Here is a 98,950-nt window from a genome sequence, read left to right on the forward strand (position 1 = left end):
CTCTTTGAACTTCGCCTACAGCTTTCCCTAGCTTTGGACCTGCGGTAGGAAAATTCAGCTTAACTTCATATTCCATCGTATCCCCTGCCTGTTCAAAGGTAACAACCTGCTTCACATTGATTTCATCTACAATGATATCGCGATATGCTAACAGAAATTCTGTATTTTTTTTGTTTCCAACTACCACTAACTCTGAAAGTGGTTGCTTTGTTTTTACATTTGCCGCATTACGAGCACTTCTCGCTAGTTCTACTACTTGCAGCACCCCACTCATTTCCTTTTCCAACTGTTCGTTTATTAATTCTTCATTCACCACTGGAAAATCAACTAAATGAACACTTTCACCCGTTAGGTTGCGATGGACGTCATCCGTAATGAACGGTGTAAATGGTGCTAGTAACCTACTGAGTGTTACTAATACTTCATACAGTGTATGGTAGGCAGCGAGTTTATCCTCATTCATTCCTTCGCTCCAAAAGCGACTCCTCGAGCGGCGGATGTACCAATTGCTTACCTCATCTACAAGTACAGCCAGTTCTCTAGCTGCTGGATTAAATTGATAGTCATCTAGATATTTAGTTACATTCCTTGTTACGGTATGAAGTCTCGATAGTACCCAGTGATCGAGCTGCGTCTTATTGCCGTGCTCATGTTTGCTTGGATTAAATTGGTCAATCTCAGCATACAGGCTTAAGAATGAATGGATATTAACTAGAGTATCTACTAGCTTGGACTTGGCCTGGCTAACAATACTAGCAGAGAAGCGTTTATTATTCCAAGGAGCACTATCTACTAGTAATGCCCAACGTAACGCATCTGCACCATATTTTTCAACCAGTTCCATCGGATTGATTACATTCCCCTTGCTCTTTGACATTTTCTGGCCATCTTCATCTAGAATATGTCCAAGTGATAGCACTCGTTTGTAAGAAGACTTTCCTGTAAATAAAGATGAAACTGTCAGTAAGCTATAGAACCAACCACGTGTCTGGTCAACTCCCTCGACGACAACATCAGCAGGAAATTGTTTCTCAAAAAGCTCTTTATTCTCAAATGGATAATGATACTGTGCGAAAGGCATGGAGCCACTATCAAACCAAACATCAATAACTTCCTTGGTCCGCTTCATATCTCCCTCACAAGACGGACAAGTGAGTAAAACTTCATCAACATAAGGTTTATGCAACTCCAAGTTATGAGGGACTGACCCCTTAGCATGATCTTTGAGGTCTTGAATACTCTTTGGTGCGTATTGATGGTCACAGTTTTCACAAACCCACACATTTAGCGGCGTACCCCAGTAACGATTACGGCCGATATTCCAGTCCACCATATTTTCCAGGAACTTTCCAAATCGTCCGTGTTTCATATGCTCTGGATACCAGTGCACACCTTCATTGTTTTCGATGATTTTCTCTTTTATTTCGGTTGTTTTGATAAACCAGCCTTCCATTGCGTAATAGATTAAGGCAGAATCACAACGCCAGCAATGCGGATAGCTATGCTCATATTTTTCCTTTGAAAATAGTAATTCCTTGTCAGCTAACATTTTAAGGATCTTCACATCGCTATCCTTAGCAAATTCACCTTTCAGCGGTGTGACTACCGACGTATAACAGCCAGCTTGGTCAACAACATTAACGAAATCTAGCCCGTTTTCTTGTACTGCCTTGTAGTCATCCTCACCATAGGCAGGGGCAAGGTGCACAATACCTGTTCCACTCGTATCCGTCACAAAATCAGCAGTAATGACTTTGTGGCCATTGTTTAAAGTTAGAAAATCAAAGGGAGGTTCATAGGCTAAACCAACGAATTCTTTTCCTTTATGATGACTAAGCACCTTAAATTCACCTTCAAAAACTTTTCCTACGAGGTTTTCAGCAACAACATAAACCGCTTCCCCTTGTTGAACCTTCACATAATCTAATTCCTCGTTAACTGCGAGAGCTACATTTCCAGGAAGTGTCCAAGGAGTTGTTGTCCATCCTAGAAAATACTCATTGTGGGTATCCTTCACCTTAAACTTAGCAGTGACCGATAAATCCTTCACGTTTTTGTATCCTTGTGCAACCTCATGCGAGCTTAAGGATGTTTGGCAGCTCGGGCAATATGGGGTTACACGATGCCCTTTCGTTAGAAGACCTTTTTCATGAATGGTCGCAAGTATATTCCAGACACTTTCAATATAATTATTCTCCAGTGTGATATAAGGGTCATCCATATCCACCCAGTACCCGATTGCTTCTGTGAAGTGGCGCCACTCTCGTTCATAATCGAATACACTCTTTTTACATTCCTCTATAAATTTTTCCACACCGAAGGCTTCAATATCCTTTTTCCCAGAGATACCGATTTTCTTTTCTACACCAAGTTCAACGGGAAGGCCATGCGTATCCCATCCCGCTTTTCGAATAACTTGATACCCTTGCATCGTTTTATAGCGGCCGATGAAATCTTTGATGACTCTCCCTAGGACATGACCAGCGTGTGGTAGCCCATTGGCAGTTGGGGGGCCTTCATAAAAGACAAAGGTTTTGTTTCCTTCACGCATTTCAATCGAATGTTGAAATGTGTTTTCGTCTTTCCAAATCGATTTAACACGGTTTTCCCGTTGTACGACTGATTCATTGCTGTCGACTCTTTTCATTACCATTCACTCCTTTAAAAGTAGAAGTCCGGTTGGGGTAAATCCCTTCGTCGTAAGAGAATTGGTTGGCTGCGGGTGGGGTGGTTGACATAATCTTTAGCTTAGATTGAGCAATCTTTAGCGTTTTTGAAATAAACTTTAGCGAAATTGGCTTCATCTTTAGCGATTAACACCTAATCTTTAGCATTTGCGCAATTTCTAACCCAAAAACACAAAAAACCCGCCCCTATAATAGGGACGAGTTTCTACCCGTGTTACCACCCTGATTCTGGAATTTGCCATATTCGACATTCATCCAGCACTCAATCAACGTACCATCATACGCGACCCTTTTAACGGCGGGTACCCGGGAAAGCTTAAAAATGAGAGCTTCAGCTTTCCTTCTCGGAGAGGATTTTCGAACATGGACTGAACATTGGCTTTCACCGAACACCAACTCTCTGTGGATCAGAACACATGCCTACTCGTTCTCGTCAACGAATTTAACCGGCTATATATTAACAATAAGATTAATGGAGGATTGCATTCTTGTCAATAGGCGATTTACTTTTCTACCTTCTCCAGCTCATTTACAAATGCAGGTTTTCGCTCGTACGTATCCTTCAATGCATTCACTAGTTTACTAAACTTTGTTTCTCCGCAAGCATCTTTGAATACTTTTAACTTTCTACATACATTGCGGTATTGCTTACGATCAGTAGCTAGTTCCGCTTCAGATAATATATGCTTCGTGAATATATCCTCGACCCTATCGATATAATCAGTCACTAGGTAGGAATAAAGCTCCACAATGGATGATGGTGATTTCTCTACATAGTTAAGCACTTTATCGCTTCTTTCCTCTGCTTTCGCTATATATTCATAAACATGTGGAAGGTACCCTGATTTTTCCTCGAATAAACGGAAGATGTTTTCTAGCGCTCCCTGCCATTCTTCGGGAGAATATAAGTCTTTCAGCTTCGCATAGGCTTCATATTCATTATCAAGAATAAACTCTATGAGCATTTCTTTTTGCTTTTCCATATCCTCGGTTGCTTCATAGACTTGTAGTCGATATTCTTTCCATTGCTTCACTAGGCCGGGATATAAACTATCATTCGCTTCTCCTTCTTCACAAAGCTTAAGGGCAGTTTCATAGTTTTCATTTTCAATTTCTTTTTCAATCGCCATTTTTCTAAATTCATCATATTCCAAGTGTTTATTCACGAACTGACTAGCTTGATCTATTTCACCGTTTCGCTCTAATATTTTCAATTGAAGCTGCAGTAGAGATTGTTTATCATAATCAGATGATCGTGAAGAAACAGTTGAAACTTGGCTTAACAGTTTTTCCAAGGTTTCCTCTAGTTTTCTTCGCGCAGTTGAACGGGCAGAGTAAATCGTACATACGTCTAACAGCTCGTAACGGGTATCACTCCAACCATCATAACGCTTGTGCATTGCTTCCTTTAGAATCAAGTCAAAGGTATTCCCCTGCACACGATAGTTGGTAGATAGTAGTACTAATGAAGATGCATCTTGAAGAAGTGTGATACTCTCATTCACTACATAACCAATTTCTCCATTTGAATCATCGGTATATTGAAGCATATCAATAACAATGGAAAGCACAGCAATCCCTAACTTCACTGCCATTTCTTCTTCTCCACTGTTTAATTTGTTCCTACCTTTATCAAGGACCATTTCTGCACCTTGTAGGGCGGCGTTTACATTGCGCCATGAGATAAATCCTTGTCTCTTATTCTCATTAATATACTTTCGAATTAATTGTTTACTAGCTTTCACTTCGTCATTCGGTGTAACTAGTTTAAACTCAATCTTCCTTGCGACTTCCTGATCGCCGTCCACTAGTTCCATGACTAATTCAACTAATTCCTTTTTCGAAAGTTTGGCTACTTCCTTTTGTAAATCCAACTTCTCGGACCCCTCTCTTCAAACAAACTCTATACACTAGTGTATCACAACCCCTTCAGTTACTTTCAAGCAAAGCAGTCTACCTCCTTTTATACCCTGTTTTTTAAGACGGCATGCCTACCAATGAAAAAACACACATAATTAGCAAATGACACATTGTCATTTTATGTGTGTTTTATTTGTTCAAAAACTTACAAATGACTTATTTTTCTTGAACTTCAACCGTTTCCACTACTCCAATTTCGTCTTTAGAATTTATCATTAAACTCATTAAAATTAGCTCATAATACATATTAGTGTTACAGTTAATAAGAATATTAAAAGGTAAGTAGGTGTGCATAATGATAGAAATTAAGACATCCTCACTAAGTGATGGAGAATTCAACAGAGGAGTATTTGCAACACGAGATATAAAAAAAGGTGAGCTTTTGCATGAGGCACCTGTCATTGCTTATCCGAATGATCAGCATGAACATATTGAGAAAACCTTACTTGCTGACTATGCATTTGAGTATGGAATAAACCATTCCGCTATCCTTCTTGGATATGGCATGTTGTTTAACCATTCTTATGAACCCAATGCACATTATGACATTAATTTTGATAATCATACCTTCGAATTTTATGCTTATAAGGATATAAAAGCAGGCGATGAGGTTCTGATTAACTATAATGGAGAAGTCGAAAATAATGATCCATTATGGTTTAATGAGGAAGAAGAAGGAGACTAGAGAAATATTAATGTAGTAATGAATGACTAAAGATGGTTTCTCTAGTTAATAAGCTTATCAACAAAGCAGCCAAGTTCGTTCGACGAACTTGGCTCTTGTTCAGTAAGCGAACCCATCCCAATCTCTTTTTAACAAAGAAAAGGAATAATGGTCGTAATATTTACCCTTATATAAATGTTTATCCCTATAAACACCTTCATTTTTAAATCCAAGCTTTTCTAATAACTTAATAGAATTGATATTATCTAGAGCAACATAAGCATTAATTCTATTTAATTTCATATGATTGAATCCACTTTCAATCGCACTAATTAATGCCTCTTTCATATAACCTTTTCCCCAATACTCGTACCATAAATCATAGCCTATTTCTGCAATATTGTTCGATTTGTCCCAAAGATGAAATCCACAGGTTCCTATTTGCTCTCTGTTTTCGTCTTTTTTTACTAGTACCCAGCGATTATACCCCGTTTTTTCTGGGTTTTCATACCATTTAACAAGCTCTATTGCATCATTTCGACTTGTAAATAATTCTTCATCATATAGGAATTCACATACTTTTTCATCACTAAAATGCCTATAAATAAAATCAACATCCTCATGATTTGCATTTCGCAACAATAATCTATCTGTTTCTAGGTTGGGAAATTTTTTTCCTTCTTTCATTTTTACAACTCCTAATCAGCTATTCCAATCCTAATAGTATATTCCGGGTTGAACATCTAGTTTATTCTCATATGTATAATTACCAAAGTGCCATTGATGTTCATAGGTATAATCCAACAATTTAATAGAAATATACTAATATGATATTCTATTACTACTTTATTACACAAGAGGAATTTTACACACACACCTCTTGACCATAGCCAAAATTCCCTTGACACTTTTATACAAAGATACGGCATTATTATATGGTGAGGGGGAGAGAAACAAAGAATGATATTGGTAGGTGAATGTTAAAGTATTTCATTCCATTCAGTCATTTAAAACTTCTAACATACGTACCGGATCAAATCCGAACACCCATTCATCATTAATATTAGTCTGTGGTACAGAGAACCTTCGTGTTTTCCCGATTAGCTTAATCATCGCAATTGGATTCAAATCTACGTTAACTTCTTTGTATTCGATATTCATATTCGTTAAGAATTCTCTAACCATGCCACATACTGGGCACATCGTGGTGGTGTAGAGTGTTATGTTTTGATTCATCCTAGTAACCTCTATTTCTATTAAAATAAATAGTTAAAAGCAGTCCCTGGCCATGGACTGCTTTACTTTTACTATTTGCTCTTATCTATGCAAGCAATTAAACGATTTTCAATATCTGTAGCGACTTCCTGTAAAGATTCATCTTCTACCATTTGGATAAGAGCACTAGGTTTTGGCATACCTATTTTCGTTTTCCCTTGATTGTCTTCGTACACAACAATTTTACATGGAAGAAAATATCCAATTAGTTGATTGGCTGATAATACATTTTGTGCTTCCTGAGGATTACACACTTCTAGTACCGTAAATGGATTCTCTAGTTCAAAACCTTTATTTTCCAGTGTCTCTTTTACATTAAATTGCCACTGGACACCAAATTTTTCTTCTTTTAAATTATCTTCGAGTGATTGTATAGCTTCATCAATTGATTTAGACGTCTCAACAGTATAATGAAACAAGTTCCTCAGCTCCTTAGAAATTTCAAGGTTTATTCGGTTTTGTCACTCCAGTTATTCATACCACCAATCATATCCTCTACCTTATATCCTAATGCTTCTAGGATTCCACAAGCAGCTTTACTACGATTTCCAGATTGGCAAGTAATGATATAGCTTTTACTCTTATCTAGTTCGCCTTTACGTAAAGCCAACTGACCTAATGGGATATGTTTCGCACCAGGTATTTTTCCAGTTGCAACTTCACTACTTTCACGCACATCAATTACGGTTACTTCTTCACCATTCTGAAGACGTTTAGATACTTCCTCAGGTGTTACTTGTTTTGCCATTTTCGTCTTCCTTTCTTAGATCCAGACACTCATTCCGCCTTTAACATTGGAAATCTTTTGAAATCCTTGCTTCTTAAGCATTTTTGCAGCTTTTGCGCTTCTCATTCCACTTTGGCAAATGACAACTACTTCTTTATCCTTATCTAGTGTATCTACTTTACTAGCTAGATTGGAAAGAGGAATATTTTTAAAGGGCTTGCGGTGATTTGCTTTATACTCACCAGGTGTTCGGACATCAATGAATTGTACTGATGTTTCCTTGAATTTATCTTTTGCTTCTTGAACCGTTATATTCGTAACACCTTTTACCGGCATAAAGCGACTTACGAAAAATGCGATGATTAAGATTAAGATGATCCATTGTATAATATCCATTTTCACTACTCCTAATTAGTTATTTTTCGAAAAAAGAAAAGGAGAAATTACTCCATTTCTCCTTCCCAGTCAAGCATTCCGCCTACCATATTGGTTACATTGTAGCCGTTTTGGATTAGGAACTGACATGCGTTACCGCTTCTACCTCCTGAGCGACATACCATGTAGTAATGCTCATTTTTATCTAATTCTTCTAGGCGCTCAGGAATTTGACCTAGTGGAATATGTTTTGCTCCAGGGATGATACCTGTTGCTACTTCAACATCTTCTCTTACGTCAACAATATTTAGTTTTTCACCTGCAGTTAGTTTTTGTTCTAATTCTTTTGCTGTAATTTCTTTCATATTAAATACCTCCAAATAATAGTTTTATACCCTGTTGGGTATGATTTCCTTTAAAAAGAAAAGTTCATCAACTCTTCTAACATACATGAATTGTGAACTTATCTACTCTTAACTAATAAATTTACTGCTTCTTTCACTACTTGCTCTGTGCTTTCCCCATTAGCTATATTTTCCCGAACACATTGTTCTAGGTTCATACTAACAATCACACCAATGGTACGATCTATTGCACTTCGTGAAGCTGATAACTGGGTAATGACATCTTTACAGTCTTCGTTTTTCTCAATCATAGCTAAAACGCCTTTAATTTGTCCTTCTATTCGTTTTAATCGATTGACAACCGATTTATCATATTCCATTTATTATCACTCCTTATCTCTGCATGGACAGTTACTTAAATGGTAACTGGCAATTTGATATCCCCTGCTCTTTAAATATCTTAACCCTAAATTAAGTTCAAGGCGATCATTTGCAATCACGTGTAGTTTTTGTCTAGGGATTTCTTGAATAAATCGTCTCATATAGGCATAAGGAATGCGCATATCGCTTTGGCGATCATTGACATCTATATTATAATCCCTAATATCTAGAACAACAGTGCTTGTCTTATCTTGACCGGTTTTTTCACAAGGAATACCTAGTACAGGAAAATATCTTTTATATAACATTATACATAATATTGAGCCAACAATTAAAATAAAATAGGTAATCATGTCCACCACCTATGATAAAAAGGATATATTCATATTATACCCTCTAGGGTATAATGTCAAGTTTATTTAGGTATAAAATCCTATTAACTGACTAGATAGGCTGACACAAGAAGTGGCAGTCTATTGCATTATTTAAAGTTATATTCAGTGACGATTTCATTTGCTTCTACTACATTAAAATATCGAACCAAATTTTTACTGCAGTAACTGCTATCATTAAGGCTAAAATAATCTGCAATATATGTGTATTCATTTTCTTACCAGCTTTAGCTCCAAGCGGTGCTGCTATTAAGCTCGCAACGATCATAATTAGAGCTGGCCAATAGTCAACTTGGCCTGTAACTAGTTTACCAACACTTCCTCCGATGGAAGAAATAAAGGTGACCGCTAGACTTGTTGCAATTGTCATACGTGTTGGAATGTGTAGCACGGTTAACATGATAGGAACGAGTAGGAACCCACCTGCTGCTCCAACAATACCGGAACCCACCCCTACAATTAAAGCTAGGATTGCTGCTAGTGGCTTATTAAATGTCACTTCATTTAGTGGCATATCATCTACTTGTTTTTTCGGTACAAACATCATCACTGCCGCAATAACAGCAAGAATACCATACACGACATTCACAGCCTGTTCCGATAAGAAGCTAGATCCATAACTACCGATTAAGCTACCAATAAGAATTGCTCCACCCATATAAATAATGAGTTGTTTGTTGAGATATCCACCTTTACGATAAGCCCATACTCCGGCAATGGAAGCAAACAGTACTTGTACAGCACTTATTCCTGATACTTCGTGAGCAGAAAATGCTACTAGACCAAATAAAGGGGGAATATATAATAGCATTGGATATTTAATAATTGATCCACCAACACCTAACATTCCGGATAAATAAGAACCAATAAATCCAATTGCAAATATGACGATGATAAATGATAAATCCATTGACAAACCTTCTTTCTAAATTAGAAAAGCGAGTAGTTATTGCTACTCGCTATTTGGTTTTCATTATGCTTTTTGAATATAGAAGTAAAGAACGTCCTCTTCAGTTTTGTGTTCTAATACCGTGTGGCCACCTGATTTTGCCCATGCAGGGATGTCGTTCAATGCGCCTTTATCCGTTACAAGCACTTCAAGTACTTCTCCAGAGTTAATGGAGTCGATTGCTTTTTTCGTTTTAACGATAGGCATTGGACATGCTAGTCCTTTTGCATCTAATGTTTTTGTAATGTTCATATGAATTGCTCCTTTGTATTTATTGTAGAATATCAACCGAAATCTTGGGTCTATCAACCTTTTTTACAGAGTTTCAACCGAATTCCTTAGTCTATCAACCTTTTTTACAGAGTTTCAACTGAATTCCCGAGTATATCCACCGTTTTTACAGATCTTCAACCGAATTCTCAAGTGTATCAACCGTTCTAAACTAGACTTCGCCGACACCATAGGTTAGGTCGAAAATTTATCTAACCGCACAACGGTTAGGACCAATCTCCATTTCCGTTTGTTCGTCATTATCTGGAGAGATTTTACCCATGTTAACTTGACGAATTTGTTCGTACGCATTTGGTTGTGGTGGTAAATTATCTGTAACGGTGCTACGGAATTCAGCCTCGTCTTCGATGTTCAGACCATGGTTATCTTTGAAAAGATCACCAAGACGTCTTGCTACTGTACCATCTTCATTTAACTCATCAATGATCATGAAGTGTGCAGGTAGAACGACTAGATCTTCTGCTAGTTCACGGTAACGAGTATATAACGTTTCACGTAAGTCTCCTACCCAGTCTTCAGCAAGTCCTGCTAAGTCTGGACGACCAATAGAATCAATAAATAAGATATCACCTGTTAGAAGGAACTGATTATCAATAACAAATGAAGTTGAACCAATGGTATGGCCAGGTGAGTAAAGTGCATTTACATCAATTTGAGATGATCCAATTTTCACATTTAAGCCGTCAGTTAATGCTGTGTAATCAAACACTACTTCTGATGCATCTTTTGGTGGTAGATAGTACGTTGCACCAGTTTCAGCTGCAATGTGACGTCCACCTGAAATATGGTCCGCGTGTAAGTGTGTATCAAATACGTGCTTGATTTCTACACCTTTTTCTTTTGCAAAGCTTGTAAATACATCCGTGAAACGAACTGCGTCAATAATTGCCGCTTCCCCTTCAGAGATAACCATATAAGATAGGCAACCTTTACCGAGACGAACAAATTGATATAGCTCGCCACCGTTATTTAGATCAGCAACTTTAATTGGCTCTAGGTAGCTGCTCCAAGATTTCATACCACCTTCAAGGTATCCTACTTCACGGCCTTCTTCAGATAGCATTTCAGCAACCATGACAGAAGATCCTTCTTTTGCACAAACTACTAATACATCTTTATCCGTTGGAATCTTCGGTAGAATCTCTTCTACACCATCTAATAGTTCAAAGTAAGGGATATTTAAATACTCAAACTTATGTCCTTCAATTTTCCAATCTGCAAAAGCGTCTGCGTTTCGTACGTCTAAAATAAATAATTCTTCATTATCGATTACTCTTCTAGCAACATTTGCTGCTGTCCATTTGTTTACCGTCATCCTCCAAATTACCCCCCTAGGTATATCTACGTTTATTTTTTTGCAGTGGAGAAATTCCCCACTGCATGAAGTTTTTTAATCAAATTAGAAAGTTAATGTTGGTGCTGCATCTTTTGCATATTCTAGGAATGTTACTGCTCCACCAACTTCTATTCCATCAACGAAATCTTCTTTTGTAAGCCCCATAACGTCCATTGTCATTTGACAAGCAATAAATTTAACGCCAAGCTCTTGCGCCATTTCTACAAGTTGTGGAATTGAAGGTACGTTTGCTTTTTCAAAACCTTCAGCGAAGTGTTCTTTTCCTGCTGGCATTTCTAAAGCATGCATTCCTTGCTTGTGGATTAAGTTAAGACCTTCGAACGTAAAGAAGATTTCAACCTCTTTCTCTGAAGCTGCTGCTGCTGTTGCGATATTGAATACTTTGTATGCATCAAACATACCACCGTTTGCTGCGATAATTGCTACCTTATTTGACATAATAATTTCCTCCTAAATATCCTTTGTTATTTTTCCGTCCCACTCCGTCATACCTGGTAGAACGTTATAAACTTTTGAAAAACCATTCTTTGTTAAAAGTTGAGCTGCCAAGTCAGAGCGTTTCCCCGTACGGCAGATTACATAGATTTCTTTTTCTTTATCCAGTTCCTCTAGGCGTGATTCTAGTTCTCCCATTGGAATGGATTTTGCACCTTCTATATGACCAAAGGCATATTCAGCTGCTTCACGTACGTCTAAAATTAAGCCTTTACGTGATTCGATTGCTTCAAGTGGAACAGTGTGTTCGAATGATTTTTCCACTTCTGGCTCATTGGAACCTTTGCGAATGTAATGATAAAGTACATCGCCTTCTTCTACTGTTCCTAAATATTGATGGCCAACAGTATTTGCCCAGGCAGCTAAATCTGCCTTAGATCCTTTGTCTGTTGCTTGCACTTCCAACACTTGACCTTCAACAAGATCGGTGATTGCTTTTTTCGTTTTCACAATCGGCATTGGACATGCTAAGCCTTTTGCATCTAGTTGATGATTTGCTTGTATCATTTGGTTACCCCCCATGGTATTATTTTCATCAAAAAAATAAAGTGATGTTGACATCTATCTTATACCTGCATGGGTATAAATTTTAGCAATAAAATAGTCGTTATCTTAAACGACATTTATGTGATGCCTTTTTGATGTTCCCACTGATTTCGCTCGTGGGAAATTAATTACATGACCTATAATATACCCCATAGGGTAAAATGTCAACCCGTTCATTTATATTTTATTGTGAATCACGCTTGAGTACATGTATAACAAGATTGAGAGCATCTACCTCACGAATAGGTGTATCTATTTCACAACGGGATCATCTCACTTACGAATGGGGGCATCGGATTTTAACAGGGACCATCTCACTCTTTTTTGGGTTCATCTGATTTAGGAACGGGAGCATCCACCTAAAGCATACATGCATCTCACCCCACATCACCCACATTTACAGGTAATTGAAACCAAAAACTATGCACGTTGTCATCTGTATTTACACCAATCGCACCACCGTGATGCTCGATGATCTCTTTTGATATCGCTAGCCCTAATCCAGAACCACCTAATTCACGTGACCTTGAATGGTCAATACGGTAAAAACGTTCAAATATCTTTCCCTGTTCCTCAGATGGGATCGGTTTTCCAGGACCTGTTACAGTGAGTTTATACGTTGAACGATAATTTTCACCTTTAATTAATATTGGCCCTGTTCCTTCATAATAGCGAATCGCATTATCGATAAAATTACTAATGACTTGTGTAATGGCACCACTATTGACCAGTACATCATTATTTTCAACATCAGTATGCACCTTAACATTCGATTGCTCCAAAGCCCAACGAAACATTTCAACAGATTGACTTACTAGTTTCTTTATATTTACGACGGATTTCTCTGTAAAGTTCTGTGTTGATACGTGGTCCCATTCTTTCAATTGCTCCATCTGCTCAACTAAATGAATGAGTCGCTTCGATTCCTCATATAGGGATTGGTAAAGCTTTTCATTTCCCTCAACCACTCCAGTTTGTAATGCACGGAGATAACCATTTAGGTTTGATAATGGTGTACGAAATTCATGAGATAAATCGGAGACTAGCTTTTGACGTTGCAGCTCATTGTCCTCTAATTGTTTAACTAAATCATTAAAGTGACTAACCAATTCCCCAATTTCTCCCTCGGGTTTCACTACAATAGGTTTAGGGTACTCACCCTGCTTCATCTTTTTAGTGGAATAAATTAGCTCTCTCAATGGATGGATTAGCTTTTTGGTTAAATAGAAATGCGTGAGACTACCGATAATAATCGTAGAAACACTAAAAATCCATAAGTATTGGAAAAGTGTAGCTTCAAACTGGTCTTGTTTTTGACTACTCATGGATACTAATCCATCAGCTAATACGCAGGCGGTATTATATATCGCCCAGCTACTAAGACCTACAAATGCTGTAATGACTACAATATTAATAAAAGTTAGGCGAAAAAGAAATTGTTTGGGAACAAATGCATTTCTAAGTCTATTCCGTAACAAACTTATACCCCATTCCTCTAACCGTTACAATCCTTTTTGGTTCAGCAGGATTTTCTTCGATTTTTTTTCGTAGTTTTTTAATATGAGCATCTATTGTTCGATCCAGTACTAATTTATCCGCATAGGGATACAATTGATCCATGAGATTTCCCCTAGAGATTACTGTATTCGGGTTTTCCATAAAATAAAAAAGTAGATTGAATTCATGTTTTGTTAATGGTATTTCCTTATCAAATAGTAATACCTCACCTTTTCGAGGTTTAATACATAACCCATCATGAGTAATCTTTTGGCAAAATTGTCCCGTACGACGCAGCACTGCCTCTATATGCGCAAGAAGTTCCTCCGGCTCAAATGGTTTCACTAAATAATCATCTGCGCCAATTTTTAAACCCTTCACTTTATCCTCAGTACGTGATTTGGCGGATAGCATAATAATAGAAACTTCATTTCGTTCTTGTGCTCGAACCCACGTACAAAACTCTTCACCACTAATTTTTGGAAGCATTAAGTCCAGTATAATTAGGCAAGGATGGTTGGTTAAAAAGACTTCTTTTGCTTCTTCTCCATCTGCGGCTTCTACCACTTCATAGCCCGCTTTCTTTAAATAAATCCTAATGAGTTCTCGTATCATCTTATCGTCTTCTACAACTAATATCGTTTGTTTCATTCACTCACCTCTTGCCACATTATACTATACGCTCTATTCCATCTTCTCAAGCACTTCTAACTTTTATCATATTCCTTCCATGTGAAAATTTAATGAAAATTAATCAATTTTTATTTATATCTGCTCTTTTTTATCAGTCTTTCACCTAATACCATTAATTAAGACAGAAAAAAAGATTTAACATGTGATTGTCCACTTTAAATATTAAAAATAAGGTGAATCAAATCCAAATTTAAAAAGGAGCTTCATCAGTATGACAAACTCCTTATATCGTATATTTAAACTACTATACTTTTGTAGACATTTATCAATGTTCTAAATTTTTTCGAAAAACACTGTAATTGTTCTACAAACCATATATCGGCTTATTTATTTCTAACTTCGATCGTTTCAACAATTTTGATCGCACCTTTAACAGACTGTACCATAGCGCAATTTTTTATTGCTAATTCCAGGGATTTTTGTACTTTATACAAATCTAAATTCTTGCCACTAACAATGTAATGAAGTGCAATTTTCGTAACTCTATTTGCTTCTTCTTCATTTCGTTCAATATCTGATTCAATCTCTATCGAATCAAACGAAATGCGTTTCTTCTCTAAAACCTTCTTTAAAACGCTCCCACTACAACCTGCAAGTGAAGATATAAGTAACTGTACTGGTCGGAAGCCAATTTCGGGATTACTTGAAATATCTAATTTACCATATTCGAAGTCCCCTTGCACTTCACCATTCTCTCCCACATGAAACTTCACATTTTCTCCTCCTTTGATATAGAATCAGAAGATTAATCCATCTTCTCAAATTCTTGAACCATTAAATCATAATTCATTGCTCCAAACGCTCTATAGCTGATAATACCATTGGAATCAACCATATATGTGGTCGGAATTGGCTGGATTGCATAGAGATTCGCCACATCTAAATTCGTATCCATTAATATCGGAAATGTTAACTTGAAATCGTCCTTAAACTTCTCCACGTCTTCCACACTTTTTTCTGTGTCGGATAAATTCACTGCTAGTATAACAATATCCTTGTCTTGACGAAATTCTTCCATATCTGGCATTTCTGCTCGACATGGAGGACACCATGTTGCCCAAAAGTTAATCATCACTCGGCTACCACGGAAATCAGAAAGTTTTACAGAGTCTCCAGTTAACGTATCTAATTGAAAGTCTGGTGCTTTGTTACCAACTTCTAAACCAATAACAGGCTCTTCTGTTCCTGTTTCAACAGCCTGTTCATTTTGGGAATCATCCTCTTCTTCTACTTTCTCTACATTCTCAAATCGATCTGCAGATTTTCTATTAGAATCGATAAAATCAAATACTGCCCAACCTAACATACCAATAACAACAACGATAAGTATCCACTTCTTCATAGTATATACCTCCTGAATTTTATCCTAATCTTGCTAACCATGTATCTTGTACTAAATCTAGTAAAAACCCTGAAATACGTGGCATTAATCCAAAGAATAGAACTAATCCCATGATAATCATCATGACAGCACCTATTTTCATAATGACTTCACTATGACGTACAATCCATCTCGTTTTACCAATGAAAAACGTAAGGATTACAAACGGTAAAGCGAATCCAACTACATACATCAATGTATAAAATATTCCTTGACCTGGATTACTAGCAGATAAAAGCAATATAGAACCGAAGATAGGTCCAATACACGGTGTCCATCCTGCGGCAAATCCTAATCCAATAAAGAAAGTACCAAGATATCCCGCTGGTTTTTTCGTGTAATGAAATCTTCTTTCCTTCATTAGGGAAGGTATATTAATCCATCCGGCTATAAATAAACCCATCACGATAATGAAAACTCCCGCTATTCGCTGAATGAGCAATCCGGAATCTCCAATTAAAAGCTGTTGTGCCCACTGTCCTAGAAAAGAAGCACTTGCACCTAAGCTAAGAAATACTAGTGATACAGCTAATAGAAAGAAGAAGGAATGAGCAAATAACTGTCGAACCATTCTACTATCTTTATTTCCCTGCAGTTCTTTCACACTAATTCCGGTTATGTACGACATATAAGCTGGAAAAATTGGTAAAACACAAGGAGATAAAAAAGATAAGGCACCAGCACCTATCGCCAAAAGCATTCCCACTAATAACATCGTATCCGTCTCAATAATACCCATTATGCATCCCTCTTTCTTAATTTATAAGTCAGGCCACCAATACTAGTAATGAAAATTACTCCAACAAACCAAGGTGCCATCATATAACCAAAGACCGTAACAAATGGCTGAATCAACGCTAAGCTAACCATTCCAACAGACCAAGCTGTTACAAGAATGATTAACAAGATGATGACATTCAATCGCTCCCGTAGGAAAAAGAATATACCAATTAAAATTGCCAGTAGGATTACATATCCGAACGCATACGAATTATCCTCTACAACCAATTGAATAAACTCGTATACAAACGAACTAATTAGAAATAATTGAACAAAGGATTCCAATAAAGGAAGTACTTTCATATTTTTTCGTTTTGACTTATAAAGAAGCAACAAAGCAATTAATACAATAGCAAAGTAAAATGCCTTTGAGTCACTCGGATAAGCTAGAACCGACAGTGGATCCGAAAGAAAGGTGGAAAGATTTAATACAATTTTCCCTAACCAAATAAAGATTACAAAGTTGATTAATTGAGAGGTTAGTTCTTCAATATGCTTTTTCTTTTGTCCCTTCTTCAAGTCACTATATATATAGAAGAAAAGAAACCCTATTGCTAAACTGAGAGTAATTATTCCAATTGCTGTTAATTTGCTTGCTATCGCCATTGCTTGTTCCTCACTTTCAATACACTGCCAATTGTATCTTACCCATCTAATGTGAAAATTTGATGAAAGTCATCCATATTAATTCAACAAAAAAAAGAGACCATAAGTCCCTTTAAAGTAGCATATTCTCTTACAAAAACTCCAGCCATATTTTTATTGCTGTACCTAGTATTAATATGGCTAATATCCATTGCAATATCTTTGTATTAACTTTTTTCCCAAAGTTAGCTCCTAGAGGGGATGCTATTAGGCTCGCGATAATCATAATTACCGCTGGTATGAACACTACTTGGCCCGTTAATATTTTCCCAGTAGTCGCCCCAATCGAAGAAATAAAAGTAATAGCTAAAGACGTTGCAATAGTCATACGGGTTGGAATTTTTAACACTAAAAGCATAATGGGTACTAAAATAAACGCACCAGCTGCTCCAACTATTCCCGCACCAATACCAACTAGGAAAGCTAGAAATGCTGCAAGCCATTTATTAAAGGTAACCTGTTCTAGCGGGATATCATCGATGTCTTTTTTTGGTACAAACATCATAACTGCTGCAATAGTTGCAAGTATTCCATAAACAAAGTTCACTCCGCCACTCGTCATCATTTGAGAGCCATATCCACCAATAAAACTCCCTATTAAAATACTTACGCCCATGTATATGATTAACGTCTTATTCAGGTATCCACCTTTTCGATAGGCCCATACGCCACCAATTGTTGCAAAAAGTACTTGTACGGCACTAATTCCAGATACTTCATGTGCCGTAAAAGCAGTTAATCCTAACATTGGTGGAATATAAAGCAACATCGGATATTTAATAATCGAACCACCTATTCCGACCATACCAGAAACAAATGATCCAATAAAACCAATCAAGAAAATCGTAATAATAAACAAAATACTATATTCCATGAAACAACCCCCTTGTAGGAGGGGACTCAGAAAGGTGAGTCTCCTTATCCTTCAACTGCACAGCGGTTCGGCCCTGTTTCCATTTCTTTTTTCTTTTCTTCTTCTGGGCTAATTTTCCCCATATTCGTCTTCCGAATGTCTTCATAAGCATTCGGTTGAGGTGGTAAATTTTCTGTAACCATTTTTCTAAATTGGTTCTCATCATCTACTTGTAATCCGGAATTACGATCATAGAGGTCGCCCAACCTAGCGGATACTAAACCACCCTTACCTAGTTCTTCTGCAAAGGAGTAATGAGCTGGCAAGACGATTAAGTCCTCAGATAATTCTTTGTAGCGATTATAAAGTGTTTGACGTAAGTCGCTCACCCAATCTTCTGCTAAACCTGCTAAATCAGGGCGTCCAATGGACCTAACAAAGAGAATATCTCCTGTTAGTAAATATTGGTCATCAATTAAGAAAGAAGTACTTCCGATAGTATGTCCTGGTGAATAGATTGGTCGAACTTTTACAGTTCCCCCTACTTCAATATCTTTTCCTTCTTCCAAAGGTGTATATTCAAATGTAACTTCTGTAGCATCTTTAGGAGGTAGGTGATATGTTGCTCCTACCTTTTCTGCTAGTTGACGTCCTCCAGAAATATGGTCTGCATGTAAATGGGTATCGAGTACGTGTGTAATCTTTACTCCTTTTTCCTTAGCAAACTCTTCATAGATGTCTGTCATTCGGCTGGTATCAATGATTGCCGCTTCTCCGTTTCCTTTAATAAAATAGGATAAGCATCCCTTCCCTAAACGAACAAATTGATAAAGCGTTCCTCCTCCACTTAAGTCGCCAACCTTAATGGGCTCTAAATGTTCACTCCATAATTTCATACCGCCTTCGAGACTATACACATTAGGGAATCCGTCATCCTCCAGTAATTCTGCAACCATTTCGGAGGAGCCTCCTTTAGCACAGACAACGATGATCTCTTGTTCTTTTTTCTTAAGCTTCTCTGCTACTGGGTCCACACCATCAAGCAAATTAAAGTATGGTTCGTTGATTACTTCTACTTTGCCACCTTCTATTTTCCAATTGTCAAATTCATCAGTATTGCGTACATCTAAAATGAGTGTTTCTTCGTGTTGAATGACCTTTCTCGCTAACTCTTTTGTTGTCATTATTTTAACCATGAATATCCTCCTATCGATTAAAATGTCAAGGTGATATTGGCGTCTTTTGCATACTCAATAAACGTAGCCGCCCCACCAACTTCAATTCCCTCTAAGAATGCCTCTTTCTCAATACTCATCACATCCATCGTCATCTGACACCCTATTAATTTAATATCTAGTTCTTGTGCGATACCTACTAACTCCTCTATGGAAGGTACATTTGCTTGTTTGAATCCTTCCTGAAAGTGTTCTTTCCCTTCTGGTAACGGGAGATTTTTATGTGCTTCCTTATGAATTAAATTCAACCCTTCAAAGGTAAAGAAAATACCAACTTCTGCATCGGATGCAGCTGCTGCCGTTGCTATATTAAATACTTTATACGCGTCAAAAAGATTTCCGTTTGCTGCTATTATTGCTACTTTCGTATTTGCCATGTAAAATTCCTCCTATTGTGTTTTACTTCTTCTTATCTAGTGGACCACCCCATTTATTCATCCCAGGTATAACGTTCTTTACATTTTTGAAGCCTTTTTCAGTAAGTATCTGTGCAGCTAAATCACTACGATTTCCGGTTCGACATATCACATGAAGATCGTTCTCTTTATCAACCTCATTAAAACGCTCTTCAAGTTCGCCTAAAGGAATATTGATAGCACCTGGAATGTGACCAAATGCATATTCTGCAGGTTCCCGAACATCTAAAATGGTAATGGATTCGTCTCCGTCTATTTTCTGCCGAAGCTCTTCTAAATCTAGAACATCCTCATGTTTAGTCTCTTCCTTTGTTTCTGCTTCGGATGCTTTTCTTATATAATGCTTTAATAATTCACCATCTTCTACGGTTCCTAGATATTGGTGACCAGTACTGTCCGCCCAAGCCTTCATATCAGCTGTTGATCCCTTATCGGTAGCCTGTATCTCAATTACATGGCCTGGTTCTAAATTGGTAATTGCCTTCTTAGTTCTTACAATTGGCATTGGACAAGCTAAGCCCTTTGCATCTAGTACTTCATTTGCATTAATATCCATAACGAGTCCTCCTTACTTCTCTACATCATCTTTCCAAGCTAACATGCCACCTGTCATATTCGTGACATCATATCCTTTACTAATTAAAAAGTTACATGCATTACCACTTCTGCCACCCGAACGACAAACCATATAATGGTGCTCGTCTTTATCAATTTCATCTATGCGTTCTGGTATTGCTCCTAACGGAATATGTTTCGCACCCGGAATTTTCCCTTCTGCTACTTCGTCATCTTCTCGAACATCAATGATACTTATTTTTTCTCCTGCCTTTACTTTCTTCGCTAATTCTTCTGCTGAGATTTCTTTCATCTTTTTCCCTCCAAATACAATATCATTGTTATAGTCTCCAAATGACCAATTTCTATATGTTTAATGTTTTAGAAAATAAATTAAATCAAACGTTTGCTATTAAGAATTCCAATTATTATATGGGATTTTTATTCATGGGGAGAAAGAAGGAAAAAGTGATTGTAAATTAAACAAAAGAAGTCCCCAAAATCATTATTTTGGGGACTTCTGCACTTAATGCTATTGTTTCCGTAGTACATATAATATTACCGGTACGAGCAACATGGAAATAATTCCACTACCTATTGATAGCGTAGCAAAGCTTGAACCTGCTACTACCATTCCAGATAAAGCACCACCTGCTGCTCCAGACAACGCGATGAGAACGTCTACTGTTCCCTGTACCTTTGCCCGATTTGCTGGTGTGGTACCATCTACAATAAGTGCTGTTCCACTAATTAATCCAAAGTTCCAACCTAGGCCCAATAGAATTAAAGCAATGGTTAACATGGCAATGGAATCCGTTGGAGCATATGCAGCCATAACACCTGAAATCATTAGGGTAATACCCGAGGCAATTCCCATTACCTTACGTCCGACTCTATCTACAAGTACACCTGTCAATAGGGACGGTAAGTACATGGCTCCTATATGAAACCCAATAATTAGTCCAACTGCTGATAGCCCATGGCCATGTTCCTCCATGTGTACTGGAGTCATCGTCATTACTGCTATCATAATAATTTGTGTGACGACCATAACCGTTGCCCCAATGGTAATCGTACGTTGATTTAATTTGGGTGCGTCCTCTGTCTGATTAGTATTAGCATCACCTTTTATATCATTAGCTGCAAGTGCTTGAGCTATTTTAAGTGGGTCGGGACGCAGTAATGCAAAAAGCACCAAACCTGCAAGGATAAAAGCAGCCCCAGCCAATATAAATGGTCCTGCTAATGCTGGTACACCGATCGAAGTTGCAAACTTACCCATCACACCGACTAAGTTCGGTCCTGCTACCGCACCGAATGTTGTGGATACCATAGCCATACTTACGGCAGTTGCGCGTTGCTTTTCACCTGCTAGATCCGTTCCAGCATAGCGAGCTTGCAAATTTGTAGCAGTTCCTGCACCATAGACTAATAAGGCAATAAAGAGAATAATAACATTATTAAATATTGCTGCGAACACAACACCCGCAGCACCAATACCACCTGTTATGAATCCCGAAGCAAGACCTATACGACGGCCAAACCGTTGGGATAGATTACCGATAATGAGTGCTGCACCAGCGGAACCCAGCGTAAATAATGCAATAGGAAGACCAGCTAACGTGTTAGAGCCCAGCATATCTTCCGCAAGTAGTGCACCTACTGTAATACCAGCTGCCAATCCTGCACCACCGAGAACCTGCGCGATAATAACGACAATTAACGTACGTTTATATAATTGCTTTTGTTTCTCAACGCTATCTATATATGATTCAATAATATCTTTCTGTTTATCCATAAGCTCATCCCCCTATAATAATATTATCTCCATTCAACCCATACCCTAAGGGGTATCTTTAAAATCTATAACATTATATATCTAAAGATTGAACTACCCACCACTTAACTACTCTTCCAAGCTGTTTGAAGTGGGGGATTCCTAAGAACACCTTCGTACCCGAAAGTTTTGATTAGGCTATCCCCGCAGTCCCTGCGGTTAGAAGTCTTATTGCTTCATTTTTAAGATTTTGTCCTGCGTTCACATTCCTTTGGTGATGGACGCCACATACACAGGTCCATTCACGCAAATTTAGATTTTTAACGTCTTTATTTTTGTGTCCGCAACTCGAACATAATTGAGAACTCGGGAAAGTCTTACTCACTTCCACCACCGTCTTGCCGTACCACTCTGCCTTATATTTCAACATGGCCTTCAATTGATACCAAGACACATCAGCGATAGATTGTGCAGTTCTTTTGTTTTTCATCATGTTAGCTACTTGCAGACTTTCTATCCCAATAACATCGTGGTTTTTGATGATATCGGTAGAGGTCTTATGTAAGAAGTCATTCCGTTGGTTTGCAATTTTTTCGTGGAGGCGAGCTACTTTGATTCGTTGTTTATTCCAATTACTAGAGCCGATCACTCGTCTGGAAAGTACTTGTTGGGCTTTCCGTAACTTGTGCTCTGACGACTTCAAGTAGCGGTTATTTTTGTATATCGTTCCATCCGCAAGAGTAGCGAAGTCTTTTAAACCTAGATCAACTCCGGTAATAGCGTGTGTTTTTGGCAGTGGAACCACTTCTGTTTCCACTAGGATCGAAACAAAGTACTTACCGCTTGGATTACGCCGAATGGTCGCGTTGATAATTCGACCATCTACTTCCCGGCTTTTAGCAAATCGCACAAGACCAAGTTTCGGTTACTTGATGTGGTTATCACGAACAGCAATATTTCCATTCGTTTGTTTGGTGGTATAGGACTGAACCTTATTCTTTTTGCTTTTGAATGTAGGGGCATAATTTTGCTTCTTGTAATAGCGTTGGTATGCATCGGCAAGGTTTTCTACGGACTTTTGAAGAGAAATACTATCAACTTCTTTTAAGAAAGGGTAATGTTCTTTTAACTGGCGAACCGCTTTAATAGCATCATATTTATTGAAATAATCACCTTTCCAGTTGTTTGATGGTAGTTGTCCGTTTTGCACCATCTCTTGGACCTTGTACCAATACGCATCTTTTTGCTTTTGTTTAGCCAGGAAGTAATTAAATACAAATCGGCTACAACCAATCGTATTATTGATTAGCTCGATTTGTTTTTGATTAGGAAAAATGCGAAATCTAAACGTTTTTTTAACTAACATGGACTCACCTCATCGGACCGGAACATATGTTCTAATTATACCACAACAATATCTTTTTTGGCTATAGCCAATTGAAATTCATCTCCCCCTTATCGCTGGTCTAAAGACCTTTTCGCAATTGAAGAGGGAGTCTTCTGTCAAATAATGATAAACTTTGCAATATACCTTTTCACACCAAAATGAGTAGTTCTTCGCTAGAACTACTCCCCTTCTCCAATTTTTATTTTCATTCTTCCATCGCGATATTTAGCAAATGGATCACCTTGTTCGCTTATCATTAATCCTCCGTTTTGGAAATGGACAATTTCCTTCACAACTTGTGTTTCTCCACATAATTCCACTTCTATTTCCAAGTGATGCCAAAAGCTATGTCCATCCGCATATTCTACTTCTGAGATTCTATAATCCTTCACACGATAATCATGTTGCTTCAAATATGCAATTTTCTCTTGATAGAATTGTTTTGCTTGTTCTTCTGTCAATGAAGTGCCGGCACTAATGCTGCCCACCTCATCTATATGTTCTCTATCATATATGTACAAATAACTATAGGCTTTATCAAACTTCCCATCAATGATTGCTTCATAATACTTATGAATTAATCGCTCAGCTTCTAATTCGGGAAAGAAAGTTTTCCTTATTCCATTCCAAGCAAATGTAATAATGAGTACAATTAGAGCTATAATAAGAACACTTTTTATAATACGTTTCACACTGTTCCCCCCAGAAAGTTATACAATTATCGTACCAATGTTTATGCAGTTTGGGAACAGGATTTCAATTTCTTCATTCGATAAAAATACAATCCCAACCCTATTGATTAGAGTTGGGATTGTATGTTAATCTGCTTTCCTTAGGGCTCGCATTACTAAACTAATCACAAAGATTAAGATAATAGCCCCGATCAACGCCGGGATAATTGAATATCCCCCGATTTCCGGCCCCCAATCTCCTAATAATGCTGAACCAATCCATGCTCCGATAATACCGGCAATGATGTTACCGATTACGCCACCTGGTATATCCTTACCGACGATTAGACTCCCGATCCAACCTAAAATACCGCCAACGATTAAACTCCATATAAAACTCATATAATTTCCTCCTATGTCTTAATAGATTTAATAGGGTTATTATATTCCCCGATTTGAATAATTTTAATCAAGCTGTACAAGGATATTATGCCTTCCTCACCAAAGATGTATCCATTTTTAGGAAGCTTGTCTTTTCTTCTCTGAATCATCATATACATGATTATAGGAGGTATGATACATGAATCAATGGATATCGATCATGCTTGTAGCAGCAACCTATATCGGAACCGTTATTGGTGCTGGATTTGCTACGGGAAAAGAAATTGTAACATTCTTTAGTAACTATGGAGCACTTGGGACATTTGGGATAATAGTCACCTGTTATCTCCTCACCTTCTTTGGTACGAAGATTATGCTTATCTCTGCCCAGATAGAAGCCTATTCTTATAAGGAATTTAATGAATATATATTTGGGAAAGCTTGGGGAAAAGTGATAAACTTCATGATATTTATTATCGTGATGTCTGTAAGTTCTGTTATGTTATCTGGGGCTGGGGCTGTTTTTCATGAACAGTTAGGTATTCCCTATCTAGTAGGTATATTAGTAACCATTCTATTTGTTTACTTAGTGGTCATGAAGGGACTGAAGGGCTTATTTGCTATCAATTCGTACATTGTACCTTTAATCATCCTTTTTAGTTTGTTTATCTTCATTTCTATTTTCGATCAAAATCTGTCCTTATTAATAGCTCCTTTCTTATCGATAGAAATGCCGAAAAACCCTCTTTGGGCAGTATCACCTTTTACATATGCATCATTTAATGTCGTTACAGCATTAGTAGTGCTTGTACCATTAGGCAAGGAAGTAAAAAATGAAACTGTACTGCGATGGGGAGGATTCTTTGGAGGGCTTGGACTACTTATTCTATTGCTATTAAGCCATTTTTCATTATTAGTTAATCCAGGAACATTTGCATTTGAAATTCCGATGGCAGAGATTGTGAAATACTTTGGTAAGTTTATCCACTTACTATTTTTACTCATTATCTTTAGTGAAATATTTAATACAGTTACAGCCAATGTATATGGAATCAGTCGTCAATTAAAAATGAGTTTTGGTTTGAAATATAACCATGCTGTATTAATAGTATTACTGATCATATTTCTGATAAGTCAGCAGTATAACTATGGAGAATTGCTCACAGTGCTTTATCCACTGTTTGGATATATTGGTTTGTTCTACTTAGTTTCCCTACTTTTGAAGAAAATACCTAATAAGTAGAAAAGAAAAGCAGCTTGCTCCTCGTACGGAACAAACTGCTTTCTTTTTATATGGAGCAAGTTTACTAGATTTTTTGATTACTAAGAGCGGCTTTAATAATTCTCGCTTCCTCTGGAGTGATCGTCTTGATTTTTTTTATGAAGTAATAGTGTTTAATTAAACAGAGGATAATCATGACAACTTTAACTAAAATGATGTCTACATATATAACAGAGAAAACAATGAAGAAGTCTGCTATAAGATTTATTCGAATTTTTTCTTTCCTAGTCATTCCTTTATTCTCTTTTAGTCGGACGACATATTCTTTATAGAACGTTGTGCCCTTGAACCAGTTCTCCACTCGTTTGGAACTTTTTCCAAAGCAAAACGCTGCAAACAAGAAAAATGGCCCCCCCGGAAGTACAGGTAGTACGGTTCCAGCAACACCAATCCCAAATGAAATAAACCCTATGACGACAAATAGAATACTTCTTATATTTTTTATGGTAATCACCTTACCTAAATTTAACCTAAAATTTAATAGCCTTAAGCTTACAGAGCAGTGATACTAGTAATCATTTTACACCTAAAACAGAGTATTTTCAAAGAAGGGTGACATAATCGCTTATCATTATATATTCCTTTCTTAAAATATTATGTACTTCGAAGTTAAAACGGAAAAAATATTGTTTCTAAGAAAAGCACTTGTAAACATCATTTCAACCACCGTTTTCTTCCAAATTGATGTTTATAAGCCTTCTTAACTTCTTTTCAATCAATGATTTCATAGCAAAATGATGTTAATAGGCCCTCTTAACTTCTTTTCAACCAATGATTTCATAGCAAAATGATGTTAATAGGCTTTCTTATCTTCTTTTAAACCAATGATTCATAGCAAAATGATGTTGATAGGCGTTCTTTACTTAAATTCTGCCTATGAACAACTCCCTAAATGATGTTCAGAAATGGATCCACATAAAAATCCTATCAAAATGTAATTTCACAGTTTGATAGGATTTATCCCGTTACATTTTTATATCTTTCTTAATTGTTCTAAGACTTGCTGTGCTCTATAGCCAACCTCAAAATCGTATATCCCCGACTGTTTGCCTTGTACAGCTTTAACAAGCTCATTTATCAAAGTATATTGGGATGAGTTTTCTAATGGTATTTCTTTTAATTCTTCGCCCGTTTTCCCTGCTCGGAGTAAACCCCAATTTTCAATTGATAGTACTCCTTCTGTACCATAAGCGGTGTATCCAATATATTCATTTCCAGCAGCTTCACTTAACCCTTCGATTAATACTGGAGTTCCATCTGAAAGCTCTCCTGTTGCGATAATTCCAGTTTCACACTTCGTAGGATCCGCAGGTAGTTCTAATCGGGTTTGGATATTTTTAATATCACCAAAGACTTTTATGATTTGCTGAATAAAGTGTACACCAACTTCGAGAACAAACCCACCTTGTTCACGTCCACCTACCCAATTATTTTTCTGCCAAAGTCTTGGCCAATTTGGAAAATACATGGTTAGATGTATTCTACGTAATTTTCCTACATAGTTCTGCTCCACCATATTAGCAAACTGAATAGCAGCTGGTTCATAATTCATTGGAAAGTTCATCGCATGGACTACATTTGCTTCCTTTGCAGCCTGGAACATCTCTTCTGCCTCTTCTAAAGAATTTGCTAATGGTTTTTCGCAAAGGACATGTTTTTTTGCTTTTAAGACATCCATAACTATCTGATGATGGAGCTTTGGTGGCACAGCCACATAAACTAAATCTACATTTTCATCATCTATTAATTCTTTATAATCAGTGTAAGCCACTATCCCGCCGAGCGCCTCAGCAGTATCTGTTGCCAACGACTCCAATTGGTCACATACTGCAGTAACCTTTATCTCAGAATGGTTTGAAAACTGTTTGATTAAGCGTTGTCCTATTGCACCAAGGCCAATAATTCCAATATGTATCATTCTTTATCTCCTCGCCTTATGCTTACTTTTTTCTATCTGTAGCATAAATAATATTATCACAAATCGAATAGAACTATGAACTTTTCGTGAAAAGGTAGGTATCTATAGCGGGAATATAGTAAAATACAATTGATTGTAATTTTATATAAAGTAGGGAGTTGAAATAGATGAAAAAGGCTTTTGTTATGGGGATTGTATTATTGTTCTCTCTTGTGTTAGTTGCTTGTGGTGATGATACTACAGAAAAAGAACCAAAGGATATTAAAGAACTTGTACATGACTACAGTGTAGGTAGTTTTGACGATGTTATAGCTTCAATTACATCACATGAACTCATTGTTACTGATAGTAATGAAGAAAAGACGACTTATAATCTTCCAGAGGATGAGTTTTTCGTTTCCATCGCACCATTTATACAGACAACTCATAAGTGTGCCATTCATAGCTTAACCGGCTGCCAAGGTGAGCTTGTGGAAAAAGAGTTTGATGTATATATTGCTGATGAGGAAGGTAATGTCGTTGTTGATGAAACAATCACTTCCTTTGATAATGGGTTTATTGATATTTGGTTACCACGTGATAAAACTTATCAAGTGAAGATTGAGCATGATGGAAAAGTAGCTGAATCTGAGATTTCTACTTTTGAAGGTGACAATACTTGTATTACTACTATGCAATTATTATAAGATAAAGAAGATGAAGCATAAGAATAATATAATGGTCAGCGCGTAAACCTCGCTCCGGAAATATACTACGCTTTCCGCGGGCGGCTGGTGAGCAAGGCTGCTACTTGAATTAACTTCTTAGCAGCCTTGCACCGAGGAAGCTTGCTACGTAGCATTACTTGCAGACGCAGGTGCATTCTCGGGGTCTCACCGAAGCCTATCCTCCCACAGGAGTCGTCGTATATTTCTGGGGCTAATCTAGTGTTTGTTCGCCTTTTACTACCCTTGATTGAGTTTTGTCCCAACCTTTATCTTTACCCTTAACCCTATCTCAAGCTGTAAATTCCTTGATAATCTCTACCACTTCTATTCTTCCATCAATCAATAGTTCGGGAAGCTCGTTGTTCTTATTGCCTTTCCAGTATTCTCTTGCTTGTTCTATTTTCTGGGCAAGGGGTATGCCGTCTTCTTTAGGCAGAAGATTACCATCGCCTTCGAAGGCATTTCCATCTACTTTCAGTTTAACAATCTGCAATACGTTCCGATTATAAGAATCAAATACCTCTTTCCATTTTATAGCTTCTTCATAGCTTTTTGCAGCGTATAGGCAGGACAACCTAGAAGGATAGCTCGGATATTCCTGTACTCTAACAAGTTCAACTGCTATTTCCCTTATCGCTCGGATTGTTTGGCTTACATACCTAATCGCAACTTCACTATCTTCTTTATTTAAAGTTAAGCCCTTTTCTGACACATGACCATACATAATCTGAAAAAAGTCTTCGCTCTTAGAATTTAGTTGTTCTTTTTCAAAAAAGAAGTGGTATAACGTATTTTTCTGGTCTTTATTAAAGGTTATTATTTGCCCTAGACTCATTCTTTTCCTAGTAACAAGATGATAAACGTATTCTCCGGTAAGCTTCATATGTATGTCTCCCTAGCATTATCTCTTTTCAGTTAAAATTACCACTTAAAGCTTTTTCCCACTCTTCTTCCTTTTCATCATGGTAATAATTAAGCATTCCTAATTTCCATTTTTCATCACCACGTGCAAACCAAAGCGAGACATCCTCTTTTATACTCTCTTTCCCATTTTCCATGATGACTAAATCTACTGTACCTTTTGGATAAGTGTCATCTAGTCGTACCTGAAGTTGTTTGAAATCTACAAGGTAAACACCTTCATCTCTTAAGTCTGTCACTCGTTGAATCCATTCCTTTTTAGCTTCTTCATATGAGATGGTCGGTTCAACATCTGACTCTCTATCAAAATAGTAAATACTCTCAAACGCTTTTTCATAGTTTTGTTCGATCACGTTTTCCAAAACATTCTTAGCAGCATTTTTAGATTGAGTTTGATCGATTAATCCAGGTAAAAATGCAAATGTTAACAAACCAAGTATTACTACAACAGCAAAAAAGGATAATAACTTTTTCATGGAACTCCCCTTCAAAAAAACATAGTTATAGTTAGACACCTGCCCATACTATCTATGAATATTCTAACACAAAATTCTGACTCCTCACTTGCAATTTTCAAAATAGAAAACTCACACCGCTAATTACGATGTGAGTGTATAGGCAATTTCCATTCAGTTTTCATCCAAAGGTTTAAATGCACCTGTTCTACTAATCCTATCTGCAATCAAATAAATTACAATATAAATTGGAAACGAATATATACTCCTCCACTCCTTGGGTGTATAGAGACCAAGCCACTCAAATAGATACTCACCTATGAAAGCTGATATTGCAGCGAAAATAACTGCTTTTAAAAAAGGATTCGACTTCGGTTTTATTTGTAACCAAAACATGACCGTTACTGGCAATAGCGTAAAATCCCATGGTACATAAGACGGGATAATCGGTAGGGCTTTCCCAGAATAATGCCAGATACCAAATACGACTCCTAGAAAATCTAATAATGATGCAATTAAAATAACAAATAAACCTGCCAGAAGGAGTCGTGCTTCACTTCCACGTTTACGAAAAACGAACCAAATAACCCAAGGAACAACCGAGAATAATACCGAAACCCAAAATTCCCATTGCCACAACGTATTTTCTTGCCAATAGGCTAAGTAATCCATTTCAGTACGATGGATTTGTTCATAGAATTCGCTAGTTTCCTTAATTTTTTCTTCATCAAGCAGTGGTTTCATGGTGTCATTACTCCCAGTATTTATTTGGTAGTAATAGTATGGTTCACTTTTTCCATTAATATCCTACTTACACAAAAAACACCCGTCCTCATTGGTATTCCAACAAAGACAGGTGTGTTCCATCGCCTTTTTAAGGAAGCTTTCTAGCTTTTTCGTACAAATATTGTACTCCATACAATAGATAAGCCTTATAGTGTAAATATATGAAAAACTGAATGTGGTTTATTCCGTTTAAACTTATGATTTTGTACCGTTTCAATATATCAATTATCGGAAAGGCAAACAATGCGTCAAAGATTAGGTTCAATATGACAAACTTCTTAAAGTTTCCATATGTATATTTAAGAATCCACATCGATAATGGTGCGTATGGTCCAATGCTAAATGGAAGTTCATCCTTGAAAAATGAATCTTTCTTATCATAAAACTTCCACCAACTCCGTTTATGTCCATATAAATGATTGAGAATCTCAAATACAATAATGAAGATTCCAGCAACCGAAAAACGTTGCACATTCCGCTTACCAATAAATAGCAAGCTCATCCACGGAAGTATGATAATAGCTAGATTAAATAGGAAATGTCTTTTTGTAATCATGTTTTATTCACCTCAACCAATTTCTGAACTCTTTCTTAAAGTGTCCAAAAGTCATGAAATAAACCGTTCAGAATTCATTGAGTTGCAGATATACCTATTAACGATTTTGATCCCGATAACTCACTAATAGATTAGACCTCGAAGCATAGGTCATAAATAGGAAATAGGCTATAATCGTTAAGAAAATCCCCGATATGTATGGCAAGTTGATTGTAATAGAATATAAAAACCCACCTAACACAGGACCGATAATACGACCAAGCGAATCAAATGACGATAAATATCCAGTTGCGGCACCGTGCCCCATTTTAGAGTATTTCGTTAACAACGAAGAAACACTCGGTCGAATAACACCATTACCTACTCCAAAGATAGCAAGAAATATTGCTGCTGTAGTAAAGTTTTGTGTGAAAAGGATCAGGGCAAATCCAAGTGCAGATATAATGATACCCATTTGTATGATTGCACCTTCCCCAAACCTTTTGGTCAATGCTCCCATTGACCCTTGAACAATGGCACTAGCTAGTCCCATTATCATAAAAATATATCCAAGTGTAAGCGCATCTAAACTTGCTTTCTCTGCAGCGAAATAAGCGTAGGTTGCTTCTAGTCCAGATAACGATAGAGAAATAAAAAATTGGAGAAAATACAACATGGCAAGAGGTCCACGGATTACTTTTCTACGTGAATCCCTGCTAGAAGAGTTTGCATGATCACCAGTTACACGTAAGGATTCCTTTAAAATAAATAGGACAAATAATAATGTAATTAGTGAAACTACCCCAGCAAGATAGAAAGGCGTTTGTAAATTGATATTTGTAAAAACACCACCTATTGCAGGGCCGAAAATAAAACCAAGACCTGTAGCTGCTCCAATGATCCCCATCCCTTTCCCACGGTCTTCTTCCGATGTAATGTCCGCAACATAGGCTGTTACTGTAGGCATATTCGCAGCGGATAGTATCCCACCTATGATTCGCGCAGCAAATAACATCCAAACCTCAGTGGACAATGCTAATAAAAAGAAAGATAAGGACAAGCCAAAAATTCCAATCATAATAACTGGTTTGCGTCCAATACGGTCGGATATTTTCCCCCACATTGGCGCAAAAAGGAACTGCATTAATGAATAGACTGCCATTAATAACCCCAGTTCGGTAGGGGAGGCACCTAATTCCTCAGCATAAAAAGGAAGAACGGGAATAATAATTCCAAATCCGACCATGACAAGGAACATGATCATAAATAATATAGGTAATGCCTTTTTTAACTCCACTATAATTCCACCCTTAAAAGTATAAAAGAGACTCTATTTATTTTTTATATGTAGTGAATGAATCATGTTTATTGTAAACCTAGCCTTTTGAAATAACAATCTATAGTTAGAAAAACTCGCATTCGCTCGTCCTTTAGAGAATGCGTTAGTTTTTCTTATGCAAGCGGGAAAGATTGTTATACTTTTCTATTTGCCATGGAAAAACAGCAGGAGTGAATCCGTCCTTACACTTCACTCCCACTGTTTATCTATGAATATGTGACTTTAACAATTTTGTGTACTTCATTTCACCTATGGTTTTAATACAACTTTAATACAGTTATCCATTTTCGTATCAAATATTTCATAGCCATGCTTTGCTTCTTCTAAAGGTATGCGATGAGTTATAATGTCACTTAGGTCTACTTTTCCAGATGCGATTAAGTCATGTAAATGTGGCATGTAATGGACGACAGGTGCTTGACCGGTCTTAATATTAACATTACGCATAAAAAAGTCTCCAAAAGGAAATGCATTATATCTGGAAGCATAAACGCCCGTTACTTGTACATTCCCACCTTTTCGCACAGCCTGGCTAGCCATAACTAACGCCCCCATTGAACCCCCATGCAACCTTAAACCAGTTGCAAGAAATTCTAAATCAGACATTTTTCCGTCCATTCCTACACAATCAATGACTACGTCCGCTCCACCTTTCGTCATCTCGCGCAAATACTCACCAACATTATGATGATCCTCAAAATTTATAATCTCCACATTGTTCGTCCGTTTTGCATGTTCAAGACGATAGCCTACGTAATCCACAGCTATCACTCTTTTTGCACCTTTTAACCAGGCGAACTTCTGTGCAAGCAGACCTACTGGGCCACAACCGAGAATAATCGCGGTATCTCCTTCTTTTAAACCCGAATTATCCACACTCCAATATGCTGTAGTTCCTGCATCCGAGATTAATACTAAATTATCATCGCTTACTTCGCTATCTTCGGGTATCTTAAAGGGGGTGAAATTCCCATATGGAACACGCATATACTCTGCTTGACCACCTGGATAGCCTCCCGTTGTACCAGAATACCCGAAATACGCTCCCATTTCTCCATTGTCATTTGAATTATCACATTGACTTTCTAGCTCATTTTTACAAAACCAACACTCGCCACAGCTAACGTTAAATGGAATGACGACACGGTCCCCTTTTTTCACCTTTGTTACATCAGGTCCAACTTCCTCTACAATCCCCATCGGTTCATGCCCAATAATATAATCTTCTTGGATATTTGGAATCATACCATGCAGAAGATGAAGGTCCGAACCACATATGGCAGTATTTGTTAATTTTATGATAATATCATCTGATTTCTCAATACGCGGTGCTTGTACTTCTTTAACAACAACCTGTTTAACTCCCTGAAAGGTAACAGCTTTCATTGGTAATCTCCTTTTTACTATGCCTATTATTTTGGTGGTGTTGGGAATAACCCTTTTCGATTGTTATTCGCTGGAAAGAGGTCCATTCCGGCGATTTCCACAGCAGTTTGGGCGGCTTTTAAATCTAGCAATTGTTGTTCACTCATGTCATATGGAAATACCCATTTCTTTTCTACCATTAAATCTAAAATCTCCGCTTGTAAATCAATAGCCGCTTCCATCTGATTTCGTATCGTTGTTCGAACCTCTGGACTCGCCGCTTCCGTCAATGCAATCGAGTAATTCCTAATCCCCTCCTTTATGGTGATTAAAAAATCTAGTGCTAATGACGAATCAATAAGCTCTGGCATACCTACCGAGTTTATTGGATCTAAATAATCATTCATGGTTCCACCTCACCTACTCTGTTTTGGAATACGGATATAGACGCTGCAACTGTTTGATATCTACCACCGACATTTCAACACTTTTTTGCATTAGAGCCCGAAGTTCTTGATCGAATACAAGACCTTGCATAAGTTTCGATTTAAGAAGAGCAAGTGTCTTCAGGTTTAACAACTCATGCAAATCCATTGTTTCGTGATAAGCCATATTATCTTTTTCCATCCAAACCCTCCTCACAGCTATAAAAACTAACCATATTTTGTCTCAGATACTCGGGGATATTCAGAATTACAATGCTTATAAGGTTAAGAATAATAATTGGAGCCTTGCAGAACCTATTAGAAACTTTAAGTACTAGGGGTGAAGGTATGGTAGGAAAAATAGCTCTCCACGAAAGATTAGAAGTACAGGAAATCTTAGCTCTTAAGAATTTAAGTTTAACCAAGTCTTCGATGATGAAGGGTTTAGTCGGTTGTGAGGAATTAAAGAGTATTCTTACGATGGATGCAACAGAAGGAAAACAGCATGTAGAGCAATTAACGGAGTTATTAAAAGAGAGGGAAGTGGTATCATGACCAATATGATTCAAAAAATTGCTGGAATGGGCGGCATGACTGACCAAGTCATCGCAACCGATTTTTTAATTTCAGCTAAGTCGGCTGTACGGAATTTATCGTTTGCATTAACCGAATCAGTTACACCAGATGTACGAGATGTTCTACGACAACAGCTTAGCTATGCTATAGAAGCACATGAAAAGATTAGTCAATACATGATGGATAAAGGGTATTATCATCCAAGTAACTTGGATGAGCAACTAGAAGTAGAATTGAAGGCATCGAAGGCCGCGTTGAAGTTGGCTAAATAAAATCATTTAGAGCTGTGAACAAGGTTTGAACTTGTTACAGCTCTTTTTATGTTGAACCATCCATGTTGCTTGAGACTCCAACCATCCCTACAGCGATATATAAGCTTGGCATGGGAGTAGTGGAGAGTGACATGAATTTTGGTGGAGGTGTTCTATTTTGTTTGGGTGGATGAGCTTCATTATGAAGAGCGCTCACAGACAAAATCTTATACAAGGCGGGGGAACTGTCCGAGAGAAGCGCACTCTAAGACAAAATCTTATAAAAAGCTGTTCAACTGTCCGTGAGAAGCGTTCTCTAAGACAAAATCTAATAAAAACCAGTTCAATTGTCCGAGAGAAGCATTCTCTAAGACAAAATCTAATAAAAAGCAGCTCAATTGTCCGAGAGAAGTATTCTCTAGGACAAAATCTTATAAAAACCAGCTCAACTGTCCGAGAGAAGCGTTCTATAAGACAAAATCTAATAAAAAGCAGTTCAACTGTCCGTGAGAAGCGTTCTCTAGGACAAAATCTAATAAAAAGCAGCTCAATTGTCCGAGAGAAGTGTTCTCTAAGACAAAATCTTATAAAAAGCAGCTCAATTGTCCGAGAGAAGTGTTCTCTAAGACAAAATCTTATAAAAAGCAGCTCAACTGTCCGAGAGAAGCATTCTCTCGGACGAATCTAGTAAATAATTAAAATTTAAAAGAGAAATAAAAGACTAGTTTACCTATGTTATAATTAACTCAAGCTATTCTAACTAGTTCAGGTACTGAGATAGTGTGAGGAGGAAACCGATGCTTTGGCTAATCATTTTTGTCATTATTGTTAGTGTTATTGGACTTGTTGCTACTCTTATCGTGTTAAAACAAGAAGGAGCGAAAATGAAGAAGTACGAAGAAGAGGGAGATACTGCTGAAAACGAACTTCAAAGATCCCTTGAATATGAAACAAAATCCTTATCCTCAAATGTGAAGAATTTAACATGGATCTATGTAGTGGTCCTATTGTTATCTTTTATTGCGTTTGCTGTTTATATGTTTATGCGATAGTTAAATTTGACAGGGGGGTATCCTAAAGATATCCCCCTGCAACTTTACTTATATCTCAATCAAAATAGGAATTATCATTGGTTCCTTTCTTGTACGTTCTTTAATATACTGGGATATTTGCCTCTTAATTTGTTTCTTCTTCACATTCCAGGAGTAACGATCTGCTTTGTGTAACTCGTGAATGGTTTCCATAATCATTCGAATCATTCGGTTACGCAATTCTGAGAAATTGTTATCAACAAATCCTCGGGAGATAATCTCTGGTTCAGCTAGCATCTTCGTATCTTCTTTGCTCATCGTCAAAATAATCATGAGCATTCCGTCCTCTGCAATCTGCTTACGATCCCGTAAAACGAACTCCATATTTCCGACATCAATGCCATCGACATAAGTGCTACCGGTAGGAACAATCCTGGTACTACGGGCAACTGAATCTTCAATACCTACCACTTCACCATTACTTAATATAAAAGTATTTCCTGGCTCCACACCAACTGATTCTGCAAGTAGTTGGTGGTGATGCAACATTCGATACTCACCGTGGATAGGAATAAAGTATTTTGGTTTCATTAGAGTGAGCATTAGCTTTAAGTCTTCTTGGTAACCATGGCCAGAAACATGCATACCCGAGCTGCTCCCCGAACCGTATATGACATGAGCTCCTAGTTTGTATAAATTATCTACAATCGTGGAGACACTTTTCTCATTTCCTGGGATTGGACCTGCCGCTAGGATGACCGTATCCTCTGGTAAAATTTCTGCATCACGGTAGTTTCCAGTTGATAACCGGCTAAGTGCTGCCATAGCCTCTCCTTGACTTCCTGTACAAAGAATAGTGACTTGTTCTGGAGGTAGATCATTTATATCACGGGCATCAATTAACATACCTTTGGGCACGTTTAAATATCCTCGTTCCATAGCAACACGAACGACATTCACCATAGACCGACCAAGTAAGGCAAGTTTTCTCCGCGTTTTGAAAGAGGCATTGATTACTTGCTGTACCCTACTTACATTCGATGCAAATGTTGACACAAAAATCTTTCGCTTAGACTTAATAAAAATGCTTTCTAGATTTTCACCAACCATTTTTTCTGATGGTGTAAATCCAGGACGTTCCGCATTCGTACTTTCAGAAAGTAAAAGGAGTACCCCCTTGTTCCCGATTTCTGCCATCCGATGAAGATCAGAACGCTCATTATTTGCAGGGGTCAAGTCGAATTTAAAGTCACCGGTATGTACGACATTACCTTCAGGTGTTTGAAAAACAATTCCTAAACAATCTGGAATACTATGATTAACCTTGAAAAAATTGATGTTCATTTCACCTATTTGAAGTTCGGATTCAGCATTAATTTCATGTAATTCGCTTTCGCGCAAAATTCGATGTTCCTTTAATTTGATTTCAATTAACCCAAGGGTAAAGCGCGTTGCATAAACAGGAACATTAATTTTCTTTAAAAAATAAGGTATTCCTCCAATATGATCCTCATGACCATGAGTGACGATTAGTGCTTGTACCCTATCTTTATTTTCTTCCAGGTACGAAATGTCCGGGATAATTAAATCTATCCCTAATAAACTCTCATCAGGGAATTTGTTTCCACAATCAATAACCACAATATCATTTCCATATTCAATAGCGTACATATTCTTACCAATCTCATTTAATCCGCCAAGGGCAAAAACTGACAACATATCTTTTGATTTCAAATGAATACCCTCCCGCTATAAATATAGATTAGTTTGTCCTCTCTTATGGCTTTTTATCTATGTTCTACATAAAAAAGATAGACCAATTAAGCAAATTGGTCTATCTAACCTAAGAATATTAATAGTTAGGATTTTCACTTACATCAATCCAAGTATCCGTTTTTTCTAATTCACCAGCTAATTGTAATAATAGGTCTTCTCTACCTCGTCTGGCCATTACCTGAACACCACATGGTAGTCCCTCCGTAGATAGATACATTGGAAGTGTTACAGCTGGTTGACCTGTTAGGTTAGCTAATTGTGTAAAAGGAGTACGTTGTAAACTTTTAATGGCAAGTTCGTCAACAAAACCAGATTTTTTTAACATCTTTCCTAACCCTAGATTACTTACGGTACGGATAAGTGTTTTTTCCAGTTTAGTAGGGTCAAGTTCCCCTATCTTAGATGGTAAATTTGCTGTTGTAGGTGTGATATAGAAATCATAGTCATCATGGAAAATTTCCATTTGAATAGCAGCCTCATCCCAAAACTTTAAACTAGTTAGAAATTCCTCTGCAGAAACAGCCTTCCCCAATAGACCTAGTATCCATGTAGTAGGTTCTACATCAGTATATTTAACTTTCCGGCCAATTAGATTCTCCAACTCTCTTAAGGTGGATCCTACTTCTGCAAAGTACAGCATCATATAACTATTAGCTAATCTTTCACCATCGACAGGTGCTTCTTTTTCTACTACGCTATGCCCCATCTCTTCCAGTAACTTTACCGTTTTAAGAACTGCCTCTTCACACGCTTGGTCAACAGGTGTACCTAATGGAGATTTTGTCGTAAATGCAATTTTCAACTTATCGTTTAACGGTGTTTGTGCAGCTGTTAGGTATGTTCCATCAAAAGCAGGTGCTAGAAAAGCATTGGCTCTGTCTGCCTGATATTGGTCAAGCATGGCAGCACTGTCCCTAACGGATCTGCTAAGGATATGTTCAACGGATGCCCCCTGCCAGACGCGGCCACGATTAGGACCTATTGGTGTACGACCGCGAGATGGCTTTAATCCAAATAACCCGCAAAAAGCAGCAGGAATCCGGATAGAACCACCCCCATCATTTGCACCTGCAATTGGAACCATCCCCGATGCAACAGCAGCTGCTGACCCACCACTTGATCCCCCAGGTGTATGATCATTGTTCCAAGGGTTTCTTGACGGCCCAAAATGAACTGGCTCCGTTATTCCAAGAAGTGCAAACTCTGGTACATTCGTCTTCCCAATTATATTTACTCCAGTATTCTTAATTTGTCGGACGAATTCACTATCATAGTCTGGTATATATTCTGCAAGCACCTTAGAACCAGATGCCATTGGATGACCCTTTAGTTCCTGAGAGATGTCTTTTAGAAGCATAGTGACTCCAGTAAAAACACCCGTCATCGGTTCATTAACTTGATTATCGATGTTGTATATGACTGCATTAAGTGCTTTGTTTTTCTTCTCAATTTCCCTTTTTGCCGCTTCATTTACCTCTTCAATAGTAACTTCTTTATTTTGAATTAATTCTGCAAGTCCTAGCCCATCATATTGCTTATAATCAAACATATGTAAAACTCCATCCTTAGTTAATTTTTAAATTTTCTTAATATTATATTATCATAAGTAGAGATTTAGAGTTAGTCAGGTTTGTTTTAAAAGAACAAAAAATCTGCCCCAAAAGGACAGATTTTTTATTAGCGAGTTATGCCTTAATGATCATGGTCATGCGAATGCGATATTTCCTGGTCATGCTGACATAATAAAGAGTCCTCATGAGGATGTTCACTATGTTCTAATTGAATCGTCACGTGACCAATTCCTTTGTGTACTAATTCATGTTCGATAGTTCTTAATATCTTCTGACTATCCACAATCGATAAATTACCATCCACTACTGCATGACAGGATAATGCATTCTGTCCACTAGTGATACTCCATACATGTAAGTCATGGATACTTAATACACCATCCGTATTCTCCATAGTATGAATAATATCATTCAAATCCACATTTTTAGGAGTTCCTTCCATCAGAACATGAACCGCATCCTTTGTTACTCTCCAACCACTAAATAATACTAGTACTGCAACAATTACACTTGCTAACGGATCAGCCCAGCCCCAACCGAAGAATATAATTAACAAAGCCGCTGTAACCGCTCCTACCGATCCTAGCAAATCACCGATTACATGTAGAAATGCTGCACGCATATTTAAATTATCGTGTGTATCGCCACGCATCAATATCCATGCAACAAGAATATTTACTAATAAACCAATGGAAGCAATGACTAGCATTCCAGTTGATGCCACTTCTGGTGGATCCTGAAATCGATGAAAAGCCTCAAAAAAGATATAGATAGCAATTAACAAAAGAGTGACTCCATTAAATACAGCAGCTAATATTTCAAACCGTTTATATCCATAGGTTTTACTATGATTGGCAACTTTTTCCCCAAGGGTAAAGGCTAAAACACCGATGCCAAGAGAAATCGAATCGCTTAGCATATGACCTGCATCTGACAGCAATGCTAGACTATTCGTAAGGAAACCACCGATGGCTTCGACTATCATATAAGCTGTTATAATGATAAAACTAATCCACAAAGCCTTTTTGTTTGCGCCATGGGTATGGTCATGTCCGTGATCGTGTCCCACGTTAAAACCATCCTCTCTAATGAAAATATGATAAAAATTCAACTCGTTTATGAAAATTGCCTTGATGCCTTTATTATCAGTAATCAAATTCTAATTATGACAAGCATGATCGATTGTTTGCTTCAACATATGCATCACATGTTCATCATCATGGGAATAGTACAAAGTAGTACCTTCTCGGCGAAATTTTACTAAGCGTAAGTTTTTTAAGAACCGTAACTGATGTGATACGGTGGATTGTCGAAGATGCAAGGTTTCTGCAATACTATTAACTGACATTTCCTTATGGAATAACAAATGCAAAATCCGAATTCTTGTTGGGTCACTTAGTGCTTTAAATGTCTGTGATACAACGAATAATGTTTCTTCATCTAGATCTTTTGCTACTTCTGAAGAGTTATTTTCTTCCATTTAATATTCCACCCCTTTCTTAGTGAATAGGACTAGTTATATGTGTATATTAGTATATATTCATATAATAACACTTCTTTAAAAGAAGTCAATCAAATTTTAGAAAATTCGGTATAGGTTTTATACTTACCACCAAAGAATAAAGCCATATGGAAGGTTCAAATCCATACGGCTTTCCTAATATTGTAAGCATTTACTGTATTACTTGCTTGAACTGCTGAAATTTCTCCCTAACAACCTGGTAATTGGTTGAGCAAGTAAAGCCTTGATCCAAAATGCGATGAAGAGGTTGTGAGGCCCAGCATCGGAGAAATGTACACCAACACAAGGTGGAATATCACCCCTCTGCAAAGCGGTAATATATAAGAATAAATGTTGCAAGAACAAAGATGAAATTCAAGAATACAAAAATAACCTGATCGAAAACAGATTTATGGATTCTAATAGGTGGATTATAAAAAGACACCCCTTCAATGATGAAGATGATTAACACAATATGAATCATGAAGTGACCAATTATTTCCGTATATCCAAATAGCATCGTAGTAGAGATAAATATTAATGTCAGTACAAATGCAAGAATCCGGTTTAGTACCCCAACAACTAATAGATACCCGACGACAAATTCTATAAACGCTGCTAATACAATAAAAGCTTCAGGTGGAAAGCCAAATGTTGGAACACCATGATTTTGTATAATATCAATCGTCATGGATGGATAGACCCATTTTTCTACAGCTACCCAACATAAAGATAGCCCTGTTCCTAGATAGAGAAACGGAAACCCCCATTTCTCAAATCTTGTTTTCCCAATTAGCAAAACAAAAATAATGGCTAAGTAAAACCCATAATCCAGCATATGGAAGATACCAACATTTGCTGAAACATTGATAAATAAACCTAATAACAGAAGTGCGCCCACTTTCGTTGCATAGTGGATTGGAATTAATAAGAAAATAATAGCAATCCATACTAGTATATATTCCCATGTTTCTACGAGCCTGAACTCTGGTGCAAATAGAGTCTTAGAGAATACCTGAATCATTAATGCTAGTGCAGTACCATATTTTAAAATATATCTCGAATAACCACGGAATTGATCTAGCTTATAATCGATTTTCTTTGCAAAGGGAATCTCCATAATTTTTGGCAGTATTTGAGGCAGAACACCCAATAAAATGGAAACAAGTAATGCCACCATCATAAAGAAAGGAGAAAGAATATTTTCTATAGATTCTTTTTCTGGTTGAACCTCAGTAAACCATTTAACATGCGCTTGGGCAGTAAATGGAATTAGCACTATGGCTAATAGAAAGACTGTTAACATCCTCTTCATGTTAAGATCAATCCTCCACTCCAAATTAACTTATCTTATTCTTTACTTAATCTTATTTACTATACAACTAGAGATCCTAGGCTTAGTAATAAAGCAAGGCCAACAGGTCCTGCTTGTTATTGGACTATTACTTTTCCAACCATACCTTCCTTTACATGGTACCTGCATATCAGTTCATATGTACCAGATGCCTCGGGTTTCACGGTAACAGTTTTCTCTTCTCCGGGTTGAACTTCAACATCAATTCCAAGCTTCTCCACAGTAAAGGTATGCTCTTTCTTCCCTTCGTTTTTCAATAATAATTCTGTCGTTTTTCCGTTGGGAATAGTGATGACTTCTGGTTTAAAGTAATCATCGTCCAATTCGACTTCAATCGTTTCCTCTGTCTCCAAAGGTTTTAACTGTTCACTAGTTTTTGCACTAGTATCTAGTGCCCCGGGAGCAGCCATAGCAAGAGTGATCGACAATAAAGCGACCAATCCTATTAAACTTTTATGAACAAACACGTACAATCCCTCCTTTCTTATACACTATTTTTTTCCAATTCTCATGAAATTATCTATATAATTTTAAATATATAGAGCCAAGAATAGAGTAAAGAAAAAGATCGCCTCCATTAGCGATCTTATCAATCAAGAAACTTTTCGTGATTAGCTCTTCTGCATATCCTTCAACTGCTCAAACAACTTCTCAACGGTACCAACACCTACACGATCATATTTAGCTAGTATGAGCAACTCCATTGGTAATTGGCCAACCCTCTCCATTTGGTCATCATGCATTTGTCTTAATAGATTCGGAATTCCAGTGAACTTTTCTTCAGTTAGTTGAATGGATGATAATTCTTCTGTTACTACGATGTAATCCGTTTTGAAAAAGAAAAATAGCTCTCCAGGTCGTTCAGATACAATTCTTCTACGAATCTTCTCTTCCATGATAAACACCTTAAGCTCTTCAAAAAACTGTGCTTCATTTTTTTCCGAGAACCGTTTTACATGCTTGCAAAGCCCTTCTAAACTATTTGGTAGTTCACTCATAATTCTTCCATGTTGCTCGGCACCTAGTCGTATCAGAAATGTTTCCGACTTCGAAAAACGTTGCGGTAATAAAAAAGCATCTCGAAGGAAATACGGGATATCGATTGACTCCCCTTTATAGGAGATAGTTCGAATGGCTGTGTCTCCTGGCATTTCTTCTGTTACCTCTTTCTCAACTGTAACGGCAGCTTCCTTTTCTGCTTCTTCTTGAGGATTCATAGCTGCAGAAAGTTTTTGCTCTAATGCATCTAATTTGAATACTAATTCTTGAATATCATAAGTTTGTTGTTTCTGAGGGGATGGATCTTGATACTCTGGAACTACGATTTTATGAGAGCCGTATACCTCGACATACCACTTCACAATCATGTAAACCGCTTCCCAGCAAAGCAAAGCCTCCGAATAACGAAACTTTCTCGGATCATGTGCTGCTTGATTTCCTTGCATCCGTACATAGTGAAGCGAATCGCGGATTTCATCGGTGAGATATCCATTTGCTTCTAATAGTTTAACCTGATCCATTAGCATCCCTTTACGTACTGGAGGAAGCTTCTCTATTTCTATTACCTTTTGTAAAATATGTTCTATAAAGATTCTTGAGTGAGTGAGTACGACTCTTGGGCTAGTGAAAATACTTTGTTCTAGTTGTTTTGCTATATATGCTAGATCCCTAGATATTGGTTCTAAAAAGCAATAAAAATAGTCTTGTTTCATAAATACTCCTCCAAAAACTATATAAATCTCCCTACATATCCTATCATATTTTCTGGACTTCTAGAGCTAACCTCTCCTTTAAAAACAGTGGATTTATTAGGAATTCATGTCAAAAATCTATTAATTTGTATAAATATTCCAATCCAAAAAAATCACACTCGCCTAGAAGAGTACATAGAATGGTCCCGAGTTCTCAATTTGCGATACAAGGAGATATGAAAATATGGAGCTTACTATGGCACATTGGTTATATTTACTTGGGACGTTATGTATTATACTAACCATGATATTCAGACAGAATGTGATAGTCCCAGCATTAGTAATGATATTCTTCGTAGCTTGGTCCTTCACAGGTTCATTCTTGGATGGAATCTTTGCTATTTTTAATGCAAACTTAATTGCAGCGACAGAGCTGTTTAATATTTTTTTAATTATTGCAATCATGACGGCTCTCCTACGCTCTATCCAGTCTATTGGTGCGGATGAGCAAATGGTTAAACCATTCCAGAAAGTTATGCGAACTGGCACATTATCCTTTTGGGTATTAGTCGTCGTGACGTATTTCTTATCGCTATTTTTCTGGCCAGCACCGGCAGTACCGTTAATTGGTGCACTACTAATTCCTGTTGCAATTAAAGCTGGATTACCACCAATTGGGGCAGCAATAGCTATTTCCCTTGCTGGTCATGGGATGGCACTATCATCCGACTTTATTTTAAAAGTAGCACCTGAATTAACTGCTTCGAGTAGTAGTCAGTTGGAAGCAAGTGCAATTGGTGAGCAAACGTTAATATTATCCATTATTGCTGGAGCTGTTTCCCTGTCGCTTGCATATTTTTCCATTCGTAAATCCATAAAAAAGCCAGCAAAAGAAAACCTAACGCAATGGGAAAAAAGTGGAGATGATGATTTAAACATTACGACAGACGATACCAAGGTTAAAAAAGGAAAATATAGTCCCGTATTTGCAGTACTCGTTCCTTCTATCTTTCTAGTTATTGTCCTATATGTTGTCGTTGCTACTTTTTCCAATGTTATTCCTGCGATCGAGGATGGAGCTGGTTCAGCACTTGTTGGTGGTACAGCTATCCTCTTGATTATCGTCATGTCATTATTCCACGACTATAAATCAATGCTACAAGAGGTTAGCGATCACATTGTGAATGGATTTGTGTTTGCATTTAAAGTAATGGGGCTTGTTATCCCTGTTGCAGCCTTCTTCTTTATCGGAAGTGGCGAACTTGCTGGCCAAATCTTCGGTACAAATCCTGATACTACGCCTTCCTTCCTATTAGATTTAGTTCAAGAAGGGCAAGGCTACATTCCCGATAACGCCTTCTTTACTGCATTAGGCGTTTTACTTCTAGGAATGGTTTCTGGTCTGGATGGCTCAGGATTTTCAGCGCTTCCTTTAATTGGTTCCTTATCCGAAGCCTTGGCAGCATCAACTGGAGTGGATCCAACTACACTTGCCTCCATTGGGCAAATTGGTGCTATATGGGTAGGAGGCGGTACACTTGTCGCTTGGTCACCCATTATCGCGATTGCAGGGTTTGCTAAAATATCGGTCATTGACCTAGTCCGGAAAAGCTTCATCCCAGTTGTAATTGGCTTACTCGTTGCAATGGTGTTTGCTTTATTATTATTCTAGCAACCAATCCTAAAACAAAAAGGTGCTATTACCGTTGATTGTACGCAACGTAATAGACACCTTTATCATTATTTAAACAAATCCAAGAATAAATCCCAAAAACCTTTCTCTTCCTCGACCGGTTCTTCACTTACTTCAATTGCCTCGTACTCTATGCTTTCCGTTTTAAATACAAACTGTACAGAATTCACTTTTTCGTTTTTATTGGAAACAAAGGATACAGGTTCAAAATCAGATTTATCATAATCAGACATCATATCATCGATTTCTTGATTCATTTGTTCTGGTAAATCACTAGTCGAATCGCTTAATTCCGTTGTACCATCATGCAGTTCACCAACGCCATTCTCAAGCTCTTCAGTACCACCGGACAACTCTACCATTCCATTATGAATCCCACCGTACGCTTCCGATAGTTGACTAACGCCAGTCGTATATTCTATTAATCCGGCATGGAATGTTTGATAATTAGTAGATAGCAAGGATATCCCCTCTTGCAGCTGCACAAGGCCATCCATACCGCTCCCATCTAAAGAAGAAGAAAGCTCACTTGCCATCGTATCGACATTATTAGCCATATCTCGAAGTGACTGATTTACACTCGTTAAAGTAGATTCAACTGCATCAAATCCAGGCTTAACTTCCGCGTAAGTTCCTTTTACTGTTTGAGCAGCAGTATAGGTATCTACTAATATCTTTACTACTTCTGGGTCTGCTCCACTAGCATATAGTGCTTGGATTTCCGCTTCCGTAATTTCATTTGCGGGAATTGTACTAATTGCATTGTCTAATGCAACATAAGCATCTCCATAATTCGTTTTTAGCAAATCTAGACCATCTGCTGTTTCTCGGAGACCAGCGGCTAATTGTCCTAGTCCCTCTATTAGTTCGGAAAGTCCTGTTAAGTCCATTTCACCTGATGAGCTAAGTGAACTATTCAAGGTTTCTAGCGCATCTTCTATTTCTTTGGATCCATTTACTAGTCCAGTAGAAGAATTAGCCAGCTCTGATACACCATCTTTATATTGTACAGACCCATCTACTAATCCACCTACGCCTTGATTTAACTCGGAAACGCCGCTATTTAACTCCCCAACACCATCATTTATCTCTGCAATCGCATCGGATAAAGACTGGATATCACCGGTCATTTCATCTACATTAATACCATCAATCGACATGGAGGATGGAATACCAGTAAAATTAATGCCATCTAGTTCAAAGCCAGAAACATCTGCTTTAAGAACAAAAGACTCTTCCTTTTCTGGCATGACAGTAAACGTAACTTGCTTATCCTTACCAGCATTAGCAACCATCCCGTCAACTGCCTCAATATTACGGAATACTTCGTTGTTTAACGCAAGAGATATCTGCAACAAATAATTTTCCATAAAGACCGGATTCACCGCTTCAGCTGCAGATACTTCGATTCGAATCTCGACATGCCCGTCTTTTCCAGCTAACTCATCAGAAGCTATTTCTTTTCCGTCTAAGAAATAGGTGACAGCAATATCCCATGGAAGAGCTGCTTCATTAATATTTCCTTGATAATAAAACTTTCCTTCTGAAGCTGCGAGTGTAACCGTATCACCTTGTTGCTCAATCTCTACTTGGTTAGTTAAGTTTCGTAAACTTGTATAACTACCGTAATCAGTAATAATTCCTTCTTTTTCTATATCTAATGTGTTTACCACATATATTTCTTGGCTATTTCCCGAAGCATCTAACGTTGCATAGACTACCTCATCCTTAGCAGCTATCTCCCCAGTACCAACAATCTTCTCTTCCTTATCCTCACTGTCATTCGTTGCATTTGCAGTGACAAGAAATGACGGCAGTATAAGGATTGCAGCTGCTAAAACTAGTAGTGTTTTTTTCATTCTCCTCATCATCATTTCTCCTTATAATAATTTGCTTTCCAAGTTGTTTTGTCGATCACCTTATCAAACACTAACAGCATTGCTGGTAGGAAAAATACTACCATAATAAATGCCAATAATGCTCCGCGTCCTAGTAGTAACCCAATGGAAGACACAATTGGATTAGTCGACGTAATCCATAAGATAAAACCAACACTTGAAAGAATAGAAGCTGAAATTGCAATTGAGAATATTTTCTCATCAATCGTTTTCTTAATTGCTTTCAATGCGGTCATTTCCTTACGATTCTCTTTGTATGCTTCCGTAAGTAGAATTCCATAATCCACTGTTGCCGCAAGCTGGACCGTACTTACAATTAAATACCCTACAAATACTAGTGATGAATTCGTAAAGTAAGGAACAGCTAAATTAATCCAAACCGCAGACTGAATGGTTAGCAATAGAACAATTGGGTAGGAAATCGATTTAAACGTAACAAGTAGTACAAAAGCTATTGTTAAGACAGTAAGTAAATTAACGAACGTATTATCCTTCTGAACAACATTTTTCATATCATACAATGTTACTGCTTCACCGAGTGAATACGCCTCTTCTCCATAATACCCTTGGGCAATCTCTTGCACTTCTTCTATGAAGCCAAATGCCGCGTCACCTTCTGCATCTGTTCTAGTCTGAAGGATAATTCGGCTGTAATGCTCCGAATAAAACTGTTCGGTTATAGACTCATCGACGTACTCTGGTGGAATTGCTGAACCGACAGTATTCACATAGGATAGAACACTTTTCACTGGCTTCATATCCTCTAATTCACGGACAAGTTCTTCTTCCTTCGCGATATCACCTTTTGGTACAAGTAATACCATCTGCGTGCTTTTACCAAATACTTCTTCTATCTTTACGATATCGCTACCAGCACGAGTATTTTCAGGTTGTTCCCCTATTCCATAAATAAAATTCGTTTGACCTTGCGCTAAAAACGCTGGAACAATTAGAATTAGAACAATTAATAGGCTAGGAATTTTTACCTTCACAACACGCTTTCCAAGGTTTTTGATACTTGGAAGAATTGGCTTATGCTGTGTTTTATCAATCCATTTGTAAAACATTAGAGTTAGTGCTGGCAAGAATACCATAACACTAATAAAACTTAATACGATTCCTTTTACTAGATTCAGTCCTAAGTCAGAACCAATCTCAAATTCCATAAATGTCAGTGCGATAAATCCAAAAAATGTAGTGGATGCACTCGCAATAATGGCTGGAAATGAACGCTTCATGGCCATTCTCATTGCTTCTGTTGGATCGGATACTTTTTGTCTGTAATCCGAGAAACTATGCAACAGGAATATCGCATAATCCAGTGAAACCGCAAGCTGTAATATTGGAGCTACTGATTGCGTGACAAAGGAAACTTCCCCAATAAAAATATTCGTCCCTAGATTGATTAGTACTGACACACCAATTGCTGTCAAAAAGAATACTGGTTCAATCCAAGAATTTGTTGATAATATTAAAATTAGCACGATGATTGGCACTAATAATGCTGCTGCGTACATCGTCTCTGTGACTGCCATTTTTTGTTGGGTTGCTGTATTTAATGCTTCTCCTGACATGGCACCTTCTTCACCAATGAGATCATAAATAGCGTCGGTTGCTGCTACTTCTTTACCAGAGGCTACACTGAAGGTAAATAGTGCATTATTATTTTTATAGTAAGTTTCAACTGTTTCCTCATCAGCCATCTCAATTGGCGTTTTTATATCAAAAGCGTCATCTAACCAAGTAACGTCAGACACACCATCTATCTGCGAAAGTTCTTCTTTTATGGCAAGTGCTTCTTGTATTGTAACATCGTTGAGCATGACCCGAGTGTTAGGAACAGCACCATCAAATTCCTGTTCCATCAGTTCCATCGCTTTCGTCGACTGGGCATCTTCTGGTAAGTAGTCGACCATATTGTAATTCACTGAAACTGCAAACTGAGCCACTATACTAATTAATGTAATAAGCATAAACGTAATTACAATGGGCTTTTTCTGTTTTATAATCCGTGCTGCAATATCTATCACGATTCACCCTTTCTTGCGTATACAAAAAATCCACTATATCATTATATAAAACACAGTGTTGTTTACTCAACAGTCAGTTTTATAAAATAAGTATGTTTCCCAACAGTTCATAAATGAGTGTTGGATAACTTCAAAATTCAGGAGGAAATTTCATGACTTCCGAAAAATTAGATAGACGAAAAAGATATACGCGAATGGTCCTTAAAAAAAGTTTTATGCAACTACTAAAAGAAAAAGCTCTTTCTTCTATTACTGTTAAAGAGATATGTGAAATTGCCGATGTCAACCGCTCAACGTTCTATGCACATTATACCGACCAATATGCCCTACTCAAGCAAATTGAGGACGAGTTGATAGAGGATATGAAAAGCTATTTGAGCACCGCAAACCTTCAGAAAGAAGATGAAGCTGTTCATATGGCACAAAAGTTACTGGAGTACTTTTCAACTAAGCAAGATGAATGTCAAACGCTCTTGAATGAAACCGGTGATTCCTCTTTTGAACGAAAGGTAATGGTCGTTGCGCAAAACATCATCATGAAAAATTGGATGGATGTTTATGACTTTGATAACGATATCTCTAATTACTTAAGTACCTTTATTGTTAGTGGTAGTGTGCAAGTCATTAAAATGTGGATGGCAAATGGAATGACCCAACCTCCTAAAGAAATGGCTATTTTAATAAATGATTTGGTTAATAAAGGACTTTATCATGTTAGAAAAGGATAGTTAAACTTCTTCTTTAAAAGAAATCCTTTTTCTCAGAGCTAGGTTTATTATCTTTCCGTTTACTAGAAAAATAATAGTTTTGATTAATAGTAGAACACCCTATCAATTTTGTTCTTTTTTCATATATTGATATAAGAATGAACAAAAGCTGCCATAGAATAAGTAGCCTAATTGGAGGGATGGGACAAAATTGATCATTATTGGAACTATTATTTTCCTTGTTGTTGTACTATATTTATCTGCCTTCTATTCAGGAGCTGAAACGGTATATTCAAGTGTAAATAAAATTAGATTACGATATTATGTGAATAAAAATAAAAAAGGAAGTAAAAAAGCCTTATATATTGCAGAGAACTTCGAAGATACGATAACGACCATTCTAGTAGGAAATAATATAACGAATGTTGCAGCTACCAGTGTTGCAGCAACCCTAGCTACACAACTGTTTGGAACTGGGATTGGACTGGCTCTTAGTACAGTTGTCATGACAATAATTATTCTAGTATTTGCTGAAATCTTACCGAAAACTGCCGCAAAAGAAAATGCCGATAAACTATCCCTAAAGTATGCTGGGATACTATATTTAAATATGAAAGTATTACAGCCTATTAATTTTCTAAGTAGAAAGTTAAGTGAACTGTATACGAACACTTTCGGGACAAAGGAGGATCTTCCATCTATCACAGAGGAAGAAATAAAACTCCTTGTAGACATCAGCAAAGATGAGAACGTTATTAATAAGGAGGAACGAGATTTAATCCATCGATCACTTGAATTAAAGAGGATGACAGTTGGAGAAGTGTTAATACCGGTCCCTAATATTATCGCTGTAGAAGTCAATCAATCGAATGAAGAAATTAAAAACGTTTTTCTACATGAGCGATTTGCAAGAGTTCTAGTTTATAAAGAAAATATCGATACGATTATTGGGTATTTAAAAGAGCGCGAATTTTTATCTAACCTAATCGAGAACAAAGAGACTAATGCGATGAAACTATTACGACATCCTCTATTTGTAGAAAAGCATATGAGTATCTCTTCCATACTACCAAAATTCCAAAAGAAAAAGACACAAATGGCAGTAGTTGTGGATGATTCCGGTAGGACACTAGGGATCATTACACTAGAAGATATTCTAGAAATATTAGTAGGGGAAATCTGGGACGAACATGACGCAAGTGCCAATATGGTGAATTATTTAGGGGAATCCTTATATGTCATCGATTCACGCTACCAGCTAAATGAGTTTGCACAAATGTTTCAAGTTCCAAATCCAGAAACGAATGCCAAAAATATCGGTGGCTGGATCTATGAGCGATTTAATAGAGTTCCTGAAGAAAGTTTTGATTTTCAATATAAAAATTTACAGATTACTATCCTTGAAGTAGACAATTACCGAGTTCGAAAAGTTAAAATCGAGGTTCTTTCATAGGAGTAAGATGGCTAATGGAAAGGAACTGCATTAATATCATCTCAACCAAAATGAGCAGACTTATATCTTCAAATTGATATTTAGGGAATTTATATATAGGTTAAAGTATAATTAAATTTGCAACTAGAAAATAAGTAGATAAGGTGTCTGGTAACAGTGGAAATTAAACATTTACAATATTTTATGGAAGTTACGCGCACAGAAAATTTTACTAGTGCTGCTGAAAATCTTTATATTACACAGCCCGCTCTTAGCAGGATTATTAAATTCTTAGAGAATGAACTTGGAACGACGCTTTTTATTCGTACGAGAAAGAAGCTGTTACTGACAGAAGCCGGACATGTCCTAAAAAAACATGCCTTAAAGATTGAACAGCAACTACAAGAACTTGGTGAGGAATTAGATAAGGTAGTTATGCTTAAGAAACATGTCCGTATCGGGCTCCCTACAATCGTTAATTCTACCTTTTTCTCGCAGCTTATTGCTTCCTTTCACCAAGAATATCCAGATGTGACATTTCAATTAGATGAAGATGGATCAAAAGCAATTGAAGATAAGGTAAGCCATGATTTACTGGATTTTGGGGTTGTAGTACTGAGAGAAAATAATGAGGATATCGACTACTTCAAGTTTGTAAAAGAGAAGTTAAAATTAGTAGTTCCATCATCGCATCATCTCGCTGGCAGGCAAGAAGTTTTACTGAATGAGCTTAAAGAAGAGCCATTTATTATGTTTAGCCGAGAGTTTGAGCTTCGAAATATCGTCATTAACGCATGTAAAGAAGTGGGATTTCAACCAATCATTATTTCGGAAACATCACAATTGGATTTTATAGAAGAAATGGTTGCTTCAAATCTAGGAATCGCTTTGCTGCCAGAGAGTACTTGTTTGGAATTAACAGGTGATATTCACACACTAACTATAACCAATCCGGAGATTGAGTGGAATTTAGCTATGATCTGGAAAAGGGATGAAAACATATCACTGGTCGCGAAAGAATTTATTCGATTTGCAAAACTGAAATTAAATGATCAAAATCCATTAGATTAAATGAAAGCTTTCTCAAATACGAGGAAGCTTTTTATTTTGGAATTGAAATAGCGCTTCCATACATATTTGTAATGGACGTTATCTAGAATTGGCATTTTAGTTTCTGTTTTTGCCATATTATAATGGGCTTTATGATAAAAAATTCCAATGCAAATGAGATTCTGTTTCAGGTGCATTGTTTATAAGGTGATATAAATGGAAGCAAAGAAAGTTAAAGAAACACGTGTCATTCATACAGACCAAGTATTAATAAATGACTTAAACAATTATCATACTCTATTTGGCGGTGTCTTAATGAAAAAGATGGATGCTTGTGCAGTGCTTTCTGCACGAAGACATTCACGTGTAAAAGAATGTGTTACAGCATCAACAGACTCCGTTAATTTCATTGAACCAATTCGAGTAACCGACTCGGTCTGTATCGAATCTTTCGTAAGTTATACAGGAAAAAAATCGATGGAGATATTTTGTAAAGTTATTGCTGAAGACCTAGATACAGGAAAACGCAGACTTGCAGCTACTGCATTCTTTACTTTTGTACCATTAGATGAAAACAAAAGACCATTAGAGGTACCTGGTGTCATACCAGAAACGAATGAAGAAATGCTCCTTTTTGAGTCTGGAAAAGAACGAGAAAACATGCGTAGAGTAAAACGGGAGCAGAATAAAGAGCTTGCTTCAAAACTAACACTAGATAAACCATGGGATTAAACTACAGAAGGGGAGAATAATTAATGCTAGTAACAACCAGTTATAATGAATTATTAGATGTACAAACTGCAATCAAAAACTTAAATGACTCCAATCCAACGATTTTTAATAAGTTTTTAAAAGTTATTAAACTAACTCGTCAAATGCAGTATGGATATCAATACATGGGTACATTAATTATGGATGAAGAATCAGATAAATCGATGCCAACATCCCAGGATGATTATGTATTATCCGTCTATCAAACAGAAATTGAGAAGTTAAAAGCAGACTGTCATTTCTATGACTTACAAGAATTGTTAAGCAAGTACAAGCTTGTAAGTTATAAAAATATTAGCAGATTGGTATTGGGTGAGAATCCAAAAATGTTAGTTGGTCCAATCGTAATCCGCTAATTGATAATTCGAGCGTGGCAAATGTTGCTACGCTTTTTATATTGCTAACAATATTTATTCAAAAGAAGTACGATCGTAACCTTAATTCCTCTCAATCATTATCAAGTCGTCAGATGGAGTTAGATATTTCTTTTCTCCTATTGAAAAATCAGCACCCTACATCTCTCCTTACAACTAATTTACTTTAATTAAACTAATTTACTCCCTTTTTAATCTAATTGCCTATTGACGTATGCTAACCTAATTAATTCCACTTCAGTCCAACATAATATTTCTAATATATTATTATTTCTAATGCTTACATTAGTAATTAGGCATTGTATTCTTTTGGAGTATAAATATTCGTTAATAACAAATTATTAATATGTATAACCAATCTTATAAAAAGGAGATGTCTTATGCGGTTAAAAATAAACGGTTTATATTTAGTTCTATCGCTATCACTGGTCTTTTCCACTTTAGTCTCCAATCCTTCTGTAGTAGATGCGCAATTTAAACAAATACCTACTGCTGGAGTATATGTGAATGGAAAACTTGTAAATGGTATCAATCCAATCCAAAATAATGGGGATTATTATGTTCCGATTATCTACATATCAAAGATATTGGGATATAACCACATTATATTTGAAGAGGACACCAAAACGTATCAACTAACAGACGGTTCTACTATGATTAGAGTTACAATGGGTGGTACAAGAGCAAAACGTGGAGATGGATATATCAATATCAAGCCACCATTATGGACAGACCTAGATAAAACGGGTTATCTACCATTATCAAGTGCTAGTGTTCTCTTTAATGCGGATATTACCTTTCAAAAATCAGATGGTTCTATACGAATAACCACACCAGCAAATTTTCACCTAGTACAAAAAGGTGACACATTATGGAGAATTGCAAAAGCATATCATACAAACATAGAATTATTAAGAGCAGTTAATGATTTGACATCAAACACCATCTATATTGGACAAAAATTAAAATTACCACCAAAAGGCCAAGCACAGGAACGTGAACCAGAAAAGGAACATCAAGAGCCTAAGATAATTAAGCAACCAAGCCAGACGAATATAGCAGACAAACTGATATCTGAAGCGAAAAAGTATATTGGTGCAACGTATAAATTTGGTGCAACATTAGCAGAAGCACCGAACAAATTTGATTGTTCTTCTTACACCATGTTGGTGTTCTTAAATAACGGCATTGAATTACCAAGGGTATCGAGAGACCAAGCATCTATTGGAACAACCGTATCTAAACTTCAAAAAGGAGATTTAATGTTCTTTACTACACCTGATCTGTATTCTGATGGAAGAGTAGGACATGTTGGTATCTATATGGGGAATGGTAGTATGATTCATGCTTCATCGTCTAAGGGAGTTACAATTACAGAAAATGTTTTACAAAATCCTTATTGGTCTAAGAATTATTTATTTAGTAAGCGAGTTATCAAATAAAAACATCCCCGTAAATTGCATAAAACAAGCATGGGTGAATTCACCCATGCTTGTTTTAATTTTATAGTATTAATCCTTAGGTTCTTCCACTTTATTGAATAATACTTCAGGAATCATTTCAAATCCTTCTATTAATGGGTTTTCTTCTACCTCAATCATCATGTAAAGCTTACCACCAAAGAATACCTGTTTCACATGTCTAAGTTCTTGTGGGCTGACCGAGATATCCGCTACTTTTGTTTTAATCTTGATTGATTTTGAAGTGAATTTAGGCACGACATTGTTTGCTTTAAATTCATATTTTTCATCGTCGATTACCGTTTTGAATGCCTCTTCTACTTTTTCCGTATCCACATCTTTTACACCACTGCTCCGAAGCACTTTTTCCACGTCTTTGTAATCTAGCCGAGGCACTTCTTCCTCTTCATTCTCTTCAATTACTCGATGAATTTCATCATAAACGTTTGATAGAGTCGATGTATTAATTTGTTCACCGGTTACCTTTTTGACAATCTCTTCAAATACAACTTTATCATCGGCTGCAGTCATTGTCTCTTCTGCATTTAATACCTGATCGATGAAATGATAATCTAGTTCATACTTCTTCCCTGCTGAATACAGGACATGATTCACATCTGCAGCATTTTCGGTGAAACAAGGGAAAAGAAAACCAGAGATAGGAGCCTTTAAATTAATAATTGGGTCCACCACAATATTATATTTAAACTCTTTTTCTACATAGTCAAAAAGTAATTCTTTCTTCGGATCGAGTGTTTTGCTCATGCTACATAGGATGAAAGGATTGGAATATACTGTATCTCGGTCACTTTCCTCTGATTCATCGCTTCTCTTCATTGGTTTCATGTACTCACCACGAATGAATGTTACGACAATATCCATTTCATACTGCTTATCCTGTAGCATTTTTTCAACAAGGCGTAACATTTGGGCTTTCCATTCTTCTTTATCATCTGTTAGTAGACCTTGGTGTAAGATTAGTTGGCTACTATCTTCCACATCACGTTGGAATTTCAATTCAAATAATTTCTCATCCAGTTGACCACCTAATACTTTCTTAAAGTTATCCATAAATAACTCTTTTTGCTCATCTTCTAGTAAATCGAATGGGAAACTTTGATGATGGTAAATATCACTTGACTCTTTCATAACATACACATAATAAATCTCTTGAATCTTAAGTAGATCATTGTTTACTTTGAATTGTTTACGAATATTAGCAATGTCTTTTTTGTTCAATTTAGTACACTCCTACGTAGGTTATCAGCACATTTTCTTTTTTCATGCATTCTTTCATTTTATCATAGATGACATTGTATCCGCCTGTGCTTTACCAATAAAAAAGAGAGGAAATAAGGAGCCTGTCTTAAACAAAAGCTGAGCGCTGCAGAGCTTTTGCACTAGTTTACTCTTCAATAAAAGATATTTCCTTTAATTGTACTAAGAGCTGTACTATCTTTTCTTCGTTATAAAACATGACTTCTTCCTTCCCGGTGTATCGTTTAAGGCGAGTTTTTAGGACTTTTACGAATTCTTCATAATTATGCTGATTGTTCCAAGGATCTTCTCGGAGCATTTCAATAACTTGTCTTGGAGATGTACCAACCGGTATTTGCATTTCTTACGCCACCTTTTTAACTATTTAAGATACTCAAATAAGCTTTCCAAGGACCTACATCCACCTTATATCTGTTAGCCATTACTCGAACGATTTGTGAGATATGAGTCAAATCATGTACGACCCATGTTGATAGTAATTGTTTTAGTGTAACTTCTCCAAAATCTGGATGGATTCCAGTTAATTGTAAATCCTCTTCTGCTCTTATACTGTTTTTTAGTATTACTATATTTTCTGTTCTAATTTCTTTAAATTCTTTAAGGCTTTCCTCTATTGTTCTGCTCTGTTTATGCAAATGGGCAAATCGATCAAATGGTGTAAAAAGCTTAACTTTATCAGGTTGGAGAATGGCTTCTAACCGAGGTATCCAATCCTCTTTTTCTCCTACAATTAAATGCTCAACCACTTCTAATGGATTCCAAGTCCCCTCTCCTTCATTATTCTGCAGCCAGGATGGAGATAATCCAAGCAATAGATATTCCAGCGTTAGTGGTGTTCGTTCTAAAACTTCAATAGACTCGTTTAAATTAAAATTCATCCTGATATTCCCTCCCAATCATGCTATCTACATAATTAGTATTTTTAGTTATTCTGTAAAGTAGTAATATAATCCTTCATTGTATTTAACGAAGATTGATAATATTTTATTTATAATACCAAAATAACATTACAACAAGTATTAAAATGGGAATATCAAAAAAGCAACTAAACAAAACTGTTAGTTTTGCATTAGTTGCTTTTTTTCTTAACTAAAATTTTATTTAACCAAAGAAACCGAAATACTTAAAAAGCGTTTCAAAATTCTAAGTACGCTTTTTCTTTTTTCTAGAAGAATCAACCTTTTTTCTTCCTGTTTCTCTTGATGTCGTTCCTTGTCCCTCAACTTCAGGTGAGCTCAGACCGTTTGTTAAAGGATTAGCTTTTCTCTTTGACACACGATTCACCTCCAATAATAGTATCCCTAAAATCTATTATTGTTATGTTTAGCTTTTGGGTTTATGATTGTTGAAACTTCGGATAGACATACATTTCTGTTTGCCATTCTTCGATGAACTGTTCATATACAAAACCTAATTTTAATAATAAATTTTTTGAAGGTGTGTTCTCTGATTCAGTCATGGCAATTACTCTGCAACTAGAAAAACATTCATTTAGTTTTGGTAATAAGGACTCTAACACTTCGGTAATATATCCTTTTCGAGCATAAGTAGGATTAATCGTATAACCTATATAAATTTCATCTTCTTGTTTTTTAATAAATAAATCTCCTAAAAGGTTATCATTAGTATAATCAGCTATTGCAAGTTGAATCCCATTATACAAATCTATTGGTACTAATAATGCTTCTCTATATTCCTCTTTTGTTAGGTTCTTAAAGCTCTGGTACTTCATCCATTCCTCATTATTTCGATACGTCATGATATGATCTATATCTTTTTCCTCAAAACTTCTTATTGTACATCTTTTAGTTGTAAACACTGTACCACCTAGATTCAATTAGTAAGTTATATATAAAACGGGCACCCACCTGATTTAAGTGAGCCCCCTATTGAAATCTTATAAAACGCAGCTTATTCCTCTTCCCAAACTTGATTCAATACATATTCAAACTGTTCTACTGGTTGAGCACCAGATACTGCATACTTGTTATTTATAACAAAGAAAGGTACACCTTGTACACCAACCGTACGTGCCTCAGATATCTCCTGATTTACCTTGTCAGCATTCTCTTCACTACCAAGGATGTTGCGTACTTTAGCACCATCAAGACCTACTTCTTCTGCCAAACGAACAATGGTATCCACATCGCTAATAACTTCCCCTTCTGAGAAGTGAGCAGCATAGAAACGTTTGAAAAACTCATTTCCCAATCCTTGTTCTTTCGCGTATTGGAATACACGATGAGCATCGGTGGTACTTGCAAGCTTAGCTATATCATAATTAATGTCAACGCCTGATGCTTCTGCCATATCAGTAACGTTCTTCAACATTGCCTGCGCCTGTTGGATTGGCATCCCCTTCAAGTTGGCAAAGTTTTGCGCATAATCCTGACCAGGGAAGTTTTGTGCATCTGGCATAAGAAGAAAGCTTTTATATTCAATTTCCACTTCATCAGCATGTTCAAAACTCTTTAGTGCCTTATCTAAATGAGATTGTCCGATGAAGCAAAAAGGACATACAAAGTCAGACCAAATTGTAATTTTCATAGTTTACCTTCTTTCTCTTGTTTAACTGGACCGCAAATACCAGTATTGACATCGCAAACAAATGCTGTGGAATCATTTTTATCAAGGCTTTTTAGTTCCTTTAAATCCATTAATTTAAATTTAGAATCGCTTTTATTCGGTGATGTATCAGAATTAGTTTTCTTGTCTTTCAACATCATGTTAACCTCCTTATTGATTCCCCCTGATTATATAGGAAAGCTTCTATGTTTTCTAATGATTGGATTTTGGGGAAATACAAATAACTACTCTAATATATCTCCTAGCGGTCCAAAGATTTGGTCCAGTACTGTCCTTGGTCCAGCTAATGTCTCAAGATTTAAGAAGGAAAATATAACCGATATTAGGAGTAGGCTAGAAAATAGAACCTTTCCTTTTCTCGAGAGTTTTTTTAATTGTTTCCATTCCACAATCACAATAAGCCAGACAATAACTTGAATTGTTAGTACGATACCCCAATTCATTGTTCTTCCACCCAATCTCTTGGTATTGCTGCTGGAGGACCGATATCCCCTGTTTTATTAATCTTTGCGTTTACATGTATGGTGACATTAACTTCCGGATATTTTTCGACCCAGTTATTTTTTACCTTTTTCCATTCATCCGGATACTTTCGATGAAATCGTTTTCCGAAATCTAGAATATCTGTATGAAACTCTTGTTGTAGTTTCTCCATCGTTTGCGTTAAATTTTCTTTCAATACTTTTTCTATCTCTTTCTCAAATTGTTTAACAGTATTTTCATTATGTAAGTTAAGTAATGTTTCATTCTGTATTACATTTGCCTCAACTTCTAAGGAGAAAGTCATGTTCCAAGTATTCTTCGAGATGTGAGGATTGAATTTTACATTTCCAGATATCGGCATCATGACTACTTCTTCCTCATTTCCTTTTGGCATTACAGAAATCGTTCCGTTTTTTAATGTTCTAATTAACCACAGCAACCAACTAGTTTCCTCCATATTTAAAGCCCCAACCATTTTATCTCTTTGAAAAACAGCAGTCCCATCAATGACTGGGATTGATTGATTTCCTTGTCTTGACTCCTCAGGTGAAACTAGCACCTTAATTATGGGGAGTGCAATGCTTTGACTATCACCTGCAAGTTTTACATCAACATCCTTCAAGGTGGTATCAATACCAATCTCTTGCTGCGATAGCTTTCGTAGTGCCTCGCCTGAATATCGCTCTAATGGAGGTATGAGCTCCAGCATTCGTTTCGCTTCCTCCTGACTAACATATAAGTTTGAAATACCTCGAGGAGATGGATGACGAACTAAGAAATCTATCTCTTTCTGTATTCCCATTTCTGCTAGCTCTTTTCCAAATATAAAGATTCTACATTGACCCCAGAACAGTTTTCTTGGAATATTGGTTTGTAAGTCGGCCACAGCTTGAGCAAGACTTTTACCAACCCCTTCACGGACAAACGTTGAACCAGTACTAGGATCTTCCCCCGTTTCTCCACTAGTAATAGCTCGCGGGATGAATATTTGAACACTAATTCTAATTTGTTCATCTTCTACAACATCTATTGCCGCAGCTGTAATAATTGCAAGGTCTTGTAATTCATACCGGTCCCAACAACCTGACAATAGAACGATTGACAACAGTAGCATTACTAGGATCATCTTTCTCAATTGTTATCACTCCGTTTCTTTTTCAGGAGTGCAATCAATAACAGGAAAAGGGGAATGACCGTCTGCACAGATATGAGGTAGAATGGCTGAATTTGTCCCATATAGTTCACAAGCTCAACAACATTCGAAATATCCCAATAACTAAAAAAGAAAATAAATAGACTTAAGGGAAGTACCATCACTCGATAATCATTTATACGAAATAATTCGGCAAGCGCGAGACTTGCTGCATATAGAAACATAGCAATTTTCACGAAATTCCCTAGTACCCAAGAGGCTGTAATTAATATCTCAAAGTTTTCGAAGAACTCTGCTAATGATATAGATTTTACGATTGCATATACCGGATAATAGAGATCTCCTGCTACGACCCCAATAGTCGTTAGAACAAAAAAATTGACATAGCAAAGAATAAACATTACTACCAAAATGGCACGAAAGCCAGATTTAAGCCCCTTTTTCGTGTTATTTAGAAAAGGAAATATAAATGCTAGAATAAAAAATTCACTAAACCATGATTGATGAATGAATGCTCCCTTTAAAACTGGGATAAAACCATTTTCAAAGGTTGGTAAGACATTACCTAATTCTACCTCTGGTATTAATAATAGAAGTACAATAGAAGTACTTAAAAATAGGAACGTACAAATAACAGCTGTTCTTGCAATCACCTCTAATCCACCTCTTACTGCTAAAGCAGCTACAAGCAATAGGGACAAGGAAATTACAATACTAGGGGTCTGAAGCAAGACATTCGATTTAATAAAACCGGTGTATTCCCGAATAATAATTCCAGTATTATGGCTAAAAAATAGAATAAGCAACAGCCCAAATAAACTCCCAGCAACTTTCCCAATTAATTTTTGACTATATCCAATAGGGGTTTGTCCAGGGTACAATTCATGTAATTTCCATACGATATACACGGTTAAAAAGCCAGCACTTGACCCTAATATCGGCGTCATCCACATATCGTGGCCAGCCAAACGGGCATCAATCGATGAGATGGACAATATTGCGGTCGAAATAATCGTTGGAATGATTAATAACTCCATTTGACCTGTCGATATTCTTCCTTTCTCTATCATCATTCTTCACCACCTGTACAACTACACTATAGTATCCCGCATTATAGATTAAGTTCTATCCTTCCTCTTTATCAGGCGAGGGCTTTAAATTATCACTTTGTCTAACTGCATTAAATTCTCCAGTAAGATGGGGGCGAAAGTCCAACTTCCAAAGTGGAGAACGGAAGATTGTATCTTTCAAACCATTTTTTTGTAATGTCGAAACCGGACTTAAATACGGAACACCAAATGACCTTAAGCTAGATAAGTGAATAACGAGTATAATTAAAGCCAGAATGACACCAATAATACCTAGAAACCCTGCAAAAAATATGATTGGAAATCTTAACAATCGAATGGATAAACCAATAGAATATCGCGGTACTAAAAATGAAGAAATACCCGTAATACTGACAACAATAACCATTGGAGCTGAAACAATACCAGCTTGAACGGCTGCTTGTCCAATAACAAGAGCACCGACAATGCTCACTGCTGAACCAATTTGTTTCGGTAGCCGTATACCTGCTTCACGCAACGCTTCAAAAGTAAGTTCCATAATTAATACTTCTATGATGGCTGGAAAAGGTATTCCTTCTCTTGCAGAAGCAACACTAAGTAATAGTGCCATTGGAAGCATTTCCTGATGAAAGGTTGTAATTGCTACATAGATAGAAGGAAGAAATAGCGCGATACCTAAAAATATAAATCTGAAGAAGCGAATAAACGTCCCAATCCAGAATCGTTCATAGTAATCTTCTTGTGATTGAAATAAGCTAAAAAAACTAACTGGAGCAATTAATGTATAAGGAGTCCCATCAATAATGATTAATGCTCTTCCCTCTAAAAGATTAGCACTGGCCACATCAGGACGTTCAGTATATAGCACCTGTGGAAAAGGTGAAAATGGATTATCCTCAATGAATTGTTCAATATAGCCACTTTCTAAAACACCATCAATATTAATACGATTTAGCCGATTCTCTATCTCTTTAATTAAAGTTTGATCCACAAGACCTTCCATGTAGGAAACGATCACTTTCGTTTTGGTATATTTCCCTACATGGAAGGTTTTCATTTTCAGTTGTGGATCCTTAATTATTCGACGAATTAAGGAAGTATTCACACTGATAGATTCCGTAAATCCTTCCCTTGGTCCGCGTATTCCGGTCTCTGCTGCAGGTTCTTCGATAGAACGCTTTTCATATTTTACAATCCCTAAAGCATAAGCCTCTTTCGCACCGTCGAGAAGGAGAATAGGGTTTCCGTTTGCAACAGCGTCAATGCATTCTGTGTATGTAGATATTTTCTTTATATTTGAAATAGGAATCGAATCTATCAAGGATTGAATAATATCAGTTTGCGAGATATCTTGTTTATTCATTAACGTCTCAAGCACAAGTTCGTCTAATTTTTCAATATCACTCAATCCATCTAAGTAAATGACAACTGCTTTTAGATTCCCAATCGTGAAAGGGCGAAATACAATATCAGAACTATCTTTATATAAGTCTGTAAAAAACTTCACATTAGCGTCTAGACGTTCAGTTAATAAATCCTGTGACTTCGTAGAAATTGGAACACGGTTTGTGTCTTCTTTTCCTTTTTTCTTTTGTGGGTGCCTTCTGATACGCATCACTTATCCATCCTCCCCTAACACAGGATAAATTTAACTTCCCCTTATTGGTATAAAATATGTAATCTGGGATATTTTCCTATTATCTTCTCCGTGTTGATGAATAATCTGATATAAATAAAAAGAAGGGGTTGAGACAAAAGTATTTCTATCAAAGGTTAAATCGAACATTGTTATTAGTGCACATAACACGCCCCGGAAATATACTTCGCTTTCCGTGGGCGGCTGGTGAGCCTCCTCAGAGCTAAGCTCTTGCGGGGTCTCACCGATGCCTATCCTCCCACAGGACAAGGAACGCTTCGGCAGCGACTCATCGCACACAGAAAAAGCGATCTTCTTTTTCAAGGAGTCTCCGTATATTTCCGGGGCTAATGTAGTGTTTATTCGTCTTTTACTGCCATTGATTGAGTTATGTCCCAACCTCTTAGACAGACATATGATGCAAACAAGTTTGGGGAGTGACAGTGAACAAGCTAAAGCTCTCTAACTTTATCTCCTGATTTTATGATGATGTATACTCCACTCGAGTTTCCACCTTCTATATGATTTTCCATTGTTGATACATCGATATTCTTTTCTATTCGTACCGTTCTTCTTTCTTTTTTATGTAACCTTACAACATTAGGAGTCCCCTCATTCATAAGTGTTTCTGCTTGTTTAACACCATCAAAAAAGTATCGTTCATGGAACTCAATCGTGAATTCAACCTCATCTCTACTATGATTGACAAAGTGAAGTTCACACTCACCACGTAAAGTATCCTCATCGATCATATTAAACTGGCAATTACTCCTATCTTTTTCGTAATGAACAGCATAAACACCTGTAGCAAGCGTTTTTTGAAACGTACCTACAATCATTGATGGAGCTGCAGTAAATAAAATAAAAGCTAATACTAACATACGTCCATTGTATTTCTCTAAAGAATTATTAAGTAAAAACAAACTAGCAAAGAATAAAATAATAGATGAAATCCCTAAATAGTGAAATCCCATGGATGATTGTATTGGTATATTTAACTTTGATGCAACACTCTCACCAAATGAAACATCGTGTGGATAGGGAAGATTTACTACAATTATCAGGGTTAAAAGAGTTATAGCAGTATAGAACATTTTTTTATTTCTAAACACAATAATCACATCCATTTTTATAGAGACTCACTTCTTCATCCATATGATACACTTCGTTAAATAATCCCAAAACCCTTCTTTTCAGCTAGAGAAAATAATTTCAGATCTGTATTCATAAGAAAACGTCTTCTTCTTACAACACTAATTGTAAGAAGAAGACGTTTTTTAAGAGATTCTTTCCTGTAGACTCGTTCGTACAGGTCGTTTGAATGATTTTTTCTGAAGTCGAACAAAAATATTATTTGCTAGCAATGCCAGAATAATTAGGATTGTACCTAGCAAATCAAACCTTGTCACTTCATAACCTTGATACATGGAGATAACAAGTGTCGTAACCGGAACAAAGTTGATAAATAAGAGGGCATTTATTGGTGATAAGATACTAACACCCACGTTCCATCCCAGTAATGCAATGAGACCAGGAAAAACAATCATAAATAAAGAATGCGGAGCTGTAGCAAGGATTACTTCTCCTGTTGGAATTGATACATATCCGATAAGCGTGGCAATCACCACAACAACCCCTGCTGTAAGGGTACCTAGTAAACAGGTTAGTGTGGAATACCGAAGAGCAGACCAACCGCTAAACTTACTTCCACCCATTGTATATATCACCCATCCAATCACAGCAATGAATATAAGGAGTGTTGGAATAATGTCATCCGTTGCACCTATAAAGGCTTTTACATTACCTTTAGTAATGACCAACATGGCACCTACAAGTGACACAAACACACATATCGCCGTAAACGTATGGGGACGTTTATGGAAAATTATCCATACGATTAAAATAGAAATCATCGGCATCAAGGCCTCCATAACGGATGCAACCATAACACCTGATTCTCCCATTAAATCCTCACCCCAGAAGATTAGCAGATTATAAATTACAAATGCCATCGTACCAAAGAACCATAGTGATAGTCCTTGGCCTTCCAAACGAAACGCTTTTTTCCCTTCTTTCCAAAAAAGCATTACAACTAAAATAATCGTTACTGCACCATAACGAATGATTGTAAAATAAAACGGATCAATATACTGAAAAGCTGCATGTGCAACAGGAAACATTGCTCCCCATGAAACTGCTGCAATAAAGCACAAAAATGCACCCCATAATACATTGTTTTTCAATTTCCATCTGCCCCCTATAAGTTAATAGCAGATTCATTATCTAGCATTCTTAATATCTTGTAAAATGAACTTTAATGATGGTTTAGCATCACTTTTAGTGATACCATGATATTATAGAATAATTGCAGGGGAAAGCAGGGATTTGCCGTGGAATTTAAAGATCTAGAGATTTTTCAAATGGTTGCTGATAAAGGGACAGTCTCTGAGGCAGCAAAAGAATTAAATTATGTCCAATCCAATATAACTGCTAGAATTCACAAGTTGGAAGCTGAGATGAATACACCACTGTTTAATCGACATAGACGAGGGATGAGTCTTACACCAGAAGGTAAGAAGCTTTTAACCTATAGTAATCAAATTTTACTATTAAAAGAGGAAATGAAACAAGCTGTCCAAACAAATCAGGAACCGTCAGGAAAATTAGAGATTGGTACTGTAGAAACCGTTATTCATCTACCAAAGATTTTAGCTAGTTTTTTGAATAGATATGAGAATGTAGATTTATCTATTTATACTGGGGTGACGGAGAAGTTAGAGGAGGATGTGCTAAATCATAAGCTAGATGGTGCCTTCATTACTGCTTCCGATTTCCACAATAATCTTGTATCTCATGATGTGTTTCAAGAAGAGCTTGTTCTCATTTCTAATACACGTATTTCCTCACCAGAAGAGTTAGTCGAACAGCCTGTGTTATGCTTTAGTAAAGGTTGCGGATATCGCGCACGTTTAGCAGAATGGTATAAAGAACAACAGATTACTCCTAAGAAAATAATGGAATTCGGCACCTTAGAAACCATTCTACAAAGTGCTACGATGGGACTCGGCGTTACATTCGTACCAAAATCAGCGGTTAGTCATCTAGAAAAAGATGGTCTCATTCAATACCATGAACTACCAGACAAATATAGTAAGGTAAAAACGGTATTTATTAGAAGAGCGGATACTTTCTTAACATCTACCATTGAAAAGTTTATCGAGACAATTGAATCACATAAGTAGTCAAAACGAAAGAAAGTCTCTTCCACAGGATAAGACTTTCTTTCGTTTTATTTAGACTAGCAAAGATCTATTCTATCAAGTACCACAAAAAGTTCGATAGACACGATTGGATGGCTTTGGTGGTTCAGCGTACTCTTCCTGATTTGGTTGTAAGCGTATGGTTTGGAAAGAGCTTGTAGAAGCGAATCCATTACACTGTAGTCATTCTTTTCAACTGCTGCTTCTAAAGCTTCTTCAACTCGGTGGTTACGAGGAATAATAGCTGGGTTACTCTTACGCATTACCACTTTTATTTCTTGTTCACTCAAATCTTGCCTACTAAGACGCTCTTTCCATTGTTGATACCAAAGTGTAAATTCTTTTTTATCTGCCAGTCCTGTATTCGCTATCCCATTCGTTGTCAATGCACGGAATGTATTTGTATAATCTGCTTGATAGCTTTCCATTATGTTTAGTAGATCTCCGATTAACGACTCATCATCATCTTCTTTGTTGATTATTCCAAGCTTTGCTCGCATTCCATTCATCCAGGTTTCTTGAAAGACTTCGGAAAATCTTGATAAGGTTTGCTGTACTAATTCAATAGCCTGATTCTCATTTTCATGGATTAATGGCAGCAAGGCTTCCCCGAATGCAACCAAGTTCCAAACACCAATTCTAGGTTGATTCTCGTAGGCATATCTCCCTTCTCTGTCGATGGAACTAAACACAGTCGCAGGATCATAATTATCCATAAAAGCACAAGGACCATAATCAATTGTTTCCCCACTAATCGTCATATTGTCGGTGTTCATAACCCCATGAATAAATCCAACCAGTTGCCATTTTGCAATCAAGTTTGCTTGACGTTCTACTACTTCCTGAAGCATTGATAGATATGGCTGTTCAGTACCTTCTATTTCTGGGAAATGGCGCTTAATGGTGTAATCGGCAAGAATGCGTAATTCTTCTAATTTCCCCCATTTAGCTGCATACTGAAACGTACCAACACGGATATGACTTGTAGCTACACGAGTCAAAATCGCACCAGGTAATGGCTTTTCACGATTAACGATTTCCCCAGTTGTCACAACAGCTAAGCTACGGGTAGTAGGAATGCCCAGGCCATGCATCGCTTCACTAATAATGTATTCCCGAAGCATTGGTCCAAGCGTTGCTCTTCCATCTCCACCTCTAGAGTACGGCGTTTTTCCTGACCCTTTTAATTGAATGTCTAATCGTTCACCGGAAGGCGTTATATGTTCCCCGAGCAGAGCAGCACGCCCATCCCCTAACATAGTAAAATATCCGAATTGATGACCTGCATATGCTTGTGCAATTGGCTTTGTTTTATTAGGAATCTCGTTTCCACCAAGAGTAGCTATGCCGCCAGCACTTTGTAACCCCTCTTTGGCAAGTCCTAGCTTAACTGCCAACGAAGCATTAAGTGCCACTAATCTCGGTGACCGTACCATCTTCGGCTCAATATGAGAGAAAAGTTTTTCAGGTAATCTAGAGTAACTATTATCAAAGTTCCATCCAACTGGAATAGATTCATCCGTAATATTCATGGTATCATCCTTTCCGTTTGGTAATGATACGCCTTACTATTCCCTATTTTGTCTAATTCTTTTATTTAATCCAACGAAAGTATAAAGTATCTGGAATAAATTTACTGGAAAGAAATATATTCTACTACTATGTGTTAAAAGAGGGAGAGATCTAAGATGGCAAAAATGGTGATTATGTATGAAAAACCAAAGGATACGGAAAAATTCGACGAGCATTATTTTAACATCCACGTTCCACTAGGTAGGAAAATACCAAATATTATTAAAGACTCTGTCCATCGCGTTGTTGATACACAAAATACGGATTTGAATTTATACCTTATCACCGTATTAGAATTTGAGAATCTTGAAAAGTTACTAGAGGCATTTGCTAGCCCAGAAGCAAGACAAGCAGAAGAAGATGGCCCAAATCTTTTTCAATACTTAGATAAGCCTCCGATTATTACGATTCTAGATTAGATATGACCTGATTTAATTGTTCATATGAATTAAAATAAATGGGGGTGAGACAAAAGTATTTCTATTAAAAGTAAAATCAAAAATTGTTATTAGCGCATATAACACGCCCCGGAAATATACTACGCTTTCCGCGGGCGGCTGGTGAGCCAGGCTACTACTTGAGTATACTTCCTTGCTGCCTTGCACCGAGGAAGCCTGCTGCGTAGCGTTACTGGCAGACGCAGGTGCATTCTCGGGGTCTCACCTATGCCTATCCTCCCACAGGACAAGGAATGCTTCGGCAGCGACTCATCGCACGCAGAAAAAGCGATCTTCTTTTTCAAGGAGTCTCCGTATATTTCCGGGGCTAATGTAGTGCTTATTAGTATTTTACTGCCTTTGATTGAGTTATGTCCCAACCTCTTTCCCCATGTATCAGAATTCGGGGAAGTGACAAGCACTAAACCGCTAGCTCAACAAATCCCGAATATCCTCCTCGGTTAGGCCACTAGTTTGTGCGTCTTTCGGATCAATTACTTCCTCTATCAAATGCCGCTTTCTATCTTGTAGAGCATTCATTTTTTCCTCAATAGTCCCTTTAGCTACTAGCTTAATAACTTTAACGGCTTTCTTTTGCCCCATACGGTGAGCTCGATCTGCAGCTTGTTCTTCCACAGCAGGATTCCACCAACTATCATAAAAAATAACGGTATCTGCTCCTGTCAGATTTAATCCTGTTCCCCCTGCTTTTAAGGAAATCAGAAAAACATCGCGTTCCCCTGCATTAAACCGATTGCACAAGTCTACTCTTTCTTCAGATGGAGTTTGTCCATCTAAATAGAAGTAGGAATATCCATCATTAAATAGTTCCTGCCCAATAAGATGAAGCATTTTAGTAAATTGAGAGAATATGAGTAGTCTACGCCCTGATTGTCTTGCCTCTGCAATAATGCGCAACAGTTGTTCAAATTTAGCCGATGTACCTTCATACCCATCAACAAACAGTGCTGGATGACAACAAATTTGGCGAAGTCTAGTTAAGCCAGCTAAGATTCGAATTCGATTCTTCCTAATCGTCTCTTTATCTAAATGTCTTAATGTTTTATGTCGTAGTTTTGCTAAATAACTAGCATAAAGCTTCTTTTGCTCTGGTAGCATTTCGGTGGCATCAATGACTTCACTCTTCTTAGGCAATTCTCCAAGAACATCTTCCTTCACCCTACGTAGCATAAATGGACGAATCCTTCGGGCAATCTGTTTATTCGTTAATTGACTGTACTCTTTTAACCCTAAGAATAGCTCTGGAAATACAACATGGAAAATTGACCACAGTTCCTCTAACGAGTTCTCCATTGGTGTTCCTGTTAACGCAAAACGATGTGTGGCCTGTAGTTTCTTCACGACACGCGCGGTTTGGGTTAGGGCATTTTTAAACACTTGTGCTTCATCAAAGAATATAACGTGAAATTGCTGATTCTCGTACCATCTAACATCGCTTCGAAGCAATGGATAACTCGTAATAATTACATCAACATCTTCTAAATCGTTTTGCATTTTAACACGTTCGGACTTGCTTCCATCAATAATAATCATTTGTATATCCGGTGCAAATTTCATCAGTTCACTTTGCCAGTTATACGTTACAGACGACGGACAGACAATCAAAGCCGGCTGGCCAGTCTCACGTATTATAGGCAACTCCGATAAAATAAAAGCAATACTTTGAATGGTCTTTCCAAGTCCCATATCATCCGCTAAAATGCCACCAAAACCATAACTAGCAAGTGCTTTCATCCACTTATATCCATGTTTTTGATAGTTTCTTAGTACCCCTTCTAAAGAATCTGGAACATCGAATTCTAATCGCTCCGGATGTTGAATGGCCGCTAGGAATTCCCGAAATGACTTTTCTAGTGAAACCGCATCACTTGATCCAATTATATTTAATAGCCTTAAGCCTTCTACAATAGGGACTTCAAATTGCTTTTCCCATTCGTCTGAATTAGGCACAGCTTGTAGGAATCGCTGAATCTCTTCCATCTCCCTCGTTTCGAGAGAAAATAAAGTCCCATCACGTAATCGGTAATATTTCCGTTTCTCTTCCAGAGCAGCTAAGATATCTTTAATCTCTTGTTCTGGAATCCCATCAATCGTAAAGGTAAATTCAAGCCAATGGTTCTTTTCCCGATAATGTCTCACCTTGATTTTTGGTATCGTTGATTTAGGTAAAATACGCATTCGTACAGCAGTTGTTGCATACACTTGTACCAATTGTTGTAGTTTCGGTAGTTGATGATATAAAAAGTTATATTCCAGTTCTTCATTTTGAATATAGTATCCACTATCAGTTTGATTAAATTTGCTTTCTTCCATTAGCTGGAGTATCTCTTCTTCCTTTTCCATATCCCGAATAATCATTTTACCAACTTTTGGCTGCTGATGGTCTAGCGGGTTAATAACAACATTCTCGTAATGAAACTCCAGTCCAGCAAGTAACCGGTTTTTTACCCGATCTAAGTAAAGCTTAGCCTGAAGTGGTGTTTTTTGTATCTCAGCAGTAATTTCACCGGATAAATGAACCTCACCCATCTTTCTCAAATGTGGAAGTAGCTTTTCCATATAGTATTTTAGTTGGTGACGGGGTATCGAAATGGCATTTGACTTTGAAGTCTGTAACATTCTTTTCAGTTCAAATAATCGTTCTGCTTCACCTCTTTTAACAGCAACAATTTTCCCATTAGAAAGAACTGTGTCATACTCCTTTAAAATAACCATTTTATTAAGTCCATCAATTATTAATTGATACCCGTCATCCTCTGTACCCGTAAATTCAAATGTTAGTGGTAACATATCATCTGATACATCGAACCCAACGTAGCTTCTGCCTTCATATTGCAAGTTCACTAATGGAGCTCGAACTAATAATGGTTCCAACCTTTTCCACGAAGATGCAGGTACAGGTAGGATATCTCCATCTATATTAGAATCCATCTTTGTTGGCATTGCTCGGCGGTACATTTTTTCATCTTCCATAATAGAAATTAATTGCTGAATAACTGCATCCGTATCATTATCAAAATAATGACTGGACGGGTCATATGTAATACTCTTAGCGATAGGATGGCTATTACCTTCTCGTACCTGAATAAGAAATTCTCGAATATTTACTAACCGCTGGGACTCGGCTGACATACCAATCCCGAACATAGAACTGCCAGACTCAGAGACAACCACCTTACATGTGAAAGTAACCTTCAACTCTATTCTTTTTTCAAAATGACGCTGCTTACCACTTGCCTGCATTGGTTCGGACTCAAATAATCCTAGAATTCCATTCGAGAGCTCTTCATTTCTTTGTTCAGAAACTGGCTCGTCTATTGGCTTTTCTTGTTGATGCTGATTCCAAGCAATTAAGACTGCTGCAACATGCTGACATTCTTTTTGAAAAGAAGACAGTGATGGACAACTACACGTCGTTTCAAAACCTTGCCTGTTTAGTTGAATATGAACATAAAAATCCTCGTTCCCATGAACAATTGCATCTAATGTGTCAGGAGTGAACCCTTCTATCGTTACTTTTCCATTACGGTAAAAGGCATCTCCTTTTTTAAAAGAGACAACCCCACAACGTTCTTTGATGATTGTTTGATTTATTTTGATTTGCATGAGGCGCCTCCTCTGGGTTGGTGTTTTTGTTAAACCGAACTCTTATCTATCTACTTAATTTATCATGAAGAATAGAAACTCGCCAGTACATCTAGGTTCTTTATACTGTAATAATCTGTAACATTTTTTCACTTCATACCGTCATATAAGAAAGACATAGAAATTTAAAAATGATTTAAAGGGGTGTCAAGGTGAAAAAAGCATTAATGGTAATTCTAGTTGGATTTCTGAGCCTGTGGATGGTAGCCTGCAGTAATGATTCCGAAAGTGGTGAGGCAGCTGCTGATTATGAAGTTTCCGAAGAAAAAGCGGAGAGTAGTGATTTTTCTAATTCAGCGGAAAATGATCGTGCCGGCGAAGAATCGGATGGTGAATTCCAAGAAAGCGATTCTACCAAAACAGCAGAGAATATAAACCGAAAGATTATATATACAGCTAAACTCGATATCGTAGTTAAAAACTATCAAGACACTTTAAACCATATTCAAACGAAAGTCGCTGACTACGGTGGCTACATTGTGGAATCCAATATGAGTAAAAGCGAAGGCGATGATACGACTAATGGTTATATCACAGTACGTATTCCACAAGAAGAGTTTCGAGAATTCATTCAGTTAGTCGAAGATGGTAGTAGTAACGTATTAGAAAGTTCAATCTCTGGCCAAGACGTAACAGAAGAATATGTAGATTTAGAATCACGATTGAAATCGAAGCGTGTAGTAGAAGAACGTTTGCTATCCTTTATGGAGAAAGCAGAAAAAACAGAGGATTTATTAACCATTTCAAATGATTTAGCATCTGTTCAAGAAGAGATTGAGGAAATAATGGGACGGATGAAATACTTGGACAATCGGGCGGAACTAGCAACGGTTACGATTCACATCCAAGAAAACAATGTTAGCCTTACAACGATGAGTGACAAAGACTTAAACACATGGGACCAAACGAAGCAACAATTTGTAAAAAGTATTAATATGCTTCTATCCTTCTTTTCTAGTTTATTTATCTTCCTAGTTGGTAACTTGCCAGTTCTTTTATTGTTGGGGGTTATCGGGGTATTGACCTATTGGATTGTTCAGAAGGTAAGAAGGAATAGGCAAGTTGACTGATCATAATTGTTTGATATGAAGATAAACATGGGATTGAGACAAAAGTATTTCTATCAAAGGTAAAATTGAACATTGTTATTAGTGCATATAACACGCCCCGGAAATATACTTCGCTTTCCGTGGGCGGCTGGTGAGCCTCCTCAGAGCTAACGCTCTTGCGGGGTCTCACCTATGCCTATCCTCCCACAGGAGTCTCCGTATATTTCCGGGGCTAATGTAGTGTATATTCGTCTTTTACTGCCTTTGATTGAGTTATGTCTCAACCTCTTTCAATTTAACACCTTACATATTTACGTTTAAATCCAAGCTTTCCTTTATCTACTTCTTTTTGAATACTTTCATATGCGTTTAGGATACTAGGTTTTTTGTTTTCTCGTTTTATTTCTACTAGTCCTATTTCCTTTGCTGTTTCCACGGCCTTCTCATGAAGTGGTATATATGAGATACCTACTGTATATACGAAGTTATTCATCGAAGCTTTTGTTCGTTCTGGTGAATCGTGTATTGTATTTTTGACCAATTCAAGCATATTAGCAATCTTCTTTTCTTCAAATTCAAAGTCTTTGCGGTTTCCTAATAACCAACAGTAACAGCTCCAACCAGCTGACATTTTTAGTTCTTCTCTGCTTCTTATCCATTTATCAGCAACTTCCTGCGCAATATCCGCTTCTGACAGTGTCACTGCTACCACATAATCAGATAACATGTAAAAGTATGCTGAGTTTATCCACCGATCAAAATCTGCCTCAGTCATTGCTTTTGGGTCCGCAATTATCCCAGCAAAATACATCGCATCATAATTTCCAGTAGCATATAACTCATCCGCTAGAGCTTGATTCATCTTGATTTTCTTTGCAATTGGCTTCATCGCACCAGTAGCTACGCCAAAAAGTGGTTCATGAGCACCATTGGATATGTAGATTTTTTTCGTTCGTTCCTTACCAAGTATTTCGAGCTCTTGCATAACTGTTTGTACATCCATTCTATTACACTTCCTTCTTATCTATAATGTGCTTCTTATCAATTACACGATTATCTGATCACTTACTAATATCTCATTGTAGTATTGTGGTATGACTGTAAAGCGGACTCAACCAGCAAGGGTACTTTATTCCTTAAATGATAACCCTTCTTCTTCTAATGAAGTCCTCAAAACTGGCAAGGAGGCTGGTCCGATACCATGGAGCCTTAGTATTTCTTTTTCACTGTACGAGGAGAGTTTGTGTAATGTTTCAACTCCCTCGCGAACTAAGGCATTTCTAGCTGGGGAACTTAGCTTTGATAGGAAACCACTTATAGGTTTATTTTCTTTATCACAAGTAGGACAACTAGTACAATCACTGCTTTTGTAATATTGATGTCCCTTTTCACACACTCTTAGACTTTTTTCCGATACCAAAGTAATCCCTCCAATACATACCGTATACTTAATATCTTTCTATCTTCTTCTCGAACTTGGATTATTAACTCTATCCTTCTATTAATTCTACTTAGATTCCAGGTTATAATCAAAGGTTAGGAATAGAATTCGTACTACATTTCATGGAAGATATAGCAGATACTTGAGCGAAGTGAAGTAAAGTGACGCGTAACATACTTTTATTGATATAGACCAAGCTATTACCGTTTATTGCTGAGTTATAAGTCTTTTTCAAGGTTATCGATAAATTAGCGAGTTTGTCCAACATTGAACATAGTGTTATACTAATTTAGTTACTGTCTGTCAAATATGCAGCCAGTTAACCGCCGTTATTTATATTTATCATTTTCATCATGTGAAAAACTACACAAAAAGGAGTTGGTTTAATTTGGATTCTACTAATATTACAGAGAATCATTCTTTCGATAGTAAGGGAGATGATTATTCATTAGGCAGAGTACCAAGAGACAAAAGGAACATGGGATGGCTCAGTATCACTAATATTACTTTTGGAATTGCAACGGCGATTTTTTATTTCCAAATGGGAAGTGTAATGGCACTCCAATTTGGTGCGATAAATGCCATTATATCTGCAGTATACGCCATTATTGTGGCAGGGATACTAGGTACATTTATTGCCTATCTATCTGCGAAGTCAGGAATGAATGTTAATCTAATTTCCAGAGGCGGCGGATTTGGTTATATTGGTGCGTCACTTACTTCGTTTATTTACGCAACAAACTTTATCATGTATTGTGCACTGGAAGGTATGATACTAGTTGCAGCAGTTCATGAATTCTTCCCCGTCATTCCTGAATGGGCATTAATCCTCTTCTTCGGAACAATCGTAATTCCTCTTAATTGGTTTGGAATTAAACAGTTAGACAAACTACAAAAATGGTCTCTTCCACTATTTTTCGTGTTCCTAATCGCAGCCATAGCTATGGCAGCCATGACACCATCAAAATTTGACGGTAGCTTTTGGTCCTATATGCCTGAGGGCGTACAAGCTGGTGGTACTGCATTATTACTATGTATCGGTATGCAACATGGAATTATGGGATTAACCCCATTACTTGCATCTGACTATGCTCGCTACTTAAAACCAAAAGATATGAAGATTGGTATTTTTGCTATTGGATTCATTCCACAAATCTTCTGTTTTGGAGTAATGGGTGGACTTGGTATCTGGTTTGGTGTTCGTTTAGGTGAACCAAATCCTGGCGTTTATATTGTATTATTACTTGGAATATGGGGCGTATTATTTACGATGCTCACACAAGTAAGAATCAATATTACCAATATTTATAGTGGTTCACTATCACTTGCTAATTTCTTTGAAAATGTCTTTAAATTCACCCCTGGTAGACGCTTTTGGGTAGTAGTAACTGGGGTTGCTGCTATTATTCTTATGTTAGGTGGAATTGTGAATCATCTAGAATTAGCCATGACTTTCCAAGGTGTATTCTTAATGACCTGGGCTGCGATTCTAGTAGTGGACGCGGTAATCGTAAAGAAAGTCCTGAAAATTGGTCCTGGGTATTACGAGTCCAGACAAAAAAATCTATTTAGATGGAATCCTGTAGGTGTAGCATCGCTCATAATCGCAAGTGGGTTAGGAACGTTTGCGGCTTTAGGATCCATGGGCGAATTTTTACAAAGTACAGCAGCATTCTTTGCTTCTTTGTTGGCAGCTATTCTAACTGTTGTTCTAGCAATAGCTACTAAAGGTAAATATTATGTTCGTAAAGAAGCAACCGATATTGATAAAGATGATTACATCGCATAATATGGAGAGCTCTCTACTATTTTACAGTAGAGAGCTCTTTTTCATAGAGGGGTCTGACCCCTCTAAATTTTTTTCATTGGTTGGAACTTCCAATACGTTATTGATCTCCACAACCATTCAAATGGACCAAATCGAAAACGTTGTAACCATAATGTACTTATAACCATTTGAGCAGTGAAAATTACGATACTAATCAGTGTACCCGTAACAAGAGTAACATTTCCGTACCAACCTAAACCAACAAAAATACCCACGGATATAATCGTCTGGAATAAGTAATTCGTTAGTGCCATTTGCCCTGCTCGGCCTAACATACGTAATCTCTTCTGCCACTGCTCTTTTCTAAGTAATAAGGTTAAGGCAGAAATATAAAATAAACATAAAGGAATACTACTTACACTTGTAAGTACTAAAATGATGTAGGTTTGCTTAACTCCCCAATCCATCACTCCTAATATGAATAAAGCTAATAATATCACCAGAGGAATACTTATAAGAAGCGTAATTAAGCGTACTTTTTTTACTAATTGTAAGTGCTCCGTAACATTCTGAAAGATGCCAGCTTTTCCTGCAGCTAATCCAACTAGAAACATCGCTAGAACAGGAACCATCGCAGGAATAATATTAAATAGTATCCAAGGTAACTCTGCTATTAGGCGAAAACTCAACCATTCTACATACCCAGCATTCTGATAAACTGTTACATACTCTGAAACAGTACTTTCCATCACCGCAGTAGATACTTCCATTTCCTCTAGAAATGAACTTGGTATTAATAATGTTAAACTACTAAACGCGTTATAAGCTAATAATAAACTCCCTGCCCAAATCAACATCGTTTTGATTTTTCTCTTGTAGAAAAGTAACAGGAAAAATCCTGCAAGGGCATATGTATGTAAAATATCTCCAAACCATAGTGCTATTAGGTGGATTAATCCAATAACTAATAATGCTACCATTCTTCTTACAAAAAGCTTATTAGCACTTAATCCCTTCTTCTCTGATCGATTAATAAAAATGTAAAATCCCAGTCCAAATAGAAATGAAAAAATCGTAAAAAACTTCATGTCGATAAACAACGTAAAAAATACGTCTAACCAGTAATCCATCCCTACGTATTCTGGTTCATATCCATTCATTGTTTTTATAAATATTGCACTGTGAAAAGAGGGCATATTAACTAAAAATATACCAAACAGTGCGAATCCCCTAATGATGTCAATCGTAAGGATTCGTTCCTTACTTGAAATTGGTGCATTCTCCATGGTTTCTCCCCTTTATCTGTCCTCTATATTCTCTCCATTAATCCTTGAGGTCATCTAGAATTACGTTTGCCTTTCTAAAAAGGTTTCAACGATAATTTTAAAGTAAAAAAACTCTCCACTATTTGGATAGCGAGAGTTTAAAATAAAGTTTTCTCATCCTCATAAAAATGATTAATCTAACGTTATAAAATATCTTCTCTCTTCCTCAACTACATGAAATCCAACCGAACGATATAAATTAAGGGCGTTCTCATTCTCTGTATCTACCATCAAACTCGCTCGGTCTAAACCGATCTCTTTTAAGTAGGTCAGACCTGTTGTTAATAGAAATTTTGCAATTCCTAGTTTCCTCCAGTTTTCTATAACAAAAACATCCTCAATCACACCCATATCTTCCTCTTGCCATGCCATTGCACTAGCAATAATTTTTCCATTGTCCCTTACAGGAATAGAAGTCCATGAAGGATTACGTTTATATTCATGTAATTTTTGAAGGCCTAGAGCAGTATCAGGCCAGATTTGAGACTCCACCTCTAAATACTGCTTTTCCTCTTCTAAACTATCCATTTTCCAAAATTGCCAGCTTACATTTTCTAAAGGAAGATTACTAGCTTCTATTGGTTCTTGTAAGTTCCTCTCCATCGTATAGAGGGTGTTTAAAGGCTTAAACCCTTTTTCTTCCACAAAATAGCTATTATTGGATACTTCCGTTGCAAAGTTACCGAAGCATAGGTTCGTTTGATAGCTTGAGGATAATTGTTGCTTTAGCTCTAGTCCACGTGCATATACTCTTTCATATAGCAAATTTATTACTTCGAAGTCTTCTTCTCTTTCAGGCAATGTTTTAAGATTAAAATAGATGCTATGCCTACTTTCCTTCGGGGAACCATCATGAATATTATTAATAACTTCTACTTGGCCTTTTGCCACCATTTTCCCATTGTCAAAAGCACAAAATACATTAGCCCAATTTCCTTCAGGACCAACCCACCAAAATACTACCTTTCTATCTTTAGTTACTACTTGATAAAATTCACGTAATAACGGCATATCCTCTTGTTTGAAGTTCCTTATTTCTAATGACATGTCGTACATTGCCACCTCTTATATTAATTAATTTTAACGCATCTATTTTTCCAAACCTGCAATACCAAATCCTCCAGGTCCAGCATGAGTCGAGATCATGGCTCCAGCTTGAATCCATTCAATATTTTCAAACCCATAATTCTTTGCGATATCAGTCATTTTTACTTTAATGTCTTCATCTAATCCAATGGAATAGATTAAATAGATTTGTCCTTTATCTAAGTTATATTGATTGAGATAGTCTTGGAAAAGTTTTCCTGTAACCGAGCCCATATTTCCTCGATACTTCTTAGTTGATACAAGCTTTCCATCAACTAACTCGATACGAGGTTTAATTTTCAACAAAGCTCCTCCTAGATAAGCAAGGTTGCTAACCCTTCCGCCTGCTCTCAAGAACTCTAGACTACCTGGTACAAAAGCTAGTCTCGACCTCGGCACGATGGATTGGATTTTTTCTATTAATATTTCAGGTTCTATTGCGGGATTCTTGTCCAATTGGTCAGCCGCATACATGACAATAGCAGCTAAACCTCCAGTAACATTTAACGCATCTATTAAATGAACATCATCTATGTTTTCAGTCGCAATAACTGCATTCTGGAAAGATGAAGATGCCTTGGAGGTATAACCAACATGAATAATGACACAATTCGGATTGTCTACTTTTATTTGCTTAAAAAACTCCTCATATTCATGGACATTTGTAGCTGTAGTGGAAGGGATTTTTTTCGTTTTCTCGTGATATTCATAGATATCCTCTACCGGCAGCAACCCATCTAAATAATCCTTATCATCCATGATCACGTGCATAGGTACCACCTGAATATTATGTTTGCTTGTCCATTCTTTCGGTAAATCTGCTCCACTTTCGGTTGTTATTATAATTTTACTCATTTATTAATCCCCTCTCATCTTCCTACTTAGCACCTAGCTATTAGTATCTACTCTAACTATACAATATACTTAACTTTTTTACAGAATTTTTTTACATTAGTAACGAAACTCATAAAAAAAAGACCCGATATACGCTAAATATATCTGGCCTGTACTAGCTATGATAAAAATTCTTTTAACTCAAGTGACATCTTCTTCGCATCAACAATTCCCTTATTATATAAGACAGTTAATTTGTCTTTATTTCTTTCAATACGTCCAACTTCTAGTTTTTCGGTTGGTTGAATAATCAATACGTTGCCTTTCTTCTCTTCTTCAAATATATATTGTAACGTTTCGTTATAAACCGCATGTCGTTTTTCCATCGCCTTTAACAGCCCTGGATAATCCTTATATTTTTTTCTAAAGTACCAGCTAAATGATTGAGGCTTCTTTTCATATCCTCTGTTTCGCGTTAGAATAACAACATTTTTATGATTTCCATCCTGTTCAGATTGTTTAATCGGAATCGGGTCAGATATCCCACCGTCCATCAGCATTCGTCCATCAAATGGAACCACCGGGGCAACTAATGGTAACGAACTAGAGGCACGAATAACGGTTAGGATGTCTTTGCTATAATCCTTCCTCTTATAAAAGACCGGTTCACCTGTCATACAATCTGTAACCCCAACAGCAAATTCTTCCTTTGCCTCATAGAAGCTGTCAAAATCAAAAGGCTCTAATTGATTAGGTAAACTATCAAATAAAAAGTCCATACCAAAAAGCTGTCTCTTCTTAATTAAATTCCTGAGTGATAAGTAGTCCGGGTGGTCGATGTAATCAATATTAACTGCTCTATTCCGGTCAATTTGCCTGGAAATATAGGAAGATCCATTACATGCACCAGCTGATACACCTATGACATAGGGTAAATAGATATCTTCTTCCATCAAATGGTGTAGAACACCTGCAGTATATACTCCTCTACTTCCTCCGCCTTCTAAAACTAAACCTATATTATCCATTTAATCTCCTCTTTTACACTGCCTAAATTTAATGATCTACTTTAATTATAAATCTAAATGGTAGAAGTTTCTAATTAGACGATAATTAAATATGCCCGTGAATAGTGCTGTTCCTATTTGTAACAATAATGGAGTAAAGGAGGCGAGATAAGAAATGAATAATAAACATAATAAAAACAGCAAAGCCGTAAAACAAAACGATAAACAACGAAAAGAATCCGCTAAAAAAGATGGGTTTCGTTATGATTATAATGATTCCTCTGATTTTGAGAAGTAATCAATAAACTTCTGGCTTAAGGTCTTGCTTTGTTTAGAAACAAGGTAAGACCTTTTCTATTGAAGGAAGCTTCTGCATTGATAGGACAATCTTTTTAGCATCTTCCATGATCATATTTCTTATCATAGTGATTTCTCCCAGAATGAGATTATTAGATCTAAACTTAAGGTATCACTTGAATTCCTTCAAATAGTTACCATGTAATACATCGGTTCTATGGAAATAACAACCACCTCTTTGTTAGTATGAATAGTAGTTCGTCACTAATAGAAATGAGGAAAGTAAAATGAAATTAGTCGGAGTATCAGGAACACTTGGTGGAGATAAAACAGCTCAAGCAGTGGATGATGTATTAGCAGCCGCTTCGTCTATCGATCCCAAGCTAGAGGTCGAGTTAATCGATTTAAGGGACTATGAGGTTGAATTATGCCGAGGTGAACCACTATCTTATTATAATGAAGATACTTGGAAGGTAGTTAAGAGCGTATTAGCCGCTGACTTTTTAGTATTCGGTACCCCCATTTATCAGGCCTCTATATCAGGAGTACTAAAGAATCTATTAGATTTCATGCCCGAAAATGGTTTTAAAAATAAAGTAACTGGAATTATTACTACTGGTTGGTCTGAGAAACATTTTCTTGTGCCTGAATATCAATTAAAACCAATCCTCTCCTACTTAAAAGGATTGGTCCCAACAACAAATGTGTTTATTCCAAACGATTCCTTTGATATTGAAACAAATGAGATTAATGATTCTAGCATATCTAGAAGAATCCACAATCTAGCTGAAGAAATGATATTCCTACAGAAAAGCATGAGTGATAGGTTTAAGGATTAATCACATAATTAAGACCCAGATTCTCAAAATCTGGGTCTTAAGATTCTTTAACTAATTACATTCATCAACTCATATTGACGTAGCTTTATTTCAAATAAAGTTAGTGGATCTTGATACATCTCAGGTTTTTCTAGCATCGTATTTAAGGCATCTTTATGTTTTACAATATCAACCTGTACTCCCTCAACCACTCGATGCAGCACTTCTTGTGGATTTGAGAAGAATCTATTAACATCCCATTCTATAGAACTCTCAAATAATTCTAATTGCTGTATAAATGGGCGGATAATTTCCTCTGCTATTTCGCTATAATCTGCATTCTCGATATAGCTTTTGTATTTACTGTATAGCATATCATTATTTCTATTAATGGACCCAAACAGTTTACCAGCACCCTTTAGAAACAGTTGAGAAGGGTTTCTCTTCAGCATAATATTTACTTTTTCACGTTGCACTAATCCTCTTGATATTCGATCCATATCTCGTTGCCAATCTTCAAGTACTTTAAAATCACCTTGTAATACAATCTTACCATCGGTCATTTTTTGATTAATCGTTTCGCTAAATTCGTCACTAGTAATCTGGGCATCCTGGAGCTCTTGTTTACAATCTTCAAGCCAATTCTTTACTGCATGCTTATAATCGTGTAGGACGGCATTTCCCATATAGTGTGCAATCCGCTTATTCATTTCTTCATTGAGAATAATATGCAGCTTAGAAAAATCACTATCCTCCTGCACCAATTCCGAGCAATACTTGAGAATCTTCGGCAATTTACTCATCACATTTTCGTTTAGTTTTTCTTTTATATCATTGAACGAATTGGCCATATTACTAGCTTTTTCTTTTTCTAAATTGCCTAACCGCTCTTGGATATCTTCCAGTTCTAACAGTAAGTCTTCATTCCAGTTTATTTCTTCCATAATATTATTTTTCATTACCACTCTTTGTTCTATTAAGAATTCTACAGTTGCTTTTATTAAATTCCTAATACCGGATGGACTTGCCACTTCCATATTGTATTCTGCTAACTTCGGCTCCGTAAACTCTAAAAACTCCTCTAATAAACCTTCCTTTTCAGCCCATAACTTTATCGATTCAAAAATTTTCATCCCATCCTGTTTCCCATTTTCAACAGGAGTAGAACTATTAAAAAGCTGTTCTGCTTCGCTAATCAGATTTGCATCAAGCTCCGATGGAAAAATCTCATCCCAGGCAAGTATAGCAGTTGAAGGTAATAGTCCATCTGAAGTAGAAGATAACTTCAACCAATTCGGTAGATGCATATGAATTAACTCAGAAATGTCCCTAATTAGAAACTTACCGCTAATTAAAGAGAAATACGTATCTTTAAAAATATTCGGTAGCTTCTTCCATTCATAAGTCTCTTCCATTTCAAGCTGTAATAATAGTTGATTAAACTCATTTATCCATTGCGGATAGAACTCCGTTTGACTGTAGCTATTCCAGATTGCTTCCGTAAGGCTTTCAAATCGGTAAACATCAAGATGTATTAGTTCTTTTAATAGTTCGTTAAAATAATTTGGAATAACATTAGAGGTTAGTCCATGCTTAGCATATCCTTCTAATATTTCCACCCAGGTTAATGACTTCGTACGTATCGCCTCATTAACTGCTAGTTCAATGGCATGATCCCAGTCTTGGATATCCTCAAAATAAGTCTGTGCAATTTCTGTAACACGGGAATAATCTGGATTTATCTTAACGGCTTCTTTAATCGTATCAACAGCCTTTTTCGTTTCATTTTGTTGTATGTACAGAGAAAACAGCTGCAGTAATACTTCTGATTGCAATTCGCTTGATTGCGTTTGAACTTCCTTATACGCCTTCTCTGCAAACTCTAATAATCCCATTTCTAAATGGGCATCAGCAATATTTTTCTGTGCCCAAGGGAATAATGTACCTTCTAAAGGATGTTGCCATTTATAAATGGCAGCCTCATAGTCGCTATTTAAAAAATAAACTTCTCCTTGTGCATAGCGAATAGCTGATAATTCAGGCCGTTCCTTTTGCATTTCCTCCATGTACATCTCACCCAATATTTTAATTGGGTGCCCTTGCTGACTTTTATCTATCAAACTTTGATAATAGGATTTATTAATTAGTTCATTCTCAGTTGTCACAATAATCCCCCACATTTGTTGTTTTATTAATACACGTTAATACTATTCAGCACTTCCTTGTTCCATTCACAATAAAATAGTACACCGTTACTGTATTCGCAATTACCTAGCGATTTATGGGGATGAGACGGAGGTTGATATTCGAATATGCCAGGTTAGGGCCTTCCTTCTATCTGATCAAGCTTCCTTTATAATGTCATTTATCACCATTGATGGTGGACAATCCTATAAATATTAGATTGCTCTTAATAAAATAGGGCTAACGCGTATCTTTTTGAAGATACGCTTATTTTTTTGTGAACATCTCTATTCATTGTAACTAGTCTATTAATCGTGTATGATTAAATCGTACACGATTAAAAACTAGGAGGAATCATAATGACAACTGTTTATGACTTTACGGTTAAGAAGACAAATGGTACCGAGCAATCTTTAAAGGAGTTTGAAGGAAAGCCGCTACTTATTGTGAATACTGCTAGTAAATGTGGATTAACAGATCAATTTAAAGAGCTTCAAGAAATCTATGACCAATATAAAGAGCAAGGTTTTGAGATTTTAGGGTTTCCTTGTGGCCAATTTAACAACCAAGAATTCGATAATATTGAAGAAACGACAGAGTTCTGTCAATTAAATTATGGTGTAACATTTCCCATGTATGGAAAAATAGATGTAAATGGAGAAAATGAGGAGCCATTATTCAGCTATTTGAAATCAGAAAAAGGTGGCGTCCTTTCTAAGGATATCAAATGGAACTTCACTAAATTCCTCATTGATCGAAATGGCCATGTAGTAGAACGCTATGCTCCAACAACAAAACCAAGTAAAATAGAAAAAGATATTGTTAAACAACTTTAATTGTTTAAGGGGATGAGTTTTTGGAGGATTTTTTAACACTAGACAATCAGCTTTGTTTTTCAATCTATGAAACCAATAGCCAATTTACGAAATTATATTCAAAAGTACTTCATCCCTTTGGAATTACTTACCCTCAATATTTAGTATTGTTAGCCCTGTGGGAGAAAGATGGACTTACAGTGAAAGAATTGGGCGATCGATTAAATTTAGGTACGGGAACATTAACTCCTATGATTAAACGAATGGAAGTTAGTGGATGGGTCAAAAAGGAACGTGTTGCAAGTGACGAACGTAAGGTTTGTGTTTTCGCTCAGCCAAAAGCATTAGACGAAAAGAATGCTATTAATAACGCGGTAGCACGAGAAGTAATCTCTTGTAATATCGAATTAGCTGAATACGAACAATTATTAAAGCAGTTGAGGGTTCTTCAAGGGAAACTATTGAATCGGGGTAGATTATAGTTTTCTAATAAGGCTACTACGATTTATTCATTTGTCACGATTCTTTTGTACGCTTGGAGATTAGAAGACCTATCATCAAAAAAGTAAGGACAGATAATACCATGTCCTTACTTTTACGATTATAGATATGAAATTAGTAATTATAAAGAATCAACAAATGACTCTAACTCTTCTTCCGTTTGTGGTACGACCACATCACCGTTAAGGATTTTTTCTTCCCATTCTTGAACACCAGCAATAATATCTTCTGTCATTGCTTCTGCATTTGTTTCAGCAATAGATATTGCATTTTCTTCAATACCATATTCTATTATTTCTCCAGCAGGGAACTCTCCGTTCATTCCTCTGTTGATTACATCTTGAACCGCTACATCGACACGTTTAACCATCGAAGTTAATGTTATATTATTTTCCCCAATTTGACCTTCTTCGTACTGATCACGGTCTACACCGATTACCCAGATTTCACGTTCAGGGTCATTTTGCTTAATATCTTTCGCTTGGTTAAATACACCATTTCCCGTTCCTCCAGATGCATGGTAAATCACATCCACACCATTGTCATACATAGTAGTTGCAATGATTTTACCCTTTGCTGGATCTGTGAAAGATTCTGCATATATTACTTCTACTTCAATATCAGGATTTACAGATTTAGCACCTGCAATAAATCCAGCTTCGAATTTACTGATTAGTGGAGACTTAATACCACCAACAAATCCTAGCTTTTCTGTTTTTGTTTTCATAGCAGCAGCTACCCCTGCTAAGAAAGAACCTTGATGTTCTTTAAACGTAATGCTAGCAGCATTAGGAGCGTCTACTACTTCATCTACGATTGCAAAATTAGTATCAGGATATTGACCTGCAGATGTTTGAAGATCTTCTTTTAATTTAAATCCAATACCGAAAACAAGGTCATATTCGTCACGGACGAAACGAGCGATGTTAGGCATATAATCTGCTGTTGCGTTTGACTGCGCATAATCAAAGCCTTCACCTTTTGATAAACCATTTGTTTCTCCCCAAGCTTTGATACCTTCCCATGCTGATTGGTTGAAAGATTTATCATCTACGCCACCTTCATCTGTAACCATAGCAACTTTATATTCCGTAGAACCTTCTTCTGTTTGAGAAGCAGAATCTCCATTATCTTCTTCCTTATTCTCTTCATTCGTTGCTCCACCACAAGCTGCTAAGATTATGCCTACAGAAAGAAGTAAAGCTAAAAGTAATAATGTATTTTTTTTCATTGTTGTTCCTCCTAGTTGTTTTAGTATTTTAATTATTATTGCTCATTTTTTCACAATTATTACTGAACCATTTTACTATCAAATTTAATCCGTCTACTCCCCCTATTCTAATTGGTAATTTCTTTTTCATATAATTCCATAGAAAAAAGCTCGAAACACATGCTCACTATGTGAAAGCATGTATTTCGAGCTTTATTAGACCGAAATAAGACGAACAACTAAAAACACGATTTGCGAAAATCGATGTCTGACTGATTACTATCAAAAGATTTATAACCTTGATAGTAAAGTAGAAGTTATCTCGTACTCGCTTTCCATAGTCAGTCCATTTACGGTGAACTGGTAGAAACTTGCAGGCCATATCCCTACATTTATATGAAAAATATGATTAAGTTCGTATTTAGTATATCATCTTCGTTTTATTTTGCAAGGGAATTTTACTAGACTTTACGTTCTACACTTCATATCTATCCATTCAAAACCTTGTCAATACAAGGTATGAATGTATATTACACATATCTATAGTCGGTTTATTTTTTATTTTCTTATATTTTTGCAAAATAAATCCACAGGTCAAAACACGAACGTTTATGTAATCGATTACATCATCATTCGTATTATGTACTTATTTTTATTTACGAACTTCGCAGCATTAATGGGAGTCACTATGAACCTATCATTTCTATTACTACATACTTTTGCCTAACTCTACAGATCGATTTCTTGCACTTTTTATACATTCATAAACTATCTTTTCAAATTTATAGTCTATTAACGAGTTAATTCCTGCTTCGGTTGTTCCCTCCGGACTGATAACTTTCTCCTTTAGTTCCTTCGCAGAATCACCTGATTGCTGTAACATCTTTCCAGCACCTAGAAAAGTCTGAGAGATTAATTCAGTGGCAATATTTTCATTTAGCCCTAACTCTATTGCAGATTTTTCCATCGCTTCTGCTAAATAATAAATATAAGCAGGACCACTTCCAGCGAGGCCGGTGACAATATGCATGTCTGCCTCTTCACTGACTACAGTCTTTCCAATAGTTTGAAATAGTGTTACACCAATAGCTAGATGCTCATCTGTTGCGGTAATTCCTTTGGCGATCGAAGTAGCAGAATGCCCTATAAAAGCAAGCATACTTGGGTTTGCTCGAATAATAGGTGCATCTAAATTTAATAGGCTCGAAATATAGTCAGTTGATACTCCTGCAGCAACTGAAATAATTAATTGGTTTGACGAAATACTATTCTTTAAAGATTGGACTGCTGCTTTCAAATCAAATGGTTGCATGGATAAAATGATAACATTAGCATCTTGAACTGCCTCTTCCCTATCCTGGACACATTGGATTTGATATCGTTCTTGCATATAACTCAGACGCTCTTTATTACTTCTATTTGTTACAAAAATTTGCTCGGCATTTAGAAAGCCTTTGTTTAAAACCCCAGCAATAATAGCTTCTGACATTGCTCCAGCACCTATAAAGGCAATTTTATTAAATATATTAATCCCACCTTTTCTCCTTTGCTAAAAATCATGTAAATCTACTCTTTTGGTTCCAAATCTTCAATGGAATCAATTTCCATATAAGTTGGTACAGCTAAACCAATTTTAGCGCCAGATAAGTTTTCTCCTAAGTCTTCAAATTGTCCTTCATATTCACCATAGAAAGCACCATGAGTTGCTGGCATCCATGGAGATAGTGAGCCATCAGCGTCACCTGTTGAAATTGCTTCAAATAAAACAGAAGGATCAACAACGGATAGCTTAACATTATAACCTAGTTGTTCAAATACAAGTTTAGCTACATTTGCTGAGAACAACTCTGTATCCCAAGCAGTTGAAGCTAAATGTAATGAGGTCCCATCTACAGGTTCTACACCCTCCGTCCATTCTGCAACAATTTCTTGATTCTCTTCAACCCACTCTTGAGCAACTACTTCAAAATCAAAGTCCATTTCTTGAGCTTTTAGTAAAGCAGCTTCCATATCTGCTAATTCCCAGTGAAATCGATCAAACAATGTATAAGCTTCAGGCATTTCGTCTTTTAGCCCATGTCTTACGATTGTAGTTATGTACTCCGCTTCACCAAATATACCTTTAGGATCTTCTAAGTATTTCAAGTCCCATTTAGCAAATTTATAATGAGGAGACCATGCAGCAACTATAATAGGTTCTTCATTATCAATAGTCTTTTCTAAGGATGTTAACATGGCAGCAGAAGAAGATGTTTCCTGTTCCCACCCAGCAAGACTTTCGTACTCAGCTAATGCTTTCTCATTCGTTTCAGTTTGTCCGGCACCAGGCTCAATTCCAGTAATGGTATATTCCAATTCTTCACTAACACTTTTAGATGCTCCACCTTCACTCTCATTACCTTCTTGACTACAACCAGCCGCTACGAACGATAAAGATAAGGCTGCAATTACCCCTACTTTTTTCCATTTAAACTCAAACATTTAATTAAAGCACTCCTTTAATATTTGTTTTAACGCTTTCATAAATCAATATCATGAACAAAAAATCTTACTTAATCGACACCTCTTGGAACTCGGTTATCAATTAGGTCCAATGTAATTTCTACTTAGAATAATCATTGAACTTCTGTTTCACTCGCACCTCCATTAAACTAGTAAACTAGCTAAAAAATACATCTTAAACTATGAAAGCAAATTATTATACTAATATTACGTTAGCACATATTTGAACTACTGTAAATCATATTAAACTAAAAAGGAACATATGAGTTCATTTTGTAATATCTAATTTTATGACGAAAAAAAACAACCTATCTCCCCTGTTTTAAGGAGACTAGGCTGTTTTTCCATATCAAAGTTATTTATATTTATCATCTTGATAAATTGTGAATTTCTATTCTCTACTCATATTCCATTTATATCCTAGAGTCTTTTGTATATTTTTCTCTACAAGAGCTTGTTGTAGCCTTTCCATTTTTTCAATAGAGTTGTCCGTTTGCTTCCCCAGTTCTATTACCAATGCCTCAATCAAGGCAATTATAGGAATGATTGAAAATTGTTCGGTGCTATACTCTAGTTTCAATGTTACAGATGCATATGGGGTAATTGGACATGATATATGATCTGTTATTAAAATAATCTTATTTCCTTGTTCATAAGCAAATTTTACAGCCTCAATCGACCGATAACTATATGGTTCAAACATGAAGACTACTATAACCTCATCTTTTTGAAATTGTAATAACTTATCATACAATACTTCTGTATCGTGGCTAAGCTGACGTACCTTTGAACAGAACTCTCCAAGAATTAATTCTAAATATAGCGCTGTGGCTTTATATGGACGTGACCCTAATATATTGATTTGACTAGCTTTGAGCATGAGATCAATTGCTTTAGGAAAATTTTCGATTAAGTCAGGAGTTAGTGACTTGTCCAAAATATTAACTGCTTCTTTCCAAACTTGGAATACCGTTTGACCCTCTTTATCGTCTGTATCCGACGACTCATATGATTTCTTTGAATAGGTCCACCTAGTAATTGGTGGCTCATAAGCATCATAAATTTCTTTTCGAAAGTCATTAAAATTGTCGTATCCTAAGACCTTCAATAGTCGCATAACCGTGGAAATACCGACACCAGCACTTGCCGCAAGCTCTTTTACCGTTATCAGTCCAATAGACTGATAATTTTTCAGGATATAGTAGGTTAATTGCTTCTGCTTTTTAGGTAATGTTTCTTGTATCTCAATAATCCTTTGAATCGCTTTATTTCGACTGTTTTCATACTCCGACATATTACTCTCCACCCGATTCATATTTTGATAGGATATGTAAACTCTTTATTCATCTTATAGCTTGGATAAGGATAAATTCTGTGACAAGTTTACATGATATCATGCGTAAGTTCAATCATATGTACCACTTTCTACTTACACTACTGAATGACCGATTCACTCTGGCATCTCAATGTTGAGCTCAATAAGCCCTCCTTCTCTTACACAATGAAGGATGATATCCCCCTTCGGAAACGGAACAATCACTTGGTATTCATCCCTCTCAACATCATTTTCCCAACCGATAAACTTATAGCCATCGTAATCATTCTGCCTATTAAAGTGCTCAAGAAATTCAGCAAGATTCATGTCACCATAAAGCGCCTCTAATTCTTTCGTCCACTGTTCCGCTGTTTTACTAGAAATATTCGTTTGAATATCAAGTTGTTCATAGTGATCCCCTAATCTAATTAATGCCTCTCCATCTGTTTGTTGAAGAAAAGCTACAGCAAGGTTTTCAAAATGATAATAATGAGGGCCACCGCTTGTCGTGAGATTAGTACTGTTTTTTGCTTTCATTAAATCTACTATTCTTTCTTTTGTTATGGGTTCGTTAGAATACCAAAAGTATTTAAAGTCCTCTGGATTCACGGAACTAACATGTGGTGTAAAATATTTTCCATCATTGGAAATTTGAATGACTGGTTCTGGATCAAATCGTTCCTTATATTGATAAACAAAAACATCACTTCCATCATTCATGACAAATAATTCAATCCCCATCGGTTCATCAGTTTGACCTTTTGTTGTAAGCTCTGCAAATCCGTCCTCCGTATTGGATGTATAATAAAGATTACCATTTTTATATACTGGGGTTAAACGATAGATAAACTCTGATGTTTCAACTACCTCCTCGCCCGAATAAATCGTAGAGTTACCTTGTTTTGTTATTACTTCTTTGTCTACTTTCCAGGTAACTTCACCTTTCCCGTAAAGGGCATCCTCTGTTGACTCAGAGTCTGGTAAGGAGAGTGTTAGTTCTAGTACATCCCTCTGTTCAAACCCGTACGTTGTATATGTTCGATCTGATCCTGCATGAGCATCCGACCAATTAGCCATATAATAGATTCCATTGGTAAGGGTAGTTTTTTCTTGGAATGGCAAAGAAGTAACATGTTTTCCATAGGCAAATTGAACGCCAATCCAAGGGACAACAAGAACAATGACAACAATAGTCCACTTTTTCCACTTCGAATAATTTATTTCTGTTTCTTGCGCTGAATTGATTTCATCTTCATGAATACAAGTGTTTAATAGATTCATAAATCCAGCAATGAACCCACTACCAATAAATGTATAAGAAATGAGGCCAATATAATACTGAAGGGGATCCATTTTCAACAACTGTATAATTAAAGATAACAACAATATAGAAAGTATAGTCCCCAATGCTAAAGGGATAAATTTCTTCACATAACGTTTCCAGTACTTCGGAGAATCTAGCAATGCTTCTCCTAAACGTTTATCCTCCAAAACAACGATATAAGGAGTTAGTAAATACAAGAAGAGAATAATGAATCCAATAATACCACCAATAACCGTAGTCACCAATAAGTAAAAGGATACAAAAGTAAGGATTGTACTTAACAATTGAAATAAAAAAATCCTCCAAAAATATCGGCACCCCAAACGAAAAATAGAATAATTATTCCAATTTCCTAGTACTAATGCTTTCTTCATACTTCCTAGATACATCCCTATTGTAAAACTGACTGCCGCAAAATAAACGACTGCAATAACGATCATCCAAGCAATACTTCCTCCTTCATGGATAGGAAGAAATGAAAGCGACTGGTTCAAATCTGAAATTAATGGAATAAAAATTGGCAGGGTAAATTGAATATTAAACTCTGCGGGCGATGCCCCAAGATGCAATGATCCAAACGAATACAGTCCAATACCAAGGAACGATATAAACCCCATGCCAAAACTAATCAAGACTTGTAATATAATTGGTAATATAAGAATAACCGGATGTTTTAAAATACTTCTAAATCCTGCTTCAACGTTCATCTCTTTCACCCTTTACCACTAATTTCATCATGCATTACCAATCTTTTTATGTATATAAAAATCTTAACATACTAGTATGTAAGTTTATAGATTTAAAAGCTCGTCGTAATTACCGCCGCAAAAATTCTCTTTCATCAAAACCATAAAAACTCACAATCAACCATCGATATCAACAGTTGATTGTGAGTGTTTAATCTTGCTTTTGAACATTAACAGGCTTTAATTTGCATGGATCCCTTCCCATTCCTCCATAAATGCTTGTATTGTTCTATTAACTTCTTCCTCACTTGGAGCACTACGTAGGATTTCCTCTTGCTTATATGGTTTCCCACCTTTAACAACCAAATCAATTTCTTTTGTATGCATAATATTTTCTAACGGATTCTCATGTAAGATTACTAGGTCTGCGGTTTTTCCCTCTTGGATGGAGCCAATATCATCGAGGTTAATAGACTTAGCTGCATTCACTGTTGCTGCTTGTAATGCCTCCATTTCAGTAAATCCAATTTCCACAAATATCTCCAGTTCACGGTGTAAAGCCATTCCAGGGTACGTGTATAGTAAAGCTGGGGTATCGGTTCCAGCGACCACTGTTCCACCCATATCATAGTAGGTTTTAGCTATAGCTTTTGTTAAGTTGTTAATAATTGCATTACTTTCTTTTATAACGTCTATGATATCTTCATGACTTTTCCAGTATTCTACCGGACTCTTTCTATTTTCGATAGATTGTATCACTTTATTTTTAGGTGACCAATAGTTTGGAAAGCTCATTGCTTGATCGAACAGAACCATGGTAGGGCATAGTTTTACATTGTATTCTAACATTTTCTCACACAGTTCTTTAATTTTCTCTTGATCTGGTTCTTCCCAATTTATATGACTCCACTCTGCTTGTTCCACTAGTGGGCTCCACCCTTTATAAAGCTCTTGTGCAAATCCTGAGGCATGTTCAAACCATGTAACACCCGCTTTCGCTGCATCTAATGCAGTTACATCCTTAGAATTTATTAAATCAATAGAAACTTCCAAGCCAAATTTCTTTGCCTCATCCGCTGCCGCTGCCATAGCATCTTTTTTTATCCACCCATATAGTTTAATAAATCTCGCCCCTACTTCAACCTGTCTACGAACTTCTTCCCTAGCTTCTTCAGGATCGTCTGTTACAAAATTTCCATAACTAGTTGGACCCCATTGTCCAGGTGAACCGTCAATCATTCTATCTGACGCGTATACTCTTGGTATCGGTGCAGAATCTGGCTTTTGAATTAAGTTATTAAGTAGTAGGACATTACCTGCCGTGTTCCGTACCGTTGTTACTCCTGATGCTACAAAATGAGGCGCAAACCCCTCATTAATATGACAATGCATATCGATTAGTCCTGGGATAATATACTTTCCTTTTGCATCGATTGTCTCTATTCCCTCAGGCAATACTTCATCTTGTTTAATTATTCTTTTAATCTTATTCCCGTCTACTTCAATTGCTCCTATAAATAATACTTCGTTCACAACATCAATAATCGTGCCATTTTTAATTAATAACTTTTCCATCTTCTTTTCCTCCTAAAATATATTAACTATATTCATCTATCTGATTTTATTGTATATTGATTAAAACAAATGGTTTTAAAAATTGTCATATAGTGGAATTTATAATTTTATCAGGGGGGGAATCTAAGTGTTTGAGGAATACGGGACAACACTAAGAATGATACGAAAACAAAAAGGAATTACCTTAAAAAGATTAGCAGAAGGTATCTGTTCTGTTTCTTTTCTATCAAAGTTTGAACGTGGGGATTCTGATATAACGCTTGGTCTCATGACTAGATTACTAGAAAAGTTAATGATGAACTTTGATGAGTTTTTGTACATACATCACGATTTTCAGCCTGATAAACTAGAACAATTTTTTCAAACAGCACGGACTGCTTATTTTAATAGGGACGATAATCAACTGAAGGAATTAAAAAACGGACAATTAAAAAAGTGGAAGCAATACGGTGTGGAAACGTACCATTATAATGCGCTATTAATCGAAGTGTATGAAAGTATAGTAGATGAGCATTATAAAAATAATAGCGTGCAAGAATATGACATTCACCACCTCTCTGACTATTTATTTCGTGTAGAGGTATGGGGCTACTATGAACTAACGCTTTATAATGGAACGCTACTATTACTCGAGCCGGATATGGTCATTATGCTTTCGAGAACTGCTTATGAGAAAAGTGCACGGTTTAGAGACTATAAAAAAGTACATGATGCAATCACATCTGTACTTTTTAATACCATTATCTATTTTCTTGGACCTGTGAACCGATTTCACGAAGAATTTCCATTTCAAAAGGAATTTAACGAATTTATATCGTATCTTGAGATAATTGCAATTCCAGAAAGCAACTTAACGGATAGAGTACATTTATTACAGCTCAAAGGTGCCTATGACATCCGAACTGGTAGCAAAGATGAAGGTATTGCGAAAATGAATAAAGCCATTCAACTATTAAATGATTTGAATTCTACTAAGATGGCCAATAATATAGAGCAATACCTACTGCAGATTATGTAGTAGTAGGATTCACTACCATATATATACCTAAAAGCGGAAATAACTCATTTAAACATTAGCAAAGTTAAATGAGTTATTCTTGATACTGTGCCTAGGCCCTACTCAACAAGTTAATATTAGCCTTAGATTTTAATAGAAAGAATATTACACTAGGGGTGATCTTGAATTGAAATTGAAAAGATTTAAAACTTGGTCTTGAACAATATATTTTTAATACTACCTATCCCCTAATGTTTAAAAACCAACCTTCTTCAAAAACAGCCCCTCAGCATCAGCCATACGACCTGTTTGAATTCTTTCTTTTGAGTCAATAATACTTGGTATTGCAGCAGCTTCTTTTACGCCTAATCCAACTTCAATTAATGTTCCAACTATTTTTCTCACCATATTGTAAAGGAAGCCATTGCCTCGCACTGTAATTTCGATGAAACCCTCATTCTCATGTATCTCAAGTGAGTATATTTCACGCACCATGGACTTTTTCTTCGATTTTGCATTGGAATAAGAAGTAAAATCATGCTTTCCTAAAAAATAATTAGATGCTTCTCTCATTTTTTCGATATCAAGCTTATCCTCTACATGCATACTGTATTTTCGCATGAATGGATGTGGATATTGCTCGTTCCAAATCTTATAGACATAATTTTTATCTTTAGCATTATAGCGTGCATGAAAACGGTCTTGTACTAACGTAACATCTATAACACTAATATCATTCGGAAGATATCGGTTTAAATATTGCATTACTTCCTCTTCCGTTGCATTCTTACGCATCTTAAAATTAGCAGTCTGAGCAAGAGCATGTACACCTGCATCTGTTCTACTAGAACCAATAATTTCGATTTTCTCTCCTGCCAACTCTGTTAATACGTTTTCAATTTTCCCTTGTATGGTGTTATCACTATCACCAAGTCGTTGCCAGCCCTTGTATCGGCCACCATCATATTGAATGGTTAATTTATAATTGTTCATTGCTTTGTTATCTCCTTTTCATATATAAGTTTTATACTATCGTAACGTTTGTAGGAAAGCAAAACGACTTAAATGCCTAACTTTTTTACAAATTAAAAACACTCACAAACATTGATTTACCAATATTTGTGAGTGTTCTATCGTTTTAGATACCGGTGGTCGGGGTCGAACCGACACTCCCCAAGGGGAACGGGATTTTGAGTCCCGCGCGTCTGCCAATTCCGCCACACCGGCATAATATTAATTGACGTTTTCTTGACTGACAACTAATAATATAGCACGGTATGGGTATTGGTGTCAATGCTTATCACTCGGATAATTTGTTTTTACACTACTGTATCATTGCTACTTAATCTCTTCAAAACGATCTTACGAATGAGGCTTCCAATAAAGAACCCTAAGATAAGAAAGATAATAGGTAACCAAATTACTCCAAAATAAATACCATTAATATTAAATACTGGAGAGTACACTACACCTATAGTACCGACAAAGGCTGCAAATACAAACGGCAAAAATGCAAACGGTTCATTCCCTCCACCTGCATCTCGATAGGCATCCCACATGCCAAATAGATACAGACAAGGATAAAACATCAACCATTGGAAGTCGGTATGAGCAATTGATTCTTGCATGTTTCCATGAAAACTAGGTAATATTGCATAATTAAGTCCTGACATTACATTGACGATAAACTCTAAGATAATTAATACAGTCCCTTTTACTATCTTCCCATTAAGATACTGCCCAAAGCCTGGTAAAGCAATACTCCAGAATAGCACTTCAGCTGCTCTACTTTTTTTCATAGCACACACTACCTATCTGATAATTCACGTCTATTGGAAGCCTTTGGTGGCTGTTCTAACCAACCATTATCAATCATAATATTAGCCCCATCCTCTGCATACTTCATTATTTCAGCAGCTAAACGTGTATAGTGGGTTGATATATCTCGTCTCAAACTACCTGCGAGTGCAATACCAAAGTATCCTAAACTAGCTGAGATCAAAGCAGTTGTTTGAAACATCATTAGTTTGTCCGAAAAAACAAAGGAAGTATTATCAGTCACCTCTGAATCCCATGACATTGGGGTTGGTAGGTGTTCTTCATTTAATATAGAACCAAATACTTCGATATGTTTAGCTGCTATTTCAATTCCTCTTTTCATATACTCTTTTGCTTCCTTCATCTGTGCTACCTGGGAATACCCCACTATTGTGGCCGTCCCCAATACATTTCTTTGTATATTTGCATATAAACTTGAAATTTCCATGCCAGTAAGTGTTCTTCTTTCGCCAAACCAACCAGTTAAAAAACTTTGCTTCTTTATATATTCGGCAGCACTAGGAGCATTTATATATGGTGCCCTTATATAAAGTCCTTTCTCAAGCATTAAATCCTTTGCCATTTGATGTAGTTTGTTTGTTTTAGAAAAACTTGTTGAGAAGTATTCGTACACGTCTGCACGAGCAGTTATGCCCATCGATGCACTATACGTATTCATGCCAATACTAGCCATATCCCGAATATAATTCAAAAAATAGGTCTCAGAGTATAAACTAGGTGCATTAATATCAACATCTTCATTTAATCTAAAACCTATTGGAATTGGATAACTTTCTTTATTAAAAATAACCTTTAATTGCTCAATATGAGACTCTGATAGTTGTAATCCATACTGAACAACTTCTTTAATACGCTCATCCTCTACACAATTAAAGAAGTAGTTCAATACACACACAGACGCGCTATTAGTCATATAAGCGTTCCAAATCTGCGATATTTCAACAGATGTTAGTCTTGAATTGTGTTCTATCTCCATAATTAATTACCTCCGAATACTAATACTCAATACTTAGTATTCCCTTGTTGTAAAATATATACAGTATGTGTAAACTCATCGAAATAATCATGAAATAAAAAAACTCTTTTGTTTTAACCGCTATAAGAGAATAGCAACTAAAATAAAAGAGCTTAATCGAGAATAGTTTAATATTTATTTAGAAGATAGAATATTGGAGGCGGTAACCGGATTTGAACCGGTGATAAAGGTTTTGCAGACCTCTGCCTTACCACTTGGCTATACCGCCGTTCTATCTGGAGCGGAAGACGGGATTCGAACCCGCGACCCCCACCTTGGCAAGGTGGTGTTCTACCACTGAACTACTTCCGCACTGGCTGGGCTACTAGGATTCGAACCTAGGAATCACGAGACCAAAACCCGTTGCCTTACCGCTTGGCTATAGCCCAATAAAAGGGCGATCGGTGGGAATCGAACCCACGAGTGCCGGAGCCACAATCCGGTGCGTTAACCCCTTCGCCACGACCGCCATATAAAAATGGCAGGGGTAGTAGGAATCGAACCCACATCAAAGGTTTTGGAGACCTTCGTTTTACCATTAAACTATACCCCTACTGTCAAAAATATGACTATTAAATTTTAAAAGTGGTGGAGGGGGGCAGATTCGAACTGCCGAACCCGAAGGAGCGGATTTACAGTCCGCCGCGT

The 98,950-nt window shown here is 36.8% G+C and carries 100 protein-coding genes, 6 tRNA genes, 3 pseudogenes, 1 riboswitch and 1 other annotated feature (1 of these 111 running past the window's edge); of the genes and pseudogenes, 22 read left to right on the forward strand and 87 right to left on the reverse strand.

Annotated features, from left to right (window positions below):
• A protein-coding gene (ileS, locus tag TE34_RS19240; RefSeq protein ID WP_047986431.1) for an isoleucine--tRNA ligase crosses the window boundary here: on the reverse strand, positions 1 to 2,647 show its 5' portion. It extends 446 nt beyond the left edge of the window; the window shows 2,647 of its 3,093 coding nt (coding positions 1-2,647); its start codon is at positions 2,645 to 2,647; its stop codon lies off the left edge, out of view.
• 230 nt (positions 2,648 to 2,877) lie between these two features.
• Positions 2,878 to 3,133 (reverse strand) — a binding site (T-box leader).
• Between the two features lie 57 nt (positions 3,134 to 3,190).
• Complete coding sequence (locus TE34_RS19245) at positions 3,191 to 4,561, reverse strand: DUF6880 family protein (RefSeq protein WP_047986432.1); 1,371 nt, start codon at positions 4,559 to 4,561, stop codon at positions 3,191 to 3,193.
• 341 nt (positions 4,562 to 4,902) lie between these two features.
• Here TE34_RS19245 and TE34_RS19250 point away from each other — a divergent pair, with 341 nt between their 5' ends.
• A complete protein-coding gene (locus TE34_RS19250; protein ID WP_047986433.1) occupies positions 4,903 to 5,292 on the forward strand; it encodes an SET domain-containing protein in 390 nt (129 codons plus the stop codon).
• A 99-nt stretch (positions 5,293 to 5,391) separates the two neighbouring features.
• Here TE34_RS19250 and TE34_RS19255 read toward each other — a convergent pair whose 3' ends face one another.
• The 29 genes and pseudogenes from TE34_RS19255 to TE34_RS19390 all read right to left on the reverse strand — a co-directional run bounded on the left by TE34_RS19255 (position 5,392) and on the right by TE34_RS19390 (position 24,695).
• Positions 5,392 to 5,958, reverse strand: coding sequence for a GNAT family N-acetyltransferase (locus TE34_RS19255; protein WP_047986434.1), 567 nt, complete (start codon positions 5,956 to 5,958; stop codon positions 5,392 to 5,394).
• A 312-nt stretch (positions 5,959 to 6,270) separates the two neighbouring features.
• Complete coding sequence (locus tag TE34_RS19260) at positions 6,271 to 6,507, reverse strand: glutaredoxin family protein (RefSeq protein ID WP_047986435.1); 237 nt, start codon at positions 6,505 to 6,507, stop codon at positions 6,271 to 6,273.
• Between the two features lie 71 nt (positions 6,508 to 6,578).
• Positions 6,579 to 6,965, reverse strand: a complete 387-nt coding sequence (locus TE34_RS19265) for a DUF302 domain-containing protein (RefSeq protein WP_047986436.1) — start codon at positions 6,963 to 6,965, stop codon at positions 6,579 to 6,581.
• A gap of 29 nt (positions 6,966 to 6,994) precedes the next feature.
• A complete protein-coding gene (locus TE34_RS19270) occupies positions 6,995 to 7,294 on the reverse strand; it encodes a rhodanese-like domain-containing protein (RefSeq protein ID WP_047986437.1) in 300 nt (99 codons plus the stop codon).
• A 15-nt stretch (positions 7,295 to 7,309) separates the two neighbouring features.
• Entirely contained in the window at positions 7,310 to 7,669 is a 360-nt protein-coding gene (locus TE34_RS19275; RefSeq protein WP_047986438.1) for a rhodanese-like domain-containing protein, read from the reverse strand.
• A gap of 47 nt (positions 7,670 to 7,716) precedes the next feature.
• The gene (locus tag TE34_RS19280) at positions 7,717 to 8,013 is read right to left on the reverse strand and encodes a rhodanese-like domain-containing protein (protein WP_047986439.1); all 297 of its coding nucleotides are present in this window, start codon (positions 8,011 to 8,013) and stop codon (positions 7,717 to 7,719) included.
• Between the two features lie 98 nt (positions 8,014 to 8,111).
• The gene (locus TE34_RS19285; RefSeq protein WP_047986440.1) at positions 8,112 to 8,372 is read right to left on the reverse strand and encodes a metal-sensitive transcriptional regulator; all 261 of its coding nucleotides are present in this window, start codon (positions 8,370 to 8,372) and stop codon (positions 8,112 to 8,114) included.
• A gap of 6 nt (positions 8,373 to 8,378) precedes the next feature.
• Positions 8,379 to 8,726, reverse strand: coding sequence for a hypothetical protein (locus TE34_RS19290; RefSeq protein WP_047986441.1), 348 nt, complete (start codon positions 8,724 to 8,726; stop codon positions 8,379 to 8,381).
• A gap of 169 nt (positions 8,727 to 8,895) precedes the next feature.
• Positions 8,896 to 9,675: a sulfite exporter TauE/SafE family protein gene (locus TE34_RS19295; RefSeq protein ID WP_047986442.1), complete on the reverse strand. Its 780-nt coding sequence runs from the start codon at positions 9,673 to 9,675 to the stop codon at positions 8,896 to 8,898.
• Between the two features lie 63 nt (positions 9,676 to 9,738).
• Positions 9,739 to 9,966, reverse strand: a complete 228-nt coding sequence (locus TE34_RS19300; protein ID WP_047986443.1) for a sulfurtransferase TusA family protein — start codon at positions 9,964 to 9,966, stop codon at positions 9,739 to 9,741.
• A 226-nt stretch (positions 9,967 to 10,192) separates the two neighbouring features.
• Positions 10,193 to 11,320, reverse strand: coding sequence for an MBL fold metallo-hydrolase (locus tag TE34_RS19305; protein ID WP_047986444.1), 1,128 nt, complete (start codon positions 11,318 to 11,320; stop codon positions 10,193 to 10,195).
• Between the two features lie 84 nt (positions 11,321 to 11,404).
• A complete protein-coding gene (locus tag TE34_RS19310) occupies positions 11,405 to 11,800 on the reverse strand; it encodes a DsrE/DsrF/DrsH-like family protein (RefSeq protein ID WP_047986445.1) in 396 nt (131 codons plus the stop codon).
• A 12-nt stretch (positions 11,801 to 11,812) separates the two neighbouring features.
• Entirely contained in the window at positions 11,813 to 12,364 is a 552-nt protein-coding gene (locus TE34_RS19315; protein WP_047986446.1) for a sulfurtransferase TusA family protein, read from the reverse strand.
• A gap of 416 nt (positions 12,365 to 12,780) precedes the next feature.
• Positions 12,781 to 13,881, reverse strand: coding sequence for a sensor histidine kinase (locus TE34_RS19320; protein ID WP_047986447.1), 1,101 nt, complete (start codon positions 13,879 to 13,881; stop codon positions 12,781 to 12,783).
• Positions 13,868 to 14,551, reverse strand: coding sequence for a response regulator transcription factor (locus tag TE34_RS19325; protein ID WP_047986448.1), 684 nt, complete (start codon positions 14,549 to 14,551; stop codon positions 13,868 to 13,870). The genes TE34_RS19320 and TE34_RS19325 overlap by 14 nt, the downstream gene beginning before the upstream one ends.
• Positions 14,552 to 14,916: 365 nt before the next feature.
• Positions 14,917 to 15,306 carry an OsmC family protein gene (locus TE34_RS19330; protein WP_047986449.1) on the reverse strand — a complete coding sequence of 130 codons (390 nt, stop codon included), beginning with the start codon at positions 15,304 to 15,306 and terminating at the stop codon, positions 14,917 to 14,919.
• Between the two features lie 32 nt (positions 15,307 to 15,338).
• A complete protein-coding gene (locus tag TE34_RS19335; protein WP_047986450.1) occupies positions 15,339 to 15,935 on the reverse strand; it encodes a peroxiredoxin family protein in 597 nt (198 codons plus the stop codon).
• 19 nt (positions 15,936 to 15,954) lie between these two features.
• Complete coding sequence (locus TE34_RS19340; RefSeq protein WP_047986451.1) at positions 15,955 to 16,713, reverse strand: cytochrome c biogenesis CcdA family protein; 759 nt, start codon at positions 16,711 to 16,713, stop codon at positions 15,955 to 15,957.
• On the reverse strand, positions 16,713 to 17,360 hold the full coding sequence (locus TE34_RS21560; protein WP_047986452.1) for a hypothetical protein: 648 nt from the start codon (positions 17,358 to 17,360) through the stop codon (positions 16,713 to 16,715). Before TE34_RS21560 ends, TE34_RS19340 begins: the two co-directional genes overlap by 1 nt.
• Positions 17,361 to 17,490: 130 nt before the next feature.
• A complete protein-coding gene (locus tag TE34_RS19350; protein WP_047986453.1) occupies positions 17,491 to 18,273 on the reverse strand; it encodes a sulfite exporter TauE/SafE family protein in 783 nt (260 codons plus the stop codon).
• A 44-nt stretch (positions 18,274 to 18,317) separates the two neighbouring features.
• Complete coding sequence (locus tag TE34_RS19355) at positions 18,318 to 19,448, reverse strand: MBL fold metallo-hydrolase (protein WP_047986454.1); 1,131 nt, start codon at positions 19,446 to 19,448, stop codon at positions 18,318 to 18,320.
• A 17-nt stretch (positions 19,449 to 19,465) separates the two neighbouring features.
• Positions 19,466 to 19,864 carry a DsrE/DsrF/DrsH-like family protein gene (locus TE34_RS19360; RefSeq protein WP_047986455.1) on the reverse strand — a complete coding sequence of 133 codons (399 nt, stop codon included), beginning with the start codon at positions 19,862 to 19,864 and terminating at the stop codon, positions 19,466 to 19,468.
• Between the two features lie 22 nt (positions 19,865 to 19,886).
• On the reverse strand, positions 19,887 to 20,459 hold the full coding sequence (locus tag TE34_RS19365) for a sulfurtransferase TusA family protein (RefSeq protein ID WP_047986456.1): 573 nt from the start codon (positions 20,457 to 20,459) through the stop codon (positions 19,887 to 19,889).
• Positions 20,460 to 20,471: 12 nt separating this feature from the next.
• Entirely contained in the window at positions 20,472 to 20,771 is a 300-nt protein-coding gene (locus TE34_RS19370) for a rhodanese-like domain-containing protein (RefSeq protein ID WP_047986457.1), read from the reverse strand.
• A 219-nt stretch (positions 20,772 to 20,990) separates the two neighbouring features.
• Positions 20,991 to 22,256, reverse strand: coding sequence for an MFS transporter (locus TE34_RS19375; RefSeq protein ID WP_047986458.1), 1,266 nt, complete (start codon positions 22,254 to 22,256; stop codon positions 20,991 to 20,993).
• A gap of 172 nt (positions 22,257 to 22,428) precedes the next feature.
• Positions 22,429 to 23,346 (reverse strand): annotated as a pseudogene (gene tnpB, locus TE34_RS19380) (IS200/IS605 family element RNA-guided endonuclease TnpB); the annotation flags it as partial.
• A gap of 146 nt (positions 23,347 to 23,492) precedes the next feature.
• Positions 23,493 to 23,601, reverse strand: a pseudogene (locus tag TE34_RS21765) (helix-turn-helix domain-containing protein); the annotation flags it as partial.
• A gap of 200 nt (positions 23,602 to 23,801) precedes the next feature.
• Positions 23,802 to 24,314 carry a hypothetical protein gene (locus TE34_RS19385; protein ID WP_047986459.1) on the reverse strand — a complete coding sequence of 171 codons (513 nt, stop codon included), beginning with the start codon at positions 24,312 to 24,314 and terminating at the stop codon, positions 23,802 to 23,804.
• Positions 24,315 to 24,440: 126 nt separating this feature from the next.
• On the reverse strand, positions 24,441 to 24,695 hold the full coding sequence (locus TE34_RS19390; RefSeq protein WP_047986460.1) for a GlsB/YeaQ/YmgE family stress response membrane protein: 255 nt from the start codon (positions 24,693 to 24,695) through the stop codon (positions 24,441 to 24,443).
• Positions 24,696 to 24,873: 178 nt separating this feature from the next.
• Here TE34_RS19390 and TE34_RS19395 point away from each other — a divergent pair, with 178 nt between their 5' ends.
• Positions 24,874 to 25,917 (forward strand): YkvI family membrane protein, encoded by a 1,044-nt coding sequence (locus TE34_RS19395; RefSeq protein ID WP_047986461.1) that lies wholly within the window; start codon positions 24,874 to 24,876, stop codon positions 25,915 to 25,917.
• Positions 25,918 to 25,981: 64 nt separating this feature from the next.
• On the opposite strand, the gene TE34_RS19400 is transcribed toward TE34_RS19395, so the two are convergent.
• Both TE34_RS19400 and TE34_RS19405 read right to left on the reverse strand, forming a co-directional pair.
• Positions 25,982 to 26,410: a YbaN family protein gene (locus tag TE34_RS19400; RefSeq protein WP_236687190.1), complete on the reverse strand. Its 429-nt coding sequence runs from the start codon at positions 26,408 to 26,410 to the stop codon at positions 25,982 to 25,984.
• 519 nt (positions 26,411 to 26,929) lie between these two features.
• Positions 26,930 to 27,874 carry a Gfo/Idh/MocA family protein gene (locus TE34_RS19405; protein WP_047986462.1) on the reverse strand — a complete coding sequence of 315 codons (945 nt, stop codon included), beginning with the start codon at positions 27,872 to 27,874 and terminating at the stop codon, positions 26,930 to 26,932.
• Between the two features lie 167 nt (positions 27,875 to 28,041).
• Between TE34_RS19405 and TE34_RS19410 the strand changes: the two genes are divergently transcribed.
• Positions 28,042 to 28,560: a CueP family metal-binding protein gene (locus TE34_RS19410; protein ID WP_047986463.1), complete on the forward strand. Its 519-nt coding sequence runs from the start codon at positions 28,042 to 28,044 to the stop codon at positions 28,558 to 28,560.
• A gap of 310 nt (positions 28,561 to 28,870) precedes the next feature.
• Here TE34_RS19410 and TE34_RS19415 read toward each other — a convergent pair whose 3' ends face one another.
• The 8 genes from TE34_RS19415 to TE34_RS19450 form a co-directional block, all read right to left on the reverse strand.
• Positions 28,871 to 29,464 carry a DUF2441 domain-containing protein gene (locus TE34_RS19415; RefSeq protein WP_047986464.1) on the reverse strand — a complete coding sequence of 198 codons (594 nt, stop codon included), beginning with the start codon at positions 29,462 to 29,464 and terminating at the stop codon, positions 28,871 to 28,873.
• A gap of 28 nt (positions 29,465 to 29,492) precedes the next feature.
• Positions 29,493 to 29,978, reverse strand: a complete 486-nt coding sequence (locus TE34_RS19420) for a hypothetical protein (RefSeq protein ID WP_047986465.1) — start codon at positions 29,976 to 29,978, stop codon at positions 29,493 to 29,495.
• A 153-nt stretch (positions 29,979 to 30,131) separates the two neighbouring features.
• A complete protein-coding gene (locus tag TE34_RS19425; RefSeq protein WP_047986466.1) occupies positions 30,132 to 30,701 on the reverse strand; it encodes a CBO0543 family protein in 570 nt (189 codons plus the stop codon).
• Positions 30,702 to 30,831: 130 nt separating this feature from the next.
• Positions 30,832 to 31,299 carry a hypothetical protein gene (locus TE34_RS19430; protein WP_047986467.1) on the reverse strand — a complete coding sequence of 156 codons (468 nt, stop codon included), beginning with the start codon at positions 31,297 to 31,299 and terminating at the stop codon, positions 30,832 to 30,834.
• Positions 31,300 to 31,396: 97 nt separating this feature from the next.
• Positions 31,397 to 32,575, reverse strand: a complete 1,179-nt coding sequence (locus TE34_RS19435; RefSeq protein ID WP_084710783.1) for an MFS transporter — start codon at positions 32,573 to 32,575, stop codon at positions 31,397 to 31,399.
• Positions 32,576 to 32,866: 291 nt separating this feature from the next.
• Entirely contained in the window at positions 32,867 to 34,003 is a 1,137-nt protein-coding gene (locus tag TE34_RS19440; protein ID WP_047986468.1) for a zinc-dependent alcohol dehydrogenase, read from the reverse strand.
• A gap of 26 nt (positions 34,004 to 34,029) precedes the next feature.
• Positions 34,030 to 34,389, reverse strand: coding sequence for a spore coat protein (locus tag TE34_RS19445; RefSeq protein ID WP_047986469.1), 360 nt, complete (start codon positions 34,387 to 34,389; stop codon positions 34,030 to 34,032).
• Positions 34,390 to 34,402: 13 nt separating this feature from the next.
• On the reverse strand, positions 34,403 to 34,609 hold the full coding sequence (locus TE34_RS19450; RefSeq protein ID WP_047986470.1) for a hypothetical protein: 207 nt from the start codon (positions 34,607 to 34,609) through the stop codon (positions 34,403 to 34,405).
• Between the two features lie 146 nt (positions 34,610 to 34,755).
• Between TE34_RS19450 and TE34_RS19455 the strand changes: the two genes are divergently transcribed.
• The 3 genes from TE34_RS19455 to TE34_RS19470 all read left to right on the forward strand — a co-directional run bounded on the left by TE34_RS19455 (position 34,756) and on the right by TE34_RS19470 (position 36,286).
• Positions 34,756 to 34,962: a hypothetical protein gene (locus TE34_RS19455; RefSeq protein ID WP_047986471.1), complete on the forward strand. Its 207-nt coding sequence runs from the start codon at positions 34,756 to 34,758 to the stop codon at positions 34,960 to 34,962.
• Positions 34,959 to 35,255 (forward strand): spore coat protein, encoded by a 297-nt coding sequence (locus tag TE34_RS19460; RefSeq protein WP_047986472.1) that lies wholly within the window; start codon positions 34,959 to 34,961, stop codon positions 35,253 to 35,255. The genes TE34_RS19455 and TE34_RS19460 overlap by 4 nt, the downstream gene beginning before the upstream one ends.
• Before the next feature lie 776 nt (positions 35,256 to 36,031).
• Complete coding sequence (locus TE34_RS19470) at positions 36,032 to 36,286, forward strand: hypothetical protein (RefSeq protein WP_047986474.1); 255 nt, start codon at positions 36,032 to 36,034, stop codon at positions 36,284 to 36,286.
• 48 nt (positions 36,287 to 36,334) lie between these two features.
• Here TE34_RS19470 and TE34_RS19475 read toward each other — a convergent pair whose 3' ends face one another.
• The 7 genes from TE34_RS19475 to TE34_RS19505 all read right to left on the reverse strand — a co-directional run bounded on the left by TE34_RS19475 (position 36,335) and on the right by TE34_RS19505 (position 44,179).
• A complete protein-coding gene (locus TE34_RS19475; RefSeq protein ID WP_157037680.1) occupies positions 36,335 to 37,984 on the reverse strand; it encodes a ribonuclease J in 1,650 nt (549 codons plus the stop codon).
• Between the two features lie 133 nt (positions 37,985 to 38,117).
• Entirely contained in the window at positions 38,118 to 39,590 is a 1,473-nt protein-coding gene (locus TE34_RS19480; protein WP_047986476.1) for an amidase, read from the reverse strand.
• A gap of 143 nt (positions 39,591 to 39,733) precedes the next feature.
• A complete protein-coding gene (locus TE34_RS19485) occupies positions 39,734 to 40,681 on the reverse strand; it encodes a cation diffusion facilitator family transporter (RefSeq protein WP_047986477.1) in 948 nt (315 codons plus the stop codon).
• 90 nt (positions 40,682 to 40,771) lie between these two features.
• Positions 40,772 to 41,092: an ArsR/SmtB family transcription factor gene (locus tag TE34_RS19490; RefSeq protein WP_047986478.1), complete on the reverse strand. Its 321-nt coding sequence runs from the start codon at positions 41,090 to 41,092 to the stop codon at positions 40,772 to 40,774.
• A gap of 337 nt (positions 41,093 to 41,429) precedes the next feature.
• Complete coding sequence (locus TE34_RS19495) at positions 41,430 to 42,428, reverse strand: DoxX family membrane protein (protein WP_047986479.1); 999 nt, start codon at positions 42,426 to 42,428, stop codon at positions 41,430 to 41,432.
• 116 nt (positions 42,429 to 42,544) lie between these two features.
• Positions 42,545 to 42,934: a cupredoxin domain-containing protein gene (locus TE34_RS19500; RefSeq protein ID WP_047986480.1), complete on the reverse strand. Its 390-nt coding sequence runs from the start codon at positions 42,932 to 42,934 to the stop codon at positions 42,545 to 42,547.
• A 144-nt stretch (positions 42,935 to 43,078) separates the two neighbouring features.
• Positions 43,079 to 44,179: a DUF4145 domain-containing protein gene (locus TE34_RS19505; RefSeq protein WP_047986481.1), complete on the reverse strand. Its 1,101-nt coding sequence runs from the start codon at positions 44,177 to 44,179 to the stop codon at positions 43,079 to 43,081.
• A gap of 223 nt (positions 44,180 to 44,402) precedes the next feature.
• On the opposite strand from TE34_RS19505, the gene TE34_RS19510 reads away from it, so the two are divergent.
• The gene (locus TE34_RS19510; protein WP_047986482.1) at positions 44,403 to 45,830 is read left to right on the forward strand and encodes a hypothetical protein; all 1,428 of its coding nucleotides are present in this window, start codon (positions 44,403 to 44,405) and stop codon (positions 45,828 to 45,830) included.
• 68 nt (positions 45,831 to 45,898) lie between these two features.
• On the opposite strand, the gene TE34_RS19515 is transcribed toward TE34_RS19510, so the two are convergent.
• Together TE34_RS19515 and TE34_RS19520 are read right to left on the reverse strand one after the other, a co-directional pair.
• On the reverse strand, positions 45,899 to 47,719 hold the full coding sequence (locus tag TE34_RS19515; RefSeq protein WP_330218319.1) for a YhgE/Pip domain-containing protein: 1,821 nt from the start codon (positions 47,717 to 47,719) through the stop codon (positions 45,899 to 45,901).
• Between the two features lie 2 nt (positions 47,720 to 47,721).
• The gene (locus tag TE34_RS19520) at positions 47,722 to 49,722 is read right to left on the reverse strand and encodes an efflux RND transporter permease subunit (protein WP_084710787.1); all 2,001 of its coding nucleotides are present in this window, start codon (positions 49,720 to 49,722) and stop codon (positions 47,722 to 47,724) included.
• A gap of 209 nt (positions 49,723 to 49,931) precedes the next feature.
• Between TE34_RS19520 and TE34_RS19525 the strand changes: the two genes are divergently transcribed.
• From TE34_RS19525 to TE34_RS19550, 6 genes are all read left to right on the forward strand, one after another.
• A complete protein-coding gene (locus TE34_RS19525; protein ID WP_047986485.1) occupies positions 49,932 to 50,507 on the forward strand; it encodes a TetR/AcrR family transcriptional regulator in 576 nt (191 codons plus the stop codon).
• A 190-nt stretch (positions 50,508 to 50,697) separates the two neighbouring features.
• Complete coding sequence (locus tag TE34_RS19530) at positions 50,698 to 51,939, forward strand: hemolysin family protein (protein ID WP_047986486.1); 1,242 nt, start codon at positions 50,698 to 50,700, stop codon at positions 51,937 to 51,939.
• Positions 51,940 to 52,095: 156 nt separating this feature from the next.
• The gene (locus TE34_RS19535; protein WP_047986487.1) at positions 52,096 to 52,989 is read left to right on the forward strand and encodes a LysR family transcriptional regulator; all 894 of its coding nucleotides are present in this window, start codon (positions 52,096 to 52,098) and stop codon (positions 52,987 to 52,989) included.
• Between the two features lie 195 nt (positions 52,990 to 53,184).
• The gene (locus TE34_RS19540; RefSeq protein ID WP_047986488.1) at positions 53,185 to 53,700 is read left to right on the forward strand and encodes an acyl-CoA thioesterase; all 516 of its coding nucleotides are present in this window, start codon (positions 53,185 to 53,187) and stop codon (positions 53,698 to 53,700) included.
• A 23-nt stretch (positions 53,701 to 53,723) separates the two neighbouring features.
• Entirely contained in the window at positions 53,724 to 54,095 is a 372-nt protein-coding gene (locus tag TE34_RS19545; RefSeq protein WP_047986489.1) for a hypothetical protein, read from the forward strand.
• Between the two features lie 398 nt (positions 54,096 to 54,493).
• On the forward strand, positions 54,494 to 55,555 hold the full coding sequence (locus tag TE34_RS19550; RefSeq protein WP_053075146.1) for an NlpC/P60 family protein: 1,062 nt from the start codon (positions 54,494 to 54,496) through the stop codon (positions 55,553 to 55,555).
• 69 nt (positions 55,556 to 55,624) lie between these two features.
• Here TE34_RS19550 and TE34_RS19555 read toward each other — a convergent pair whose 3' ends face one another.
• The 13 genes from TE34_RS19555 to TE34_RS19615 all read right to left on the reverse strand — a co-directional run bounded on the left by TE34_RS19555 (position 55,625) and on the right by TE34_RS19615 (position 66,022).
• Entirely contained in the window at positions 55,625 to 56,812 is a 1,188-nt protein-coding gene (locus TE34_RS19555) for a DUF4317 domain-containing protein (protein ID WP_047986490.1), read from the reverse strand.
• Between the two features lie 166 nt (positions 56,813 to 56,978).
• Positions 56,979 to 57,191, reverse strand: a complete 213-nt coding sequence (locus TE34_RS19560) for a hypothetical protein (RefSeq protein WP_047986491.1) — start codon at positions 57,189 to 57,191, stop codon at positions 56,979 to 56,981.
• Between the two features lie 16 nt (positions 57,192 to 57,207).
• On the reverse strand, positions 57,208 to 57,729 hold the full coding sequence (locus TE34_RS19565; protein WP_047986492.1) for a DinB family protein: 522 nt from the start codon (positions 57,727 to 57,729) through the stop codon (positions 57,208 to 57,210).
• A gap of 265 nt (positions 57,730 to 57,994) precedes the next feature.
• The gene (locus TE34_RS20865; RefSeq protein ID WP_084710784.1) at positions 57,995 to 58,126 is read right to left on the reverse strand and encodes a YuzL family protein; all 132 of its coding nucleotides are present in this window, start codon (positions 58,124 to 58,126) and stop codon (positions 57,995 to 57,997) included.
• Between the two features lie 61 nt (positions 58,127 to 58,187).
• The gene (locus TE34_RS20480; protein WP_047986539.1) at positions 58,188 to 58,670 is read right to left on the reverse strand and encodes a GNAT family N-acetyltransferase; all 483 of its coding nucleotides are present in this window, start codon (positions 58,668 to 58,670) and stop codon (positions 58,188 to 58,190) included.
• A gap of 92 nt (positions 58,671 to 58,762) precedes the next feature.
• Complete coding sequence (locus tag TE34_RS19575; RefSeq protein ID WP_047986493.1) at positions 58,763 to 59,398, reverse strand: DsbA family oxidoreductase; 636 nt, start codon at positions 59,396 to 59,398, stop codon at positions 58,763 to 58,765.
• A complete protein-coding gene (locus tag TE34_RS19580) occupies positions 59,395 to 59,574 on the reverse strand; it encodes a hypothetical protein (protein WP_047986494.1) in 180 nt (59 codons plus the stop codon). The genes TE34_RS19575 and TE34_RS19580 overlap by 4 nt, the downstream gene beginning before the upstream one ends.
• A gap of 87 nt (positions 59,575 to 59,661) precedes the next feature.
• A complete protein-coding gene (locus TE34_RS19585) occupies positions 59,662 to 59,880 on the reverse strand; it encodes a hypothetical protein (protein WP_047986495.1) in 219 nt (72 codons plus the stop codon).
• Positions 59,877 to 61,046: a Ger(x)C family spore germination protein gene (locus TE34_RS19590; RefSeq protein WP_236687192.1), complete on the reverse strand. Its 1,170-nt coding sequence runs from the start codon at positions 61,044 to 61,046 to the stop codon at positions 59,877 to 59,879. The genes TE34_RS19585 and TE34_RS19590 overlap by 4 nt, the downstream gene beginning before the upstream one ends.
• 5 nt (positions 61,047 to 61,051) lie before the next feature.
• Positions 61,052 to 62,146, reverse strand: a complete 1,095-nt coding sequence (locus TE34_RS19595; protein WP_053075147.1) for a GerAB/ArcD/ProY family transporter — start codon at positions 62,144 to 62,146, stop codon at positions 61,052 to 61,054.
• Positions 62,147 to 62,198: 52 nt separating this feature from the next.
• Positions 62,199 to 63,758 carry a spore germination protein gene (locus tag TE34_RS19600; RefSeq protein ID WP_047986497.1) on the reverse strand — a complete coding sequence of 520 codons (1,560 nt, stop codon included), beginning with the start codon at positions 63,756 to 63,758 and terminating at the stop codon, positions 62,199 to 62,201.
• Positions 63,759 to 64,231: 473 nt separating this feature from the next.
• Positions 64,232 to 64,891 carry a hypothetical protein gene (locus TE34_RS19610; protein ID WP_047986499.1) on the reverse strand — a complete coding sequence of 220 codons (660 nt, stop codon included), beginning with the start codon at positions 64,889 to 64,891 and terminating at the stop codon, positions 64,232 to 64,234.
• Between the two features lie 165 nt (positions 64,892 to 65,056).
• Entirely contained in the window at positions 65,057 to 66,022 is a 966-nt protein-coding gene (locus TE34_RS19615) for a DMT family transporter (RefSeq protein ID WP_047986500.1), read from the reverse strand.
• A 147-nt stretch (positions 66,023 to 66,169) separates the two neighbouring features.
• Here TE34_RS19615 and TE34_RS19620 point away from each other — a divergent pair, with 147 nt between their 5' ends.
• On the forward strand, positions 66,170 to 67,021 hold the full coding sequence (locus TE34_RS19620) for a LysR family transcriptional regulator (RefSeq protein ID WP_047986501.1): 852 nt from the start codon (positions 66,170 to 66,172) through the stop codon (positions 67,019 to 67,021).
• Positions 67,022 to 67,096: 75 nt separating this feature from the next.
• On the opposite strand, the pseudogene TE34_RS19625 reads toward TE34_RS19620, so the two are convergent.
• Positions 67,097 to 68,571, reverse strand: a pseudogene (locus TE34_RS19625) (protein adenylyltransferase SelO).
• Between the two features lie 156 nt (positions 68,572 to 68,727).
• Between TE34_RS19625 and TE34_RS19630 the strand changes: the two are divergent.
• Positions 68,728 to 69,030 (forward strand): EthD family reductase, encoded by a 303-nt coding sequence (locus TE34_RS19630; protein ID WP_047986502.1) that lies wholly within the window; start codon positions 68,728 to 68,730, stop codon positions 69,028 to 69,030.
• Positions 69,031 to 69,477: 447 nt separating this feature from the next.
• Here TE34_RS19630 and TE34_RS19635 read toward each other — a convergent pair whose 3' ends face one another.
• Positions 69,478 to 72,675 carry a DEAD/DEAH box helicase gene (locus TE34_RS19635; protein ID WP_047986503.1) on the reverse strand — a complete coding sequence of 1,066 codons (3,198 nt, stop codon included), beginning with the start codon at positions 72,673 to 72,675 and terminating at the stop codon, positions 69,478 to 69,480.
• Between the two features lie 191 nt (positions 72,676 to 72,866).
• Here TE34_RS19635 and TE34_RS19640 point away from each other — a divergent pair, with 191 nt between their 5' ends.
• The gene (locus tag TE34_RS19640) at positions 72,867 to 73,784 is read left to right on the forward strand and encodes a DUF4349 domain-containing protein (protein ID WP_047986504.1); all 918 of its coding nucleotides are present in this window, start codon (positions 72,867 to 72,869) and stop codon (positions 73,782 to 73,784) included.
• Positions 73,785 to 74,058: 274 nt separating this feature from the next.
• Here TE34_RS19640 and TE34_RS19645 read toward each other — a convergent pair whose 3' ends face one another.
• On the reverse strand, positions 74,059 to 74,766 hold the full coding sequence (locus TE34_RS19645) for a DNA alkylation repair protein (protein WP_047986505.1): 708 nt from the start codon (positions 74,764 to 74,766) through the stop codon (positions 74,059 to 74,061).
• A 126-nt stretch (positions 74,767 to 74,892) separates the two neighbouring features.
• The gene (locus tag TE34_RS19650; RefSeq protein WP_047986506.1) at positions 74,893 to 75,183 is read right to left on the reverse strand and encodes an RNA polymerase alpha subunit C-terminal domain-containing protein; all 291 of its coding nucleotides are present in this window, start codon (positions 75,181 to 75,183) and stop codon (positions 74,893 to 74,895) included.
• Between the two features lie 409 nt (positions 75,184 to 75,592).
• Between TE34_RS19650 and TE34_RS19655 the strand changes: the two genes are divergently transcribed.
• Positions 75,593 to 76,993: a purine-cytosine permease family protein gene (locus tag TE34_RS19655; protein WP_047986507.1), complete on the forward strand. Its 1,401-nt coding sequence runs from the start codon at positions 75,593 to 75,595 to the stop codon at positions 76,991 to 76,993.
• A gap of 62 nt (positions 76,994 to 77,055) precedes the next feature.
• Here the strand turns inward: TE34_RS19655 and TE34_RS19660 are convergent, their stop codons facing one another.
• The 4 genes from TE34_RS19660 to TE34_RS19675 form a co-directional block, all read right to left on the reverse strand.
• Entirely contained in the window at positions 77,056 to 78,258 is a 1,203-nt protein-coding gene (locus TE34_RS19660; RefSeq protein WP_047986508.1) for a DUF418 domain-containing protein, read from the reverse strand.
• Between the two features lie 171 nt (positions 78,259 to 78,429).
• Entirely contained in the window at positions 78,430 to 79,353 is a 924-nt protein-coding gene (locus tag TE34_RS19665) for a GNAT family N-acetyltransferase (RefSeq protein WP_047986509.1), read from the reverse strand.
• A 33-nt stretch (positions 79,354 to 79,386) separates the two neighbouring features.
• Positions 79,387 to 80,238 (reverse strand): DegV family protein, encoded by an 852-nt coding sequence (locus TE34_RS19670; protein WP_047986510.1) that lies wholly within the window; start codon positions 80,236 to 80,238, stop codon positions 79,387 to 79,389.
• Positions 80,239 to 80,396: 158 nt separating this feature from the next.
• Positions 80,397 to 81,245, reverse strand: a complete 849-nt coding sequence (locus TE34_RS19675; RefSeq protein WP_047986511.1) for a patatin-like phospholipase family protein — start codon at positions 81,243 to 81,245, stop codon at positions 80,397 to 80,399.
• A 154-nt stretch (positions 81,246 to 81,399) separates the two neighbouring features.
• Between TE34_RS19675 and TE34_RS21650 the strand changes: the two genes are divergently transcribed.
• Both TE34_RS21650 and TE34_RS19680 read left to right on the forward strand, forming a co-directional pair.
• Complete coding sequence (locus tag TE34_RS21650; protein ID WP_269083200.1) at positions 81,400 to 81,522, forward strand: hypothetical protein; 123 nt, start codon at positions 81,400 to 81,402, stop codon at positions 81,520 to 81,522.
• 286 nt (positions 81,523 to 81,808) lie between these two features.
• Complete coding sequence (locus tag TE34_RS19680) at positions 81,809 to 82,360, forward strand: NADPH-dependent FMN reductase (protein WP_047986512.1); 552 nt, start codon at positions 81,809 to 81,811, stop codon at positions 82,358 to 82,360.
• Positions 82,361 to 82,407: 47 nt separating this feature from the next.
• Here the strand turns inward: TE34_RS19680 and TE34_RS19685 are convergent, their stop codons facing one another.
• A complete protein-coding gene (locus tag TE34_RS19685; RefSeq protein ID WP_047986513.1) occupies positions 82,408 to 84,504 on the reverse strand; it encodes a tetratricopeptide repeat protein in 2,097 nt (698 codons plus the stop codon).
• 378 nt (positions 84,505 to 84,882) lie between these two features.
• Between TE34_RS19685 and TE34_RS19690 the strand changes: the two genes are divergently transcribed.
• Together TE34_RS19690 and TE34_RS19695 are read left to right on the forward strand one after the other, a co-directional pair.
• Entirely contained in the window at positions 84,883 to 85,359 is a 477-nt protein-coding gene (locus TE34_RS19690) for a glutathione peroxidase (protein ID WP_047986514.1), read from the forward strand.
• A 20-nt stretch (positions 85,360 to 85,379) separates the two neighbouring features.
• Positions 85,380 to 85,820, forward strand: a complete 441-nt coding sequence (locus TE34_RS19695) for a MarR family winged helix-turn-helix transcriptional regulator (RefSeq protein ID WP_047986515.1) — start codon at positions 85,380 to 85,382, stop codon at positions 85,818 to 85,820.
• A 140-nt stretch (positions 85,821 to 85,960) separates the two neighbouring features.
• On the opposite strand, the gene TE34_RS19700 is transcribed toward TE34_RS19695, so the two are convergent.
• The 6 genes from TE34_RS19700 to TE34_RS19725 form a co-directional block, all read right to left on the reverse strand.
• Positions 85,961 to 87,070 carry a BMP family lipoprotein gene (locus tag TE34_RS19700; RefSeq protein ID WP_047986516.1) on the reverse strand — a complete coding sequence of 370 codons (1,110 nt, stop codon included), beginning with the start codon at positions 87,068 to 87,070 and terminating at the stop codon, positions 85,961 to 85,963.
• Between the two features lie 297 nt (positions 87,071 to 87,367).
• A riboswitch (purine riboswitch) is annotated at positions 87,368 to 87,469 on the reverse strand.
• 289 nt (positions 87,470 to 87,758) lie between these two features.
• On the reverse strand, positions 87,759 to 88,580 hold the full coding sequence (gene proC, locus TE34_RS19705) for a pyrroline-5-carboxylate reductase (protein ID WP_330218320.1): 822 nt from the start codon (positions 88,578 to 88,580) through the stop codon (positions 87,759 to 87,761).
• A gap of 35 nt (positions 88,581 to 88,615) precedes the next feature.
• Positions 88,616 to 89,530, reverse strand: a complete 915-nt coding sequence (locus TE34_RS19710; protein ID WP_047986518.1) for a glycine betaine ABC transporter substrate-binding protein — start codon at positions 89,528 to 89,530, stop codon at positions 88,616 to 88,618.
• 412 nt (positions 89,531 to 89,942) lie between these two features.
• Positions 89,943 to 90,845 carry a MurR/RpiR family transcriptional regulator gene (locus TE34_RS19715; RefSeq protein WP_047986519.1) on the reverse strand — a complete coding sequence of 301 codons (903 nt, stop codon included), beginning with the start codon at positions 90,843 to 90,845 and terminating at the stop codon, positions 89,943 to 89,945.
• A gap of 156 nt (positions 90,846 to 91,001) precedes the next feature.
• Complete coding sequence (locus TE34_RS19720; protein WP_047986520.1) at positions 91,002 to 92,897, reverse strand: hypothetical protein; 1,896 nt, start codon at positions 92,895 to 92,897, stop codon at positions 91,002 to 91,004.
• Between the two features lie 219 nt (positions 92,898 to 93,116).
• Positions 93,117 to 94,451, reverse strand: a complete 1,335-nt coding sequence (locus tag TE34_RS19725; protein WP_047986521.1) for an amidohydrolase family protein — start codon at positions 94,449 to 94,451, stop codon at positions 93,117 to 93,119.
• A 127-nt stretch (positions 94,452 to 94,578) separates the two neighbouring features.
• On the opposite strand from TE34_RS19725, the gene TE34_RS19730 reads away from it, so the two are divergent.
• Complete coding sequence (locus TE34_RS19730; protein ID WP_047986522.1) at positions 94,579 to 95,469, forward strand: helix-turn-helix domain-containing protein; 891 nt, start codon at positions 94,579 to 94,581, stop codon at positions 95,467 to 95,469.
• Positions 95,470 to 95,703: 234 nt separating this feature from the next.
• Here the strand turns inward: TE34_RS19730 and truA are convergent, their stop codons facing one another.
• The 9 genes from truA to TE34_RS19775 all read right to left on the reverse strand — a co-directional run bounded on the left by truA (position 95,704) and on the right by TE34_RS19775 (position 98,855).
• Complete coding sequence (gene truA, locus TE34_RS19735) at positions 95,704 to 96,441, reverse strand: tRNA pseudouridine(38-40) synthase TruA (protein WP_047986523.1); 738 nt, start codon at positions 96,439 to 96,441, stop codon at positions 95,704 to 95,706.
• 150 nt (positions 96,442 to 96,591) lie between these two features.
• Positions 96,592 to 96,675 (reverse strand) — tRNA-Leu (locus tag TE34_RS19740).
• A gap of 92 nt (positions 96,676 to 96,767) precedes the next feature.
• Positions 96,768 to 97,247 (reverse strand): hypothetical protein, encoded by a 480-nt coding sequence (locus TE34_RS19745; protein ID WP_047986524.1) that lies wholly within the window; start codon positions 97,245 to 97,247, stop codon positions 96,768 to 96,770.
• Positions 97,248 to 97,255: 8 nt separating this feature from the next.
• Positions 97,256 to 98,263, reverse strand: coding sequence for a DUF3231 family protein (locus TE34_RS19750; protein ID WP_047986525.1), 1,008 nt, complete (start codon positions 98,261 to 98,263; stop codon positions 97,256 to 97,258).
• A 194-nt stretch (positions 98,264 to 98,457) separates the two neighbouring features.
• Positions 98,458 to 98,531 (reverse strand) — tRNA-Cys (locus tag TE34_RS19755).
• A gap of 8 nt (positions 98,532 to 98,539) precedes the next feature.
• Positions 98,540 to 98,614, reverse strand: a tRNA-Gly gene (locus TE34_RS19760).
• 2 nt (positions 98,615 to 98,616) lie between these two features.
• Positions 98,617 to 98,691 (reverse strand) — tRNA-Gln (locus TE34_RS19765).
• Positions 98,692 to 98,698: 7 nt separating this feature from the next.
• A tRNA-His gene (locus tag TE34_RS19770) sits at positions 98,699 to 98,771 on the reverse strand.
• Positions 98,772 to 98,781: 10 nt separating this feature from the next.
• Positions 98,782 to 98,855, reverse strand: a tRNA-Trp gene (locus TE34_RS19775).
• Positions 98,856 to 98,950: the final 95 nt, after the last annotated feature.

The organism is Ornithinibacillus californiensis (assembly GCF_001038485.1).
Classification (GTDB): Bacteria; Bacillota; Bacilli; order Bacillales; family Amphibacillaceae; genus Ornithinibacillus; species Ornithinibacillus californiensis.

Bases quoted from the DNA above. Each gene is read 5' to 3' on its own strand.
- TE34_RS19250 (WP_047986433.1), top strand. From the start codon at position 4,903: ATGATAGAAATTAAGACATCCTCACTAAGTGATGGAGAATTCAACAGA.
- TE34_RS19255 (WP_047986434.1), bottom strand. From the start codon at position 5,958: ATGAAAGAAGGAAAAAAATTTCCCAACCTAGAAACAGATAGATTATTG.
- TE34_RS19260 (WP_047986435.1), bottom strand. From the start codon at position 6,507: ATGAATCAAAACATAACACTCTACACCACCACGATGTGCCCAGTATGT.
- TE34_RS19270 (WP_047986437.1), bottom strand. From the start codon at position 7,294: ATGGCAAAACAAGTAACACCTGAGGAAGTATCTAAACGTCTTCAGAAT.
- TE34_RS19275 (WP_047986438.1), bottom strand. From the start codon at position 7,669: ATGGATATTATACAATGGATCATCTTAATCTTAATCATCGCATTTTTC.
- TE34_RS19280 (WP_047986439.1), bottom strand. From the start codon at position 8,013: ATGAAAGAAATTACAGCAAAAGAATTAGAACAAAAACTAACTGCAGGT.
- TE34_RS19285 (WP_047986440.1), bottom strand. From the start codon at position 8,372: ATGGAATATGATAAATCGGTTGTCAATCGATTAAAACGAATAGAAGGA.
- TE34_RS19290 (WP_047986441.1), bottom strand. From the start codon at position 8,726: ATGATTACCTATTTTATTTTAATTGTTGGCTCAATATTATGTATAATG.
- TE34_RS19295 (WP_047986442.1), bottom strand. From the start codon at position 9,675: ATGGATTTATCATTTATCATCGTCATATTTGCAATTGGATTTATTGGT.
- TE34_RS19300 (WP_047986443.1), bottom strand. From the start codon at position 9,966: ATGAACATTACAAAAACATTAGATGCAAAAGGACTAGCATGTCCAATG.
- TE34_RS19305 (WP_047986444.1), bottom strand. From the start codon at position 11,320: ATGACGGTAAACAAATGGACAGCAGCAAATGTTGCTAGAAGAGTAATC.
- TE34_RS19310 (WP_047986445.1), bottom strand. From the start codon at position 11,800: ATGTCAAATAAGGTAGCAATTATCGCAGCAAACGGTGGTATGTTTGAT.
- TE34_RS19315 (WP_047986446.1), bottom strand. From the start codon at position 12,364: ATGATACAAGCAAATCATCAACTAGATGCAAAAGGCTTAGCATGTCCA.
- TE34_RS19325 (WP_047986448.1), bottom strand. From the start codon at position 14,551: ATGAAACAAACGATATTAGTTGTAGAAGACGATAAGATGATACGAGAA.
- TE34_RS19335 (WP_047986450.1), bottom strand. From the start codon at position 15,935: ATGAAGAAGTGGATACTTATCGTTGTTGTTATTGGTATGTTAGGTTGG.
- TE34_RS19340 (WP_047986451.1), bottom strand. From the start codon at position 16,713: ATGGGTATTATTGAGACGGATACGATGTTATTAGTGGGAATGCTTTTG.
- TE34_RS21560 (WP_047986452.1), bottom strand. From the start codon at position 17,360: ATGGCGATAGCAAGCAAATTAACAGCAATTGGAATAATTACTCTCAGT.
- TE34_RS19350 (WP_047986453.1), bottom strand. From the start codon at position 18,273: ATGGAATATAGTATTTTGTTTATTATTACGATTTTCTTGATTGGTTTT.
- TE34_RS19355 (WP_047986454.1), bottom strand. From the start codon at position 19,448: ATGGTTAAAATAATGACAACAAAAGAGTTAGCGAGAAAGGTCATTCAA.
- TE34_RS19360 (WP_047986455.1), bottom strand. From the start codon at position 19,864: ATGGCAAATACGAAAGTAGCAATAATAGCAGCAAACGGAAATCTTTTT.
- TE34_RS19365 (WP_047986456.1), bottom strand. From the start codon at position 20,459: ATGGATATTAATGCAAATGAAGTACTAGATGCAAAGGGCTTAGCTTGT.
- TE34_RS19370 (WP_047986457.1), bottom strand. From the start codon at position 20,771: ATGAAAGAAATCTCAGCAGAAGAATTAGCGAAGAAAGTAAAGGCAGGA.
- TE34_RS19375 (WP_047986458.1), bottom strand. From the start codon at position 22,256: ATGGATAAACAGAAAGATATTATTGAATCATATATAGATAGCGTTGAG.
- TE34_RS19390 (WP_047986460.1), bottom strand. From the start codon at position 24,695: ATGAGTTTTATATGGAGTTTAATCGTTGGCGGTATTTTAGGTTGGATC.
- TE34_RS19395 (WP_047986461.1), top strand. From the start codon at position 24,874: ATGAATCAATGGATATCGATCATGCTTGTAGCAGCAACCTATATCGGA.
- TE34_RS19405 (WP_047986462.1), bottom strand. From the start codon at position 27,874: ATGATACATATTGGAATTATTGGCCTTGGTGCAATAGGACAACGCTTA.
- TE34_RS19410 (WP_047986463.1), top strand. From the start codon at position 28,042: ATGAAAAAGGCTTTTGTTATGGGGATTGTATTATTGTTCTCTCTTGTG.
- TE34_RS19415 (WP_047986464.1), bottom strand. From the start codon at position 29,464: ATGAAGCTTACCGGAGAATACGTTTATCATCTTGTTACTAGGAAAAGA.
- TE34_RS19420 (WP_047986465.1), bottom strand. From the start codon at position 29,978: ATGAAAAAGTTATTATCCTTTTTTGCTGTTGTAGTAATACTTGGTTTG.
- TE34_RS19425 (WP_047986466.1), bottom strand. From the start codon at position 30,701: ATGAAACCACTGCTTGATGAAGAAAAAATTAAGGAAACTAGCGAATTC.
- TE34_RS19430 (WP_047986467.1), bottom strand. From the start codon at position 31,299: ATGATTACAAAAAGACATTTCCTATTTAATCTAGCTATTATCATACTT.
- TE34_RS19440 (WP_047986468.1), bottom strand. From the start codon at position 34,003: ATGAAAGCTGTTACCTTTCAGGGAGTTAAACAGGTTGTTGTTAAAGAA.
- TE34_RS19445 (WP_047986469.1), bottom strand. From the start codon at position 34,389: ATGAATGATTATTTAGATCCAATAAACTCGGTAGGTATGCCAGAGCTT.
- TE34_RS19450 (WP_047986470.1), bottom strand. From the start codon at position 34,609: ATGGAAAAAGATAATATGGCTTATCACGAAACAATGGATTTGCATGAG.
- TE34_RS19455 (WP_047986471.1), top strand. From the start codon at position 34,756: ATGGTAGGAAAAATAGCTCTCCACGAAAGATTAGAAGTACAGGAAATC.
- TE34_RS19460 (WP_047986472.1), top strand. From the start codon at position 34,959: ATGACCAATATGATTCAAAAAATTGCTGGAATGGGCGGCATGACTGAC.
- TE34_RS19470 (WP_047986474.1), top strand. From the start codon at position 36,032: ATGCTTTGGCTAATCATTTTTGTCATTATTGTTAGTGTTATTGGACTT.
- TE34_RS19475 (WP_157037680.1), bottom strand. From the start codon at position 37,984: ATGTTGTCAGTTTTTGCCCTTGGCGGATTAAATGAGATTGGTAAGAAT.
- TE34_RS19480 (WP_047986476.1), bottom strand. From the start codon at position 39,590: ATGTTTGATTATAAGCAATATGATGGGCTAGGACTTGCAGAATTAATT.
- TE34_RS19490 (WP_047986478.1), bottom strand. From the start codon at position 41,092: ATGGAAGAAAATAACTCTTCAGAAGTAGCAAAAGATCTAGATGAAGAA.
- TE34_RS19495 (WP_047986479.1), bottom strand. From the start codon at position 42,428: ATGAAGAGGATGTTAACAGTCTTTCTATTAGCCATAGTGCTAATTCCA.
- TE34_RS19505 (WP_047986481.1), bottom strand. From the start codon at position 44,179: ATGAAACAAGACTATTTTTATTGCTTTTTAGAACCAATATCTAGGGAT.
- TE34_RS19510 (WP_047986482.1), top strand. From the start codon at position 44,403: ATGGAGCTTACTATGGCACATTGGTTATATTTACTTGGGACGTTATGT.
- TE34_RS19515 (WP_330218319.1), bottom strand. From the start codon at position 47,719: ATGAGGAGAATGAAAAAAACACTACTAGTTTTAGCAGCTGCAATCCTT.
- TE34_RS19520 (WP_084710787.1), bottom strand. From the start codon at position 49,722: ATGCTTATTACATTAATTAGTATAGTGGCTCAGTTTGCAGTTTCAGTG.
- TE34_RS19525 (WP_047986485.1), top strand. From the start codon at position 49,932: ATGACTTCCGAAAAATTAGATAGACGAAAAAGATATACGCGAATGGTC.
- TE34_RS19540 (WP_047986488.1), top strand. From the start codon at position 53,185: ATGGAAGCAAAGAAAGTTAAAGAAACACGTGTCATTCATACAGACCAA.
- TE34_RS19545 (WP_047986489.1), top strand. From the start codon at position 53,724: ATGCTAGTAACAACCAGTTATAATGAATTATTAGATGTACAAACTGCA.
- TE34_RS19550 (WP_053075146.1), top strand. From the start codon at position 54,494: ATGCGGTTAAAAATAAACGGTTTATATTTAGTTCTATCGCTATCACTG.
- TE34_RS19560 (WP_047986491.1), bottom strand. From the start codon at position 57,191: ATGCAAATACCGGTTGGTACATCTCCAAGACAAGTTATTGAAATGCTC.
- TE34_RS19565 (WP_047986492.1), bottom strand. From the start codon at position 57,729: ATGAATTTTAATTTAAACGAGTCTATTGAAGTTTTAGAACGAACACCA.
- TE34_RS19575 (WP_047986493.1), bottom strand. From the start codon at position 59,398: ATGAAAATTACAATTTGGTCTGACTTTGTATGTCCTTTTTGCTTCATC.
- TE34_RS19580 (WP_047986494.1), bottom strand. From the start codon at position 59,574: ATGTTGAAAGACAAGAAAACTAATTCTGATACATCACCGAATAAAAGC.
- TE34_RS19585 (WP_047986495.1), bottom strand. From the start codon at position 59,880: ATGAATTGGGGTATCGTACTAACAATTCAAGTTATTGTCTGGCTTATT.
- TE34_RS19590 (WP_236687192.1), bottom strand. From the start codon at position 61,046: ATGATCCTAGTAATGCTACTGTTGTCAATCGTTCTATTGTCAGGTTGT.
- TE34_RS19595 (WP_053075147.1), bottom strand. From the start codon at position 62,146: ATGATGATAGAGAAAGGAAGAATATCGACAGGTCAAATGGAGTTATTA.
- TE34_RS19600 (WP_047986497.1), bottom strand. From the start codon at position 63,758: ATGCGTATCAGAAGGCACCCACAAAAGAAAAAAGGAAAAGAAGACACA.
- TE34_RS19630 (WP_047986502.1), top strand. From the start codon at position 68,728: ATGGCAAAAATGGTGATTATGTATGAAAAACCAAAGGATACGGAAAAA.
- TE34_RS19635 (WP_047986503.1), bottom strand. From the start codon at position 72,675: ATGCAAATCAAAATAAATCAAACAATCATCAAAGAACGTTGTGGGGTT.
- TE34_RS19645 (WP_047986505.1), bottom strand. From the start codon at position 74,766: ATGGATGTACAAACAGTTATGCAAGAGCTCGAAATACTTGGTAAGGAA.
- TE34_RS19660 (WP_047986508.1), bottom strand. From the start codon at position 78,258: ATGGAGAATGCACCAATTTCAAGTAAGGAACGAATCCTTACGATTGAC.
- TE34_RS19665 (WP_047986509.1), bottom strand. From the start codon at position 79,353: ATGTACGACATGTCATTAGAAATAAGGAACTTCAAACAAGAGGATATG.
- TE34_RS19670 (WP_047986510.1), bottom strand. From the start codon at position 80,238: ATGAGTAAAATTATAATAACAACCGAAAGTGGAGCAGATTTACCGAAA.
- TE34_RS19675 (WP_047986511.1), bottom strand. From the start codon at position 81,245: ATGGATAATATAGGTTTAGTTTTAGAAGGCGGAGGAAGTAGAGGAGTA.
- TE34_RS21650 (WP_269083200.1), top strand. From the start codon at position 81,400: ATGAATAATAAACATAATAAAAACAGCAAAGCCGTAAAACAAAACGAT.
- TE34_RS19680 (WP_047986512.1), top strand. From the start codon at position 81,809: ATGAAATTAGTCGGAGTATCAGGAACACTTGGTGGAGATAAAACAGCT.
- TE34_RS19690 (WP_047986514.1), top strand. From the start codon at position 84,883: ATGACAACTGTTTATGACTTTACGGTTAAGAAGACAAATGGTACCGAG.
- TE34_RS19700 (WP_047986516.1), bottom strand. From the start codon at position 87,070: ATGAAAAAAAATACATTATTACTTTTAGCTTTACTTCTTTCTGTAGGC.
- TE34_RS19710 (WP_047986518.1), bottom strand. From the start codon at position 89,530: ATGTTTGAGTTTAAATGGAAAAAAGTAGGGGTAATTGCAGCCTTATCT.
- TE34_RS19715 (WP_047986519.1), bottom strand. From the start codon at position 90,845: ATGTCGGAGTATGAAAACAGTCGAAATAAAGCGATTCAAAGGATTATT.
- TE34_RS19720 (WP_047986520.1), bottom strand. From the start codon at position 92,897: ATGAACGTTGAAGCAGGATTTAGAAGTATTTTAAAACATCCGGTTATT.
- TE34_RS19725 (WP_047986521.1), bottom strand. From the start codon at position 94,451: ATGGAAAAGTTATTAATTAAAAATGGCACGATTATTGATGTTGTGAAC.
- truA (WP_047986523.1), bottom strand. From the start codon at position 96,441: ATGAACAATTATAAATTAACCATTCAATATGATGGTGGCCGATACAAG.
- TE34_RS19745 (WP_047986524.1), bottom strand. From the start codon at position 97,247: ATGAAAAAAAGTAGAGCAGCTGAAGTGCTATTCTGGAGTATTGCTTTA.
- TE34_RS19750 (WP_047986525.1), bottom strand. From the start codon at position 98,263: ATGGAGATAGAACACAATTCAAGACTAACATCTGTTGAAATATCGCAG.